103 protein-coding genes, 1 pseudogene and 2 riboswitches (2 of these 106 cut by a window edge) are annotated in these 113,189 nt (G+C 71.9%); of the genes and pseudogenes, 54 read left to right on the top strand and 50 right to left on the bottom strand.

What is annotated here, in order from left to right; genetic code table 11:
- The 4 genes from AC3AGO_RS25035 to AC3AGO_RS25020 all read right to left on the bottom strand — a co-directional run.
- Nucleotides 1-141, bottom strand: the 5' end (the start) of a protein-coding gene (locus tag AC3AGO_RS25035; protein WP_487822484.1) for a C40 family peptidase. The gene continues 879 nt to the left of window position 1, outside the view; only the first 141 of its 1,020 coding nucleotides appear in the window; the start codon lies at nt 139-141; its stop codon lies off the left edge, out of view.
- 220 nt (nt 142-361) lie between these two features.
- Nucleotides 362-1,399 (bottom strand): C40 family peptidase, encoded by a 1,038-nt coding sequence (locus AC3AGO_RS25030; protein ID WP_487822483.1) that lies wholly within the window; start codon nt 1,397-1,399, stop codon nt 362-364.
- A 379-nt stretch (nt 1,400-1,778) separates the two neighbouring features.
- Complete coding sequence (locus AC3AGO_RS25025) at nt 1,779-3,080, bottom strand: NYN domain-containing protein (RefSeq protein ID WP_487824801.1); 1,302 nt, start codon at nt 3,078-3,080, stop codon at nt 1,779-1,781.
- A gap of 112 nt (nt 3,081-3,192) precedes the next feature.
- A complete protein-coding gene (locus AC3AGO_RS25020; RefSeq protein ID WP_487822482.1) occupies nt 3,193-3,432 on the bottom strand; it encodes a hypothetical protein in 240 nt (79 codons plus the stop codon).
- A 212-nt stretch (nt 3,433-3,644) separates the two neighbouring features.
- On the opposite strand from AC3AGO_RS25020, the gene AC3AGO_RS25015 reads away from it, so the two are divergent.
- The 7 genes from AC3AGO_RS25015 to AC3AGO_RS24985 all read left to right on the top strand — a co-directional run bounded on the left by AC3AGO_RS25015 (nt 3,645) and on the right by AC3AGO_RS24985 (nt 10,144).
- Nucleotides 3,645-4,409: a rhomboid family intramembrane serine protease gene (locus AC3AGO_RS25015; protein ID WP_487822481.1), complete on the top strand. Its 765-nt coding sequence runs from the start codon at nt 3,645-3,647 to the stop codon at nt 4,407-4,409.
- Entirely contained in the window at nt 4,406-4,687 is a 282-nt protein-coding gene (locus AC3AGO_RS25010) for an Lrp/AsnC family transcriptional regulator (protein ID WP_487822480.1), read from the top strand. Before AC3AGO_RS25015 ends, AC3AGO_RS25010 begins: the two co-directional genes overlap by 4 nt.
- Before the next feature lie 84 nt (nt 4,688-4,771).
- Entirely contained in the window at nt 4,772-5,098 is a 327-nt protein-coding gene (locus tag AC3AGO_RS25005; RefSeq protein WP_487822479.1) for a hypothetical protein, read from the top strand.
- 145 nt (nt 5,099-5,243) lie between these two features.
- Nucleotides 5,244-6,608, top strand: coding sequence for a sensor histidine kinase (locus AC3AGO_RS25000; RefSeq protein WP_487824800.1), 1,365 nt, complete (start codon nt 5,244-5,246; stop codon nt 6,606-6,608).
- Entirely contained in the window at nt 6,605-7,264 is a 660-nt protein-coding gene (locus AC3AGO_RS24995; protein ID WP_487822478.1) for a response regulator transcription factor, read from the top strand. Before AC3AGO_RS25000 ends, AC3AGO_RS24995 begins: the two co-directional genes overlap by 4 nt.
- A 91-nt stretch (nt 7,265-7,355) precedes the next feature.
- Nucleotides 7,356-8,774, top strand: a complete 1,419-nt coding sequence (locus AC3AGO_RS24990) for an SLC13 family permease (protein ID WP_487822477.1) — start codon at nt 7,356-7,358, stop codon at nt 8,772-8,774.
- Nucleotides 8,775-8,869: 95 nt separating this feature from the next.
- Entirely contained in the window at nt 8,870-10,144 is a 1,275-nt protein-coding gene (locus tag AC3AGO_RS24985; protein ID WP_487822476.1) for a glycerate kinase family protein, read from the top strand.
- Here AC3AGO_RS24985 and AC3AGO_RS24980 read toward each other — a convergent pair.
- The 7 genes from AC3AGO_RS24980 to AC3AGO_RS24950 all read right to left on the bottom strand — a co-directional run bounded on the left by AC3AGO_RS24980 (nt 10,078) and on the right by AC3AGO_RS24950 (nt 18,270).
- The gene (locus tag AC3AGO_RS24980; protein ID WP_487822475.1) at nt 10,078-11,553 is read right to left on the bottom strand and encodes an aminotransferase class V-fold PLP-dependent enzyme; all 1,476 of its coding nucleotides are present in this window, start codon (nt 11,551-11,553) and stop codon (nt 10,078-10,080) included. The two genes, AC3AGO_RS24985 and AC3AGO_RS24980, sit on opposite strands and share 67 nt — an antisense overlap.
- A gap of 216 nt (nt 11,554-11,769) precedes the next feature.
- Nucleotides 11,770-11,888, bottom strand: a riboswitch (SAM riboswitch).
- 143 nt (nt 11,889-12,031) lie between these two features.
- Nucleotides 12,032-13,438: a wax ester/triacylglycerol synthase domain-containing protein gene (locus AC3AGO_RS24975; protein WP_487822474.1), complete on the bottom strand. Its 1,407-nt coding sequence runs from the start codon at nt 13,436-13,438 to the stop codon at nt 12,032-12,034.
- A 98-nt stretch (nt 13,439-13,536) separates the two neighbouring features.
- Nucleotides 13,537-15,024: a sodium:solute symporter family protein gene (locus AC3AGO_RS24970; protein ID WP_487822473.1), complete on the bottom strand. Its 1,488-nt coding sequence runs from the start codon at nt 15,022-15,024 to the stop codon at nt 13,537-13,539.
- Nucleotides 15,024-15,386 (bottom strand): DUF3311 domain-containing protein, encoded by a 363-nt coding sequence (locus AC3AGO_RS24965; protein ID WP_487822472.1) that lies wholly within the window; start codon nt 15,384-15,386, stop codon nt 15,024-15,026. The genes AC3AGO_RS24970 and AC3AGO_RS24965 overlap by 1 nt, the downstream gene beginning before the upstream one ends.
- On the bottom strand, nt 15,383-17,065 hold the full coding sequence (locus tag AC3AGO_RS24960) for an amidohydrolase (protein ID WP_487822471.1): 1,683 nt from the start codon (nt 17,063-17,065) through the stop codon (nt 15,383-15,385). The genes AC3AGO_RS24965 and AC3AGO_RS24960 overlap by 4 nt, the downstream gene beginning before the upstream one ends.
- Before the next feature lie 120 nt (nt 17,066-17,185).
- A complete protein-coding gene (locus tag AC3AGO_RS24955) occupies nt 17,186-17,410 on the bottom strand; it encodes a DUF397 domain-containing protein (protein ID WP_487822470.1) in 225 nt (74 codons plus the stop codon).
- Nucleotides 17,407-18,270, bottom strand: a complete 864-nt coding sequence (locus AC3AGO_RS24950; RefSeq protein WP_487822469.1) for a helix-turn-helix domain-containing protein — start codon at nt 18,268-18,270, stop codon at nt 17,407-17,409. The genes AC3AGO_RS24955 and AC3AGO_RS24950 overlap by 4 nt, the downstream gene beginning before the upstream one ends.
- A gap of 177 nt (nt 18,271-18,447) precedes the next feature.
- On the opposite strand from AC3AGO_RS24950, the gene AC3AGO_RS24945 reads away from it, so the two are divergent.
- From AC3AGO_RS24945 to AC3AGO_RS24935, 3 genes are all read left to right on the top strand, one after another.
- On the top strand, nt 18,448-18,870 hold the full coding sequence (locus AC3AGO_RS24945) for an ATP-binding protein (RefSeq protein ID WP_487822468.1): 423 nt from the start codon (nt 18,448-18,450) through the stop codon (nt 18,868-18,870).
- A gap of 79 nt (nt 18,871-18,949) precedes the next feature.
- The gene (locus AC3AGO_RS24940) at nt 18,950-19,678 is read left to right on the top strand and encodes a 3-keto-5-aminohexanoate cleavage protein (protein WP_487822467.1); all 729 of its coding nucleotides are present in this window, start codon (nt 18,950-18,952) and stop codon (nt 19,676-19,678) included.
- A gap of 127 nt (nt 19,679-19,805) precedes the next feature.
- A complete protein-coding gene (locus AC3AGO_RS24935; protein ID WP_487822466.1) occupies nt 19,806-21,206 on the top strand; it encodes an aspartate aminotransferase family protein in 1,401 nt (466 codons plus the stop codon).
- 31 nt (nt 21,207-21,237) lie between these two features.
- Here the strand turns inward: AC3AGO_RS24935 and AC3AGO_RS24930 are convergent, their stop codons facing one another.
- The 7 genes from AC3AGO_RS24930 to ctaE form a co-directional block, all read right to left on the bottom strand.
- A complete protein-coding gene (locus AC3AGO_RS24930; RefSeq protein ID WP_487822465.1) occupies nt 21,238-22,656 on the bottom strand; it encodes an amino acid permease in 1,419 nt (472 codons plus the stop codon).
- 146 nt (nt 22,657-22,802) lie between these two features.
- On the bottom strand, nt 22,803-23,552 hold the full coding sequence (locus AC3AGO_RS24925; RefSeq protein WP_487822464.1) for an SDR family NAD(P)-dependent oxidoreductase: 750 nt from the start codon (nt 23,550-23,552) through the stop codon (nt 22,803-22,805).
- 78 nt (nt 23,553-23,630) lie between these two features.
- Nucleotides 23,631-24,695, bottom strand: a complete 1,065-nt coding sequence (gene trpD, locus AC3AGO_RS24920; RefSeq protein ID WP_487822463.1) for an anthranilate phosphoribosyltransferase — start codon at nt 24,693-24,695, stop codon at nt 23,631-23,633.
- Nucleotides 24,696-24,833: 138 nt separating this feature from the next.
- Nucleotides 24,834-26,468, bottom strand: a complete 1,635-nt coding sequence (gene qcrB, locus AC3AGO_RS24915) for a cytochrome bc1 complex cytochrome b subunit (RefSeq protein WP_487822462.1) — start codon at nt 26,466-26,468, stop codon at nt 24,834-24,836.
- Complete coding sequence (gene qcrA / locus AC3AGO_RS24910; protein WP_487822461.1) at nt 26,465-27,532, bottom strand: cytochrome bc1 complex Rieske iron-sulfur subunit; 1,068 nt, start codon at nt 27,530-27,532, stop codon at nt 26,465-26,467. Before qcrA ends, qcrB begins: the two co-directional genes overlap by 4 nt.
- Entirely contained in the window at nt 27,529-28,344 is an 816-nt protein-coding gene (gene qcrC, locus AC3AGO_RS24905; protein WP_487822460.1) for a cytochrome bc1 complex diheme cytochrome c subunit, read from the bottom strand. The genes qcrA and qcrC overlap by 4 nt, the downstream gene beginning before the upstream one ends.
- 96 nt (nt 28,345-28,440) lie before the next feature.
- Nucleotides 28,441-29,061, bottom strand: coding sequence for an aa3-type cytochrome oxidase subunit III (ctaE, locus tag AC3AGO_RS24900; RefSeq protein WP_487822459.1), 621 nt, complete (start codon nt 29,059-29,061; stop codon nt 28,441-28,443).
- Nucleotides 29,062-29,224: 163 nt separating this feature from the next.
- Between ctaE and AC3AGO_RS24895 the strand changes: the two genes are divergently transcribed.
- Nucleotides 29,225-29,644, top strand: coding sequence for a hypothetical protein (locus AC3AGO_RS24895; protein WP_487822458.1), 420 nt, complete (start codon nt 29,225-29,227; stop codon nt 29,642-29,644).
- A gap of 19 nt (nt 29,645-29,663) precedes the next feature.
- On the opposite strand, the gene AC3AGO_RS24890 is transcribed toward AC3AGO_RS24895, so the two are convergent.
- The 4 genes from AC3AGO_RS24890 to ctaC form a co-directional block, all read right to left on the bottom strand.
- Nucleotides 29,664-30,983 carry a L,D-transpeptidase gene (locus AC3AGO_RS24890; protein ID WP_487822457.1) on the bottom strand — a complete coding sequence of 440 codons (1,320 nt, stop codon included), beginning with the start codon at nt 30,981-30,983 and terminating at the stop codon, nt 29,664-29,666.
- A gap of 105 nt (nt 30,984-31,088) precedes the next feature.
- Nucleotides 31,089-31,487: a cytochrome c oxidase subunit 4 gene (locus tag AC3AGO_RS24885; RefSeq protein ID WP_487822456.1), complete on the bottom strand. Its 399-nt coding sequence runs from the start codon at nt 31,485-31,487 to the stop codon at nt 31,089-31,091.
- Nucleotides 31,484-33,214, bottom strand: a complete 1,731-nt coding sequence (ctaD, locus tag AC3AGO_RS24880; protein ID WP_487822455.1) for an aa3-type cytochrome oxidase subunit I — start codon at nt 33,212-33,214, stop codon at nt 31,484-31,486. Before ctaD ends, AC3AGO_RS24885 begins: the two co-directional genes overlap by 4 nt.
- Nucleotides 33,211-34,173, bottom strand: coding sequence for an aa3-type cytochrome oxidase subunit II (gene ctaC, locus AC3AGO_RS24875; protein WP_487822454.1), 963 nt, complete (start codon nt 34,171-34,173; stop codon nt 33,211-33,213). Before ctaC ends, ctaD begins: the two co-directional genes overlap by 4 nt.
- Before the next feature lie 375 nt (nt 34,174-34,548).
- Here ctaC and AC3AGO_RS24870 point away from each other — a divergent pair, with 375 nt between their 5' ends.
- On the top strand, nt 34,549-35,943 hold the full coding sequence (locus AC3AGO_RS24870) for an aminotransferase class V-fold PLP-dependent enzyme (protein WP_487822453.1): 1,395 nt from the start codon (nt 34,549-34,551) through the stop codon (nt 35,941-35,943).
- Nucleotides 35,944-36,096: 153 nt separating this feature from the next.
- Here AC3AGO_RS24870 and AC3AGO_RS24865 read toward each other — a convergent pair whose 3' ends face one another.
- Nucleotides 36,097-37,071: a carbohydrate kinase family protein gene (locus AC3AGO_RS24865; RefSeq protein ID WP_487822452.1), complete on the bottom strand. Its 975-nt coding sequence runs from the start codon at nt 37,069-37,071 to the stop codon at nt 36,097-36,099.
- Nucleotides 37,072-37,228: 157 nt separating this feature from the next.
- Here AC3AGO_RS24865 and AC3AGO_RS24860 point away from each other — a divergent pair, with 157 nt between their 5' ends.
- Nucleotides 37,229-37,435: a hypothetical protein gene (locus AC3AGO_RS24860; protein ID WP_487822451.1), complete on the top strand. Its 207-nt coding sequence runs from the start codon at nt 37,229-37,231 to the stop codon at nt 37,433-37,435.
- 190 nt (nt 37,436-37,625) lie between these two features.
- A complete protein-coding gene (locus tag AC3AGO_RS24855) occupies nt 37,626-39,086 on the top strand; it encodes a hypothetical protein (protein WP_487822450.1) in 1,461 nt (486 codons plus the stop codon).
- An 82-nt stretch (nt 39,087-39,168) separates the two neighbouring features.
- On the opposite strand, the gene AC3AGO_RS24850 is transcribed toward AC3AGO_RS24855, so the two are convergent.
- Nucleotides 39,169-39,522: a HesB/IscA family protein gene (locus AC3AGO_RS24850; protein ID WP_487822449.1), complete on the bottom strand. Its 354-nt coding sequence runs from the start codon at nt 39,520-39,522 to the stop codon at nt 39,169-39,171.
- A 275-nt stretch (nt 39,523-39,797) separates the two neighbouring features.
- Here AC3AGO_RS24850 and nadA point away from each other — a divergent pair, with 275 nt between their 5' ends.
- The gene (nadA, locus tag AC3AGO_RS24845) at nt 39,798-40,976 is read left to right on the top strand and encodes a quinolinate synthase NadA (RefSeq protein WP_487822448.1); all 1,179 of its coding nucleotides are present in this window, start codon (nt 39,798-39,800) and stop codon (nt 40,974-40,976) included.
- 25 nt (nt 40,977-41,001) lie between these two features.
- Here nadA and AC3AGO_RS24840 read toward each other — a convergent pair whose 3' ends face one another.
- The 4 genes from AC3AGO_RS24840 to AC3AGO_RS24825 all read right to left on the bottom strand — a co-directional run bounded on the left by AC3AGO_RS24840 (nt 41,002) and on the right by AC3AGO_RS24825 (nt 44,277).
- Entirely contained in the window at nt 41,002-41,688 is a 687-nt protein-coding gene (locus AC3AGO_RS24840; RefSeq protein WP_487822447.1) for a response regulator, read from the bottom strand.
- Nucleotides 41,685-43,031 (bottom strand): sensor histidine kinase, encoded by a 1,347-nt coding sequence (locus tag AC3AGO_RS24835; protein WP_487822446.1) that lies wholly within the window; start codon nt 43,029-43,031, stop codon nt 41,685-41,687. Before AC3AGO_RS24835 ends, AC3AGO_RS24840 begins: the two co-directional genes overlap by 4 nt.
- 90 nt (nt 43,032-43,121) lie before the next feature.
- Nucleotides 43,122-43,400: a PspA-associated protein PspAA gene (pspAA, locus tag AC3AGO_RS24830; RefSeq protein WP_487822445.1), complete on the bottom strand. Its 279-nt coding sequence runs from the start codon at nt 43,398-43,400 to the stop codon at nt 43,122-43,124.
- Nucleotides 43,401-43,473: 73 nt separating this feature from the next.
- Nucleotides 43,474-44,277 carry a PspA/IM30 family protein gene (locus AC3AGO_RS24825; protein WP_487822444.1) on the bottom strand — a complete coding sequence of 268 codons (804 nt, stop codon included), beginning with the start codon at nt 44,275-44,277 and terminating at the stop codon, nt 43,474-43,476.
- 191 nt (nt 44,278-44,468) lie between these two features.
- Here AC3AGO_RS24825 and AC3AGO_RS24820 point away from each other — a divergent pair, with 191 nt between their 5' ends.
- The 3 genes from AC3AGO_RS24820 to AC3AGO_RS24810 are packed head-to-tail and all read left to right on the top strand — an operon-like array spanning nt 44,469 to nt 46,950.
- The gene (locus AC3AGO_RS24820; protein ID WP_487822443.1) at nt 44,469-45,065 is read left to right on the top strand and encodes a DUF3043 domain-containing protein; all 597 of its coding nucleotides are present in this window, start codon (nt 44,469-44,471) and stop codon (nt 45,063-45,065) included.
- Nucleotides 45,062-45,766, top strand: coding sequence for a methyltransferase domain-containing protein (locus AC3AGO_RS24815; protein ID WP_487824799.1), 705 nt, complete (start codon nt 45,062-45,064; stop codon nt 45,764-45,766). The genes AC3AGO_RS24820 and AC3AGO_RS24815 overlap by 4 nt, the downstream gene beginning before the upstream one ends.
- A gap of 47 nt (nt 45,767-45,813) precedes the next feature.
- Entirely contained in the window at nt 45,814-46,950 is a 1,137-nt protein-coding gene (locus AC3AGO_RS24810; RefSeq protein WP_487822442.1) for a S1C family serine protease, read from the top strand.
- Between the two features lie 37 nt (nt 46,951-46,987).
- Here AC3AGO_RS24810 and AC3AGO_RS24805 read toward each other — a convergent pair whose 3' ends face one another.
- The 6 genes from AC3AGO_RS24805 to AC3AGO_RS24780 all read right to left on the bottom strand — a co-directional run bounded on the left by AC3AGO_RS24805 (nt 46,988) and on the right by AC3AGO_RS24780 (nt 52,089).
- Nucleotides 46,988-47,701, bottom strand: a complete 714-nt coding sequence (locus tag AC3AGO_RS24805) for a FadR/GntR family transcriptional regulator (RefSeq protein WP_487822441.1) — start codon at nt 47,699-47,701, stop codon at nt 46,988-46,990.
- A gap of 187 nt (nt 47,702-47,888) precedes the next feature.
- A complete protein-coding gene (locus AC3AGO_RS24800; protein WP_487822440.1) occupies nt 47,889-48,881 on the bottom strand; it encodes a sugar kinase in 993 nt (330 codons plus the stop codon).
- Entirely contained in the window at nt 48,878-49,534 is a 657-nt protein-coding gene (locus tag AC3AGO_RS24795; protein WP_487822439.1) for a bifunctional 4-hydroxy-2-oxoglutarate aldolase/2-dehydro-3-deoxy-phosphogluconate aldolase, read from the bottom strand. The genes AC3AGO_RS24800 and AC3AGO_RS24795 overlap by 4 nt, the downstream gene beginning before the upstream one ends.
- Before the next feature lie 92 nt (nt 49,535-49,626).
- Nucleotides 49,627-50,772: a galactonate dehydratase gene (gene dgoD / locus AC3AGO_RS24790; RefSeq protein WP_487822438.1), complete on the bottom strand. Its 1,146-nt coding sequence runs from the start codon at nt 50,770-50,772 to the stop codon at nt 49,627-49,629.
- 127 nt (nt 50,773-50,899) lie between these two features.
- Entirely contained in the window at nt 50,900-51,709 is an 810-nt protein-coding gene (locus AC3AGO_RS24785; RefSeq protein WP_487822437.1) for an SDR family NAD(P)-dependent oxidoreductase, read from the bottom strand.
- Between the two features lie 161 nt (nt 51,710-51,870).
- Nucleotides 51,871-52,089 carry a hypothetical protein gene (locus AC3AGO_RS24780; protein ID WP_487822436.1) on the bottom strand — a complete coding sequence of 73 codons (219 nt, stop codon included), beginning with the start codon at nt 52,087-52,089 and terminating at the stop codon, nt 51,871-51,873.
- A gap of 83 nt (nt 52,090-52,172) precedes the next feature.
- Here AC3AGO_RS24780 and AC3AGO_RS24775 point away from each other — a divergent pair, with 83 nt between their 5' ends.
- The 9 genes from AC3AGO_RS24775 (at nt 52,173) to AC3AGO_RS24735 (ending at nt 65,913) form a co-directional block, all read left to right on the top strand.
- Complete coding sequence (locus AC3AGO_RS24775; protein ID WP_487822435.1) at nt 52,173-53,381, top strand: bifunctional adenosylcobinamide kinase/adenosylcobinamide-phosphate guanylyltransferase; 1,209 nt, start codon at nt 52,173-52,175, stop codon at nt 53,379-53,381.
- Between the two features lie 428 nt (nt 53,382-53,809).
- Nucleotides 53,810-54,928 carry a nicotinate-nucleotide--dimethylbenzimidazole phosphoribosyltransferase gene (locus tag AC3AGO_RS24770; protein ID WP_487824798.1) on the top strand — a complete coding sequence of 373 codons (1,119 nt, stop codon included), beginning with the start codon at nt 53,810-53,812 and terminating at the stop codon, nt 54,926-54,928.
- Nucleotides 54,929-54,939: 11 nt separating this feature from the next.
- A complete protein-coding gene (locus AC3AGO_RS24765; protein ID WP_487822434.1) occupies nt 54,940-55,761 on the top strand; it encodes an adenosylcobinamide-GDP ribazoletransferase in 822 nt (273 codons plus the stop codon).
- 110 nt (nt 55,762-55,871) lie between these two features.
- Nucleotides 55,872-57,470 carry a leucyl aminopeptidase gene (locus AC3AGO_RS24760; RefSeq protein WP_487822433.1) on the top strand — a complete coding sequence of 533 codons (1,599 nt, stop codon included), beginning with the start codon at nt 55,872-55,874 and terminating at the stop codon, nt 57,468-57,470.
- A 274-nt stretch (nt 57,471-57,744) separates the two neighbouring features.
- On the top strand, nt 57,745-59,133 hold the full coding sequence (gene lpdA, locus AC3AGO_RS24755) for a dihydrolipoyl dehydrogenase (RefSeq protein ID WP_487822432.1): 1,389 nt from the start codon (nt 57,745-57,747) through the stop codon (nt 59,131-59,133).
- A gap of 61 nt (nt 59,134-59,194) precedes the next feature.
- The gene (gene sucB, locus AC3AGO_RS24750; protein WP_487822431.1) at nt 59,195-60,979 is read left to right on the top strand and encodes a 2-oxoglutarate dehydrogenase, E2 component, dihydrolipoamide succinyltransferase; all 1,785 of its coding nucleotides are present in this window, start codon (nt 59,195-59,197) and stop codon (nt 60,977-60,979) included.
- Between the two features lie 163 nt (nt 60,980-61,142).
- On the top strand, nt 61,143-61,772 hold the full coding sequence (locus tag AC3AGO_RS24745) for a GntR family transcriptional regulator (RefSeq protein ID WP_487822430.1): 630 nt from the start codon (nt 61,143-61,145) through the stop codon (nt 61,770-61,772).
- A gap of 263 nt (nt 61,773-62,035) precedes the next feature.
- Entirely contained in the window at nt 62,036-64,720 is a 2,685-nt protein-coding gene (gene aceE, locus AC3AGO_RS24740; RefSeq protein ID WP_487822429.1) for a pyruvate dehydrogenase (acetyl-transferring), homodimeric type, read from the top strand.
- Between the two features lie 155 nt (nt 64,721-64,875).
- Complete coding sequence (locus tag AC3AGO_RS24735; RefSeq protein WP_487822428.1) at nt 64,876-65,913, top strand: helix-turn-helix transcriptional regulator; 1,038 nt, start codon at nt 64,876-64,878, stop codon at nt 65,911-65,913.
- Here the strand turns inward: AC3AGO_RS24735 and AC3AGO_RS24730 are convergent.
- Nucleotides 65,897-66,820, bottom strand: a complete 924-nt coding sequence (locus tag AC3AGO_RS24730; RefSeq protein WP_487822427.1) for an SDR family oxidoreductase — start codon at nt 66,818-66,820, stop codon at nt 65,897-65,899. The genes AC3AGO_RS24735 and AC3AGO_RS24730 overlap by 17 nt on opposite strands.
- Before the next feature lie 110 nt (nt 66,821-66,930).
- Here AC3AGO_RS24730 and AC3AGO_RS24725 point away from each other — a divergent pair, with 110 nt between their 5' ends.
- The gene (locus AC3AGO_RS24725) at nt 66,931-67,461 is read left to right on the top strand and encodes a DUF4240 domain-containing protein (RefSeq protein WP_487824797.1); all 531 of its coding nucleotides are present in this window, start codon (nt 66,931-66,933) and stop codon (nt 67,459-67,461) included.
- Here the strand turns inward: AC3AGO_RS24725 and AC3AGO_RS24720 are convergent.
- A complete protein-coding gene (locus tag AC3AGO_RS24720; RefSeq protein ID WP_487822426.1) occupies nt 67,439-67,951 on the bottom strand; it encodes an N-acetyltransferase family protein in 513 nt (170 codons plus the stop codon). The two genes, AC3AGO_RS24725 and AC3AGO_RS24720, sit on opposite strands and share 23 nt — an antisense overlap.
- Before the next feature lie 50 nt (nt 67,952-68,001).
- The gene (locus AC3AGO_RS24715; RefSeq protein WP_487822425.1) at nt 68,002-68,391 is read right to left on the bottom strand and encodes a hypothetical protein; all 390 of its coding nucleotides are present in this window, start codon (nt 68,389-68,391) and stop codon (nt 68,002-68,004) included.
- Between the two features lie 123 nt (nt 68,392-68,514).
- On the opposite strand from AC3AGO_RS24715, the gene AC3AGO_RS24710 reads away from it, so the two are divergent.
- The 6 genes from AC3AGO_RS24710 to AC3AGO_RS24685 all read left to right on the top strand — a co-directional run bounded on the left by AC3AGO_RS24710 (nt 68,515) and on the right by AC3AGO_RS24685 (nt 74,015).
- Nucleotides 68,515-69,405: a TIGR01777 family oxidoreductase gene (locus tag AC3AGO_RS24710; protein WP_487822424.1), complete on the top strand. Its 891-nt coding sequence runs from the start codon at nt 68,515-68,517 to the stop codon at nt 69,403-69,405.
- A gap of 723 nt (nt 69,406-70,128) precedes the next feature.
- A complete protein-coding gene (locus AC3AGO_RS24705; protein WP_487822423.1) occupies nt 70,129-71,652 on the top strand; it encodes an NAD(P)/FAD-dependent oxidoreductase in 1,524 nt (507 codons plus the stop codon).
- Between the two features lie 313 nt (nt 71,653-71,965).
- On the top strand, nt 71,966-72,259 hold the full coding sequence (locus AC3AGO_RS24700) for a hypothetical protein (protein ID WP_487822422.1): 294 nt from the start codon (nt 71,966-71,968) through the stop codon (nt 72,257-72,259).
- Nucleotides 72,260-72,339: 80 nt separating this feature from the next.
- Entirely contained in the window at nt 72,340-73,170 is an 831-nt protein-coding gene (gene cobF / locus AC3AGO_RS24695) for a precorrin-6A synthase (deacetylating) (protein ID WP_487822421.1), read from the top strand.
- Between the two features lie 81 nt (nt 73,171-73,251).
- Nucleotides 73,252-73,653, top strand: a complete 402-nt coding sequence (locus tag AC3AGO_RS24690) for a DnaJ family domain-containing protein (protein ID WP_487822420.1) — start codon at nt 73,252-73,254, stop codon at nt 73,651-73,653.
- A gap of 125 nt (nt 73,654-73,778) precedes the next feature.
- Complete coding sequence (locus tag AC3AGO_RS24685) at nt 73,779-74,015, top strand: chaplin (protein ID WP_487822419.1); 237 nt, start codon at nt 73,779-73,781, stop codon at nt 74,013-74,015.
- 99 nt (nt 74,016-74,114) lie between these two features.
- Here AC3AGO_RS24685 and cobN read toward each other — a convergent pair whose 3' ends face one another.
- Nucleotides 74,115-77,735, bottom strand: coding sequence for a cobaltochelatase subunit CobN (cobN, locus tag AC3AGO_RS24680; protein ID WP_487822418.1), 3,621 nt, complete (start codon nt 77,733-77,735; stop codon nt 74,115-74,117).
- 34 nt (nt 77,736-77,769) lie between these two features.
- Nucleotides 77,770-77,934, bottom strand: a riboswitch (cobalamin riboswitch).
- Nucleotides 77,935-77,991: 57 nt separating this feature from the next.
- Between cobN and cobG the strand changes: the two genes are divergently transcribed.
- The 3 genes from cobG to AC3AGO_RS24665 are packed head-to-tail and all read left to right on the top strand — an operon-like array spanning nt 77,992 to nt 81,628.
- Nucleotides 77,992-79,485: a precorrin-3B synthase gene (gene cobG / locus AC3AGO_RS24675; RefSeq protein ID WP_487822417.1), complete on the top strand. Its 1,494-nt coding sequence runs from the start codon at nt 77,992-77,994 to the stop codon at nt 79,483-79,485.
- 11 nt (nt 79,486-79,496) lie between these two features.
- Complete coding sequence (locus tag AC3AGO_RS24670) at nt 79,497-80,123, top strand: precorrin-8X methylmutase (protein WP_487824796.1); 627 nt, start codon at nt 79,497-79,499, stop codon at nt 80,121-80,123.
- On the top strand, nt 80,120-81,628 hold the full coding sequence (locus tag AC3AGO_RS24665) for a precorrin-2 C(20)-methyltransferase (RefSeq protein WP_487822416.1): 1,509 nt from the start codon (nt 80,120-80,122) through the stop codon (nt 81,626-81,628). The genes AC3AGO_RS24670 and AC3AGO_RS24665 overlap by 4 nt, the downstream gene beginning before the upstream one ends.
- 46 nt (nt 81,629-81,674) lie before the next feature.
- Here AC3AGO_RS24665 and AC3AGO_RS24660 read toward each other — a convergent pair whose 3' ends face one another.
- Nucleotides 81,675-82,436 carry a cobalt-precorrin-6A reductase gene (locus AC3AGO_RS24660; protein WP_487822415.1) on the bottom strand — a complete coding sequence of 254 codons (762 nt, stop codon included), beginning with the start codon at nt 82,434-82,436 and terminating at the stop codon, nt 81,675-81,677.
- A gap of 11 nt (nt 82,437-82,447) precedes the next feature.
- On the opposite strand from AC3AGO_RS24660, the gene AC3AGO_RS24655 reads away from it, so the two are divergent.
- Nucleotides 82,448-83,620 (top strand): cobalt-precorrin-5B (C(1))-methyltransferase, encoded by a 1,173-nt coding sequence (locus AC3AGO_RS24655; protein WP_487822414.1) that lies wholly within the window; start codon nt 82,448-82,450, stop codon nt 83,618-83,620.
- Between the two features lie 61 nt (nt 83,621-83,681).
- Here AC3AGO_RS24655 and cobM read toward each other — a convergent pair whose 3' ends face one another.
- Complete coding sequence (cobM, locus tag AC3AGO_RS24650; RefSeq protein ID WP_487822413.1) at nt 83,682-84,512, bottom strand: precorrin-4 C(11)-methyltransferase; 831 nt, start codon at nt 84,510-84,512, stop codon at nt 83,682-83,684.
- 55 nt (nt 84,513-84,567) lie between these two features.
- Nucleotides 84,568-85,806 (bottom strand): precorrin-6y C5,15-methyltransferase (decarboxylating) subunit CbiE, encoded by a 1,239-nt coding sequence (gene cbiE, locus AC3AGO_RS24645; protein ID WP_487822412.1) that lies wholly within the window; start codon nt 85,804-85,806, stop codon nt 84,568-84,570.
- A gap of 98 nt (nt 85,807-85,904) precedes the next feature.
- Between cbiE and AC3AGO_RS24640 the strand changes: the two genes are divergently transcribed.
- Nucleotides 85,905-86,378, top strand: coding sequence for an NUDIX domain-containing protein (locus AC3AGO_RS24640; RefSeq protein WP_487822411.1), 474 nt, complete (start codon nt 85,905-85,907; stop codon nt 86,376-86,378).
- A 421-nt stretch (nt 86,379-86,799) separates the two neighbouring features.
- Here AC3AGO_RS24640 and AC3AGO_RS24635 read toward each other — a convergent pair whose 3' ends face one another.
- Nucleotides 86,800-88,191, bottom strand: coding sequence for an MFS transporter (locus AC3AGO_RS24635; RefSeq protein ID WP_487824795.1), 1,392 nt, complete (start codon nt 88,189-88,191; stop codon nt 86,800-86,802).
- A 342-nt stretch (nt 88,192-88,533) separates the two neighbouring features.
- Here AC3AGO_RS24635 and AC3AGO_RS24630 point away from each other — a divergent pair, with 342 nt between their 5' ends.
- From AC3AGO_RS24630 to AC3AGO_RS24585, 10 genes and pseudogenes are all read left to right on the top strand, one after another.
- Nucleotides 88,534-89,403 carry a HalD/BesD family halogenase gene (locus tag AC3AGO_RS24630; RefSeq protein WP_487822410.1) on the top strand — a complete coding sequence of 290 codons (870 nt, stop codon included), beginning with the start codon at nt 88,534-88,536 and terminating at the stop codon, nt 89,401-89,403.
- 158 nt (nt 89,404-89,561) lie between these two features.
- Nucleotides 89,562-90,371 carry a class I SAM-dependent methyltransferase gene (locus AC3AGO_RS24625; RefSeq protein WP_487822409.1) on the top strand — a complete coding sequence of 270 codons (810 nt, stop codon included), beginning with the start codon at nt 89,562-89,564 and terminating at the stop codon, nt 90,369-90,371.
- A 91-nt stretch (nt 90,372-90,462) separates the two neighbouring features.
- Complete coding sequence (locus AC3AGO_RS24620) at nt 90,463-92,292, top strand: choline/carnitine O-acyltransferase (protein ID WP_487822408.1); 1,830 nt, start codon at nt 90,463-90,465, stop codon at nt 92,290-92,292.
- A 271-nt stretch (nt 92,293-92,563) separates the two neighbouring features.
- Nucleotides 92,564-93,880 carry an ABC transporter substrate-binding protein gene (locus tag AC3AGO_RS24615; RefSeq protein WP_487822407.1) on the top strand — a complete coding sequence of 439 codons (1,317 nt, stop codon included), beginning with the start codon at nt 92,564-92,566 and terminating at the stop codon, nt 93,878-93,880.
- A gap of 28 nt (nt 93,881-93,908) precedes the next feature.
- A pseudogene (locus tag AC3AGO_RS24610) lies at nt 93,909-94,817 on the top strand (carbohydrate ABC transporter permease); the annotation flags it as partial.
- A gap of 154 nt (nt 94,818-94,971) precedes the next feature.
- Entirely contained in the window at nt 94,972-95,790 is an 819-nt protein-coding gene (locus tag AC3AGO_RS24605; protein ID WP_487824794.1) for a carbohydrate ABC transporter permease, read from the top strand.
- A 243-nt stretch (nt 95,791-96,033) separates the two neighbouring features.
- Nucleotides 96,034-96,903, top strand: a complete 870-nt coding sequence (locus tag AC3AGO_RS24600; RefSeq protein WP_487822406.1) for an RNase H family protein — start codon at nt 96,034-96,036, stop codon at nt 96,901-96,903.
- Between the two features lie 123 nt (nt 96,904-97,026).
- Nucleotides 97,027-97,887 carry a polysaccharide deacetylase family protein gene (locus AC3AGO_RS24595; RefSeq protein WP_487822405.1) on the top strand — a complete coding sequence of 287 codons (861 nt, stop codon included), beginning with the start codon at nt 97,027-97,029 and terminating at the stop codon, nt 97,885-97,887.
- Nucleotides 97,888-98,070: 183 nt separating this feature from the next.
- Nucleotides 98,071-99,531, top strand: a complete 1,461-nt coding sequence (locus AC3AGO_RS24590; RefSeq protein ID WP_487822404.1) for an MFS transporter — start codon at nt 98,071-98,073, stop codon at nt 99,529-99,531.
- Nucleotides 99,528-100,934: an alpha/beta hydrolase family protein gene (locus AC3AGO_RS24585; RefSeq protein ID WP_487822403.1), complete on the top strand. Its 1,407-nt coding sequence runs from the start codon at nt 99,528-99,530 to the stop codon at nt 100,932-100,934. The genes AC3AGO_RS24590 and AC3AGO_RS24585 overlap by 4 nt, the downstream gene beginning before the upstream one ends.
- Before the next feature lie 44 nt (nt 100,935-100,978).
- On the opposite strand, the gene AC3AGO_RS24580 is transcribed toward AC3AGO_RS24585, so the two are convergent.
- Nucleotides 100,979-101,530: an MmpS family transport accessory protein gene (locus AC3AGO_RS24580; protein WP_487822402.1), complete on the bottom strand. Its 552-nt coding sequence runs from the start codon at nt 101,528-101,530 to the stop codon at nt 100,979-100,981.
- Between the two features lie 276 nt (nt 101,531-101,806).
- Nucleotides 101,807-102,685 (bottom strand): guanitoxin biosynthesis heme-dependent pre-guanitoxin N-hydroxylase GntA, encoded by an 879-nt coding sequence (gene gntA / locus AC3AGO_RS24575; protein ID WP_487822401.1) that lies wholly within the window; start codon nt 102,683-102,685, stop codon nt 101,807-101,809.
- A 500-nt stretch (nt 102,686-103,185) separates the two neighbouring features.
- On the opposite strand from gntA, the gene AC3AGO_RS24570 reads away from it, so the two are divergent.
- Both AC3AGO_RS24570 and AC3AGO_RS24565 read left to right on the top strand, forming a co-directional pair.
- The gene (locus tag AC3AGO_RS24570) at nt 103,186-104,814 is read left to right on the top strand and encodes a GMC oxidoreductase (protein WP_487822400.1); all 1,629 of its coding nucleotides are present in this window, start codon (nt 103,186-103,188) and stop codon (nt 104,812-104,814) included.
- Nucleotides 104,815-104,901: 87 nt separating this feature from the next.
- Nucleotides 104,902-105,315, top strand: coding sequence for a hypothetical protein (locus tag AC3AGO_RS24565; RefSeq protein ID WP_487822399.1), 414 nt, complete (start codon nt 104,902-104,904; stop codon nt 105,313-105,315).
- A 116-nt stretch (nt 105,316-105,431) separates the two neighbouring features.
- Here AC3AGO_RS24565 and AC3AGO_RS24560 read toward each other — a convergent pair whose 3' ends face one another.
- Entirely contained in the window at nt 105,432-106,013 is a 582-nt protein-coding gene (locus AC3AGO_RS24560; protein WP_487822398.1) for a class I SAM-dependent methyltransferase, read from the bottom strand.
- A gap of 285 nt (nt 106,014-106,298) precedes the next feature.
- Here AC3AGO_RS24560 and AC3AGO_RS24555 point away from each other — a divergent pair, with 285 nt between their 5' ends.
- The gene (locus AC3AGO_RS24555; RefSeq protein ID WP_487822397.1) at nt 106,299-106,670 is read left to right on the top strand and encodes an alpha/beta hydrolase family protein; all 372 of its coding nucleotides are present in this window, start codon (nt 106,299-106,301) and stop codon (nt 106,668-106,670) included.
- A 146-nt stretch (nt 106,671-106,816) separates the two neighbouring features.
- On the opposite strand, the gene glnA is transcribed toward AC3AGO_RS24555, so the two are convergent.
- On the bottom strand, nt 106,817-108,232 hold the full coding sequence (glnA, locus tag AC3AGO_RS24550; RefSeq protein ID WP_487822396.1) for a type I glutamate--ammonia ligase: 1,416 nt from the start codon (nt 108,230-108,232) through the stop codon (nt 106,817-106,819).
- Between the two features lie 326 nt (nt 108,233-108,558).
- Between glnA and AC3AGO_RS24545 the strand changes: the two genes are divergently transcribed.
- The gene (locus AC3AGO_RS24545) at nt 108,559-109,029 is read left to right on the top strand and encodes an RDD family protein (protein WP_487822395.1); all 471 of its coding nucleotides are present in this window, start codon (nt 108,559-108,561) and stop codon (nt 109,027-109,029) included.
- Nucleotides 109,030-109,310: 281 nt separating this feature from the next.
- On the opposite strand, the gene AC3AGO_RS24540 is transcribed toward AC3AGO_RS24545, so the two are convergent.
- From AC3AGO_RS24540 to lipB, 4 genes are all read right to left on the bottom strand, one after another.
- Nucleotides 109,311-110,015: a DUF4191 domain-containing protein gene (locus AC3AGO_RS24540; RefSeq protein ID WP_487822394.1), complete on the bottom strand. Its 705-nt coding sequence runs from the start codon at nt 110,013-110,015 to the stop codon at nt 109,311-109,313.
- Nucleotides 110,016-110,025: 10 nt separating this feature from the next.
- Nucleotides 110,026-110,220 carry an SCO2195 family GlnR-regulated protein gene (locus tag AC3AGO_RS24535; protein WP_487824793.1) on the bottom strand — a complete coding sequence of 65 codons (195 nt, stop codon included), beginning with the start codon at nt 110,218-110,220 and terminating at the stop codon, nt 110,026-110,028.
- Between the two features lie 365 nt (nt 110,221-110,585).
- Nucleotides 110,586-111,524 carry a lipoyl synthase gene (gene lipA, locus AC3AGO_RS24530; protein WP_487822393.1) on the bottom strand — a complete coding sequence of 313 codons (939 nt, stop codon included), beginning with the start codon at nt 111,522-111,524 and terminating at the stop codon, nt 110,586-110,588.
- An 86-nt stretch (nt 111,525-111,610) separates the two neighbouring features.
- Complete coding sequence (gene lipB, locus AC3AGO_RS24525) at nt 111,611-112,393, bottom strand: lipoyl(octanoyl) transferase LipB (protein WP_487822392.1); 783 nt, start codon at nt 112,391-112,393, stop codon at nt 111,611-111,613.
- Nucleotides 112,394-112,655: 262 nt separating this feature from the next.
- On the opposite strand from lipB, the gene AC3AGO_RS24520 reads away from it, so the two are divergent.
- A protein-coding gene (locus AC3AGO_RS24520; protein WP_487824792.1) for an NsdA family TPR-like regulatory protein crosses the window boundary here: on the top strand, nt 112,656-113,189 show its 5' portion. It continues 1,068 nt past the right edge of the window; only the first 534 of its 1,602 coding nucleotides appear in the window; it begins with the start codon at nt 112,656-112,658; its stop codon lies beyond the right edge, outside the window.

The following is a 113,189-nucleotide window of genomic DNA, read 5'->3' as shown; positions in this document are numbered from 1 at the left end:
GGAGTTCAGGGTGGACCGGGAAGGGGCGCGGGGGTCGTCCCCGGGGGCCGCGCCGGCCGGCGAGGCGACCGGAACGAGCACGGCTGCGGCGCCGGCCGCCGCCGACAGCACAGTGAGGGAACAGAACCGGTACGGAGCCACGGGGCACGCGTTCCTTCCGCTAGGCGAATGCGCGCGAATGTAGCCGTACCGTCACGGAGGGTCCAAGACCCGTCCCGCGCCGGGGAGTCGGGAACGGCGTGTGCCCCGCCGGTCGACCCAGGTCAACGGCGGGGCACAGCAGTCATGCGAGGGCGCCGGGTTTCACCCGTACGAACGAGGGGGTGTCGGGCGCGCCTTCAGTGTGCGGCGGGGTACGGCGTCAGCCGACGCGCACGCCGAACGCGAAGTCGCCGCCGAACTCCATCGGCTCGAAGCGCACCGCGGCACCCGGCTTGGGGGCGTGCAGCATCTGCCCGTTGCCGGCGTAGAAGCCGATGTGGCTGAGGTCGCTGTTGAACAGCACCAGGTCGCCCGTCTTGAGCTGGTCCTGGCTGGAGATGCGGGTACCGGCGTTGGCCTGCGCCTGCGAGGTGCGCGGCAGGGAGACCCCGGCCTGCTGGTAGGCCCAGGAGGTGAGGCCCGAGCAGTCGAACGAGCTCGGCCCGGTGGCGCCCCAGACGTACGGCGAGCCGATCTTCGTCTTCGCGGCGTTGAACGCGGCCATGGCGCGCTGCCCGGCGGAGCCGGTGCTGCCCAGGTCCACGCGGGCCGCGGAGGCGCGGTCGGCGCGCGCCTGTTCGGCGGCGAGCTTCTCCTTCTCCTTCGCGGTCAGCGAGTTGAGCTTCTCGCGGGCCTCGGAGAGCTTGCCCTGGATGGACTTCTTCTTCTCCTCCAGCTCCTTGCGGGTGGAGGAGAGGTCACCGAGCTTGCCCTGGGCTTCCTTGCGCTGCTGCGCGAGGGCCCGCTGCTTGCTGCGGATCTCCTTGAGGGCCCCGGCCTGCTTGCTGCTCAGCTGGTCGAGCGCGCCGGCCTTGTCCAGGTAGTTGTCCGGGTCGGAGGAGAGGAAGAGCTGCACGGAGGGGTCGATGCCGCCGGTGCGGTACTGGGCGCTGGCCATCGAACCCAGGTCGTCCCGCATCTTGTTGAGGTCTTCCTGGCCCCGGGCGACGCTGTCCTGGAGGTTGCCGACCTCCTTCTGGAGGTCGTGCTGCTTCTCCTTGGCGCCGTTGTACTTCTCGGTCGCCACCTCGGCGTCGTGGTAGAGCTTGTCGACCTTCTCCTTGACCTCGTCCTTCTTGGAGGCCTGCGGGTCGGCGTGGGCCGCCTGCGAGGAGAGTGCGACGGCCGCCGCGGCGGTCGCGGTGAACACTGTCACGCGGGTACGGCCCGGCTGCTTCAGACGACGGTGGGACGCCACTGGGGCGATCTCCTTCTTCCTCAGCCGCCTGCCGGTCGATACTCCGGCTCCGCGTCGCAGCAGCTCCACGGACCAAGGCGGTCCTCCGCTGTCGTCCCCGATGGACGATCAACCGCGCGAAGGTTGGGCCAGACACTAGCCACGCGTAACTGATCGGATCAAATCCCTCAGCCGAAAATGCCGCAACAGGACAACATTCTTTACCCACTTCACACCCGCAGCGACGGCCACATCACGCACAGCTCACCAACACGCCGGAGAGACCGCACTGTTCGGGAATGTGTTCGGCGCCGGGAAGGTGCCCACGGTCGGGAATGTGCCCGGACTCGGGAAGGTGCCCGTGCCGGAATTGTGCCCGGGGCCGGGAACGCGCCCGGCGTCAGGTCCGGGCGAGCCGCTTGAGCAACAGCGCGGAGGCGACCGGGCGGGCGCCGGCCGCGGCGCAGCCGTCGGCGACCTCGCGGTCCGAGGAGACGACGACCACCGGTCTGCCGTCCGGCTCGGCCCGCACCAGCTGCCGGATCAGCTCGTCCGCCGTCTGGCCCGGCTTGCTGAACATCACCCGCACCCCGCGCGGCGGCGCCAGCAGCACCGGGGCCGCCAGCTCCGCGCCGTCGAACACGCAGGTGACCTCAGCGCCCGACTGGGCCGCCAGCACGGCGAGTCCGCCCAGCAGCCGCAGCCGCTGCTTCTCCAGCGGCATCGTGGGGTACCCCGTCTTCGTGACGTTGTACCCGTCGACGACCAAGTGGGCCTGCGGCAGCGCGAGCAGCTGGTCCAGCAGCGCCGGATCGGTCTCGGACAGGGCGCGCGCCGCCACGTCCTTCGGCGACAGCCGGCCCGGCTCCACCGCCTCCACCGAATCGGCGGGCCGCCCCTCGGCGGGCGGCAGCGCCAGCTCGCGGCGCAGCCCCTGCGCCGCCTCCAGCACCGTGTCCAGCAGCAGCCGCACCCGCATGTCCTCGACGCTGCGCCCCTCGCGGGCCGCGCGCCGGCCGGCCTCCAGTGCCGTCTCGGCCTCCGACAGCCGGGACTTGAGGCGCCGCATCTCGCTGTCGGCCTGCGCCTTGTCCGTCTGCGCCGACGAGCGCGCGGAGTCCAGCTGGGAGCGCAGCTTGCGCACCTCGGCCTCGCCGCGCTTCACGTCGCTCTGGGCGCTGCGCAGTTTGCGCTGCGTGCTCTCCAGCTCCTTGCGCACCGCGTCCAGTTCGCCGCGGGAGCGGTCCGCCTCCGTACGGGCGGCGGTCCGCGCCTGCTCCAGCTCCTCGCGCAGCCGGGCCAGTTCGCGCTGGGCCTCCTCGCCCGCGCGCTCGGCCTGGGCCCGCTGGGCCTCCTCGCCGGCCGCGGCGACGAGCTTCGACCAGCCGTCGGGGCGCAGCACGTACGCGACGGCGGCGACGTCCACCGGATCGGCGGCGGGGGGCGGGGTGCCGCCCTCCACCGCCTCCGTCAGCTCGGGAAGCTGCTCGCGCAGCCGGCCGGCGATGCGCTGCCGGAACACCGCGTCCGTCTCCAGCCCTGCCGCCATCGCGTTGCCGCCGAACTTGGCGCGGCGCTGCGGTGTGAAGCGCGCGTACTGCCGCACGGGGCCGGGCAGTTCGGCGACCGTCAGTCCGCCGAGCGCGTCCGAGGTGAGGCCGACGACGCGGCGGCGCACCTTGTCCGGGAGCGGGCGGTCCAGCGCCTCGGCGCCGTCGCCTTCCGCCTCACCGGGCGCGTCCTCGGGCGGCTCGCGCTCCGGGTCGCGCTCGCCGCCGGCCGTCGGTTCCACCACCGTTCACACCTGCCGTTCGTCAGACGTGTGCGCCCGGCCGGTCGACGAGCTCGATCTCGTCCACGGCGTTGCACCAGCGGCAGCGCACGGACTCGATGCTCTCACTGAGCACCTCCTGCTCCTCGACCTGCGCCTCACCGGCGAGGTCCAGATGGACGTACTCCACCACCTTGCTGGAGCGGGTGACGTCGAAGCGAGTGAGGTTGCCGCAGAGAGTGCAGCGCCAGCGTGTCGTGGCCGTGGGCGCGGAAACGGTCATGGTGTCGTCCTTTTCTCTCGGATTCGTCCGAATTCCGGTGAGGTGTCGAAGTCGAGCCTTGCCGTCAACTTTCGTCATCGAGCGTCGTCGTCAGGCCACGGGTGCGAGGACGGAGCACCACAGTGCTCCGGTACCCGGTCACCCTAAGTCCTGCCGCCGACACGCGTGTGTCGTGGAGCCTGCCCCGATTCCCAGGAGTCATGATCCGCAACATGGGGACAGAGAACTCGGCAGTACGTCAGGATCGCCACGGACCGCTCCGCGGCGGGGTCCGCGGCCGCCCCGTGGTGACCCTGACCGTCATCGGACTGTGCTCTGTGCTCTTCCTCACCGGGCCCGCCTCGGGGTTCCTCCCCGCGTACGGCACCGGTGGCGTCCTGCGGCACGCGCAGAACCTGTACTTCGACAACTGGGGCGTGCTGCCGCGGCAGCTGTGGAGCGGCGCGGCCCGCCCGCTGCTGTCCCCGCTCACCGCTCTGTTCCTGCACGGGAACTGGGTGCACCTGCTGGGCAATCTGCTCTTCCTCTTCGTGTTCGGCGGCTGGGTGGAGGAGCGCATGGGCGCGCTGCGGTTCGCCCTCTTCTACGTCGCCACCGGCTGCGCCGCGCTGCTGTGCTACGCCGCCGTGCACGCGGAGTCGACGGAGACGCTGGTCGGCGCGTCCGGTGCGATCTCCGGAGTGCTCGGGGCCTTTCTCTTCCTCTTCCCCCGCGCGCGGGTCACGAGCGTCTTCCCGTTCCTCTTCTTTCTGCCGCTGCGCTTCCCCGCCTGGCTGGTGCTGCCGTTCTGGCTCGTACTGCAGAGCACGGCGGCCCACGAGGAGACCGGCGACGGTCCCGGTGTCGCGCATCTCGCCCACGTCATCGGTTTCGCCCTGGGCTTCGCGTACGCGGCACTGCGCCTCCGTACGGACAACAGCCCTGCGGCTACAGTGGGCGGGCCCGCTCCGGCCACCAAGGGAGAGTCCGCACCGTGATCACCTCGATCGTGCTCATCAAGACCAGCACCGACCGCATCCCCGAGATCGCCGAGCAGATCGCGGCGCTCGACGGCGTCAGCGAGGTCTACTCGGTCACGGGCGCCCACGACCTGATCGCCATGGTGCGCGTGGCGCAGCACGACGAGCTGGCCGATGTGATCCCCGGCCGGATCAGCAAGGTGCCCGGCGTGGAGTCCACGGAGACGCACATCGCCTTCCGCACGTACTCGCAGCACGATCTGGAGTCGGCGTTCGCCATCGGCCTGGACTCGTAAGGACCGCTCCGGCGGCCGCCGGATGAGGATTTCCTCATCCGGCCTTCATGCGGGAGCGCGGGCGCGGCGGACAAGGTCGTCCGCATGGCCTTCTCACACCGCATCGCGACGCTCACGGCCGTCGTGGCCATCCCGCTCGGGATCGCGGCCACCAGCTACGCGCTGACCGACAGCCCGGATCCGCCCGCGTCACCGCCGAAGGTCGAGCTGGAGAGCGGGAGTCCCTCGCCCTCGAAGCCGGCCTCCCCCTCGGACCGCCCGTCGGCGTCCCCCTCGGACTCGTCCCCGGCCACCCCGGGCGACGAGTCCGTACCCCAGCCGTCCGCGACCGACGAGGGGTCCGACGATGACGACGACGGCAAGGGCGCTGGAGGAGGGGACGACGACGGACCCGGTGGAGACGACAACTGACGGCGCTCCGGACGGTGTTCACCGGCGGCATGCGGAACGGGACGGCACGGCACCCGGCGGCACGCAGGACGGCGCCGGGCACACCGGCCGTGCCCGCCGCTATGTGTCCGCGCGCGTCCGCATCGTGCTGTGGCTGCTGGTGGTCATGGCGGTGGCCCTCACCGCCGTCGCCGCCACCACCCGGTCGATCCTGCTGCGCGACGTGGACCAGCGCACGGCCCGGCTGCTGTCGCAGGAGACCGGCGAGTTCGCCAACTTCGTGGACCGCGGCCGCGATCCGGAGACCGGCAAGCCGTTCACCACGGCGCGCCGGCTGCTCACCGTCTTCCTGGAGCGGCAGTACGCCGACCCGGACGAGGAGCTGCTCGGCAGTGTCGACGGTTCCGTCATCCGGCAGCAGCGCGACATCCCCAGCCGTCTCCCGCTGTACAAGGACAAGGCGTCCCTGCGGAAGGTGGCGGCCGACAGGGCGAGTTCCGGCACGCTGCACCGCGCCGCCGGGGAGGTCCGCTGGGCGAAGGTCACCATCGAGCCGGGCGGCGCTTCGTCGCCGCGCGGCATGTTCGTCGTGGCCTTCCACATCGACCGCGAACAGCAGGGCGTCGAGGACGTGTTCCGGATACTGCTCGCCATCTCCGGGGTGGCGCTGCTGATGACCGTCTGTATCGGCTGGGCCGTGGCGGGCCGCATCCTGGCACCCGTACGCCTCGTCCGTACGACGGCCGCGCAGCTGACCGAACAGGACCTCACGCAGCGCATTCCGGTGCGCGGCCGGGACGACATCGCGGCCCTGTCCGCGACGTTCAACGGGATGCTGGACCGGCTGGAGCGGGCGTTCGCCGCGCAGCGGCAGTTCGTGGACGACGCGGGGCACGAACTGCGCACCCCCATCACCATCGTGCGCGGCCATCTGGAGCTGATGGGCGACGATCCGGCCGAACGGGAGGAGACCGTACGGCTGGTGACCGAGGAGCTCGACCGGATGAGCCGCATCGTCGAGGATCTGCTGCTGCTCGCCAAGGCCGAACGGCCCGACTTCGTCTCCCCCGGCCCCGTCGAACTGGCGGAGCTGACGGCCGACGTGTTCGTGAAGGCGCGGACGCTCGGCGAGCGCGACTGGCGGCTGGAGGGCGTCGGCGAGGGCACCGTACGGGTGGACGCGCAGCGCATCACGCAGGCGATGGTGCAGCTCGCACAGAACGCCGTGCAGCACACCGCACCGGGTCAACGGGTGCGCATCGGCTCGCGGTTGCGGGACGGAACGGCCGAACTGTACGTCGCCGACAGCGGCCCCGGCATACGCCCCGAGGACGCCGCGCTCGTCTTCGAACGCTTCCGCCGGGGCACCGCGCGGCGCGGTGCGCGGGGCAGCGGCGGCGCCGGGCTGGGGCTGTCCATCGTGAAGGCCATCGCGGAGGGCCACCCGGGCGGCCGGGTGGAGCTGCGCCGTACGGAGGGCGGGGGCGCCACGTTCGTCCTCGTCCTGCAGACCGGGGAGGAGCACACGTGAGCCGCATCCTGATCGTCGAGGACGAGGAGCGCATCGCCGCGTTCGTCGAAAAGGGCCTGCGTTCCAACGGGTTCACCACGACCGTCGCCGCCGACGGCCACACGGCCTTCGACTACGCGTGCACCGGCGGCTTCGACCTGATCGTGCTCGACATCGGGCTGCCGGGCAGGGACGGCTTCACCGTGCTGCGGGAGCTGCGCGAGTCCCGCGTGACGGTGCCGGTCATCGTGCTGACCGCGCGGGACTCCGTACGGGACACGGTGGCAGGGCTGGAGGGCGGTGCCGACGACTGGATGACGAAGCCGTTCCGCTTCGAGGAACTCCTCGCCCGGGTACGGCTGCGGCTGCGCACCGCGGCGCGGGCGCCGGAGGTCACGGTGCTGCGCAGCGGCGGTCTCTCGCTGGACCTGCGGACCCGCAGGGCGCGTGCCGACGAGCGGACGGTGGACCTGACGGCCCGTGAGTTCGTGCTGCTGGAGCTCTTTCTGCGGCATCCGGGCCAGGTGCTGTCCCGGGAGCAGATCCTGTCGCACGTGTGGGGCTACGACTTCGACCCCGGCTCGAACATCGTCGACGTGTACGTGCGCGCGCTGCGCAAGAAGCTGGGCGCCGAACGGCTGGAGACGGTACGCGGCATGGGCTACCGGCTGCCCTGAAGCGGCGGGCCGGCCGGGCCCGCGGCCCCGGTGAAGTTTCCTTCATGCGACCCTCATCGGCGGCTCACGGCGGCGCACCAGGCTGCGGTACATGTCCCCGACACTCCGCCAGGCGGTGTTCCTCTGCCTCGCGCTCAGTGCCTGCGCCGCACTCGCCGTCCCCGGGAACTTCCCGGGGCTCGGCGGTGACGCGCGGCTCACGCTCGCCGTGTTCGCGCTCGCCACCTGTGCCTGGATCGGCACCAGCATCGACGACACCTATATCGCTCTGGGTGCCGGGCTCGTACTCGCCACGACCGGCGTGATCAGCAGCAAGGAGCTGTTCGGCACCCTGGGCGACGAGACGGTGTGGCTGCTGATCTGCGCCTTCGTGCTGGCCGCCGCGGTGTCCCGTACGGGTCTCGCCGCGCGCGCCGCCGCGTTCCTCGTCAGCGGGGCCCGCTCCGTACGGCAGCTCGTGCACCTCACCACGGCGGCGCTCGTCGTGTCCGCGTTCGCCATTCCCGCCACCTCGGGCCGCGCGGCGCTCGCCCTGCCGGTCTTCCTGGCCCTGGCGAAGGTCCTCGCGGGCCGCACCCGGCTCATCGTGATGCTGGCCCTGCTGTTCCCGACCGTCATCCTGCTGTCCGCCGTCGCCACGCTCATCGGCGCCGGCGCGCACCTCATCACCGTCAACGTGCTGTGGGAGACGACGGGCGAGCACATCGGCTTCACGCAGTGGCTGCTGCTCGGCCTCCCGCTGGCCGTGCTGACCTCCCATGTGGCCGCGGAGATCGTCCTGTTGACGACCACCCGGCGTGCCGACCGGCGCGGCCCCGTGCACATCACCGCCGAGGACATCGAGGAGCACTCCGACACCCCGGTCACGGGCCCGCTCTCCCAGCACGAGGCCCGGTCGGCCCTCCTGCTCGTCACCGTGGTCGCCCTGTGGTGCAGCGAACCGCTGCACAGGGTGTCGCCCGCCCTCGTCGCCCTCATCGGCGCGGTCGTGGCGGCGTCCCCCGCGATCGGCACCGTACGGCTGAAGGACGCGCTGAAGACCGTCCCGTGGTCCCTGCTGCTGTTCATGGCCACCACCATGGCGATGGGCGTCGCGCTGTCCGATTCGGGCGCGGCACGCTGGCTGGTGGCCGGGCTGCCGGGCGGCGAGTCGGTGCCGCCGTGGGCGTTCCTGGGCGTGGTCGTCGTCCTCAGTACGGCCGCGCATCTGCTGCTGCAGTCCCGTTCGGCGCGCTCCAGTGTGCTGGTCCCGCTGGTGGTCGCCGCGGCGGCCGGCGCGGGGGTCAACCCCGTTGCGGCGGCGCTGGCTTCGACCGCCGCCGCCGGTTTCTGCCACACCCTTCCGGCGTCCGCGAAACCGGTCGCCCTGTTCTCCGACATTCCCGGTACGCCGACGTACGCGCCGCGCGATCTGCTGCGGCTGTCGGCCGTGCTCGCCCCGGTCAGCGCGCTGCTGGTGCTGCTCTTCGCGCTCGCCGTCTGGCCCCTGCTCGGCGTCCCCGTCCTGTGAACCCCGGCCCGGTGAGGAGCCCGGTCCGTGCAGCCCAGCCGGTGATGTCCGGCCCCGCGTGTCCCGCGAACCTTCCCTTTCCCGAGGAGTCCGCCGTGTCCCGAGCCACCGCCGTTCCCTATCACTTCACCGTCGCGCCGAGCGGATTCAAGGAGTCGCTGTCGGCCGAGGACGCGGCCAGTGCGATAGCCGAGGGGCTGCGCCGGGCCGCGCCCGCCGCGACGATCGACCGGATCCCGATGGTCGACGGCGGCGAGGGCACGGCGGAGGCGCTGGCCGGCGCGACCGGCGGCCGCCTGGTGCCGCTGACCGCCACGGGCCCGGTGGGCGCTCCCGTACGGACCCACTTCGCCGTTCTGGGCGCCACCGTGCCGGCCGTCCGTACGGCCGTGGTGGAGATGGCGGCCGTCGCGGGTCTGTCGCTCGTGCCGCAGGGGCTCCGCGATCCGGGCGCGACGACCACGTACGGGGTGGGTGAACTCGTCCGCGCGGCACTGGACTCGGGGGCCCGCCGCATCCTCGTCGGCTGCGGCGACTCGGGCACCTCGGACGGCGGCGCGGGCGCACTGCGGGCGCTGGGCGCGCGGCTGCTCGACGCGGACGGCGAGGAACTGCCGCCCGGCGGGAGCTCGCTGGCGCGGCTGGCCCGGATCGATGCGGACGGTCTCGACCCGCGGCTGCGGACGGCCGAACTGCTCGTCGCCTGCAACCCGTTCAACGTGCTGTGCGGGCGGCGCGGCGTCGCCCGTGTCTTCGGCCCGCAGAAGGGCGCGACGCCCGCACAGACCGAGCAGCTGTCACACGCCCTCGAACACTGGGCCCGCATCCTGGAGCGGGACCTCGGCGGACTGCTGCCGCCCGGCACCGACCTGCGGTACGGGCCCGGCACCGGCGCGTCCGGCGGGCTGGGCGCGGGCCTCGCGGCGCTCGGTGCCCGACTGCTGCCCCGGTTCGAGGTGCTGCTGAACGGGCTGGACCTGGACGCCCGGCTGGCCCGCGCCGATCTGGTCGTCACCGCGGAGGGCGCGCTCGACCACCAGACGCCGCGCGGCAAGGTGCCGGCCGAAGTGGCGCGCAGGGCCAAGCTGTCGGGCCGTCCCGTGCTCGCGCTGGCGGGCACGCTCGGCGAGGGCGCGCGCGAGGTGCACGCTGTCGGCGTCGACGCGTACGGGTCGATCCTGCCCGCGCCCGTCGGCCTGCCCGAGGCGCTGGAGCGGGCCGGGGAGTATCTGGCGGACGCGGCCGAACACGCACTGCGGATGGTGCTGCTCGGCACGCGCCTCGCCGGAGGCCCCGAGCCGGCTCAGCGGTCGCCGCGTCCGGACGGTGCCGTCGTGTCGGGCACGCAACGGCCGTCCTCCGTGCGGTAGTTCCAGCGGGCGCCGTCCGACACCAGCTCGCGCACCGCCCGTACGAACCGCTCCACGTGCTCGTCCGGCGTCCCCGCGCCGAAGCTCACCCGGATCGCGTTCAGCGACTTCTCGCCGGGCGCGGCCTCGGGGGCGCCGCACTCGCCGGTCTCCTGGTCCTCGGCGCCGATCAGGGTGCGCAGCAGCGGGTGCGCGCAGAACAGTCCGTCGCGTACGCCGATGCCGTACTCGGCGGACAGTGCGGCGGCGAAATGGGAGCTGTTCCAGCCGTCGACGACGAACGACAGCACGCCCACCCGGTCCGGCGTGCCGGAGCCGGCAGAGTCGCCCGAACCGCCGAACAGCGACAGCACGCGGACCTCCGGCACCCCGGCGAGACCGTCCTCCAGACGGGCGATCAGCTCCCGCTCGCGGGCGACGAGCCGGTCGAAACCGGCCTCGGTGAGCGCCCGGCAGGCGGAGGCGATGGCGTACGCGCCGATGACGTTCGGCGAACCGGCCTCGTGGCGGGCCGCGCTGGTCTGCCATTCGACGTCCACCCCGCCGTCGTCGCGGCGGGCCACCTTCCGGCTGGCGCCGCCGCCCGCGAGGTACGGCTCGGCCTGCTGGAGCCAGTCCGCGCGGCCGGCGAGCACGCCGGCGCCGAACGGCGCGTACAGCTTGTGCCCGGAGAAGGCCACCCAGTCGACGTCGGACTCCGCCAGGTCGACCGGGTGGTGCGGGGCGAGCTGTGCGGCGTCGAGCACGATGCGGGCGCCGTGCCGGTGCGCCGCGGCGGCCAGTTCGCGGACGGGCCAGATCTCCCCGGTGACGTTCGACGCGCCGGTCACGCACACCAGCTTCGGCCCCTTGGGCGCCTGATGCAGGGCCTCTTCGAGGGTGGCGACGGCCTGTTCCGGCGAGCGCGGGGCGTCCAGGTACACGGTGTCGTGCTGCCGCCACGGCAGGAGGGACGCGTGGTGCTCCGTCTCGAAGACGAACACCCGGGTGCCGGCGGGCAGTACGGACGCGAGGAGGTTCAGCGAGTCGGTGGTCGCACGGGTGAAGATCACCTGGTCGCCCTCGCGGCAGCCGGTGAATTCGGCGACAGTCCTGCGGCTCTGCTCGAACAGCTCCGTGGACAGCTGCGACAGGTAGCCGGCGCCGCGGTGCACGCTGCCGTAGTAGGGGGCGTACGCGGCGACGTCGTCCCACACGCGCTGCAGCGCGGGGGCGCTGGCGGCGTAGTCCAGTGCGGCGTACGTGACTTCGCCGCCGGTGACGAGCGGCACGCTGACGTCGCGGCCGAGCACGGGCAGCAGGGGCGCGGCGGCCTCCGCACAGGCGGGGTCGGCCGGTGCGTCCGAGGCGGAAGCGGCGGAGGCGGAGGCGAAGGGGGCGGTGCTGGTGGAGGAGGGCAGGAACGACATGGCGGAATCTCCCGTAACAAGGCAGGCGAGACACACGCGTGGCCGGCCGGTGGCGCGGGGCGCGTGGAAAGGGATGCGGAACGGGCGAGAACGTCACAGGACCCGAGGGGTCACAGGACGGTGCCCGGACAGAAACCGGAGAAGGGGCGCGGCGGCCCTATCGCATTCGCTGACTCACGAAGAGCTCCCTCGAAGACCAGGACCCCTGGAATGAGGGATCCGTGCTTGCCGCGGGCCTTGCTGCCGTGCGGCCTGGTCATCACCCGGGGCACCCCACCACGGAAGGAGGGTTGCCGGACAGCGGGCCGGGGCCTTCGTCGCTGTCACTCGTGACCTGCCGAGGAGTATGGCACACGTGATCACCCAATCCGCAAGGGTGTCCGTATGCCGGGACCGCGCCGGGGCCGTACGCCGGGCCTCCCGTACGGGTCCCCGCCGGGCCGGTCCGGGCTCCGGGAGCCCGGGCCGGCCCGTGCGGTCACACCGTCGCGTCGAGCTCGCGCAGCGCCTCACGGAGCGCGGAGGTCAGCCCCTCCAGCGGGAGTTCGGCCTCCGCCGCGCCGTGCAGCCCGAAGTGGACCGTCCCGCGGTACGGCGTCATGGCGACCGCCAGCGCGTGCCCCCTGGCGAGCGGGGCGAGGGGGTGCAGCGCGCGCAGCGGCGCACCGCCGAGCGTGAACGGAATGTCGGGCAGCGGCACATTGGTGGCCAGCGCGTCGAACAGCAGCGGTGCCCCGTCGCGCAGCAGCGGAGCGGCCAGCCTGTGCGCCGCGGGCGGCACCAGATCGGTCAGCAGGGCGAACGCGCCGGCACCGCGCCGCGGCCCGCGGTCCTTGTGCTCCAGCATGGCCGCCCGTACGGAGCGCAGCCGTGCCAGCGGATCCTCCTCGTCGAGGGGCAGCCGGACCAGGTGTCCGGAGAGCTGGTTGCCGAGCCGGGTGTCGCCGGGCCGGCGCCTGCTGCTGACCGGCACGAGCACCCGTACGGGGCGCGCCGCCGGGTCGTGCCCCGCGGCGAGCAGCCAGCCGCGCAGCGCCGACGACAGGACGGCCAGCAGGACATCGTTGACCGTGCCGCCGTGTGTCTTGCGTATCCGGTGCACCGCGTCCAACGGGAGCGTCGGAAAGGCGAACGCCCGCCGTCCGGCCGGCGCGTGCAGCGGACTGGCGTGCGGATGCAGGGCGTTGCCGACGGCGGCGGATCCGACGGAGGCCGCTATCTCGGCGGCCCTGCGGGTCCGGCGCGCCTGCCCGGGCAGTCCGCGCAGGGCGCCGACGGCGCGCCGCGGGTCGGCCAGACCGAGCAGCCCGGACAGCATTCCCGGCCCCCCGGACGCCTCCGCCTCCTCGGACGCGGGGGCGGGCACGGAGGCCGTCGGGGTGCGCCGCCGGCTCCGCTCCAGCGGGTCGAACAGGGCGGCGCCCAGTTCCATGGCGCGCAGCCCGTCGACGGCCGCGTGGTGGAACTCCGCCAGCAGGGCGAAACCGTCCTCGGCGGGCCGTCCCGTGGAGAAGACGTGCAGCCGCCACGGCGGTGCCCCGCGTTCCGTGTCCCCTCCCGCGGCCAGCGCCGACTCCCCCTCCAGCAGCCGCGCTTCGCGCAGTGCGGCAGCGTCGGCGACGCGCCGTACGTGAACGTGGAACCGTGCGTCGAAGTACGGCACGTCCCGCCAGCGCGGCCCGTCGAACGGGTTCCAGCCGTGCTGTACGGACTGCCGCAACCGCGGCAGTTCCATGGCCCGTTCGGCGAGCAGCCCTGCCAGGTCCTCCTCCGTACCGGTGTCCGCGCTCGGCCCGAACAGCGCGAGCGCCCCCAGGCGCAGTGGTGCCTCCCTCGACTCCAGCCCCCAGAAGGCCGCGTCGAGCGAGCTCAAATGGTCCTCCATATGGCGTCCCCTCCCCTTTGTCCGTCGCTGAACGACGTTCCCCGACAACACATTGTCAGGCACAGGTTGACGACGCGTTACCGTCAAAAGGAGCCCCGTCACACAGTGGACCCCTCCGTGAGGCCGGCCTCCTCGCCGGCGGGCTCCCCGCCGGCGTGCCGGTCTCCCGCGGGAGCCTCCGTCCGCCGTACGCCGAGGAAGGCGACCGGCTCCCGGGGAGCGGCGGGCCGCAGCACCGTCCACACGCCGAGCACGGCCAGATTGACGCCGACGGACACCAACCCGGGGTTCACGCCGCCCAGTTCGTCGCCCCGCAGATAGAGCGTGACGGCTGTCACGAGGCCGGCCAGCATGCCGCAGGCGACGCCGGCGGCGGAGGTACGCCGCCACCACAGGACGGAGAGCCATCCCGGCACCAGCTGCGCCAGCAGCATGTACGTGAGGTTGAGCACGGTCAGCATGAGGGCCGACGCGTACAGCGTGAGCACGGCCGCGAGCACGATGAAGCCGCCCACGATGAGGGTGGAGGCGCGCCGCTGCACTGCGGGCCGCGCGCGCCGTATCAGGGTGCGGGTGACGACGCCGCCGGCGTTGAGCGCGGTCACCGCGAGCACGAGCACCCCGCTCAGTGCGGCGCCGGCCGCGACGAGTCCGACGAGCCAGTCGGGCAGCAGTTCCCGGGCCGCCCTGAGGAAAACCGTGTTGGGGTCCTTGAGATCCGGATACTTGCCCAGCGCCCAGTAGGAGGCGAGGACGAGGAAGGGGAACATCAGCATGTAGAGCGGCATCCAGACCGTGGAACTCTTCACCGCCGACTCGGACTTGGCGGGGAAGATGTAGGCGGAGCCGAAGCCGAGGTAGAACACGACGGCCTGGAAGACGATGGTGGTCAGCGTGTACGTCAGTTCGTGACCGGCCAGTGTGACGCTCGGCAGCGGCACGGCGTGCGCTCCTGTGACCTCCTCCACCCCGCCGGCCGCGAGAACGGCGGCCAGTCCGACGGCCACCACGCCGAACACCATGAGGATGTCCTTGAGCACGGACACGAACGCGGGCGAGCGCACGCCGGACACGGCCACGTACAGGAAGCCGAGCAGCCCGGCGGCGATCACGCATTGCAGCGGGGTGAGGTGCATGCCGAGCGCGCCGAGCACGGTGCGCAGACCGATGAACTGGTACTGCCCCCAGGGGATCAGGGCCACCAGGATGGTGACGGCGGCGACGACTTCGACGGCGCGGCTGCGGAAGTGCCGGCCGAACAGCTCCGGCACGGTCATCGCGTCGTACTGCCGGCCGGCCCTCCACACCAGCGGGGCGAGGAAGTAGCCGAGGGCGTAGGCGAGCAGGATGTAGCCCATGAACCAGACGGCGGACGAGGCGCCCTCCGCGTACACGCCGCTCGGGAAACCGATCATGGCGCCGATGCTGTAGACCTCGCCGACGGCGAGGAAGTAGATCAGCCAGGCGGGGAACGACCGCCCGCCGACGAGGAATTCGGAGATTTCGCCGCCCTTGCCGATGCGGCCCGCGAGCAGCGCGAGCAGCATGGCGCCGGCCAGCACGACGGCGACGATCGCGGCCACCATCACAGGTCTCCCTTCGCCGCGGACTGCCCTGCGGACTGTCCTGCGGACTGCGCCGTCGGCTGGTCCGCGGTCCCCTCGGCTTCGCGGTAGTACGGCCTGTCGAAGACGTGCCAGCTCGCCCACAGGCACAGGGTGGTCAGCGGAAAGCAGCAGAAGACCCACAGGTAGAGCACGGGCAGACCGAGCACACGTGTGCCGGTTCCCGACAGTGCGAAGACGCCGCCGAGCAGGGCGAGTGCCGGAACGCCGAAGCCGATCACGACGCTGGGCCAACTGCGGATCCGCCGGGACGCGTTCACCTCCGGGCGCACCGGACGCTCCGGGTGCCCCGCCGTACCGGTGTGCTGGTGCGGGACGCTCATGCGGCGGAACCTCCCACCCTCTGTACCGGCTCACCGGCGGACCAGGCGACACGTCCGCCCACGACGGTGGCCTCCACCCGCAGGTCGCGCAGCGCGTCGGCGGGTACGGCCGTCGGGTCGGCGGACAGCACGGTCAGGTCGGCGAGTTTGCCGGTCTCCAGCGTCCCGGTGTGCTCTTCGTCGCCCGCGAGATACGCGGCGCCCGCGGTGTAGGCGTGCAGCGCGTCGGCCACGTCGACGGCCTGTTCCGGACCGAGCAGATGCCCGTCGCGCGTCCTGCGCGCGACCGCGCACCAGATGCCCTCCAGCGGCGGCACGGGGGTGACGGGCGTATCGGAGTGCAGCCCGTACACGATGCCGCGGCGGCGTGCGGAGACCAGGGGGCTGATGCGCCGGGCCCGGTCGGGGCCGAGCCACAGATCGCGGTGGCCGTCGCCCCAGTAGTAGACGTGCTTCACGAAGAACGAGGCGAGGACGCCCTGTTCGGCCATCCTGTCCAGCTGGTCCTCGCGTACGGTCTGGCAGTGCTCGATCCGGTGCCGCCGCACGGAACTGTCCACGCGCCGGTACGCGTCGACGATGGCCTCGATCGCCGCGTCCCCGTTGCCGTGCACGGCTGCCTGCCAGCCCGCGGCGTCCACGTCGGCGATCATCGTGGCCAGCTTGTCCGGCGGCTGGAGGAGCATGCCGTGCTCGTCCGGGGCGCAGTGATAGCCCTCGGCGAGGCAGCCCGTCTGCCCCTGCAGACTCCCATCGGCGATGATCTTCACGCCGGTGATCCGGAACCGGTCGTCGTCCGCCGCGGCGAGCTCGGCGGCCGGCGGCATCCGTCCGTCTTCGGTGGCGAACGCCTGGTGCGCGAGATAGCTGCGGATCCGGGTACGCAGCTCGCCGCTCGCCGACAGCCGCCGGTAGAGGGCGAGTTCGCCGGGGCCGCCGAACAGTCCGGTGCCGGTGTCGTGCACGGTGGTGATCCCGTTGGCCAGGTACTCGCGGTCGGCGAGCCGCAGCGCGTCGGCGACGGTCTCCTCGTCCGGCTGCGGCAGCTTCGAGTTGACGAGGAAGGCCGCCGTCTCGGTGAGCACGCCCGTGGCGGCGCCGGAGGCGTCGCGTTCGATACGGCCGCCGGGCGGGTCGGGAGAGTCGTCGGTGACGCCGATCAGCCGCAGAGCCGCCGAGTTGGCGACGCAGAAGTGCCCGGTGACGTGCGTCAGCACCACGGGGTGCGCGGGCGACACCGGGTCCAGGTCGTGCCGGGTGGGGTGCCGCCGGTCGGCGAGCAGGGTGTGGTCGTAGCGGTAGCCGCGCACCCAGTCACCGCGCGGGGTGTCCCGTACGACGGCGGCGAGCCGTTCCACGATGTCGGCGATCCGGTCGTTGGGCGGGGAGCCCGCGTCGAGGGGCGCGGCGAGCGCGAAGCCGAAGAAGACGGGGTGGTTGTGCGACTCCACGAAGCCGGGCAGCGCGGTACGGCCGTCCAGTTCCAGCACCTCGGTGCCGGGCCCGGCGAGCGCGGCGATCTCCCGGTCGCCGCCGATCGCGGTGATCCGGCCGTCCCGGGCGGCCAGCGCCGTGGCCCGGCGCCCGGCCGGGTCGAGGGTGAGCACGGTGCCGCCGAGGGCGACGAAGTCGGCGGGCTCGGATGCCGGTTCGGGCTGCGGTGGGGTGCGTGCGGGCATGGGCGGTCCCTCTCCCTTGGCGTGCGGCCGGGTGCGGCGGGCACACCATGGTGGGCGCACGGGGGCGGGAGGGCACAGATCCAGTACCGGCGGTTCGGATGAGTCCAGCCGGTCCGGCCGTCAGCCCTCCAGCCGGCCGGACTTGACCCCGTCCAGGAAGGCGTCCCAGGCGCCGGCGGTGAACCGGAAGGCGCCCAGCGAGGGCGACTTGGAGTCCCGTACGGCCACCGCGCCCGCACCGGCCCGCTGCCACTCGACGCAACTGCCGTTCGCGTCGCTGCTGTAGGAGGACTTCCGCCAACTCGCCTCAGGGAGCGCGCAGGACATCATCAGTACACCTCTCACCGGGTGCCGATCTCCCTCTCCGCACGGGAGATCAGCTCCATGGACTGCCGTGCCGACAGAGCGGCCGACCGGAGCTGGTCGAAGACCATGCGATAGCGGGCGACAGGGCCCTCCTCCTCCAGATACAGCCCGCCGTCCAAGTATTCGATGCCCACGACGTCCAGGTCCATGGGGTGCGGGTAGGCATAGAGGGTGAAGCCGCCCGCGAGCCCGATGTGCGCCCCCTGGGCGTAGGGGATGACCTGGATCGTGCGGTGCGGCGGACTGTTCACCTCCTTCAGGTGCCGCAGCTGGGCGGCCATCACCCCCGGGCCGCCGACCTCCTGGCGCAGGGTGTTCTCCGTCAGTACACAGACGTAGTGCAGGGGTTCGTCCCGTTGGAAGATCTTCTGTCTGCCCATCCGCAGCGCCACGTACGAGTCCAGGTCCTTGCCGCCCCCGTCGGGGAACTCGCGGATGACGGCCGTGGCGTACTCCTCCGTCTGCAGCAGGCCGGGGATCAGCAGCGGCTGGAACGCGCAGATCTGCGCCGCGTCGCTCTCCATGTCCAGGGCCTCCTGGAACGAGGAGTTCAGCAGATCGCCGTACTGCCGCCACCAACTGCGCCGCCGCGCCTCGGAGGAGAGCAGCACCAGGCCCTCGCGGAGCTTCGTGTCCCCCACCCCGTACAGCTCCAGCAGCGCGTCCAGTTCGAGCCGGGTGATGCGCTGGCGGCCCTTCTCGATGCGGCTGATCTTCGAGTTGTCGCCGTGGATGCGCCGGGCCGCCCGGTCCGGGGGGACCTGCGCGGCGACGCGCAGCGCCTTCAGCTCCGAACCCAACTTCCGTCGCCGGGCGGTGCGTTGTGCGAGAACGCCCATGTGTTCCTCCTGCCTGGCCTCGCATCAGTTTTGCGCAGGTGGAGGAAGGACACCCCGGTATTCACCCCATCGAATGAAAGAAATCCCGCGAAGCGCAATTCTTAGCTGTATCGCTTGTCCGGACCCCTCGGTTCAGGCCAGCGTATGCGCATCGCGACACACGGCAGGAGGCGCGTCATGGCTGTCGCCGACCGGGCCGAAGTGCCCCAGCAGTCCACGTTCACCTGGTCGTTGACCGTGCGCCTCGAAGAGATCGCGCACTTCCGCAGGCTGGCCGTGCAGGCCATAAGAGCGTGGGCGCAGCCCGACCGGGTGCGGGACCTCGTGCTGCAGGCCGTCACGGAGCTGCTCAGCAATGTGCACCGGCATGTCGCGGACCCCCGCTGCGTGCTGGAGCTGACCCGCGCGGCGGGAGCGGTGTACGTGGTGGTCGAGGACAGATCGTCGCAACTGCCGGTGGTCACCGAGCCGGACTGGACGGCGGAGAGCGGGCGCGGCCTGTGGATGCTGCGCGAGGCGGCCGCGGGGCTGGGGTTCGCGAGGACGGCGGGCGGCGGCAAGAAGGTGTGGGCGGAGGTACGGCCGGACCCCGTGCGGTGAGGTACGGCCGGACCCGAGCGGCGAGGTACGGCCTGATCCGGTGCAGTGAGATGCCGGTCCCGCCTGAGATGCTCGCGTCATGCTGCAGGTCTGTCTGAACGGCGCGCGGAGCCGTACGGAGTGCCCGGAAGTTCCCGTCCATCCGGAGGAGTTGGCGGCGGCAGCGGCCGACGCCGTCGCGGCGGGGGCCGGGGACGTACATCTCCACCCGAGGAACCACGACGGCGAGGACACACTGGAGCCGGTGTACGTGGCGACGGCGGTCACGGCCGTACGGGCCCTGGCGCCGGGCGTGCCGGTCGGGGTGACCACGGGGGCGTGGGCCGTGCCGGACGCGCGGGAGCGGGCCGAACTCGTCCGGTCCTGGACGGTGTTGCCGGACCACGCGTCGGTGAACTGGCACGAGGAGGGGGCCGGGCTCGTCGCGGAGGCGCTGCTGCAGCGCGGGGTCGGCGTGGAGGCCGGCCTGTGGTCGGGGACGGACGCGGTCGAGAGGTTCCGCGCCTGGCCCGGCACGGGGCACGTACTGCGGGTGCTGGCCGAGGTCACCGACACCGGGGCGGACACCGCGGCGGAGACGGCCGGCCGGCTGCTGGCGGACATCGACGAGGCCGTCCCGCAGTGCACGGTGCTGCTGCACGGCGAGGACGGCGGCGCCTGGGAGGTGCTGCGGCTCGCCGCGGAGCGCGGCCTGGCGACCCGGATCGGGCTGGAGGACGTGCTGCGGGACCCGGACGGCTCCCCCGTACGGGACAACGCGCAACTGGTGCGCGCCGCCCGGCAGATCGCCGGTGAGCGCGCCGCGTAATCGTCTTGCCCCGGGCCCGCTCCCGTGCCCGGCTCTTCATTTCTCCGTCCCGCGGGCCGCACGCTCTCCCTACCGGGCCGGTACGCCCCGTACCCGCCCTCCGCCGTCCCCCGGCACAGGAGGCACCGTGAGCAGTGCACAGCGCACCTCCCCCGAACAGCGCACCTCCCCCGACGAGCTCCGCGCCCGGGCGCGCCGTCATCTCGCCCCGCACTTCACCCGGGCCGAGGCCTGGCGCTCCCCTCAACTCCCCGTCATGGAACGGGGCGAGGGCTGTCACCTGTACGACGTGGAGGGGCGCCGCTGGCTCGACGGCCTCTCCGGGCTGTTCTGCGTCAACCTCGGGCACGGCCGCGCCGACCTGGCCGACGCCGCGTACGCGCAGCTGCGCACCCTCTCCTTCACGCACAACTGGGGCGCCGCGCATCCGCCCGCCATCGAGGCGGCGCGGCTCATCGCGGAGCGGGCGCCGGGCGACCTGGAGACCGTCTTCTTCGTCAACTCCGGTTCCGAAGCGGTCGAGAGCGCCGTGAAGTTCGCCCGCCAGTACCACCGCAGCCAGGGCGCCCCGGAGCGTACGAAGGTGATCAGCCGGCACATGGCCTACCACGGCACCACGCTCGGCGCGCTCTCCGTCACCGGGGTCCCGCACCTGCGCGAGCCGTTCGGGCCGCTCCTCGAAGGGTTCCGGCACGTCCCCAACACCCTGGGCCTGACCGGCGACTGCGGCCCCGCGGACGCGCTGGAGCCGGTACGGGCCATCGAGCGGGTCATCGCCGAGGAGGGCCCGGAGACGATCGCCGCGCTCGTCGCGGAGCCCGTGCAGAACGCCAACGGGGCGCTCGTACCGCCGCACGGCTACTGGCGGGAACTGCGCCGCATCTGCGACCGGCACGGCATCCTGCTCGTCGCCGACGAGGTGATCTGCGGATTCGGGCGGCTCGGCGAGTGGTTCGGCAGTGTGGCCTTCGACGTGGTGCCCGACCTGATCACCTTCGCCAAGGGGGCGACGTCCGGCTATCAGCCGCTGGGCGGCGTGATCCTGCGCGAGCCGCTGGCCGCGGCCCTCGCGGACTCCCCCGCCGGCGCCTTCACGCACGGCGCGACCTGGGGCGGCCACCCGGCGGCCACCGCCGTCTCGGCGGCGACGCTGCGCGCCATGGCGGCGGAGGACGTGATCGCGGGCGTACGGGAGCGGGCTCCCGTACTGCGCAAGGGACTTGACGCGCTGCACGACAGCCACCGGTGCGTGAAGGAGATCCGCGGCACCGGCTTCTTCTACGCGGTGGACCTGATGGCGGACCGGCACACGGGCCGCGAACTCGGCGCGGACGAGGCACGGCGGGTGCTGCGCGAGGTGCTGCCGGCGGCCTTCCGCCGTACGGGAGTGCTGCTGCGCGGCGACGACCGCGGCGGCTGCATGATCATGGTGTCGCCGCCGCTGGTGGCCGACGAGACGGTCCTCGCCGAACTCGTCGCGGGCATCGACGGCATGCTCACCGACGTGGAGGCCGCGATCGCGCCCTGACCGCACGCGGTCCGGCGAGCGGCCGGGCTCCTCACGCCTGCCCGTCCGCCCCGCGCCGCCGCCGGATCTCGTACGCCACCAGCACCACCGCCACCGTCAGCAGGCTGATCCAGAACTGCTGTCTGCTGTCCGGCAGAAACGCCATGGCGAGGATCACCGCGGCCATGCCGGCGATCGTGGCCCAGCTCAGCCAGGGGAACAGCCACATCCTCAGCGTCAGCCGCTCCGGTTCCGTCCGCTCCAGCCGGCGCCGCATCCGCACCTGCGCGAACGCGATCAGCAGATACACGAACAGCGCGACCGCGCCGTAGGAGTTGATGAGGAACTGGAACACCACGTCCGGCGAGGCCCACGCCGCCACCACCGAGGCGAAGCCGACGACCGTACCGGCGAGCAGCGCCCTGCGCGGCACCCCGCTCGCGCTCAGCCGGGTGAAGCCCTGCGGCGCGTCGCCGTTCCGGGTCAGCGCGAACAGCATCCGCGAGGACGTGTAGAGCGCCGAGTTGAGGCAGGACAGCACGGCCGTCAGCACGATCGCGTTCATCACGGTGGACACCGCCGGCACGCCCAGCCTGTCGAGGACCGCGCCGTACGGGCTGACCTCGATGGCCTTCGCGTCCCACGGCACGGCCGCCACCACGATGAACACGGACAGCACGTAGAAGGCGACGACGCGCAGGATGATGGAGCGCATCGCGTTCGCCACCGCCCGTTCGGGCTCGGCCGATTCGGCCGCCGCGATGGTGACGATCTCCGCGCCGGTGAAGAAGCCGATGCACGGCACCACGGCCGCCAGCACGGCGCCGATCCCCATGGGCGCGAACCCGCCGTGTGCGGTCAGAGGCCCCACGCCGCCCTGCGCGTCCGGCCACCAGCCGAGCAGCCACAGCGCGCCGAGGAACAGGAACACCACGATCGCGGCGACCTTGATCGAGGAGAACCAGTACTCGAACTCGCCGTACGAGCGGGCCGAGACCATGTTGGTCGCCGTCAGCAGCACCATCAGCACCAGGCTCACGGCCCACAACGGGGCGCCCGGCAGCCACAGTTGGATGATCCGGCCGCCGGCGACGGCCTCCACCGCGACCACGATCACGAAGAAGTACCAGTACAGCCAGCCCGTCAGAAAGCCCGCGCGGCGCCCCAGCATCTCCCGTACGTGGATGTAGAAGGAGCCCACTGCGGGCCGGGCCACCGTCATCTCGGCGAGCATCCGCATGATCAGTACGGTGAGCGCTCCGGCGATCAGGAACGAGACCACCGCGGCAGGACCGGTGGAGCCGATCACCACGCCGCTGCCGACGAACAGCCCGGCGCCGATGACCCCGCCGAGCGCGATCAGATTCATGTGCCGGCGTTTCAGGCCGGCGCGGAGCTCCCCGGGCCCGGCGGCCGACGTACCGTCAGCAGCCTTGCCCGCACGGTCCGTTGCCGTGTCCTCTACCGCCACTGCCCCATCCTCGTCGTCGGCTCCGGGGCACAGTCCGCACCCCGGAGCCGACGATTCCACAACAGTGTTGAGCCGCTGTTTCGCAGGATTGCCACAGTGCTGCGTTCACATTGCACCGCGTCAACCAGGCAGTCCCGCCCCGGGGTTCAGTCCTGCGGTGTGCGGTGCACGGCCTGTGCGGAGGCCTGGTCCCGGGGCAGTACGAGCATCGAGTCGATGTTCACGCGGCTGGGCCGGGACGCCACCCAGCCCACGCACTCGGCGATGTCCTCGGCCGTCAGCGGAGTCATCCCCTCGTACACCTTGTCCGCTTTCTCCTCGTCGCCGTCGAAGCGCACCAGCGCGAACTCCGTGCGCACCAGCCCCGGATCGATCTGGCACACCCGCACCGGCTGCCCCAGCATCTCCTTGCGGAGCACCTTCGTCAGTGCCGTCACGGCGTGCTTCGCCGCGTTGTAGCCGGCGCCGCCCGGGTACGGCTCCTGGCCCGCGAGCGAGCCGACCGTGATGACCTGGCCGTTCCCCGAGGCGATCAGCTTCGGCAGCAGCGCCTTGGTCATCCGCAGCGTGCCCAGCACGTTCGCCTCGTACATGGCCAGCCAGTCGTCCTCGTCGGCCTCCGCGACGGGGTCCGTACCGAGCGCGCCGCCCGCGTTGTTGACGAGCAGGTCGCAGCGCTCGACGGTGGCGCAGAACGCCTCGACCGACGCGGGGTCGGTCACGTCGAGGGTCTCCGCGCGCCCGCCGCACTTCCCGGCGACCTGCTCCAGGCGGTCCGCGCGCCGCGCGCCGAGCACCACCTCGTAGCCCTGCTCGGCGAGTTGCACCGCGGTGGCCGCCCCGATCCCGCTGCTGGCCCCCGTCACGACGGCGATCCGGGCCCTGCGCTCACTCATTCCCTGCCCTCTCTCTCGTACCGGTCCGCCGCCGAGCCTCGCAGCCCCGGCGGCGGACCGTACAGAAAACCCCTGCTCTCAGGCGTTGCTGGCCTGCACCCAGCGCTCCAGCGCCGCCTTCGCCGCGCCCGAGTCGACGGACTCCGCGGCACGCGGCAGCGCGGCGCGGATCTGCTCCGTCAGCGAGGCGTCCGTGGGGTCCAGGGCCACCAGCGCGGCAGCCGAGTTGAGCAGCACCGACTCGCGTACGGGGCCCTCCTCGCCGTCCAGCAGCCGGCGGGCGACCTCCGCGTTGTACGCCGCGTCCGCGCCCCGCAGCGCCTCGACGGGCACCAGCCCGATGCCCACGTCCCGCGGGTCGAAGGGCTCTTCGCGGACGGCGCCGTCCCGTACCACCCACACCGTGGAGGTCGCGGTGGTCGTCAGCTCGTCCAGGCCGTCGTCGCCGCGGAAGACCAGCGCCGAGGAGCCGCGCTTCGCGAGGACCCCCGCGATGATCGGGGCCATCCGCGCGTCGGCGACGCCGGTGGCCTGCGCCCGGACCCGGGCCGGGTTGGTGAGCGGGCCGAGGAAGTTGAAGGGCGTGGGCACACCCAACTCCCTCCGCGCCGTGGCCACATGGCGCAGCGACGGGTGGAACTTCACCGCGAAGCAGAAGGTGATGCCGGCCTCGGCCGCGACCTCCGCGACCCGCGCGGGCGTCAGTTCCAGATTGACGCCGAGCCTCTCCAGTACGTCCGAGGCGCCGCTGGCGCTGGAGGAGGCGCGGTTGCCGTGCTTGACGACCTTCGCACCGGTGCCCGCGACGACGATCGCCGACATGGTGGAGATGTTGACGGTCTTGGCCCGGTCGCCGCCCGTGCCGACGATGTCGACCGAAGGGCCGGGCACCTCGATGGTGTTGGCGTGCGCGTACATCGCGTCGACCAGACCGGAGATCTCCTCGACGGTCTCGCCCTTGGCGCGCAGCGCCACCGCGAACCCGGCGACCTGCGCGTCGCTCGCCTCGCCCCGCATGATGCGGTCCATCGCCCACGCCGTCGCGTGTTCGCTCAGGTTCTCGCCCGCCAGCAGGGCACTCAGCACGTCCGGCCAGGTGTGCGCCGCCGCGGTGTCGCCTCCGGCGGGGGTAACAGCGCTCATACGGATCACTCCTGGCGATAGGACGGATTCGGCCCCCACCTTATCGACCCCCGGGTACGCCGAAGGGCCGGGCTCCCGCGGGAACCCGGCCCTCGTGTGTGGCGTATCAGCCCGGCGCAGCGGCCGGTTTTGAGGTGATCAGTGGTGGCCGTGGCCGCTGGTGATCTCCTTGTACTCCTCGGCCGATGGCTTCTCGACCTGGGTCTGCTTGCCGTACATGCCCTTGGACAGCTTGGCGCGCAGCTTCTCCTTGCGGGAGACCTTCCGCTTGACGCCGTTCTCGTCCGTCATCGGGCCGATCTCGTGCGGCTTGACCTGCTCGTGTGCGGTGAGGGTGTGCAGCGCCTCCTGCGAGAGCGGCTCGTGGATCTCGACGAACTCACCGTGCGGCAGGCGCTTGATGATGCCGGACTCGCGTCCGTGCAGCACCTTCTCCTTGTCCTTCCGCTGCAGGCCCATGCAGATCCGGCGCGTCACGATGAACGTCACGATCGGCACCACGAAGAAGCCGATGCGCACGAAGTACGTGATGGCGTTCAGCGACAGGTGGAAGTGCGTGGCCCACAGGTCGTTGCCGCCGCCGACGAGCAGCACGAAGTACCAGCTGATCCAGGCCACACCGAAGGCGGTCCGGGTCGGCGCGTTCCGCGGACGGTCGGCGATGTGGTGCTCGCGCTTGTCGCCGGTCACCCAGGACTCGATGAACGGGTAGACCGCGATCGCGACCAGCACCAGCGGGAAGATGATCAGCGGGATGAACACGCCCAGTACCAGCGTGTGGCCCCACAGATTGACCTCCCAGCCCGGCATGAACCGGATGAGGCCCTCGGAGAAGCCCATGTACCAGTCGGGCTGCGCGTTCGTGGAGACCTGGTCGGGCCGGTAGGGGCCGATGTCCCAGATGGGGTTCAGCGTGAACGCCGCCGAGATGACCGCGATGACGCCGAAGACCAGGAAGAAGAAGCCGCCCGCCTTGGCCATGTAGACCGGCAGCAGGGGCATGCCGACCACGTTCTTGTTCGTACGGCCGGGACCCGCGAACTGCGTGTGCTTGTGGTAGAAGACCAGGATCAGGTGCGCCACCAGCAGGCCCAGCATGATGCCGGGCAGCAGCAGTACGTGGATGGAGAAGAACCGCGCAACGAAGTCGTGGCCCGGGAACTCCCCGCCGAACAGGAACATCGAGATGTAGGTGCCGATCACGGGCACCGACAGGATGGCGCCTTCCATGAACCGGACACCGGTGCCGGACAGCAGGTCGTCCGGGAGGGAGTAGCCGGTGAAGCCGGTGAACATGCCCAGCACGAACAGCAGGAAGCCGAACAGCCAGTTGATCTCACGCGGCTTGCGGAACGCGCCCGTGAAGAACACGCGCATCATGTGCACGAACATCGCCGCGAGGAAGATCAGCGCGGCCCAGTGGTGGATCTGCCGTACGAGCAGACCACCGCGCACGTCGAAGCTGATGTCCATCGTGGAGGCGAACGCCTCGGACATCTTCACACCCTGCAGCGGCACGTAGGCGCCGTGGTACTCCACCTCGTTCATCGACGGGTGGAAGAACAGCGTCAGATAGACGCCGGTCAGGATGATGATGATGAAGCTGTAGAGCGCGACCTCACCCAGCATGAAGGACCAGTGGTCCGGGAAGATCTTGCGCATGTTGGCCTTGGCGAGGCTGTAGATGCCAAGCCTGCCGTCGGCCCAGTCAGCGACCCGCTCACCTGCGGGCGCTTGCCGCTTGGTAGCGGTGCTGTCGGTTGCAGTACTCATCCGCGCTCCCAGAAGGCCGGACCGACGGGCTCCTCGAAGTCGCCCAGCGCTTCGAGGTAACCGTCCTTGTTGACGCTGATCTTCAGCTGCGGCAGCGGGTGACCGGCCGGGCCGAAGATGACTCGCGCACCGTCGGACAGGTCGAACGTCGACTGGTGGCAGGGGCAGAGCACGTGGTGCGTCTGCTGCTCGTACAGGCTGACCGGGCAGCCGACGTGCGTGCAGATCTTCGAGTACGCGACGATGCCCTCGTGCGACCAGTCGAGTTCGCGCTTGTCCTTGATGTCCTTCGGCTCGAGCCGGACGATCATCAGGGCGGCCTTGGCGATCTCGGTCTGGAACTCCTCGTCGTGCTCGTCGAGCCCCTCGGGCCAGGCGAAGGAGAGCGAGCCCACCGTGATGTCCTCGGGCCGGAGCGGCTCCTTGGTGTTCTCGTTGATGAGCATCTTGCCCTTGGTCCACGCCGTGTGCCGCAGCTTGTCCTCGGGCAGCGGCCCGAGGTCACGCAGCAGGACGAGGCCGGAGAGCGGCACCATGGCCATCGCGCCGAACATCGTGTTGCGGATGAGCTTCCGGCGGCCGAGCTGCGACTCCTTCGCGCCCTGCCGGAAGTCCGCCATGACCTTCTCGCGGACCTCGGGCTCCGCCGCGACGGCGTGCCGCTCGTCGACCATCTCCTCGTCGGACATCAGCGTGCGGGCCCAGTGGACCGCGCCGGCGCCGATGCAGAAGAGGGCGATGCCGAGGGTGACGCCGAGGGAGAAGTTCAGCGCGCTGATGTTGCCCAGCGGCCAGACCGTGATGATCTTCTCGACGGGGAAGGCCACGAAGCAGGCGATGAAGCCGATGGTGGCCAGCATGGACACCGTGAAGAGCAGGGCCACCGTGCGCTCGGAGCGCCGTGCGGCCTTCTCGTCGATGTCCTGCACGCGGTGCTCGTGCGGCGGGACTCCGGGATCGGCGAACGGATCGTCTTTCACCGTCACCGCGCCGTGAGCGTCGGCCTGCCCGTGCGGCAGGTTCTCGTCTGACACGTTCTCGTGTGATCCAGTCTGGCTACTCATGACTTCTTGGCCTTTGCGGTCCGAGCTGCGACCCAGACGGCGACGCCTACCATCGCACCGATGCCGAAGACCCAGGCGAACATGCCTTCGGCCACAGGGCCGAGGCCACCGAGGTTGAAGCCACCGGGGTGCTCCGTCTTCTCACTGTTCACCGTGTGCATGTAAGCGACGATGTCCTTCTTGTCCTTCGCCGTCAGCGTGCTGTCGGGGAAGGAGGGCATGTTCTGCGGGCCCGTCTGCATGGCCTCGTAGACGTGCTTGGGATCCACATTCTCGAGGCTGGGCGCGAACTTACCGTGTGTCAGCGCGCCACCCTTGCCGGTGAAATTGTGGCACTGGGCGCAGTTCGTACGGAACAGTTCGCCGCCCTTGGCGATGTCGGCCCCGTTGGGGTCGTACTGCTCCTTGGTGGGCTGAGCCGGACCGGAACCCAGCGAAGCGACGTACGCCGCAAGCTGGTTGGTCTCGTCCTGGCTGTAGACCTTCTTCTTCTTCGGCGCCTGGGCGCCCTGCTGCTGCATCGGCATGCGGCCGGTGCCGACCTGGAAGTCGACCGCCGCCGCGCCCACGCCGGTGAGGCTCGGACCGTCACTGGTCCCCTGGCCGCCGGTTCCGTGGCAGGAGGAGCAGCCGACGTCGTAGAGCTTCTTGCCCTCCTGGATGGCGAGGGACTGGCTCGACTTCTCCGGGTCGGCCTTCGCCTCGCCGGCGGGAGCAAGCGCGGCGTACAGCCCCCCGGTGGCCGCCAGCGCGAAGATTAGGACGACGAGCGCCGCCAGCGGATGGCGCCGTCGTGCGGAGAGCTTTTTCACGGATTACCCCGGTGTCAGGATCTTCTGCGTCGATGCTTCTGGCTGTGTCTTCTGCGGCCCCGGCCCGCGCTGTGCGGGCCTGCCGTCGCCCGTGAGCTACTTGATCAGGTAGATCGTGGCGAAGAGGCCGATCCAGACGACATCGACGAAGTGCCAGTAATAGGACACGACGATGGCTGCAGTGGCCTGCTGGTGAGTGAACCTCTTGGCCGCGTAGGTCCTGCCCAGTACGAGCAGGAACGCGATCAGGCCGCCTGTCACGTGGAGCCCGTGGAAACCGGTGGTCAGGTAGAACACCGACCCGTACGGATTCGAGGACAGCGTGAGGCCGTCCTTCAGGACCAGTTCCGTGTACTCGAAGACCTGACCGCCGATAAAGACGGCACCCATGACGAAGGTGAGCGCGAACCAGGCCCGGAGCTTCTTCACGTCCCCGCGCTCGGCGGCGAACACGCCGAGCTGGCAGGTGAGTGAGGAGAGCACCAGGATCGTGGTGTTCGTCGCCGAGAACGGAAGATTCAGCGCATCGGCGTGTTCCTTCCAGTAGTCGGCTCCCGTCACCGATCGCAGGGTGAAGTACATCGCGAAGAGGGCCGCGAAGAACATCAGCTCGGAACTCAGCCAGATGATGGTTCCGACGCTGGTGAGGTTCGGTCGATTGACCGACGGGTGCGCGTGCCCGGTTTCTACTGCTGTTGCTGTCGCCACGACCGACATTATGTCGGTCGCTTATCCCGGCCTCACTTCGGGGGGTCCCGTTCGGTGTGTTGGCCCCCGCTGTCCAGCTCAAACGGGTCATCCTCAGGGCGTACGAACCGGTGTTGACGGACCGTCGGAAGGAGTAGCATCCACTTCCCGACCCCGATGACGCGGAGGAACGATGCAGCCGACCGCCACGGTGCTGGTCTACAGCGACAACGCCGACACCCGCGAGCAGGTCCGGCTCGCAGGAGGCACCTCCCTGGCGCGAAGCGCTCCGGGCGCGGACCCGGTCCCTCTCACGTATCTCGAATGCGCCACTCTCCCCGCGGTGCTGAGCGCCCTGGAGGAGTACGAGGTCGATGTCTGCGTCCTGGACGGCGAGTCGGCGCCCGCGGGCGGTATGGGGGTGTGCCGGCAGATCAAGGACGAGATCTTCCAGTGCCCGCCCGTGCTGCTGCTCATCGGCCGCCCGCAGGACGCCTGGCTGGCCACCTGGAGCCGGGCGGAAGCGACGGTGTCGCACCCGGTCGACCCGGTGGCCCTCGCCGACGGGCTGGCCGGGCTCCTGCGGGAGCGCCGGCCGGCCGCACCGGCCTGAGGTGTCTCTCACACCCGTCTCACACCTGCGGCCGCAGCCTCGCCTGTGCGGCCTCCTGTTCGGCCTTTCCTGACGGGCTCTTCGCTGCCTCGCCCGTTCCGGAGCCGGAGTCCGTGGGGCTGTTCTGCGCTCCGCCGTGCAGGGCGCTGCCGGCCTGCCACTCCTTCCAGCCCATGTTCCAGTCGCCGAAGCCGTTGCCGAAGGCGGGCATCCGCTCGCCTCCGGTGTTGACGTGGGTGACCAGGTCCCCGGGGCGTACGGCGCCGAAGAACGACTGCGCGTTGCCGGTGCTCATGCCGGTGCAGCCGTGGCTCACGTTCGCCGAGCCCTGTGAGCCCACCGACCACGGCGCGGCGTGCACGTATTCGCCGCTCCATGTCAGTCGCGTGGCCCAGCGGACCGGCAGGTCGTAACCCTCCGAACTGTTCTCCGAGATGCCGACCGTCTCGCCGCGCATCCGCACGAACGACTCCTGGCCGAGGATCACCTTGGTGCCGGTACGGGTGCTGAACCCGGCCTTTCCCGTCGTGATCGGCACGGAGTTGACGGTGCGTCCGTTCCGCTTGAGCGTCAGGACGTGCGATCCGCCGTCCGCGACGGCTTCGACGCGATCGCCCGTGCGGAGCTTCAGCGGCTTGCTGGGCCCCGCGTACAGACCGTCGCGGACCTTCATGCCCGCGAGCTTCGAGCTGACCCGCACAGAGGCGTGTGCGGGCCAGTAGCCCTTCGGCCGGTAGTGCAGCTCCTTGCTGTCCACCCAGTGCCAGGAGCCCTGGACCTTGGGGTCGGACGTCACCCGCAGGCCGCGCTCCACCAGCCTGCGCTGTGCCGGGTCCCGCACCTTGTGGCTGAGCTCGGCCGTGACGGGCTGCCCGACGCCGTAAGTGCCGCTGTCCGGACCGAAGGTGACCGACAGCTTCTTGTCGTCGTCGGGCTTGGTACGGAAGTTGAGGGTGCGCCGGCCCGGTTCGCCGTCCTCGTTCTCCGTGCTGACCCGCGCGGTGTATCCGACGCCCGCGGCGAGCGGCCCCGTGGAGCGCCAGCGGCGGCCGTCCGCCGACATCTCGCCGTCGAGGTAGCGGCCCGCCGCGTCCACGGCGGTCACGTCCGTGAGCTTCTCCTGCTCGCCCTTCGCGGTGACTTGGAGGGGCTTGGCCGGATCCACCGCCTTCGCGTCGGAGTCCGCGCTGACGGCGACGGCGTCGCTCGCGTCGTACGGCGCGGCGGCCAGCGGATCGGAGCTCTCGCCACCGCACGCGGTGAGACCGGTCAGGGGAGCCAGCACCAGGGCGCCGCTCACCGCGAGGCGGCGGCGCGATCTGTTCGACCAGTGGTTCATGCTGCCCAAAATATGAAGGGCCGTCAGTTCCGGCCCGCCGGGCGCATGCAAACGGGTCGGCCCCCGGACGAATCCGGGGGCCGACCCGTGAGCGGAAGAACAGTCCTACTGGGTCCGGTTCTCACCGTGGTAGTACTCGAAAACCCAGCCGAACAGGCCGATGAGCAGCAGCGGCGCCGAGACGTAGACCAGCCACCAGCCGACGGCCACGCCCAGGAAGGCGAACGCGCCGCCCAGGCCCAGCGACAGCGGCTGCCAGCTGTACGGGCTGAAGAAGCCCAGTTCGCCGGCGTCGTCCGCGACGTCCGCTTCCTTGTTGTCCATCGCGCCGGCGTCCACGCGGCGTGCGGTGAACGCCAGGTAGTAGCCGATCATGATGGACAGTCCGAAGGCGAGGAACAGCCCGGTGGTGCCGACCGGTTCCTTCGACCAGACGCCATAGACGATCGCCATGGCGAGCAGGAAGACGGCCAGCCAGAGGAACATCTTGCCCTGGATCTTCACTTTCCGGCCTCCTTGCTGCCGGCCAGCGCCTTGTCACCCGAGCCGTCGTGGTCGAGCTGGTCGAGCGCGGCGATCTCCGGGTGGTGCAGGTCGAAGGCCGGGGATTCGGAGCGGATCCGCGGCAGGGTGAGGAAGTTGTGCCGCGGCGGCGGGCAGGAGGTCGCCCACTCCAGCGAACGGCCGTAGCCCCAGGGGTCGTCGACCTCGACCTTCTTGCCGTGCTTGGCGGTCTTCCAGACGTTGTAGAGGAACGGCAGGATCGACAGGCCGAGCAGGAACGAGCTGATCGTCGAGATCGTGTTCAGCGCGGTGAAGCCGTCGGCCGCCAGGTAGTCGGCGTACCGGCGGGGCATGCCCTCGGCGCCCAGCCAGTGCTGCACCAGGAACGTGCCGTGGAAGCCGACGAACAGCGTCCAGAAGCAGATCTTGCCGAGCCGCTCGTCGAGCATCTTGCCGGTGAACTTCGGCCACCAGAAGTGGAATCCGGCGAACATCGCGAAGACGACGGTGCCGAACACCACGTAGTGGAAGTGCGCCACGACGAAGTACGAGTCGGAGACGTGGAAGTCCATCGGCGGCGAGGCCAGGATGACGCCGGTCAGACCACCGAAGGTGAAGGTGATCAGGAAGCCGATCGTCCACAGCATCGGTGTCTCGAAGGACAGTGAGCCCTTCCACATCGTGCCGATCCAGTTGAAGAACTTCACACCTGTCGGCACGGCGATCAGGAACGTCATGAACGAGAAGAACGGGAGGAGCACGCCGCCCGTCACGTACATGTGGTGCGCCCAGACCGTCACCGAAAGGCCGGCGATGGAGATCGTCGCGGCGATCAGACCGATGTAGCCGAACATCGGCTTACGGCTGAAGACCGGAATGACCTCGGAAATGATGCCGAAGAACGGCAGCGCGATGATGTAGACCTCGGGGTGCCCGAAGAACCAGAAGAGGTGCTGCCAGAGCAACGCCCCTCCGTTCGCGGCGTCGAAGACATGCGCCCCGAATTTCCGGTCCGCCTCCAGCGCGAACAGCGCGGCGGCCAGCACCGGGAAGGCCAGCAGCACCAGCACACCGGTGAGCAGCACGTTCCACGTGAAGATCGGCATGCGGAACATCGTCATGCCGGGTGCGCGCATGCAGATGATCGTGGTGATGAAGTTGACCGAGCCGAGGATCGTGCCGAAGCCGGACAGCGCCAGACCCATGACCCACATGTCGCCGCCGACGCCGGGCGAGTGCACCGCGTCGGAGAGCGGGGAGTAGGCGAACCAGCCGAAGTCCGCGGCACCGTTCGGGGTGAGGAAACCGCCCACCGCGATGACCGAGCCGAAGAGGTACAGCCAGTACGCGAACATGTTCAGCCGCGGGAACGCCACATCGGGCGAGCCGATCTGCAGCGGCATGATCCAGTTGGCGAAGCCGGAGAACAGCGGAGTGGCGAACATCAGCAGCATGATCGTGCCATGCATGGTGAACGCCTGGTTGAACTGCTCGTTCGACATCACCTGGGTGCCGGGGCGGGCGAGTTCGGCACGCATGAACAGCGCCATGACGCCGCCGATGCAGAAGAACACGAACGAGGTGACGAAGTAGAGCGTCCCGATCTTCTTGTGGTCGGTGGTCGTCAACCAGTCGACCACAGCCGCGCCGGGGCTCTTTCGAGGATATTGAGGTGCTGCCTCGGCTGTCGCTGCGGCGGCACCCTGGGTTTCTTCTTGGATGCTCACGGGTTATTCGTCTCCGCATTCTTGGCGCCGCCCGTGGTGGCGGTACCCGACGGGATGTAGCCGGTCTGGCCCTTCTTCGCCAGGTCCTCCAGGTGCTTCTGGTAGCGCTCCGGGGAGACGATCTTCACGTTGAAGAGCATCCGGGAGTGGTCGGCGCCGCAGAGTTCGGCGCACTTGCCCCGGTAGGTGCCCTCCTTGTTGGGAGTCACCTCGAAGCGGTTGACGTGGCCGGGGATGACGTCCTGCTTCATCAGGAACGGCACCACCCAGAAGGAGTGGATGACGTCGCGGGAGGTCAGGATGAACGAGACCTTCTCGCCCTTCGGCAGCCACAGCGTCGGACCCGGGTTGTTGTTCTGCGGGTTCCGCTCGCCCGGCGTACCGACGTCGTGGACGCCTTCCGCGCCCTGCGGGAACGTCTTCGTCATCCTGTCCGGGATGGCGTCGAGTTCCTTGTTGTTCGTGTTCGAGGTCGAGGTCTTCCCGTCCACGTTCTCCACGTAGTTGAAGCCCCAGCTCCACTGGTAGCCGACCACGTTGACCACGTGGTCCGGCTTCTTGGAGGTCTCCAGGAGCTTCGTCTCATCGCGGGCCGTGAAGTAGAAGAGCACCGCCACGATGATGATGGGGACCACGGTGTACAGCGCCTCGATGGGCATGTTGTACCGGGTCTGCGGAGGAACCTCTACCTTGGTCCTGGAACGCCGGTGGAAGAAAACGCTCCACAGGATCAGACCCCAGACCAGCACGCCCACTGCGAGCGCTGCCGCCCAGGAGCCCTGCCAGAGAGAGAGGATCCGCGGAGCCTCGTCGGTGACCGGGGTGGGCATACCAAGGCGGGGGAAGTCCTTATATGTGCAACCGGTCGCGGTCGCCAGGACCAGGCCCGCGGCAAACGCCTGGTGCAGCTTCCGCCGCATCGGGCGCCGCGACGAGCGGTCGGGGCCGTTGGGACTCACGTAGCGCCTTCCCGAGAGTCTCGCCCGCCCATCCGGGCTCGGCCGTATGGTCGGGCGCGGGCCCTGGCGCGGGCAGGGGTTTGGATGTTTATGCGGACCAAACCCTACTGGACTCGATTTTGGGTCGCGCGAGGAGGGTGCCTAACGCGCCGACCACCACCCCGATGGGGTGGAACGCCCCACTCCACCAAGCCGTCTGACGGTGCGAAGAGAAGAGATGTGCCCCCATGAGGGGCGCGGGGAACTGCGCGAACCCGGCCACGGCGTGACCCGCACCCGCCCGGCACTTCCCCGAGGCATACGTTGACGCACGCGGCATCCGCGCCCCGAACACACGTCCCCCCCTCGCGCAGGCCCACGCGCTAGCGTGACCCCGTGCCGAACTTCGACGCCGCCTCCTCTCTTCCCCTGCACCCCGTCGCCCGCCAGGCCCTGCTCGCCGCACTCGACGAGGGCTGGGCGGACCCGTCCCGGCTGCACCGCGAGGGCCGCCGCGCCCGGCTGCTGCTGGACGCAGCGCGGGAGAGCGCGGCCGAAGCGGCCGGCTGCCGCCCCGACGAGCTGTCCTTCACACCGTCAGGAACCCACGCACTGCACACCGGTGTGGCCGGCGCCCTCGCCGGGCGGCGCCGCGCGGGCGACCGTCTGGTGCACTCGGCCGTGGAGCACTCCGCCGTGCTGCACGCGGCCGCCGCCCACGAACAGCGCGGCGGTTCCGTAGCCGAGGTGCCGGTGGACCGTACGGGCCGGGTGACTCCGGAGGCGTACGCGGAGACGCTCGGCGACCGCACCGCGCTCGCGTGTCTCCAGTCCGCGAATCACGAAGTGGGCACCGTGCAGCCGGTCGCCGGCGTCGCGGAGCTGTGCGCCGAGGCGGGTGTTCCTCTTCTGGTCGACGCGGCCCAGTCGTTGGGCTGGTACGCGCCGGAGCCCGGCTGGTCCGTGCTCACCGGCAGCGCCCACAAGTGGGGCGGCCCGCCGGGAGTCGGACTTCTCGCCGTACGCAAGGGCACCCGGTTCGCTCCCCCGTCACCCGCCGACGAACGGGAGTCGGGCCGCGCCCCCGGCTTCGAGAACATCCCGGCGGTGGTGGCCGCTGCCGCCTCGCTCCGCGCGGTACGGGCCGAGGCCGACGCCGAAGCGGCCCGGCTGCGCGCCCTGGTGGACCGGATCCGCGCCCGCGTGCCGGAACTCGTCCCGGACACCGAGGTCGTGGGCGATCCGGTGCACCGGCTGCCGCACGTGGTGACCTTCTCCTGTCTGTACGTGGACGGCGAGGCGCTGCTGCACGCGCTGGACCGCGCGGGGTACTCCGTCTCGTCCGGTTCGTCGTGCACATCAAGCACGCTGACGCCCAGTCACGTACTGCGGGCGATGGGCGTGCTCTCGGAGGGGAATGTCCGGGTTTCGCTTCCGCCGGGCACGACGGAGGAGAGCGTGGAGGGATTCCTCACCGCGCTGCCGGACGCGGTGGCGGGCGTACGGGAACAGCTGTACGCACCGGGGGAATCACCCGCACGAAGGACCCCGGAGTCCGCCTCCAGGGACGTACCGGAGTCCGCGGACCGCACCGTCGACGCGCTGGGCAAGCTCTGCCCGCTGCCGGTGATCGAGCTGGCGAAGGTCATCGACGAGGTTCCGCGCGGCGGGATCGTCACGGTGCTGGCCGACGACGAGGCGGCGCGGCTGGACATCCCCGCCTGGTGCCAGATGCGCGGCCACGAGTATCTCGGCGCGGACGGTACTGCGTACCGGGTCCGCCGTCACTGAGCGCTCCGCCTCGTGTGCCCCCGGAGATTCCGGGACGGCTGCGGTTCGCGACGTGTCCGGGTTCGCGCAGTTCCAGGCGCCCCTTCCGGGGCGGACAAACGTGAAGGGGGGCACCCCCAGCCCGGGTGCCCCCTTCACAGACGTGCTGCCGGGTCAGGCCAGGTGGGCCTGGACCTCGCTCGCCGCGTCATGGCCGTAGGCCTTGGTGAAGCGCTCCAGGAAGTGGCTGCGCTGCAGCTCGTACTCCTGGGTGCCGACGGTCTCGATCACGAGGGTGGCCAGCATGCAGCCGACCTGCGCGGCCCGCTCCAGGCTGACGCCCCAGGCGAGGCCGGAGAGGAAGCCGGCGCGGAACGCGTCGCCGACGCCGGTCGGTTCGACCCGCGCTTCTTCCTGCGGGACGCCCACGATGATGGGCTCCTCGCCCTTGCGCTCGATCCGCACGCCGTTCTTGCCCAGCGTGGTGACGCGCATCTCGACCTGCTCGAGGAGCTCCTCCTCGGTCCAGCCGGTCTTGCTGAGGATGAGCTCGCGCTCGTACTCGTTGGAGAAGAGGAACTTGGCACCCGTGGTCAGGGTGCGGATGTCCTCGCCCTCCATCCGGGCGATCTGCTGCGAGTAGTCGGCGGCGAAGGGGATGCCGAGGCTCCGGCACTCCTCGGTGTGCCGGAGCATGGCCTCCGGGTCGTCCGCGCCGATGCAGACCAGGTCGAGCTTCCCGACCCGCTCCGCGACCGTGCGCAGCTCGATCAGCCGCGCCTCGGCCATGGCTCCCACGTAGAAGGACCCGATCTGGTTGTGCTCGGAGTCCGTGGTGCACGTGAACCGGGCGGTGTGGGCGGTCTCCGAGATGTGGACGGAGCCGGTGTCGACACCGTGCCGGTCCAGCCAGGCACGGTAATCGTCGAAGTCCTCGCCTGCCGCGCCGACCAGGATCGGGGTGGCCCCGAGCTGGCCCATGCCGAAGGCGATGTTGGCTCCGACACCTCCCCGACGGATGTCGAGTTCGTCTACGAGGAACGACAGCGAGACCGTGTGGAGTTGGTCCGCGACCAGCTGGTCCGTGAACCGACCCGGGAAGGTCATCAGGTGATCGTTCGCGATGGAGCCTGCAACTGCGATACGCACGACTAAATCTGCTCCTGAGAGGAGACGGTTAGTGGTCTCCCTCCGTTTCCGGAGGGCACGAGGCACGCTACCCGCTCAACGCCCAGATACGAACAGGGCACAATTACCCGATAGTAGGGCCTTCCCGGCAGGTCACCGGCTGCGTAGCGTCAAATCCATGGAGAACACCGCGCGCCCCGCCGCCGATCACGATTCCCTGGAGCAACTTCTCGGTGACTGTGCGCTGATGGCACCGCACTGGCGGGTGACCGACTCCTCCGTGGCCCCGCAGCCCCCCGCCGTGCGCCCCGATGCCCTGCACGGAGTCCGTGTTCCGGCCCGCTCCGCGCGTCTGCTCGACGGAATGTCCGAATACGGCAACTGAGCCTCCGCGCCCGGCACCCACCCCGTCGGCACACCCACGTACACAACTGCGTATACGCGTACGGCGCCCCGCTCGCCACCAGCGGGGAACCGTTCGCTCCGGCGCTCCGTCACATCCGCGTCAGCACATGAGAGGTCCGGACCCCGGTCCACACCTCCCGTGGTGAGCGGACTGAAGAAGGAGCGATGAGGTGAGCACCGAACCGTCCCCTGCTGTTGGCGGGGATGCAGAAGCCACTGAGCAGCACGGACAGCGGCGCCGTCAGCGGCGCACCGTGTTCGCCGTGGCGATGGCCGTGCTGCTGGCCGGCGGCGGAGGCGCGTACTGGGCCTCGACCGCGGGCGACAGCGGGGGCGCACCCGCCTCCGGCGGCAAGCCGCCGCAGCTCGCACTCGACGGCCTCGGCACCGCGCAGGGTGCCGGCGCCGACGGGAAGTCCCCCGACGGGAAGAGCGGGCCCGGCATCCTGCCGGGCGAGCCGACGAACGCACAGCCGTACCGCGCCGAGCCCGGCGCGCTCCCCGACGGCCCGGACTCCGCGGCCGTGCACCGCCCGGCGGGCCCGGACCGCGCCGGCGTCGCCGCGCTGGCGAAGGCGCTGCACGTGCCGGGCAGCCCGGAGAAGGAGCGGGACCGCTGGACGGTCGGCACTCCGGGGAAGGGCTCGGAGCCCTCGCTGACCGTGGACACGGGGGCGAATGCCGGCAACTGGACGTACACCCGCGACAGTTCGGCCACGCCGCCCGTCAAGGGCGAGCCGGTGTCCGAGGCGAAGGCGAAGGACGCGGCGGACCCGGCGCTCGACGCGCTCAAGCTGTCCGGCGCGAAGGTGACGGCGGACGCGACGGGCGGCGGTACGCGCATCGTCGAGGCCGCCCCGCGCATCGCGGACCTGCCCGTACAGGGCTGGGACAGCAGCTTCATCGTGGGCCCGGACGGCAAGCTGCTGCGCGGGCACGGCAAGCTGACGGAGACGAAGGAGGGTGCGAGCTATCCGCTGAACTCCGCGAAGGAGACGCTGCGGCAGCTCAACTCCCAGCGTCCCGCGCTCCCCAAGGGCGCGAAGCCGGAGCCGGTGAAGGTGAGCGGCGCGGAACTGGGCCTGGCGGCACACCAGTCGCACGGCAAGCCGGTGCTGGTGCCGTCGTGGCTGTACGACGTGAAGCTCCCCGGCGGCAGCAGCCCCGAGCCGGTGGCCCACCCGGCGGTGAGCGCGAAGTATCTGAAGCCGGGCGGGGGTCAGGGCGGCCCGATGCCACTGCCGGAGCCGGTGGAGCCCGGCGGCAAGGACCCGTCGGCCCAGCCGGACGAGCCGGGCGGCAAGGAGAAGCCCGGCAAGGACGAGGGGCACGAGATCGGCGCGGGCGGCGGCTCCTCCGACAAGGCCGTGCGGCAGGCGGTCAGTTCGTACAAGGCGGACGGCCGCACTCTGAAGCTGACCTTTTGGGGCGGCGTCTGCGACACCTACAAGGCCACGGCGGAGGAGAGCGCGAAGTCCGTCCGTGTCACGGTCGCGCCGAAGCACCCGGACGAGAAGAAGGTCTGCGTGAAGATGGCGAAGCGGCAGAGCGTCGAGGTGCAGCTCGACAAGCCGCTGGACGGCCGCAAGGTCGTCGACACCCGCTCCGGGAAGTCCCTCCCGGCCGGCTGATCCCCACCTGACAACGACGACGGCGGCGGACCCTCGAAGGGGTCCGCCGCCGTCGTGCTGTTCGCGGGGTGTGCCGCGCGGCTCAGTTGAAGGAGTCGCCGCAGGCGCAGGAACCGGACGCGTTGGGGTTGTCGATCGTGAAGCCCTGCTTCTCGATGGTGTCGACGAAGTCGATGGAGGCGCCGCCCAGGTACGGGGCGCTCATCCGGTCGGTGACGACCTTGACGCCGTCGAAGTCCTTGACGACATCGCCGTCAAGCGATCGCTCGTCGAAGAAGAGCTGGTAGCGCAGGCCGGAGCAACCACCCGGCTGGACGGCCACACGCAGGGCGAGGTCGTCACGGCCCTCCTGCTCGAGCAGGCTCTTGACCTTCGCTGCGGCGGTGTCGGACAGGATGATGCCCTCGCTCACAGCGGTCTCGTCCGAAACGGACATCTGCTTCTCTCCCGGGTTGTACGGACTGCTCTGCCGTCGGGGACAACCGGCGGCATCCCGGATTCATTCCAGGGCCGGCACGTTTTTTACGGCTTGCTGTCCCTCATGCTCGCACACCGGCTCGGCGTGCGGGGAGTGCGTCGATCCCGGTGAACGGGGAGTGCGTCACAGTGACGCGATCGGCATCGTCATTCTGACGTGAAGCGGCTATGATAGATAGCGTCAGTTAGACGAAAAGCCTTGGACGGCACAAACACGAAAGGGTGGGGTGCCGCGTGGACACCGCCCAGCCCCTCGACGTACAGCCGACACCTCTCGCGCTGCTGCTGCTCGGCAGGGATTCCGACCCGAAGAGCGAGCGCGGGGTGGACTGCCCCGGTGATCTGCCCGCCGCCTCCGACCCGGACCTGGTGGAGCGCGCCCGTGCGGCGAAGGAGCAGCTCGGAGACCGGGTCTTTGTGCTCGGCCACCACTACCAGCGGGACGAGGTCATCGAGTTCGCCGATGTGACGGGCGACTCCTTCAAGCTCGCCAGGGAGGCGGCGGCCCGGCCCGACGCCGAGTACATCGTGTTCTGCGGTGTGCACTTCATGGCCGAGTCGGCGGACATCCTCACCAGCGACGCCCAGCAGGTGGTGCTCCCCGACCTGGCGGCCGGCTGCTCCATGGCGGACATGGCGAACGCCGAACAGGTCGCCGAGTGCTGGGACGTGCTCACCGAGGCGGGCGTGGCCGACGCCACGGTGCCCGTCTCGTACATGAACTCCTCCGCCGACATCAAGGCGTTCACCGGGAAACACGGCGGCACGATCTGCACCTCCTCCAATGCGAAACGCGCCCTGGACTGGGCGTTCGAGCAGGGTGAGAAGGTGCTGTTCCTGCCCGACCAGCACCTCGGCCGGAACACCGCCGTACGCGATCTGGGGATGTCCCTGGAGGACTGCGTCGTCTACAACCCGCACAAGCCGAACGGCGGGCTGACGGCGCGGCAGCTGCGGGACGCGAAGATGATCCTGTGGCGCGGCCACTGCTCCGTGCACGGCCGCTTCTCGCTGGACTCGGTGAACGAGGTCCGCGAGCGGATACCGGGCGTCAATGTGCTGGTCCACCCCGAGTGCAAGAACGAGGTGGTCGAGGCCGCCGACCAGGTCGGGTCGACGGAGTACATCATCCAGGCGCTGGAAGCGGCGCCGGCCGGCTCGAAGTGGGCCATCGGTACGGAGCTGAACCTGGTCCGGCGGCTGGCGAACCGTTACGCCGCGCAGGACAAGGAGATCGTCTTCCTGGACCGTACGGTCTGCTTCTGCTCGACCATGAACAGGATCGACCTCCCGCACCTGGTCTGGGCGCTGGAGTCGCTGGTGGAGGGCACCGTCGTGAACCGCATCGAAGTCGACGCGGAGACCGAGAAGTTCGCCAAGCAGGCCCTGGAGCGGATGCTCGCCCTGCCGTAGCCGGAGCGGCCGTCCCGTCCGGCCGTCAGCTTCCCGGCCGGACGAGACCGCTCTCGTACGCCATGACCACCAGCTGCGCCCGGTCCCGGGCGCCGAGCTTGGACATCGTGCGGTTCACATGCGTCTTGACGGTGAGGGGGCTGACGGCCAGCCGGGCGCCGATCTCGTCGTTCGACAGGCCCGCGGCGACCTGCGCGAGCACCTCGCGCTCCCGCCCGGTCAGCGCGGCCAGCGTGTCCGCTTCCGTACCTTCCGTGTCCTCCCGGGCGGGGGAACTGCCGCTGCCCGAGAGGAACTTCGCGATCAGCCCGCGGGTCGCCACCGGCGACAGCAGGGCCTCGCCCTTGGCCGCGATCCGGATGGCGTTCAGCAGTTCGTCCGGCTCGGCGCCCTTGCCGAGGAACCCGGCAGCGCCCGCGCGCAGCGCCTGCACCACGTAGTCGTCGACCTCGAAAGTGGTCAGGATCACCACCTTGACGTCGGCGAGGTCCGGGTCGGCGCTGATGGCGCGGGTCGCGGCGAGCCCGTCGGAGCCGGGCATCCGGATGTCCATCAGCACCACGTCGGCGGACTGCTCACGGGCGACCGCCACCGCCTCGTCGCCGTCGGCGGCCTCCCCGACGACCTCCATCCCGGTCTCGGAGTCGACCAGCACCCGGAAGGCGCTGCGCAACAGCGCCTGGTCGTCGGCGAGTACGACACGGATCGTCATACGGGGGTCTCCTTCGTCCTGGGCTGCAGCGGAAGCCGTACGAGGACCCGGAAGCCGCCGCCCGCGACCGGTCCCGTCTCGCACACGCCGCCGAGCGCCACGGCGCGTTCCCGCATGCCCAGCAGCCCGTGGCCGCCGTGCCCCTCCTCGGCCCCGCCCTCCCGGGCATCTCCCTGCGTTCCGTCCCCGGCCCTGCCGTCGGCCGGCTCGTCCACGGGACCGGTCACGGCCACTCCGGCGCCGTCGTCGGTGACGCTCACCTCCAGCGCCTCGCCGTCCTCCGTGGCACGGCGGGCGATCCGCACCTCGGCCTGCGCCCCGGTGCCGACGTGTTTCTGCACGTTCGTCAGCGCCTCCTGCACCACGCGGTACGCGGTGAGGTCGACGGCCGAGGGCAGCGCCCCTCCCCCGGAGCCGGGACCGGGCTCCTCCTCGACGCTCACGGTGAGCCCCGCCCGTACGAAGCCGTCCACCAGGTCGTCCAGCACCGCGAGTCCGGGGGCCGGTTCGGTGGGCGCGCTGCTCTCCCCGGACTGGCGCAGCAGCCCGACCGTGGTCTGCAGCTCGTCGAGCGCGTGCCGGCTGGCCTCCCGTACGTGCGCGAGCGCCTGCTTGGCCTGGTCGGGGCGCTGGTCCATGACGTGCGAGGCCACGCCCGCCTGCACGTTGACCAGCGCGATGTGGTGCGCGACGACGTCGTGCAGCTCCCGCGCGATGCGCATCCGCTCCTCGGCGACCCTGCGCCGGGCCTCCTCCTCGCGGGTGCGCTCGGCCCGTTCGGCGCGCTCCCGCATGGCGTCGATGAACGCGCGCCGGCTGCGTACGGCCTCGCCCGCCGCCGCGGCCAGGCCGGTCCAGGCGAAGATGGCGAGGTTCTCCTGGGCGTACCAGGGCCGGGCCCCGAACAGCATTCCGGCGGCGGTCAGCACCGCGACGGCCAGCGGGCCGACCCGCCAACTGGTCAGCCGGTCCGTGCTGTTGGTGACCGTGTAGAGCGCGATGACGGCGGCGGCCACGATGGGTGCGCGCCGGTCGGAGGGCGCGGCGTCGGACGGGTCGAGGACCAGCCCGACGACACAGATCAGCCCGGTGATGCAGAGCACCGGCAGCGGGGCCCTGCGGCGCAGCACCAGCGCTCCGCAGGCGAGCGTGGCGAGCACGACGGTCTGGGCGGTCAGCGCCCGCTCGCCGAACTGCGGCTGCCCTCCGGCGCCGTGCGGCTCGGTGGAGGCGCCGAGCAGGATCGCGCTGAGCGCACCCACCGCGATCAGCGTGTCCACCAGGTACGGGTGCGCGCGCAGCCACTCGCGCGTCGCCGCTGAACTGTTCGTCACATCAGGCACGTTACGGCTCCCCGGGGATCCCCGGGGAGCCGGTCCGCTTTCGTGTCCGCGTACATGCGTGCCGGCGCGCCGCCGGAGGACGGCGCGCGGTCAGCCCGGGATCAGTCCGTCGTCGCTGAGCAGTTCCCGCACCTCTTCGAGGGACGCCTCGTTCGACGGCAGGATCAGCTCGGAAGGCTCCAGCGCGTCGTCGGGCAGCGGAGTGCCCATCGACCGTACGGCGTCGAGCAGCGCGCCCAGCGTGCGACGGAACCCGGTCTCGTCCCCGGTCTCCATCTCGGCGAGCAGCTCGTCGTCCAGCCTGTTCAGCTCGGTGAAGTGGCTGTCGTCCAGCTTCACCTGCCCTTCCCCCATGATCCGTACGATCATGTCGCTCTCCTTCCGGCGGGGAACCGGTCAGCAGGTCACTGTGTGCGGACGCGGGCGGCGCCCCGCGCACGGCTCACTGCTTGTCGAACTTAGGCGCGTCCTGCGCCTGCTGCCCGGCGGACTCGCCCTGCTGGGCCCCGCCGCCCTCGATCGCCTGACGGTCGTCGCCGCTGCCGCCCGCCAGTTCGGCCTTCATGCGCTGCAGCTCCAGCTCCACGTCCGTGCCGCCGGAGAGCCGGTCCAGCTCGGCCGTGATGTCGTCCTTCGCCGTGCCCGACGGGTCCTCCAGGGCGCCGGAGGCGAGCAGCTCGTCGATGGCTCCCGAACGGGCCTGCATCTGCGCCGTCTTGTCCTCGGCACGCTGGATCGCCATGCCGACGTCGCCCATCTCCTCGGAGATGCCGGTGAAGGCCTCGCCGATCTGGGTCTGCGCCTGGGCCGCCGTGTAAGTGGCCTTGATGGTCTCCTTCTTCGTGCGGAAGGCGTCCACCTTGGCCTGCAGGCGCTGCGCCGCGAGGGTCAGCTTCTCCTCTTCGCCCTGCAGCGTCTGGTGCTGCGTCTCCAGGTCGCTGACCTGCTGCTGCAGGGCGGCCCGCCGGGAGAGCGCCTCGCGGGCCAGGTCCTCGCGGCCGAGCGCCAGGGCCTTCTTGCCCTGGTCCTCCAGCTTTCCGGACTGCCCCTGGAGCTGGCTGAGCTGAAGCTCCAGCCGCTTGCGGGAGGTCGCCACGTCGGCGACGCCGCGGCGCACCTTCTGCAGCAGCTCCAGCTGCTTCTGGTACGAGTAGTCCAGCGTCTCGCGCGGATCCTCGGCCCGGTCCAGGGCCTTGTTGGCCTTCGCGCGGAAAATCATTCCCATACGCTTCATGACACCGCTCATGGGCCTCGCGCGCCCCCTTTTCGTCACGGACTGGGCCTTACGCATGTACAGACCCCAGCCTACGGGGCCCGGTTCCATTACCGCACTGTTCGGCACCGGATGCGGTCCTCCTGAAGAACGATCGGGGTCCGCGATTTCTCCCGCGCAGGGAGGAGTGCCGCTCCCGGGGGTGCACACCGTAGTCTGGGGGTGTGTTCCGAAGCCGATCGAAGGACGGGCAGGCCGGCACCTCCACGGTGCGCGACGCCGAGCCCCAGCAGACCCGCGACCCGCAGGCCCCCAAGGGCCGGCCGACGCCGAAGCGGAATGAGGCGCAGACCCAGCGCCGCACCGTGGCCAAGGCACCGGCCAGCCGCAAGGAGGCATCCAAGCGACAGCGCGACGCCCGCCGCGGCGACATGGCGCGCCAGCGCCAGGCACTGGCCGACGGGGACGAGCGCTACCTGCCCGCGCGCGACAAGGGCCCGGTGCGCCGTTTCGCCCGGGACTTCGTCGACTCGCGCTGGTGCGTGGCGGAGTTCTTCCTCCCCATCGCGGTGATCATCCTGGTGCTGAGCATGATGCCCTCGCTCCAGATGAAGAACATCTCGCTGCTGCTGTGGCTCTTCGTCATCGTGCTGATCGTCATCGACTCGGTGCTGACCGGCCGCCGCCTGAAGAAGGCGCTCAACGAGCGCTTCCCGAAGGAGAACAAGCGCGGCGCCGTCGGCTACGCCCTGATGCGCACCCTCCAGCTGCGCCGTATGCGCCTGCCCAAGCCGCAGGTCGCCCGCGGCGAGCGGCCCTGATCCGGCAGGAGCTGGTCACCCGTCAGCTCGACGAACAGCTCGCGGCCCACTCTCCGGTGGGCCGCGAGTTGCGTGTGCTCGACGCCGGCCTGGGACGCGACAACGCGGAGCAGGCGATACGGCTGGCCCGTGCGGGCCACAGGGTGACCGGCCTGGAGGCCGACCCGGATCTGCTGCAGCTGGCGCGTACCGCGCTGGAGGCGGAGCCGGAGAAGATACGCGGGCGTGTCCGGATCGTTCCCGGCGGCAGCCAGGACACCGGCGCGCACTTCCTGCCCGGCACCTTCGACCTGGTGCTCTCGCACGGGGATCTGATGGAGGCCCAGGATCCGGGCAACACCCTCGCGGGGCTCGCGCGGGTGCTGGACGCGGGCGGGCTGCTGTCGCTGCTCGTACGCAACGACGACGCGCTGGCCATGCATCCGGCCAGGGCGGGCGACTGGGACGCGGCGCTGGCCGCCTTCGGCTTTCCCGGCCGCGACTTCCGCCTCGACAGCCTCACCTCGCTGATGGCGGGGCTGGGGGCGCCGCTGCGGCAGTGGTACGGGGTGCAGGTCTTCACGGGCTCCGGCCCCGAGACCGACGGGCCGGAGGAGGAGCCGGACGAGCGGATGCTGGAGGCCGAGCTGCGTGCCGGCCGTACCGATCCGTACCGGGCGGTGGCGCCGATGCTGCATCTGTGCGGAGTACGCGGCGCCTGACGGGCCGAATCCCGGCCGCAAAGCCGGACATCGGTGACACTCCGGGCATGTCGCTATCCCGTTCTCCCTCGTCACCCCTTGCCCGCGTACGGCGCCGCGGACCGCGGAGCACCGTGCTCGCCGCCGTGTGCGCGGCGGCGCTGCTCGCGGCCGGCTGCTCGGGCGGCCAGGACTCCGGCCCCTCCGGCGGGCGCGGCTCCCCCGCCGCGTCCGGCGACCACGGCGGGAAGTCCGCCTCCCCGTCCGCGGCGTCCTCGCCGGCGCCGGTGACCGGCGACGATCTGCAGCGCAGCTACAAGGAAGTGGTGGACCACGTCCTGCCGTCCGTCGTGCAGATCACCACGTCCGACGGGCTGGGCTCCGGCGTCGTTTACGACACGAAGGGGCACATCGTCACCAACGCCCATGTCGTCGGCGGGGCTTCGGACTTCCAGGTGACGCTGGCCACCGGCAAGGGCCCGGTCGGCGCGGAGCTGGTGTCGAGCTACCCGGACCAGGACCTGGCCGTGATCAAGCTGAAGCATCCGCCCGGGGATCTGCACCCGGCGCGGTTCGAGACGGCGAAGAAGGCGGGCGTCGGGGACATCGTGCTGGCGATGGGCAATCCGCTCGGCCTGTCCTCCAGCGTCACGCAGGGCATCGTCTCGGCCGTCGGCCGTACGGTGAACGAGGGCCGCGGCCAGGCCACCCTCGGGAACATGGTGCAGACCTCGGCGGCCGTCAACTCCGGCAACAGCGGCGGCGCCCTGGTCAATCTGTCGGGGCACGTCATCGGCATCCCGACCCTCTCGGCCCGGGACCCGCAGCTGGACAACGGGGCGGCGCCCGGCATCGGCTTCGCCATCCCGTCGACCACCGTCCGCAAGATCGCGGGCCAGATGATCGAGCACGGGAAGGTCACCGACGCCGACAAGGCGACGCTCGGTGTGAAGGTGCGGACGGTCCTGGACGACCGGCTCCGGGCCTCCGGCTGCGCGATCGTCTCGCTGACCCGGCCGAGCGCCGCGGGCGAGGCCGGACTGAAGCCCGGCGACGTCCTGGAGAAGGTGGGCAGCGAGGGCATCACGGACGCCGTGTCCCTCACCGAGGCGCTCACGTCGCACCGGCCCGGCGACAAGGTCGAAGTGATCTACCAGCGGGACGGCCGGACGAAGACGGCGAAGGTCACGCTCGGCCGCTCGTGACTGGACGGGACTCCAGGGTCCGGGGCGGGGTGCGCCGTCAGTGCGTGCCCTGCCCGCTCCGTGCCTGGTCGAGGTCCGCGGCGGACTTGGCGAGCAGCGCGTCCATGGCGGCGGCCGCTCCTTCCGCGTCGCGGTCCCGGATGGCGTCGAGCACCGCGCGGTGACTGGGCACCGGGTCGTCGGCCGACCCGTGCGGCGCGTGCACGATGCTGTCCCGGGCCCGCAGCCCCGGCTCCATCAGCAGGTCGAGCCGGGCCAGCATCTCGTTGCCCGACGCGGCGAGCAGCGCGCGGTGGAACGCCGCGTCCGCTGCGGCAGCCGACGCGGCGTCGTCGCCGGCCTCGCCCATCGCGGCCAGCGCCTCGTCCAGTGCGGCCAGGTCCTCGTCCGTACGGCGCCGCGCGGCGCACCGGACCGCGGCCGGCTCGACGATGGCGCGCATCTCCGCGAGGTCGCGCAGCAGCCCGTCGCCCTTGCCGCCGGCGACTCGCCACCGGATCACGTCGGTGTCCAGGAGGTTCCAGTCGGTGCGCGGCCGTACGAAGGTGCCGCGCTTCTGCCGCGCGCCGACCAGGCCCTTGCCCGCGAGGACCTTCAGGGACTCGCGGATCACGGTCAGGCTGATGTCCAGTTCCTCGGCGAGCGCCCGGAGGTCCAGGGTGTCGCCCTCGCCGATCCCGCCGGAGACGACCCGGGAACCGAGCAGTTCGACCACCTGGCCGTGCACTCCCCGCCCTGCGTACGACGCCATCGTTGACTCCCTCACGGACCTGCGGCCGGCGCGGCCCCGCGGAGCGCGCCCTTAAATACGAATACTGCATTCTCCCTGGGGACGAACCCCGTACCCCCGGCCGGGCGGCAGCCCAGGGGGGTGACCGGCCCGGACGTCTCGTGGCAGACCGGGGTGACGGTCGTACGGGCCGCCGTCGTACGGGCCGTCAGCGGACGGCGCTGCCCGGTACGGCGTCCAGCAGGCCGAGTTCGTCACGGTGCGGCAGGCCTTCCCAGTCGCCGGCCGTGGCCACGGCGAAGCCGCCCAGCACCGTGCCGCGGTGCAGCCGTTCCGCGGGGCCGAGCCCGTCCAGCAGGCCGGAGAGGTAGCCGGCACAGAAGGCGTCGCCCGCGCCCACGGTGTCCACGACGGGCACGTCCAGGGCCGCCGCGGTCTCGAACAGGCCGTCGGGGCCGTGCACTTCGGCGCCGCCCGCGCCGCGCTTGACGACGACTTCGCCGACGCCCGAGGACAGCAGCGACGCGATGCGCGCGGCCTCGCCTCCGTCCCCGGCCCCGCCCGCCTCACCGGGATCGCCTGCCACGACGGGGAGTTCGTCGTCGGAGGCGATGAGCACGTCCACGTACGGGAGCAGCGGCCGCAGGACACCGGCCGCGGTCCCCCTGCTCCACAGCCGTGCGCGGTGGTTGACGTCGAGCGCGACGGTCCGGCCGCGGGCGTGCGCGTGTTCCGCGGCGGCGCGTACGGCGTCGCGCGGGCCGTCGCCCAACGCGCAGGTGATGCCCGTGAGATGGAGGACGCGGGCACCGTCGGCCAGCGCCGGCTCCAGGTCCCGCGGGGTCGTCCGGGAGGCGGCGGAGCCGGCCCGCCAGTAGTGCACCCGCGCCAGGTCGGCGACGCGGCGCTCGCGCAGCATCGTCCCGGTGGGCGCGCTGTCGTCGGAGCCGGCGTACGTGACGTCGACGCCCTCGCCGCGCAGCGTCCGCAGGATGAGCCGGCCCGGTTCGTCGGCGCCGACCCGGCCCGCCCACGCGGCGCGGTGGCCCAGCCGGGCGAGCCCGACCGCCACGTTGGACTCGGCGCCGGCGACGGCCGTCGTGGCGTCGCCGCCCTGTTCCAGCGGTCCCGGGCAGCGCACCGCGAGCATGGTCTCGCCGAAGGTCAGGACGTCGGACGCCGGGGATGCGGGGGCGGTCATGCCGGGGCCTCCCCGGGCGCCGGGGCCGCCGCGCAGACGGCGGTGAAGGTGGCGGCCCGTTTCCGCAGCGCGTCCAGGTCCCCGCCGTGCGCGGCGTCCCCGACCAGCGGCGAGCCGACACCCACGGCGGTCGCTCCGGCCGCGAAGTACGCCTGCGCCGCCTCCGCGTCGACCCCGCCGACCGGCACGAAGGGCACGTCCGGCAGCGGATCGCGGAGCGCCTTGAGATAGCCGGGCCCGCCCGCCGAGGCCGGGAAGAGCTTCACCGCGTCCGCCCCGGCCCGTACGGCCGCGACCGCCTCGGTGGGCGTGAACGCGCCCGCCAGCACCGGCAGTCCGGCGTCCGCGGCCACCGCGACCGACTCGGCCACCGCCGGCGTCACGATCCACCGCGCACCGGCCTCGCGTACGGCGCTCACGTCGCCGGCGGTGAGGACCGTACCGGCGCCGAGCGCCACGTCCGGGCCCAGTTCCCGTGCGGCGCGCGCGAGGACGCCGAGCGCGTCCTCGGTGTTCAGCGACACCTCGATGAGGGGCACGCCCTCCTCGGCGAGGGCGAGAACGGTCCGCAGTGACGCCTCGGCGTCACTGCCCCGCACGATCGCGACGAGGCGATGGCGGCGGAGGTCGGTCATGAGGCGGGTGCTGTCCATGGCGGGGTGCTCCAGGTGGTGCGGGCTGTGCGGGGATGCCGGTGTGCGGGGAGGTTACTGCGGCGGGCAGGGGCCGGTGCGTCAGGTGCGGGTCACCACTCGGCGAAGGAGCCGTCGGTGTGCCGCCACACGGGGTTGTGCCAGCTGTCGAAGCCGTCCGCTTCCCGTACGGCCCGCTCGTCCACCTCGATGCCGAGGCCGGGCGCGGTGGGGCGGCGCAGGTGTCCGTCGTGGAAGCGGAAGGGTTCCGGGTCGGCGACGTAGTCGAGGAGTTCGGCGCCGGTGTTGTAGTGGATGCCGATGCTCTGTTCCTGGATGAGGAAGTTCGGGGTGCAGCACGCGATCTGGAGGCTCGCGGCGAGGGTGACCGGGCCCAGCGGGCAGTGCGGGGCGACGAGCACGTCGTACGCCTCGGCGAGCGCGGCGATGCGCCGTACCTCGGAGATGCCGCCGGCGTGCGAGAGATCGGGCTGGAGCACGGCGATGCCGGCCTGGAGCGCCGGCAGCACCTCCGTACGGGAGAACAGCCGCTCCCCCGTGGCGATGGGCACCGGCGAGGCGGCGACGACGTCCCTGAGCAGGTGGGGATATTCGGGGAGTACCGGTTCCTCGGCGAACAGCGGGTTGTACGGGGCGAGATGGGGCAGCACCCGGCGGGCGTTGGCGGCGGTGAAGCGGCCGTGGAAGTCGACCGCGAAGTCCCCGTCCGGGCCCAGGACTTCACGCGCGGTCTCGGCGCGGGCCGCGACCCCGTCGATGTCGCGGACGGTGGCCATCCGGTTCATCCGGCCGCTGGCGTTCATCTTCACCGCGGTGAACCCGGCCTCGACCTGGGCCTGTACGTGCTCGCGCAGTTCGGAGGGCTCGTCCCCGCCGACCCAGCAGTAGGCGCGCACCCACTCCCGCACCGGGCCGCCGAGCAGCTGGTGCACCGGGGCGCCGTAGTGCTTCCCGGCGATGTCCCACAGCGCCTGGTCGAGCCCGGCCACGGCGGAGGAGAGGACGGGGCCGCCGCGGTAGAAGGAGCCCTTGCTCATGACCTGCCAGTGGTCCTCGATCCGCAGCGGGTCGGCCCCGATCAGGTACTGGTCGGCGAGCTCCCGCACCGCGGCCCGTACGGTCGCGGCGCGCCCCTCCACGACCGGTTCGCCCCAGCCGACGTGCCCCTCGTCGGTCTCGATCCGGCACAGCAGCCAGCGCGGCGGTACGGCGAAGGTCTCGACTCGGGTGATTTTCACGGTGTGCGCTCCTCGGGTGGGGTGGGGTGGGGGCAACAGTGCGGTGGCGGTCGTCCGCGCGGTGTCGCGGGGACACCTACTGGACGTCCCGGACGAAGTCCAGGGGTCCGGTGGCCGGGGCCGGGGGTCAGGCGGAGGTCTTGTAGACGCTCCAGCCGCCGTCGACGACGAGCGAGGCGCCGGTGACGAACGAGGCATCGGCGGACAGCAGGAAGGCGGCGGCCCCGGCGACCTCCTCGGGCCGGCCCAGCCGTCCCGCCACGGTCTGCTCGACGCTCAACGCCCGTTCCCGCTCCCCCACTTCGTCCCAGGCCCGGGTCAGCACGGGGCCCGGGAGCAGCGCGTTCACCCGTACGTCCGGCCCGTACTCGACCGCCAACTGCCGTGTCAGACCCGTGAGTCCGGCCTTCGCCGCCGCGTACGCCGGGCGGCCGGGCAGCCCGACGAGGGCGTGCACGGAGGACACCAGGACGGCGCTGCCGCCGGTGCTGCGCAGATCGGGCAGACAGGCGCGGACGCCCAGGAAGGAGCCGGTCAGGGACACCCCGAGCTGCCGGTCCCACTCCTCGACGCCGATCGCGTCGGCGGGGGCGACACGCACCGTATAGGCGTTGCTGACCAGGGCCGACACAGGCCCGAAGCGGCGCGATGCCACGGCGACGGCCTCCGCCCACGACTCCTCGCGGGACACGTCGCAGCGCTGGTAGACGGCCAGGCCGCCGGCCTCCTCGATGGCCGCCGCCGTCTCCTCGCCCGCGGCGTCCTCGATGTCGGCGATCAGCATTCCGGCGCCTTCGGCCGCGAGCCGCCGCGCCGTCGCCGCGCCGATCCCTGAGGCCCCGCCGGTGACGACGGCGCTCGTACCGGCGAACCGGCGCCCGGCGGCAGGCCCGTAAGGGTCGTCAGGGCCGGGAGAGGTGGGGGCGGGGGTGGTCACAAGGGGCTCCGGGGGTCACGGCAACAGTCCGGCCCCGCTATTAAATATGAATTATTGAGGCCCGCCAAGCCCCCGGTTCAGCAGCCGGGATGCGGGCGGCCGCACGCCGTGCGCCGGCGTGCGGCCGCCCGTACGGGACATCCCCCTCGGTCCTCCGCGGGTCACTCCTCCGCGGGCGACTCGGCGTGGAGGCTCATCGGGCCGTACACGGTGGACCCGTCATCCAGCAGGGTCACCTGATCGGTGCCGCCTTCCTGCAGCTCCTTCCAGACCTCTCCGATCCACGACTCCGCGTCGCCCTGGGTGGGGAACTCCTCTGGCTGAACGGCCGGTTCCGTTTCCGTACCGTCGGACTTCTCGAACCGCCAGGTCCACGCCATCTGTGCCTCCCGACATCGACTTCTGCTGCTCGCAGACTAGTCCTGGGTGCGCACCGCACGACCCCGCACGAGACGATCGTGGGGTGGAACTCACTCTGCTCGGTACCGGCGCCCCCGCCGGCCTCCCCCGCCCCGGCTGCCCCTGCGCCGCCTGCGCCTCCGCCCACGGCGACGAGGCGCGCGCCGCGACAGCGCTCCTGATCGACGGCGCGCTGCTGCTCGACCTCACCCCGGGCCCCGCCTTCGCGGCGGCCCGCGCGGGCCAGTCCCTGCAGGGCGTACGGCAGGTCGCGCTGTCCCACCCGCACGACGGGCCCACCCTGGAGTTCCCCGCGGGCCTGCCCGCTCCCGTCCGGGTGCCGGACGGCCAACAGCTCTCCCTCATCAGCGGCCACCGGCTGCAGGCCGTCGCGCTGGACTCGCCCGGCACCGGCTACCTCGTCACCGGGCCCGGCGGCGAGCGGCTGCTGTATCTGCCGCCGGGCGCCGCGGCGGCGGGCCTCGACGAGAGCGCGGCGGCCGACGGCCCGTACGACATGGTCGTGCTGGACGTGCTCGGGCGGCCCGACGCGCTGGCACGGCTGCGGAGTTCGGGAGCGGCGGGCCCGACCACCGACATCGTCGCGGTGCACATCGACCACGATGTGCCGCCCGGTCCCGAACTGCACCGCCGGCTGGCCTCGGTGGGCGCGCGGACCGTGCCGGACAGTACGTCGCTGACGGTCGGCGAGTACCACGACGTACCCGACGTGCCGCGCCGCACGCTGGTGCTGGGCGGCGCGCGGTCCGGCAAATCGGCCGAGGCGGAGCGGCGGCTGGCCGCGTTCCCCGACGTGCTGTACGTCGCCACGGGCGGCACCCGCGAGGGCGACCCGGAGTGGGCGGAGCGGGTCTCCGCGCACCGCGAGCGGCGGCCGGCCTCCTGGCGTACTAAGGAGACCTGCGATCTGGTGCCGCTGCTGGCCTCCGAGGGGCCGCCGCTGCTGATCGACTGCCTCTCGCTGTGGCTGACGCACGTCATGGACGAGGCGGGGGCGTGGGACGACGGGAAGTGGCAGGAGGGCGACGCGCAGCAGACCCTGCGCGAACGCGTCACGGACCTGGTCGCCGCGCTGCGGACCACGTCGCGGACGGTGGTCGCGGTGAGCAACGAGGTCGGCTCCGGGGTCGTCCCCTCGACGCCCGCGGGGCGCCGCTTCCGCGACGAACTCGGCCGCGTGAACGCGACGTTCGCAGCGGAATGCGAGTCGGTCCTCCTCACGACGGCAGGCCTCACAACGACACTGCGCTGACGCGCCCGGTGTGGGCAGCTGGTCCGCCCGAGGGGCGGCTGCGTTGGATGTGCGGCTCCGCCGCGCGGGGCGGGCACACCTCCACGCGGTGTGGGCAGCTGGTCCGCCCAAGGGGCGGAACGGGTGGGCACACCGGACCGCCAGCCGCGAGGCCACGTCCCCCCGCACCCAACGCACGCGCCGCCGTGAGGGATTGAGCCCCAGACCCGCCCCTACCCGTTTCTTCCGGGGCTGCCGCCCCAGACCCCAGCCCTGCCCGTAGGGCAGGGAAGAAGGGGAAACCGGGGCAGAGCCCCGGACCCCACCCGGGGCTCCGCCCCGGACCCGGCGGGGCTCCGCCCCTGCGCCTCGCCCCTCGCGGAAGACGCGGGGGCTGCGCCCCGTGGGGGAGGCGTGCCGTACGCTCGGCGGACATGAGCGACCGCACGCTGGACCTGGACGATTTCTCCGATCTCATCGAGCGGCCCCATGGCGGCCTCCGCCGCGACGCCGAGGAGCGGCGGGCCCGTACGGGGCTCCCGGAGGGTGCCCTCGGGCGTCTCGACGAGCTCGGCGAGTGGCTGACGGCGGCTCAGGCCCGGGTGCCGGCCGCGCCCGTGACGCAGCCCCGGCTCGTCGTGTTCGCCGGCGACCACGGTGTCGCGGAGCTCGATGTGTCGGCGGAGCCCGCCGGTTCGGCGCACACGCTCGTACGCGAGGCCCTCGACGGCGCCTCGCCGGCCGCGATCCTCGCCGCAACGCGCGGCGTTCCGCTGCGTGTTGTCGACATGTCGCTCGACTGCGACGCCGACGCGCTGCCCGCCGAGGTCACCCGGCACCGGGTGCGCCGCTCCTCCGGGCGGCTGGACACCGAGGACACCCTCACCCCCGAAGAGGCCGAACAGGCCTTCCGCGCGGGGATGGCCGTCGCCGACGAGGAGGCGGACTCCGGGACGGACCTCGTCGTGCTCGGCGACCTCTCCGTGGGCGGCACCACCGCCGCGGCCACGCTGACCGCCGCGCTGTGCGGCACGGACGCGTCCGTCGTCACGGGCCGCGGCGGGGGCGGCATCGACGACCTGGCCTGGATGCGCAAGTGCGCGGCCGTGCGCGACGGGCTGCGCCGCGCCCGCCCCGTACTCGGCGACCAGCTGCAGCTGCTGGCCGCCGTCGGCGGCGCCGACCTCACGGCGATCACCGGCTTCCTGCTCGAGTCCGCGGTGCGCCGTACGCCGGTCGTGCTCGACGGGGTGGTGTCCGCGGCCTGCGCGCTCGTCGCGCAGCGCGCCGCGTTCCGGGCGCCCGACTGGTGGGTCGCCGGACACGTCAGCGGTGAGCCGGCGCAGGCCAAGGCGCTGGACCGGATGGCGCTCGAACCCCTGCTGGACCAGGGCGTGTCGGTCGGCGGCGGTGCGGGCGCGCTGCTCGCGCTCCCGCTGATCCAGGGCGCCGCGCAGCTCGCCGCCGACCTCCCCGTACGGGAGGCCGAGGAGGCCGCGGGCGACGAGAAGTCCGGCGCCGACGGCGACTTCGCGCAGGACGCCGGCGCGCTCGACGACGCCACCTGAGCCGCCGCGCCATGAGTGACACTTCCGCCGTCGGTGACGGCCGCGCGTCCGTCGCCGACGGTCTCCGCTTCGCCGTCGGCACCCTCACCGTCCTCCCCGTCCACGTACGCCGCTGGGACCGGGAGGCAGCCCGCCGCGGCATGCTGTGCGCGCCGCTCGCCGGGCTCGCCGTCGGACTGCTGTCGGCCGCGGTCGCCCTGCTGCTTCTGCTGCTCGGCGCTCCCGTGCTGCTCGCCGCCGTCGCCGCCGTCGCCGGCCCCGCGGTGCTGACCCGCGGGCTGCATCTGGACGGGCTCGCCGATGTCGCGGACGGCCTGGGCAGCGGGAAACCCGCCGAGGACGCGCTGCGCATCATGAAGCGCTCGGACATCGGCCCGTTCGGCGTGGTCACCCTGCTGCTGGTGCTGCTGGCCCAAGTCGCCGTCGTGGACGGCCTGTTCACCTCGGGCGGCTGGGCGTACGGGGCGCTCGGCGTCGTCGTCGCCGCCGTCACGGCCCGTACGTCCCTCACGCTCGCCTCCCGCGCCGGTGTGCCGGCGGCCCGGCCCGAGGGGCTGGGCGCGGCCGTCGCGGGCACGGTGCCGGTCCGTACGGCGTGGGCCGCGGCCGCCGTTGTCACCGTGCTCGCCGCCGCGGTGGCCGTGCCGCTGTCGCCGTACGCGGCCCCGTACGCGGCCGTCGGCGCCGCCGCCGCCGTCGTACTCGGGCTCGGCGCGGGCGAGTTGCTGCTGCGGCACTGCCGGCGCCGCTTCGGCGGTGTGACCGGCGATGTCTTCGGCGCGCTCGCGGAGACCGCGGCGACGGCGGCGCTGGTCGTTCTCACGCTGGGCTGATGCCGCAGGTCCCCCAGCACGAAGCGAGGCATACGATGCCGAGAACTGTTGAGAACTGTCCGGATCCCGGACTCCCCTGGACTCCGCTACGGAAGAAGGTCGCACCCAACGTGTCTGCTCTGACTCTCAGCTCCTCGTCCGCCGCGACGCTGCGCGCGGACGCCGTCGTCATCGGCGTCGCCAAGGGCGGCAGCTCCGGCAAGGGCGCCGTCGCCGTCGCTCCCGGCGGCGAGGCGGTGGACAAGGCGTTCGGCGGCAATCTCGCCGCCACGCTGGACGCGCTCGGCGCGAGCGGCGCCGAGGGCGAGGTCACCAAGCTTCCCGCGCCGGCGAGCGGACTGAAGGCGCCAGTGGTCCTCGCCGTCGGTCTGGGCGAGGTTCCGGAGAAGAACTCCTCGTACGAGCCGGAGACCCTGCGCCGCGCCGCGGGTGCCGCGGCCCGCGCGCTCGCCGGTACGAAGAAGGCCGCGTTCGCCCTGCCGCTGAACGACGCCGACGCCGTGGCGGCGGTGTCCGAGGGCGCGCTGCTCGGCGCGTACGCCTTCACCGCGTACCGCGGCACCGAGGGCGCGAACGGCGCCAAGGACAAGGCCGGCAAGGACAAGGCGGGCGCCAAGGGCAAGGCCGACGGGGCGAAGGCCGACAAGTCCGCGCCCCTGGCCGAGATCGCCCTCCTCGGCGCCAAGGCCCGGGACAAGTCGCACAAGGCCGCGGCCGACCGCGCCCAGGTGCTGGCCGAGGAGGTGAACCGGGCCCGCGATCTGGTCAACACGCCCTCGAACGACCTGAATCCGGTCACCTTCGTGACCCGCGTGCAGACCGCGGCCAAGGAACACGGCCTGAAGGTCGAGGTGCTGGACGAGAAGGCGCTGGCCAAGGGCGGCTACGGCGGCATCCTCGGCGTCGGCCAGGGCTCGGTGACCCCGCCGCGGCTGGTGAAGGTCTCGTACACGCACCCCAAGGCGAAGAAGTCCCTCGCGTACGTCGGCAAGGGCATCACGTACGACTCGGGCGGCATCTCGCTGAAGCCGGCCGGCCACAACGAGACGATGAAGTGCGACATGGGCGGCGCCGCCGCCGTGTTCGCCGCGGTCGCCTCCGCGGCCCGGCTCGGCCTGAAGGTGAACGTCACCGGCTGGCTGGCGCTCGCCGAGAACATGCCGTCCGGCTCCGCCACCCGCCCCGGCGACGTGCTGTCCATGTACAGCGGCAAGACCGTCGAGGTGCTGAACACCGACGCCGAGGGCCGGCTCGTGCTCGCCGACGCGATCACCCGCGCCGGCGAGGAGAAGCCGGACGCGATCGTCGACGTGGCCACGCTCACCGGCGCGATGATGGTGGCGCTCGGCCTCCGCACGTTCGGGATCATGGGCAACGACGAGGCGTTCCGCACCTCTCTGCACGAGATCGCCGGCGAGGCGGGCGAGGACTCCTGGCCGATGCCGTCACCGACGCACCTGCGCAAGGGCATGGAGTCCCCGACGGCCGACATCGCCAACATCGGCGACCGGATGGGCGGCGGTCTCGTCGCGGGCCTGTTCCTGGAGGAGTTCGTGCCCGAGGGCACCAGCTGGGCGCACCTCGACATCGCGGGACCCGGCTACAACGACTCCGCCGCGTTCGGTTACACGCCGAAGGGCGGCACCGGTTCCGGGGTCCGCACGCTGGTCCGGCTCGCCGAGCAGACCGCCGACGGCGACCTCGGCTGACGCACCGTCGGATCGTGTCCGGTGCGTCACAGCACCGCCGTTACGGCCCCGATCGCCGGGTTTCGCCAGAAGCGATCGGGGCCGTACCACCGCGTACACCGGCCCCGCGTCCCGCCCGCCGTCAACAAGTGCGAAGATGGATCCCCGGCAGGACAGGGCCCCAGCGCGGCTTCACCACAAGCCGAGTCCAGGGCCGAGGAAGACAGCGGCCGAACCTACAGCCGCCCGGTCACAGCAGACCGGCTCCGGCGTACCCATGCATGGAGGACGTGACGTGGCGAACGACGCCAGCACCGTTTTCGACCTAGTGATCCTCGGTGGCGGCAGTGGTGGTTACGCCGCTGCGCTGCGCGGCGCGCAGCTGGGTCTCGATGTCGCCCTGATCGAGAAGAACAAGCTGGGCGGTACCTGCCTGCACAACGGGTGCATCCCCACCAAGGCGCTGCTGCATGCCGGCGAGCTCGCCGACCAGGCCCGCGAGGGCCACGAGTTCGGCGTGAAGACCACCTTCGAGGGCATCGACATCCAGGGTGTCCACAAGTACAAGGACGACGTGGTCGCCGGCCTGTACAAGGGCCTCCAGGGCCTGGTCGCCTCGCGCAAGGTGACGTACGTCGAGGGTGAGGGCAAGCTCTCCTCCCCGACCTCCGTCGACGTGAACGGCCAGCGCTACGAGGGCCGGCACATCCTGCTCGCGACCGGCTCCGTGCCGAAGTCGCTGCCCGGCCTGGAGATCGACGGCAACCGCATCATCTCCTCGGACCACGCGCTGACCCTGGACCGCGTGCCGGAGTCCGCCATCGTCCTCGGCGGCGGCGTCATCGGCGTCGAGTTCGCCTCCGCCTGGAAGTCCTTCGGCACCGACGTGACCATCGTCGAGGGCCTGCCGCACCTGGTGCCGGCCGAGGACGAGAGCAGCTCCAAGCTGCTGGAGCGCGCCTTCCGCAAGCGGGGCATCAAGTTCCAGCTCGGCTCCTTCTTCGAGAAGGCCGAGTACACGGACAACGGCGTCAAGGTCACCCTCGCCAACGGCAAGGAGTACGAGGCCGAGGTGCTGCTCGTGGCCATCGGCCGCGGCCCGGTCTCGCAGGGCCTGGGCTACGAGGAGGCCGGGGTCGCCACCGACCGCGGCTTCGTCCTGGCCGACGAGTACTGCCGCACGAACGTGCCCACCATCTCCGCCGTCGGCGACCTCATCCCGACCCTGCAGCTGGCACACGTCGGCTTCGCCGAGGGCATCCTCGTCGCGGAGCGGCTGGCCGGTCTGAACCCGGTGCCGGTCGACTACGACGGTGTGCCGCGCGTGACCTACTGCCACCCCGAGGTCGCCTCCGTCGGCCTCACCGAGCAGAAGGCCAAGGAGGTGTACGGCGCCGACAAGGTCGTGACGCTGAAGTACAACCTCGCGGGCAACGGCAAGAGCAAGATCCTCAAGACCACGGGCGAAATCAAGCTCGTCCAGGTGCGTGACGGTGCCGTGGTCGGCGTCCACATGGTCGGTGACCGCATGGGCGAACAGGTCGGCGAGGCCCAGCTGGTCTACAACTGGGAGGCACTGCCGGCCGAGGTCGCGCAGCTCATCCACGCCCACCCGACGCAGAACGAGGCGCTCGGCGAGGCCCACCTGGCCCTCGCGGGGAAGCCGCTGCACTCCCACGACTGACGTACGTCGGGCGCGACGCACGACCACTTTCCGCACTTCGCAAAAAGGAGCAACCGAAACCATGGCGGTTTCCGTAACCCTTCCGGCGCTCGGCGAGAGCGTCACCGAGGGCACCGTCACCCGCTGGCTGAAGGCCGAGGGTGAGCATGTCGAGGCCGACGAGCCGCTGCTCGAGGTCTCGACCGACAAGGTCGACACCGAGATCCCCGCGCCGGCTTCCGGCACCCTGGCCAACATCAAGGTGGCCGAGGACGAGACCGTCGAGGTCGGTGCCGAACTGGCGCTGATCGACGACGGTTCCGGCGCCCCGGCGGCCGCGGCCCCGGCCGCCGAGCCGGCCCCCGCGCAGGCCGAGCCCGAGCCCGAGCCGGCTCCGGCCGCTCAGCCGCAGCCCGAGGCGCAGCCCGCGCCGGCCGCTGCTCCGGCGCAGTCCGGCGGCGCCGCCGAGGGCACCGACGTGACCCTCCCGGCGCTCGGCGAGTCCGTCACCGAGGGCACCGTCACCCGCTGGCTGAAGCAGGTCGGCGAAGAGGTCGAGGCCGACGAGCCGCTGCTCGAGGTCTCCACCGACAAGGTCGACACCGAGATCCCCGCCCCCACGTCCGGCACTCTGCTGGAGATCGTGGTCGGCGAGGACGAGACCGCCGAGGTCGGCGGCAAGCTCGCCGTCATCGGCGCGGCCGGTGCCGCCCCGGCGCAGGCCCCGGCCCCGGCCGAGCCCGCTCCGGCGGCCCAGCCCGAGCCGCAGCCGGAGCCCGCTCCGGCGCCGCAGCCGGCGGCCCAGGCGCAGCCCGCGCCCGAGCCGAAGCCGGCCCCGGCCCCGGCGGCTCCCGCCGCTCCGGCCCCGGCCGCGCAGGCCTCGGCCGCTCCGGCGCAGCCCGCTCCGCAGCCGCAGGCTCCGGCGCAGGCCGGCGAGTCCGACGGCGCGTACGTCACGCCGCTGGTCCGCAAGCTCGCCTCCGAGCAGGGTGTGGACCTGGCGGCGGTGAAGGGCACCGGTGTCGGTGGCCGGATCCGCAAGCAGGACGTGACCGCCGCGGCCGAGGCCGCCAAGTCGCAGGCCCCGGCGGCCGCTCCGGCTGCCGCTTCCGCGGCGCCGAAGTCGCCGAAGCTGGAGGCCTCCCCGCTGCGCGGCCAGACCGTGAAGATGCCCCGCATCCGCAAGGTCATCGCCGAGAACATGATGAAGGCGCTGCACAACCAGGCGCAGCTGTCCACCGTGGTCGAGGTGGACGTCACCAACGTCATGCGGCTGCGGCAGCGTGCCAAGGGCTCGTTCCAGGCGCGCGAGGGCGTCAAGCTCTCCCCGATGCCGTTCTTCGTGCAGGCCGCGGCCGAGGCCCTGAAGGCTCACCCGGCGGTCAACGCCCGTCTCAACGACGACGGCACGATCACCTACCACGACGTCGAGAACATCGGCATCGCGGTGGACTCGGAGAAGGGCCTGATGGTCCCGGTCATCAAGGAGGCCGGGAACCTCAACCTCGCGGGTATCGCCCGCAAGACCGCGGAGCTGGCCGGCAAGGTCCGCGACGGCGGTCTGGGCCCGGACGACATGTCCGGCGGCACGTTCACGATCAGCAACACCGGTTCCCGCGGTGCGCTGTTCGACACGATCATCGTGAACTACCCGCAGGTCGCCGAGCTGGGCATCGGTGCCACCGTGCGCCGCCCGGTGGTCGTCAACCACCCGGACCTGGGCGAGACCATCGCCGTCCGCGACATGTGCTACCTCACGCTGTCGTACGACCACCAGCTGGTCGACGGCGCGGACGCGGCCCGCTACCTGAACGACGTCAAGGCCCGCCTGGAGGCCGGCGAGTTCGAGGGCGAGCTGGGCCTGTAAGGGTTTCTGCTGGCCAGAGCGTGACGGCGCCCCCGCCCGGTGAATTCCGGGCGGGGGCGCCGCCGTTATAGTCCAGTCCACCGGCGTTCACCTCGGGAGGGTCCGGGGGATCCCCCGGGGAAACGCGGCACCCTCACTGTTGTCTGCCTCTACAGGAGCCCGCATGACTCCGCCCGTCGTTCACTCGCTGCGCGAGCAGATCCACGAGCACATCGTCGACGGCATCATCAGCGGCCGCTGGAAGCCCGGAGAGCGCATCGTGGAGCGGCGGATCGCGGTGGAGATGGAGGTCAGCCAGACGCCCGTGCGGGAGGCGCTGCGGGAGCTGGAGGGGCTCCGGCTGATCGAGTCGGCCCCCAACAAGGGTGTGCGGGTACGGGAGTTGTCGGCCGCGGACCTGGAGGAGATCTACCCGGTACGGGCCGGTCTGGAGCAGATCGCCGCCGAACTGGCCGCTCCCCGGCTGGCGGAGGACGACTCGGCGCTGCGTCCGCACGTGGACGCGCTGTACGAGGCGGACCGGGCCGGTGACGGCGAGGCGCAGACGCGGCACACCGTGGGCTTCCACCGGGAGCTGGTGCGGGCCGCGGGGAACAGCGTGCTGCTGCACACCTGGGAGGGGCTGGGCATCGAGGTGTGGACGGCGCTGTCGATCCGCTGGCTGGGCACGGTGCAGCAGTCGTACGCGGAGGAGCACGAGGCGGTGCTGGCGGCGTTCCAGCGGCGGGATCCGGACATCGCCGCGATCGTGAAGGCGCACGTGCTGGGGTGCGCGCCGCGTTCCGCCGGCTGAGCCCTGCCGGATGAACCCTGCCGAGTGACCTGCCGGATGAGCACTGTGCGTGCTCGGATGGGCGGCGAACGCGCACGTCAGAGGGGGTTTTTACGGCACGTCGTGCCGACTTTCGTGGCACGGAATGCCAATTTCGCTCACACCTTTGATCGATCATCGATCGTGGGCGTACAGTCCTTTCGCTGGGGCTCTCCCCTGTCCTGCCCCTTCAGGGAAAACCAGCCCGCACACCCCCTTGTCCGTCCGTCCGGAAGGTGGCCACCATGCCCGACCCCGTACGTCATCAGCCGAACGAGCTCGACCAGCTCCCGGACCGCGACCCCCAGGAGACCGCCGAATGGCGCGAGTCCCTGGATGCCGTGACCGAACACGCGGGGCCCGAGCGCGCCTCGTACCTGATGCGTCGCACCCTGGGCCATGCCCGGGAGAGCGGGCTGGCCGTCCCGGACGCGCTGGAGACGGACTACGTCAACACCATCCCCACCTCCGCCGAACCGGAGTTCCCCGGTGACGAGGAGATGGAGCGGAAGATCACCGCCTGGAACCGGTGGAACGCCGCCGCCATGGTGACCCGCGGCTCGAAACTCGGGCTCGGCGGGCACATCGCCACCTTCGCCTCCGCCGCCTGGCTCTACGAGACGGGCTTCCAGCACTTCTTCCGCGGCAAGGAGAGCGACGGCTCCGGCGACCAGCTCTACATCCAGGGCCACGCCTCCCCCGGCATCTACGCCCGCGCCTTCCTCGACGGCCGGCTCGGCGAGGACGACCTCGACCGCTTCCGCCAGGAGGCCGGCGGCAACGGCCTGCCCTCCTACCCGCACCCGCGGCGGCTGCCGTGGCTGTGGGAGTTCCCGACCGTGTCCATGGGTCTGGGCCCGCTCTCCGCGATCTACCAGGCGCGGTTCAACCGCTATCTGACGAACCGCGGCATCAAGGACACCGCCAACTCGCACGTCTGGGCCTTCCTCGGCGACGGCGAGATGGACGAGCCGGAGTCGACCGCCGCACTCGCCCTCGCCGGGCGCGAGCAGCTCGACAACCTCACCTTCGTCATCAACTGCAACCTGCAGCGTCTCGACGGCCCGGTCCGCGCGAACTTCAAGATCGTGCAGGAGCTGGAGGCGCAGTTCCGCGCCGCCGGCTGGAACGTCGTCAAGTCGCTGTGGGGCACCGCCTGGGACGAGCTGTTCCAGCTCGACACCACCGGCGCGCTGGTCCGCCGCATCCGCGAGGTGCCGGACGCGCAGTTCCAGACGTACGCGACCCGCGACGCCGCCTACATCCGCGAGCACTTCTTCGGCGCCGACCCGGCGCTGGTCGAGATGGCGAAGCTGCTGAGCGACGCCAAGATCGCCGAGTGTTTCCAGACCTCGCGCGCCGGCCACGAGCCCCGCAAGGTGTACGCCGCGTACAAGGCGGCCGTCGAGCACAAGGGCGGGCCGACCGTCATCCTGGCGCAGACCGTCAAGGGCTGGACGCTGGGCCCGGGCTTCGAGTCCCGGAACGCCAACCACCAGATGAAGAAGCTCACGGGCAAGGAGTTCCGCGCCATGCGGGACCTGCTCGAACTCCCCATCCCGGACAGCAAGCTGGACGAGGACATCGTCCCGTACGTGCACCCGGGCAAGGACTCCCCCGAGTTCAAGTACCTGCAGGAGCGGCGCGCGGAGCTCGGCGGCCCGGCGCCGGCCCGCAAGGTGCAGCCGGTCTCGCTGCCCGCCCCGGCGGAGAAGCCGTTCGAGGCCCTGAAGAAGGGCTCCGGCTCGCAGGAGATCGCCACCACGATGGCGTTCGTCCGCCTGGTCAAGGACCTGATGCGGGAGAAGGAGACCGGCAGGCGCTGGGTGCCGATCGTCCCCGACGAGGCGCGCACCTTCGGCATGGAGTCGCTCTTCCCGTCGGCCGGCATCTACTCGCCGCTCGGCCAGACCTACGACCCGGTCGACCGCGACCAGCTCCTGTACTACAAGGAGGCCAAGGACGGTCAGATCCTCAACGAGGGGATCACCGAGGCCGGTTCGATGGCGGACTTCACGGCCGCGGCCACGTCGTACGCGACGCACGGCGAGCCGATGATCCCGTTCTACATCTTCTACTCGATGTTCGGCTTCCAGCGGACCGGCGACCAGTTCTGGGCGCTCGCCGACCAGTTGGGCCGCGGCTTCGTGCTCGGCGCGACCGCCGGCCGTACGACGATGACCGGTGAGGGTCTCCAGCACGCGGACGGCCACTCGCCGCTGCTGGCCTCCACCAACCCGGCCGCGCTGATCTACGACCCGGCGTTCGCCTTCGAGGTCGGCGCGATCGTCAAGGACGGCCTGCGCCGCATGTACGGGCCCGACGCGGACCAGAACGAGGACATCTTCTACTACCTCACGGTCTACAACGAGCCGAAGGTGCAGCCCGCCATCCCGGAGGGCGTCACCGAGGAGCAGATCACCAAGGGCCTGTACCGCTTCAACCAGGGCGAGTCCGCGGGCGAGGACGCGCCGCACACGCAGCTGATCGCGTCCGGTACGGCGATCCACTGGGTGCTGGAGGCGCAGCAGAAGCTCCGCGAGGAGTGGGGCGTGACCGCCGACGTGTGGTCCGCGCCGTCCTGGAGCGAGCTGCGGCGCGACGCGCTGGAGTGCGACGCGGCGGCGCTGCGCGGCGAGGAGCGGGTGCCGTACGTGCAGCGCGCGCTCGACGGCGCGCCCGGTCCGGTGCTGGCGGTCTCCGACTGGATGCGGCAGGTTCCCGACCAGATCTCGCAGTGGGTCGAGCAGGACTGGACCTCGCTGGGCACGGACGGCTTCGGCCTCTCCGACACGCGCGAGGCTGCGCGCCGGCACTTCGGTGTCGACGCGGAGTGCGTCGTCGTCGCGGCGCTGGCGCAGCTTGCCCGCCGTGGCGAGGTCAAGCAGGAGACGGTCCGCCGCGCGGCGGAGGCCTACGGCCTCGCGTAACGCTTGGCCTGGCGGCCTGAGGGCCTGCCTTTGCGGTGACGGCCGCCGTGTTCCGCGTTTTGGCGCGGGGCGCGGTGGCCGTTCTGCGTTTCGGTGTGGGCGGGTGGTCCGCCCCTCTGGGCGGGCCGCTGCCCTCGGCGGGGCAGAATGGGTTTATGCGGGCTGCTCGGCTTATTCGGATGGTGTTGCTGCTGCAAGCGCGGCGGGAGATGACCGGGGCCGAACTCGCCGCCGAACTGGACGTGTCGGAGCGCACCGTGGCCCGTGACGTCCTCGCGCTGTCCGAGGCCGGCGTGCCCGTGTACGCCGACCGGGGCCGCGCCGGCGGCTACCGCCTCGTGGGCGGGTACCGGACGCGGCTGACCGGGATGGGCCGGGACGAGGCGGAGGCCCTGTTCCTGTCGGGGGTGCCCACCGCGCTGCACGACATGGGCCTCGCGGACGCCGCGTCCGCCGCGCGGCTGAAGGTGTCGGCCGCGCTCGGCCCGCATCTGCGGGACGCGCAGACCACGGCGGCGCAGCGGTTCCACCTGGACGCTCCCGGCTGGTGGAACGAGCCGGAGCGCCCCGCGATGCTGCCCGCGCTGGCCGACGCGGTGTGGGACGACCGCCGGGTGACGGTGCGTTACCTCCGCAAGGAGACCGAGGTGGAGCGGGAGCTGGAGCCGTACGGTCTCGTGCTGAAGGCGGGCGTCTGGTATCTCGCGGCACGGGTGACGGGAGACGGGAACACGTGGCGGGTGTACCGCGTGGACCGGGTCGTCTCCGTCGTGCCGGGCGGCGAACACTTCGTACGGGACGAGGAGTTCGGTCTCCCGGCGTTCTGGGCCGAGCGTGCCGCCGCGTTCGCGCGGTCCGTCCTGCGCGACGAGGTCGTCGTCGTGCTGACCGAGCGCGGCGCGCGGCAGCTGCGGCACGTGACCGACCGTACGGCCGCCGAGGAGGCGCTGGAGAAGGCCCGCGCGGGCGAAGGGCCGGACGCGGACGGCCGGCTGACCGTCACGCTGCCCGTGGAGAGCCTGGAGGTCGGCTACGCGCAGCTCCTCGGGCTCGGTCCGGAGTGCGAGGTGCTGGAGCCGCCGTCGCTGCGCGAGCGCTTCCGGGACGCGGCGCTGCGTACGGCGGCGCTGTACGGAGGCGGCGCGGCGGAAGGGCGTGACGAGGGGTCTCCGCCGGTCACCGGTAGCCCGTGACGTCGGCGGGCTTGCCCGCCTGTTCGACCTCGGCGATGTACCGCCACGCGTCGGGCTGCGAGCCGTCCGTGTCGGTGAAGCCGTACTCCTGCGCGAGGCCGCCGCTGGAGAGGGACTGCCCGTTGAACCGGGCGACGTCCGGGTCGCAGGCGAGCGCGGTGACGGCCCGTCCGATGTACGCCGGCGTCTCGGAGATGGCGAAGTGCGGGTTCTGCGCGCAGCCGTCCCGCCAGTTCTCCTCGGTCACCTTGAACGCCGTGTCGAGCATGAACTCCGAGCGCAGCCAGCCGGGTGTCAGACAGACCGCGGTCGCGCCGTACTCGGGGAGCTCCTGCGCGAGCCCGTGGGCCATCCGCAGCGGCGCGTTCTTCGCGAGGTCGTAGTAGAAGGGGTGCCGGTAGCGGCGGTTGTACTCCGCCGTGCCGTCGGTGACCTCCACCACCAGTCCGCCGGGCTCCCTGATGAGCAGCGGGATCGCGTACCGGCTGGTGACGATGTGCGACTCGACGCCCAGCCGCAGGACGCGCAGCCCCGCGTCCAGATCGTGCTCCCACATCTTCCGGTCCCACTGGACGAAACGGTCGCCGCCCCACATGTCGTTGACGAGCACGTCGAGGCGGCCCTGTTCGCGGTCGATGCGCTCGGTCAGCGTGCGCACCTGCTCGGGGTCGAGATGGTCGGTGGGGACGGCGATGCCCGTACCGCCCGCCTCCTCGATCAGTTCGGCCGTGCCCTCGATGGTCTCCGTCGAACGGCCGGTCTCGCTCACCTGATCGCGGGTCGTCCGCCCCGTGGCGTACACCGTGGCGCCCGCCCTGCCCAGCTCGACGGCCATGGCCCGGCCGGCTCCGCGAGTGGCGCCGGCGACCAGAACGACCTTGCCCCGGAGGGCTGATGCTGTGTTCACCCGAGTGTCCTTTCCGTGATCTGTCCGACCAGTCGGACGATAACGAGTTCAGCGGCATCTGAGGGACTTCGCGTGCGTCGGAAGGGCTGAGGGCCGATGCTGAGTGCGTGATGGAAGAAGCGGAGTTCTGGGAGCTGATCGATTCCACCCGCGGGGCCGCCGAGGGCGACCCCGAGGAACAGGCCGACCTGCTCATCGACCGGCTGGCCCAGCTCGATCCCGATGCCGTGACGTACTTCGCCCGGCACTTCGAGTCCCGGTTCAACCGCGCCTATCAGTGGGATCTGTGGGCGGCGGCGTGGATTCTGCTGGACGGGGCGAGCGACGACGCGTTCGACTCCTTCCGCTGCTGGCTCATCGGCCAGGGCCGGGAGGTCTTCGAGGGCGCGGCGCACGACGCGGACGCGCTGACCGTGCTCCTCGTCGACTTCGACGAGGAGCTGGACGGCGAGGCGGAGGATCTGGGCTATGCGGCGGACGAGGCGTACGAGCAGCTGACCGGCGTCGAGCTGCCCGGTCTGGGGCTGCCCGAGCCGCCGGAGGAGCCGGTGGGCGCGCCCGTCGACCTGGAGGACGACGCGGCGCTGGCCGAGCGGCTGCCCAAACTGTGGGAGCGGTTCAGGGGTTGGGGGTCCACATGAGCCGACGGCCCATCAGCACGTCGTCCACGTAGGCCCCGTCGAGGAGGAACTCCCCCGGCAGCACCCCTTCCACCACGAAGCCCGCCGACTCGTAGACGTGTCGTGCGGGCGCGTTGTGTCCGAGCACCCGCAGGGTCATCCGTACGGCGCCCTCCCGGCGTGCACGCTCGCACGCGGCGTCGACGAGTGCGGCGGCGACTCCCCGGTGGCGGGCCCACAGGTCGACGGCCAGCCCCTGTATCTGCCGTACGTGGGCGTGGCAGGCGAGGGACGTGGGGCGGACGGTCCGGATGAACCCGGCGACTCCGTCCGCCGGATGCTCCGCGACGAGGAACTGGTCCGGGCGGTGCGCCGCGTCGAAGAACGGGTCGTACGGCGCGACGGGCCGCGGCTGGACGGAGTGCAGCGTCGACCAGGTGCGGCGTTCCACCTCGGCGAGGGCGTCGCCGTCGGACTGTTCGGCGACACGGATGACCATCGAGGACCCCATGCGCGCCACGGTGCCCCTCCGGCGCCACGGAGTCCAGAGTGCCTCCCGGTTCACAGTCCGGGCGGGCGACGGCTGCCGTGCTGCAACAGTTCGCCCCAGCCGGACAGTGCCGTCCCGGGGTCCAGCATGTGCAACGCGTGCCAGAGAGTCACCGTCACGCTGTCCAGTACGGGCACCCCGTGCTGCCGTTCGGCCTCCGCGGCGAGGGGCGCCCCGTACACGTTCGTACAGAGAACGGCCGCGGCCTGGACGTCGTCCGGGCGGGCGACGGCGGCCAGTTGGGCCGCGATCCGGGTGACCGGTACGCGCGCGAAGTGGGCGGTGGCGATGCCTCCGGTTGTGTCGAGGATGCGGGAAGTCACCGGCTCCAGACAGGTGTTGGAGGACGGGACGATCATTCCGATGCGACGGTCGCGGGCCGGGCTGCCGTTCTGGTCCATGCGGCTGCTTCCTCTCCCTGGTGCGCGGAGGCACGTCCGGTACGGGACGGAGCCCAGTGAACCGTTTGCACGGAATGGCCCGCCAGGCTTCGTACAGGCCGGCAGCCGGGGCAGGATGGGGGCATGCGGATCGCGATCAGTGGGGCCGGCGGGCTCATCGGTACGGCACTCACGCAGTCCCTGCGGAAAGACGGGCACGAGGTCGTCCGGATGGTGCGCAGAGAGGCACAGTCCGGGGACGAGGTGCAGTGGGACCCGAAGCGTCAGTATGTGGACCTCTCCGGCCTCGCCGGGTGTGAGGCTGTCGTGCACCTCGCCGGGGCCGGCATCGCGGACCGACGGTGGACCGATGCGTACAAACGGGAGCTGCGTGAGAGCCGGGTGCTGGGCACGGCGGCCGTCGCCGAGGCCATCGCCTCCCTCGACTCCCCGCCCCACACCCTGCTCGTGGGGTCGGCCGTCGGGTACTACGGCGACACGGGCGACCGTGCCGTCGACGAGAACTCGCCGCCCGGCAGCGGGTTCCTGGCCGACCTCGTCGTCGACTGGGAGGGCGCGGCGGCACCCGCCGAGGAGGCCGGGATCCGTACGGCGTTCGCCCGCACCGGGCTCGTGGTGTCCCGTCAGGGCGGGGCGTGGGGGCGGCTGTTCCCGATCTTCAAGGCGGGGCTCGGCGGCCGGATCGGCGACGGGCGGCAGTACTGGAGCCACATCGCGCTGCACGACCACGTCGCCGCGCTGCGCCACATCCTCGACACCGCGGAACTGGCGGGGCCCGTGAACCTCACGGCGCCCGAGCCCGTCACCAACCGCGAGGTCACCGCCGCCATGGGGCGGGTGCTGCACAGGCCGACGCCGTTCCCCGTACCGGCGTTCGCCCTGCGTGCGGTGCTGGGCGAGTTCGCCGAGGACGTGCTGGGCAGTCAACGGGTGCTGCCCGTACGGCTGTCGGAGTCGGGCTTCAACTTCGCCTTCCCCGGCATCGACGACGCGATCCGCGCAGCGTTGCGCTGAACGCGCGGGCCGTGACAGGCCGGGGCCCCATGCCTCCGCAGGCCGTGAGGGGCCCCGCGCCCTCAACTCCGCCACGGTGGCGGGCAGTCCAGCAGGACGGTCCGGCGGACCGGGACTGACCGGGCGCGGCACGCGCTCGGACCGCCGGGCTGTACCGCTCGGCTCGTTTCCCGCTGCGGCGGGAAGAAGGGGCGCGGGCCGTCGCGGGCCGGCCACCGGCGTGCGTCCGTGCGGGCCCGCTGACCGGGCGCAGCTCACGCTCAGGCCGCCGGGCCGTACCGCTCGGCTCGATTGCCGACGCGGCGGGAAGAGGGGGCGTGGACCGTGGCGCGCCGGCCACCGCCGTGCGGCCGTGCGGGGCCGCTGACCGGGCGCAGCTCGCGCTCAGGCCGCCGGGCCGTGGCGCTCGGCTCGTTTCCCGCTGCGGCGGGAAGAAGGGGCGCGTCGGCCACCGCCCGGCCTGCCGCAGGCATCCGTGCGACCCCGTGCGACCGTGCTCTGGCGCTGCGCGGATGGCGTCGCTCCGGGTGCCGCATAGAGTCCGCACAGTCGTGTCCAACTCGGGTATTACCCGTGCCCGTTGGGGCATGACGACGACAGACGCGCACGCGTGGCCGCACCATGGCCCCGACGCGTCACTTCGCTCCGCATCTCCCCCAGCCCGCTGGGGTCAGCACCCCCACATTCCCCTCACACCGCGCGCCGACCACAAGGGGAGGCACTGTGCGTACCGAGCACACCCAGGACACCGGCGGAAGCGTCACAGCCGGCGAGTCCGATGTCGTCATCGTCGGAGCCGGGCTCGCCGGGCTCGCCACGGCCCGCCATCTGACCGCAGCAGGACTGCGCGTGACCGTCCTGGAAGCCGCCGGCAGGGTGGGCGGCCGGATGGTCACCGACGAAGTGGACGGTTTCCTGCTCGACCGCAGCCCGCTCCTCCTCTGTCCCGGCTGGCCCGAACTCCGCCGTCTGCGGGGCCTGTCGGAGCTCACACTGATGCCCCTCGCCCCGGGTGCCCTGCTGTACACGGACGGCCGCACGCACCGTGTCGGCGAGCTGCGGCGCCCGGGTGCCGCCGAGGCCCCGGGACGGCGTACGGTCCGGCAGCCGGGACGCGGCCGGGACCCCCGTACGGAACGGCGGGCCGACGGGCGCACACGGGGCGCACTCACCACGGCGCGCGCACTCACCAGCGCTCGCGGCCGGGCCGCCGTGACCGGCGCGCTGGACCTCGTACGGCTGCGGAACGCCCTCGCGCGGTTCGCGGCCCTGCCGCCCGAGCGGCTGCTGAACCGCACCGAACTCCCCGCAGCGCAGGCGCTGTCGGCACGCGGACTGCCCTCCCGTACGGCCGACTCGCTGGTGCGGCCGCTGCTGTCGGCGCTGCTGTGCGATCCGGAGCTGACCACGTCCAGCCGCGTCGCCGACCTCACGCTGCGCAGCTTCGCGCGGGCCGGCCTGTGCGTGCCCGAGGGCGGCGCGCAGCGGCTGCCCGAACTGCTGGCGGCGGGGCTGCCGTCGGGGACGGTCCGCAGAGGCGTACGGGCCGTCTCCGTGACGACGAGAGGGGTGGCCACGGAGGAGCACGGCACGTTCGGCTGCCGTTCCGTCGTCGTGGCGACCGGTGCGCTGGAGGCGGCCGAACTGCTGCCCGGGCTGCGGGTACCGGACTTCCACCCGGTGACAGTCCTGCACCACGCCGTCGACAGCACAGCGGACGGCGCACCTCAAGGGGCCGGCCCGCAGGGCCTGTCGGGCGCCGGCGGTACGGAAACCGAACTGCCCTCCCTCCTGGTCGACGGGGACAACGGCGCCGGGGCGCGTTCCCTCGCACCGGCCGGCGGGCCCGTCTCGCACAGCTGGACCGCCTCCGCCGTCGACCCCGTACGCGCGCCGCGGGGCCGTACCCTCGTCACGTCCGTGGTGCTGGGCAGGGCGACGACCGACCCGGCCGCCGTACTCGACAAGGCCGCGCGGCCCCAACTGGCCGCGCTGCACGGCACGTCCACCGACCACTGGACGCTGCTCGCCGCGCACCACGACCCGTACGCCGTGCCGGCCATGCCGACGCCGCACGATCTGCGGCGTCCCGTGCGGGTGCTGTCCGGTCTTTACGTGTGCGGGGACCACCGGGACACGAGTTCCGCGCAGGGTGCGCTCGTGTCCGCGCGGCGGGTGACGCACGAGATACTGCGCGACTTCCAGCTGCCGCTGCCAGCCTTCGGCGAGGTGCCGGTCGCGGCGTAGCCGCGTGGGCGCGTACGCGCTGCGCGAGCGTGCCGCGTGCGCCGCTTCGTGTGCCCCGCGACATCGTCGGACGGCTGCGGCCACGCCGTGGCCGGGGATGCGCAGTTCCCCGCGCCCCTTATCAGCGCGCAGTTCCCCGCGCCCCTTCTGCGCCGTTCCCCGCGCCCCTCCGTCTCTGTTTCCTCAATTCGAACATCTTTCCCAACTCCCGTCTCCAGCAGGGGTTTTGTCAGTGCCGGCCGGTATTCTGGGTACAGAATCAGCAAGGGTCCGAGCCCTCCCTGCGGGGCTCGGAGCACTCTGGAGGTCGCCGATGCCCGTACTCACTGCCCGGCCCGAGACCACGACGACCACGACCCCTCTGACCCACTTCTCGACGCTGCCCGTCCTGCCGAAAACGCCGCTGCCCGCCGGGCTTCCGCGCGAGTGGTATGTGACGCACAACCGGCAGCTGAAGGCGATGCGCATCGCCATCGCGCTGCTCGACACAGGTGTCTACACGCCGCGTCAGGCATCCGACCGGGTCATACACGCCACGGCCGACCGGATCGGCGTGCATCCGCCGTCCGGCACGACCTGCCGGCTGGTGCGCAGCCTGCTCCCGTGACCCGCTGAGGCGCTCGTGACCTGTCGTTCCCTCTGCCGTGGTGCCGTCCGGACGGCACCACGGCAGGCACACTGGCAGGTGTGCGACACATCCTCGTGATCGGGATCGGCGCCGGCGACCCCGACTATCTGACACTGCAGGCGGTCAAGGCCGTGGCGCGGGCCGACGTCTTCCTCCTCGTCGACAAGGGCCGGGAGAAACAGGACCTGGCGGACCTGCGGCAGACCGTCCTGGAACGGCACGCCCCGCAGCCGCACCGGATCGTGGAGGTCCGCGACCCGGAGCGGGAGCGCCCGGCGGAGCAGTCCGCGTACACCGGCGCGGTCGAGGACTGGCGCCGCCGCCGCGCCGGTCTGTACGAGCGGGCGCTGCGCGACGAGCTCGCCGACGGCGAGTGCGGCGCGTTCCTCGTGTGGGGCGATCCGGCGCTGTACGACAGCACGTTGGCCGCGCTGGAGGAGGTGCTCGCGCACGGCGAGGTGGAGTTCACGTACGAGGTCGTGCCGGGGATCAGCGCCGTCTCGGCGCTGGCGGCGCGGCACCGCACCGCGCTCAACAGGGTCGGCGGGCCCGTACAGATCACCACCGGCAGGCGCCTGGCCGAGGAGGGCGTGCCGGAGGGGGTGGACGATCTGGTGGTGATGCTCGACGCGCAGCAGGCGTTCACCCGGCTCGACGACGGCGCGGACGCCCACGGGGAGCCGGCCGGTGACGCTGCCGAGGAGACCGCCGGGCCCGGAGCGGGCGAGTGGCGGATCCACTGGGGCGCGTACGTCGGCACCGACGACGAGCTGCTCGTGTCCGGGCCGCTGCGCGAGGTCGCCGGCGAGATCGAGGAGATCAGGGCCTCGGCGCGGGAGCGCAAGGGCTGGATCATGGACACGTATCTGCTGCGGCGGCACCGCGGCTGAACCGCGGCCGGCGCACCGGACGGGCCGCACCCGGCGGACCCGTCGTACCGGAGGACCGCACGACGGCGAGGAGGCCGTACCGTGACCGAACGCAAACCGCCCGGCATCAGCCAGGAGTCGTGGGTCGACCGGCAGATCCGCGAGGCCGCCGAGCGCGGCGCCTTCGACGATCTGCCGGGCAAGGGCGAACCGCTGCGCGGGCTGGACGAGCCGTACGACGAACTGTGGTGGGTGCGGGACAAGTTGGAGCGCGAGCAGGTCAGCTATCTGCCGCCGTCTCTCGCGCTCCGCAAGGAGGCGCAGGACGCGTACGAGGCGGCCGGGCGCGCGGACTCGGAGCGCGAGGTGCGGCGCGTCCTGCAGAGCGTCAACGAGAGGATCCGCGAGGCGATCCGTACGCCGCCGCAGGGGCCGCCGCTCAATCTGGCGCCGTTCGACGTGGAGCGCGCCGTCCGGGAGTGGCGCGAACGGCACGGCGGCTGAGCCGTACCCGGAGACCGTGGAGGCCGTGGAGTCCCCGGTCCCACGGGTGGAGCACTTCGCGTGGCGAGCGTACCGGGGGGCTGTGAGCGTCGTGATGTCAGCTGTCCCAGCCCACAGGAGTGAGAATGCGTCTTCGTACCGCAGTCGCCGCCACCGCCTTCGCCGCCTCCGCCGTGCTCGGCGGAGCGTCCGCCGCCGTCGCGGACTCCGGCGCCCAGGGGACCGCCGCGAACTCTCCCGGCGTCATCTCCGGCAACCAGGCCCAGGTCCCCGTGCACGTGCCGGTCAACGCGTGCGGCAACACCGTCGACGTCGTCGGGGTGCTCAACCCGGCGATGGGCAACGGCTGCGCCAACAAGTAGGCGGGCACACACCGGAGGCCCGGTGCCGTCCCTCCCGAAGGAGGGTCGGCACCGGGCCTCTCCGCGTGTCACGGCCGCCGGGGGCGCCGGCGTCCGCGGTCAGTCGTCGTTCTCGAGCTCGCCCTCGGCCTCCAGGAAGACCTGCCGGAGCTCTTCGAGCACCGCCGGGTCCGGCTTCTCCCACATGCCGCGGGACTCGGCCTCCAGCAGCCGCTCCGTGATGCTGTGCAGCGCCCACGGGTTGGCCTGCTGGAGGAACGCGCGGTTGTCGGCGTCCAGCACGTACGTCGAGGCGAGCTTGTCGTACATCCAGTCGGCGACGACGCCGGTCGTGGCGTCGTAGCCGAAGAGGTAGTCGACGGTGGCCGCCAGCTCGAAGGCGCCCTTGTAGCCGTGCCGCTGCATCGCCTGGATCCACTTGGGGTTGACGACGCGGGCGCGGAAGACGCGGGAGGTCTCCTCGACGAGGGTGCGGGTGCGGACCGTCTCGGGGCGGGTGGAGTCCCCGATGTACGCCTCGGGCGCGGTGCCGCGCAGCGCGCGGACGGTGGCCACCATGCCGCCGTGGTACTGGAAGTAGTCGTCGGAGTCCGCGATGTCGTGCTCGCGGGTGTCGGTGTTCTTGGCGGCGACCGCGATCCGCTTGTACGCGGTCTCCATCTCGTCGCGGGCCGGGCAGCCTTCGAGCTCCCTGCCGTACGCGTAGCCGCCCCAGGTCGCATAGACCTCGGCCAGGTCGGCGTCGGTGCGCCAGTCGCGGCTGTCGATCAGCTGGAGCAGGCCCGCGCCGTACGTGCCGGGCCGGGAGCCGAAGATGCGGGTGGTGGCCTTGCGTTCGTCGCCGTGCTCGGCCAGGTCGGCCTGGGCGTGGGCGCGTACGTGGTTCTTGTCCGCGGGCTCGTCCAGGCCGGCGGCGAGGCGTACGGCGTCGTCGAGCAGGCCGATGGTGTGCGGGAAGGCGTCACGGAAGAAACCGCTGATACGGAGCGTCACATCGACGCGGGGGCGGCCCAGTTCGTCCAGCGGGATCGCTTCGAGACCGGTGACGCGGCGCGATGCGTCGTCCCACACGGGGCGGACGCCGAGCAGCGCGAGGGCCTCGGCCACGTCGTCGCCGGCGGTGCGCATGGCGCTGGTGCCCCACAGGGACAGGCCGACGGACGCGGGCCAGTCGCCGTTGTCGGAGCGGTAGCGCTCCAGCAGCGAGTCGGCGAGGGCCTGTCCGGTCTCCCAGGCGAGCTTGCTGGGCACGGCCTTGGGGTCGACGGAGTAGAAATTGCGGCCCGTCGGCAGCACGTTGACGAGTCCGCGCAGCGGCGAGCCGGACGGGCCCGCCGGGACGAAGCCGCCGTTCAGCGCGTGCACCGCGTGCTGGATCTCCTGCGTGGTGGCGGCGAGCCGCGGCACGACCTCGGCGGCGGCGAACTCCAGGATGCTGCCGACCTGTTCGCGCTGCTCGGCGGGGAGGTCCGCGGTGACGCGGGACACGGCGGCCGGGTCCCAGCCGGCTTCCTCCATGCCCTCGATGAGCACACGGGCCGCGTCCTCCGCCGTGTCGGAGCCCGTACGGTCGGACGCCGACTCGTCGAGGCCGAGGGCCTCGCGCAGGCCGGGCAGCGAGGTGGTGCCGCCCCAGATCTGGCGGGCGCGCAGGATGGACAGGACGAGGTTGACGTGCGCCGCGCCTTCCGGGGCCGAGCCCAGGACGTGCAGGCCGTCCCGGATCTGGGCGTCCTTGATCTCGCACAGCCAGCCGTCGACGTGGATCAGGATGTCGTCGAACTTCTCGTCGTCCGGGCGCTCTTCGAGGCCCAGGTCGTGGTCGAGCTTCGCGGCCTGGAGCAGCGTCCAGATCTGTGCGCGGATCGCGGGCAGCTTCGCCGGGTCCATGGCGGAGACCGCCGCGTGCTCGTCGAGGAGCTGTTCCAGGCGCGCGATGTCGCCGTAGCTCTCGGCGCGGGACATCGGCGGCACGAGGTGGTCGACGAGCGTGGCGTGCACCCGGCGCTTGGCCTGGGTGCCCTCGCCCGGGTCGTTGACCAGGAACGGGTAGATCAGCGGCAGGTCGCCGAGGGCCGCGTCCGGCGCGCAGGCGGCGGACAGTCCGGCGTTCTTGCCGGGCAGCCACTCCAGGTTGCCGTGCTTGCCCAGGTGGATCATGGCGTCGGCGCCGAAGCCGCCGTCGTCGCGGTCGGCGGACATCCACCGGTAGGCGGCCAAGTAGTGGTGCGAGGGCGGAAGATCGGGGTCGTGGTAGATCGCGATCGGGTTCTCGCCGAAGCCGCGCGGCGGCTGGATGAGGATCAGCAGATTGCCGCGGCGCAGCGCCGCGAGCACGATGTCGCCCTCGGGGTTGCTGCTGTCGTCGACGAACATCTGGCCGGGCGGCGGGCCCCAGTGCTCCTCGACGGAGTCGCGCAGCTCCTGCGGGAGGCGGGCGTACCAGCGGCGGTAGTCGGCGGCGGGGATGCGGACCGGGTTGCGGGCCAGCTGCTCCTCGGTGAGCCAGTCCTGGTCGTGGCCGCCGGCCTCGATCAGGGCGTAGATCAGTTCGTCGCCGTCGCCGGACTCCAGGCCGGGCACCGGCTCGGCGCTCTCGTCGCCGAAGTCGTAGCCCTCCTCGCGCAGCCGGCGCAGCAGGGCGACGGCGCTGGCGGGGGTGTCGAGGCCGACGGCGTTGCCGATGCGGGAGTGCTTCGTCGGGTACGCGGACAGCACCAGCGCGAGGCGCTTCTCCGCGTTCGGCGTGTGCCGAAGACGGGCGTGGCGTACAGCGGTTCCGGCGACGCGGGCCGCGCGCTCGGGGTCGGCGACGTACGCGGGCAGGCCGTCCTCGTCGATCTCCTTGAAGGAGAACGGGACGGTGATGAGCCGGCCGTCGAACTCGGGCACGGCGACCTGGCTGGCGGCGTCCAGCGGGGAGACGCCCTCGTCGTTCTCCTCCCACGCGGCGCGCGGGCTGGTGAGGCAGAGCGCCTGCAGGATCGGCACGTCCAGCGCCGCGAGCGCGCCCGCGTCCCACGACTCGTCGTCGCCGCCCGCGGACGCCTCGGCCGGCTTGCTGCCGCCGGCGGCGAGCACGGTGGTGACGATGGCGTCGGCTTCCCGCAGCTTGTCGAGGAGTTCGGGCTCGGGGGCGCGCAGCGAGGCCACGTACAGCGGCATCGGCCGGCCGCCGGCCTCCTCGACGGCGCCGCACAGGGTGTCGACGAAGGCGGTGTTGCCGCTCATGTGGTGGGCGCGGTAGTAGAGCACCGCGATGTCCGGGCCCGCGGCGCCGTCCTTCGCGGTGCGCTCCAGCGGGCCCCAGGTGGGCGCTGCGGCGGGCGGCTCGAAGCCGTGCCCGGTGAGCAGGACCGTGTCGGAGAGGAAGCGGCCGAGCTGGTCGAGATTGCCGGGGCCGCCGTGCGCCAGATAGGCGTGCGCCTCGGCGGCGACGCCGATGGGGACGGTGGACGCCTCCATCAGCTGTGCGTCCGGGGCCTGTTCACCGGTGAGGACGACCACCGGGCGGTCCTGCGCCAGCAGCTGGTCGATGCCCTCCTGCCAGGCACGGAGTCCGCCGAGGAGGCGGACGACGACGAGATCGGTGCCCTCCAGCAGACCGGGCAGCTCGTCGAGGTCGAGGCGCGCGGGGTTCGCGTACCGGTACGGCACGGGCCCCTCGGACGCGCGGGCGCTGAGCAGATCGGTGTCGGAGGTGGACAGCAGCAGGATCATGCGGCGTCGGCCTTCCTCGGGGTCCGCGCCCCGGGCGGTGAGAGTGACGGCGGGAGTTCCTGGCTCACCCGGCGGCTGCAGGAATCACAGCCGATGGGCTCACAGTGGCGGGACCGCACCGGATTCGCACCGGTCTTCCTCCCCCTGGAGCCGTCGCTGACGGAGGCGGACCGCGTGGCCCGCCGCACAACATAGTAAGGGTCCGGCCAACCGCGGGGACGATACGGCCTGCGGAAACGTCGGTATGCTCGCCGCCATGCCGCAGCTCTCCTCGACACCACGAACATGGGCGAATCCGCCCGTACGGGACCGCGGTGACGCCTGCCCCGGAGCGCTGCGCCTGCACTCGGCGGACGACGGTGCGCTGGCCCGGATCCGCATCCCCGCAGGCCTGTTGACCGCCCGGCAGGCGGTGGCGCTGGCGGACGCGGCGGACCGGCTCGGCGACGGCCGCATCGACATCACCTCGCGCGGAAACCTCCAGCTGCGCGGCCTGGACGAGTGCTGCGCCGGCCAACTGGCGTCCGTACTGGAGACGTCCGGCCTGCTGCCCTCGCCCCGGCACGAACGGGTGCGCAACGTCGTCGCCTCGCCGCTGAGCGGGCTGGACGGTGCGGGCGACGGCGATGTGCGCGGCTGGGCCGGCCACCTGGACGCGCTGCTGTGCGCGAACGAGGAGGCCACGGCGCTGTCCGGGCGCTTCCTGTTCGCCCTCGACGACGGGCGCGGGGACGTCGCTTCGCTCGACGCGGATGTGACCTTGCTCGCGCTGCCCGGCGGCGACGCGCTGCTGCGCGTCGGCGACGAACCGGCGGCGGTCCGGGTGCGCGGAGACCACCGTGACGCAGTGCCCGGCGCGGCGCTGGCGGCCGCGGAGATGTTCCTCACGGCCATACGGGACACCGGTGCACATGTCTGGCGGGTACGTGAACTGCCCGCGGGACAGACCGGGTTCGCCCACCGCCTCCCGGACACCCTTCAGGAGAAGGGGATATCGGCGACATACGTCGCGGATGCGCCCGCCCCTCGGGGCGCCCCGCCCTCGCCCGGCGCCGTGACGGGTGCCGGTTCGGGGGACGCTCCCCGCGCGCTGTCCGTCGTCGCGCCGCTCGGCAGGCTGACCGCCGCGCAGTGGCGGCAACTGGCGGGCGTGGCAGCGCAGGACGGGACGGGCGAACTGCGGGTCACACCCTGGCGGGGCGTCGTCCTACCCCTGCCCGGACTGTCCGCTGCCGGACTGTCCGAGGGCGTCTCCGGAGAGGCCACCGCCGGACTGTCCGCCGACGCGGCCGGTGAGCGGCTTCGCGCCCTCGACGCGGCGGGCCTGATCACCGGCCCCTCCTCCCCCTGGCTGGGCGTGGGAGCGTGCACGGGGCGGCCCGGCTGTGCGAAGTCCCACCGCGATGTACGGGCCGACGCGGCCGCGGCCGTCACGGAGAGCATCGTCACAGAGGCCGCCGTCCCGGAGCACGCGCTGCCCGTCTACTGGTCGGGCTGTGAACGGCGTTGCGGACACCCGCGAGGCGACTGGGTGGATGTCGTCGCGGACGAGGAGGGCTACACCGTGCGCGTTCGGGGAGAAGACCCAGTCGGGCCGGAATCCGCGCACGGGACCGGACCGGAATCCGTGGACAGGCGCGGACTCGCCGGCGCGGTCGCGTCGGCACGTGCGCGAGGGACGCGTACGGCAGCCGCCGCGCTGACAGCCACAGCCGGCACCACAACAGCGCACACAACAGTGACGAGATGAGCGGGAGCACAGTGTTCGAGTACGAGAAGGACGGCGCGGAGATCTACCGCCAGTCCTTTGCCACCATCCGGGCCGAGTCGGATCTCGCGGGCCTGCCCGCCGAGGTCAGCCAGGTCGCGGTCAGGATGATCCACGCCTGCGGGATGGTCGATCTCGTCCGTGATCTCGCGTACAGCCCGAAGGCCGTCATCCGTGCCCGCGAGGCGCTGCAGGCCGGGGCGCCGATCCTGTGCGACACCGCGATGGTCGCCAGCGGGGTCACCCGCAAGCGGCTGCCCGCGGACAACGCCGTACTGTGCACGCTGTCCGACCCCGCGGTGCCGGGGCTCGCCCGGGAGTTGGGCAACACCCGCACCGCCGCCGCGCTGGAACTGTGGCGCGACCATCTGGACGGCGCCGTGGTGGCCGTGGGCAACGCGCCCACCGCGCTGTTCCGGCTGCTGGAGATGATCGAGGAGGGCGCGCCGCGTCCGGCCGCGGTCATCGGCGTGCCCGTCGGCTTCATCGGCGCTGCCGAGTCCAAGGACGCACTGGCCGAACATCCCTCCGGCCTCGACCACTTGGTCGTGCGCGGGCGGCGCGGTGGCAGCGCCCTCGCCGCGGCCGCGATCAACGCGATAGCGAGCGAGGAAGAGTGAACGAGCAGCACCCCCAGCACGCGACAGGCCGGCTCTACGGCGTCGGGCTCGGCCCCGGCGACCCGTCGCTGATGACCGTACGCGCCGTCGAGGTCATCTCGGAGGCCGATGTCGTCGCGTACCACAGTGCGCAGCACGGCCGTTCCATCGCCCGCTCCATCGCCGCGAAGCACCTGCGCGAGGACCACATCGAGGAAGCCCTCGTCTACCCGGTCACCACCGGGACCACCGACCATCCCGGCGGCTACAAGGGCGCGATGGAGGACTTCTACACCGAGTCCGCCGCGCGGCTCGCCGCGCACCTCGACGCCGGCCGTACGGTCGCCGTCATCGCCGAGGGCGACCCGCTCTTCTACGGCTCGTACATGCACATGCACAAGCGGCTCGCCGACCGCTATCCGACCGAGGTCATCCCCGGTGTCACCTCGGTGAGCGCGGCGGCGGCCCGGCTGGGCAAGCCGCTCGCGGAGGGCGAGGAGGTGCTGACGATCCTGCCGGGCACGCTGCCCGAGGAGGAGCTGGCGTCCCGGCTCGCCTCCACCGACGCCGCGGTGGTGATGAAGCTGGGCCGTACCTTCCCCGCCGTACGGCGCGCGGCCGAGCGCTCCGGGCGGCTGGCCGAGACGCACTACGTGGAGCGCGCCACGATGAGCGGCGAACGTACCGGCGCGCTGGCCGAGGCGGACGCCGAGAAGGTGCCGTACTTCTCCGTCGCCGTGCTGCCCAGCCGGGTGGACCACGAGCCGGAGCCGCGGGAGCGCGGCGAGGTCGTGGTGGTCGGCACCGGGCCCGCCGGGCCCATGTGGCTGACGCCGGAGGCGCGCGGTGAACTGGCCGCGGCGCAGGACCTGGTGGGCTACACGACGTATCTGGACCGGGTGCCGGTACGGGCCGGCCAGCAGCGGCACGCCTCCGACAACAAGGTGGAGTCGGAGCGCGCCGAACTCGCCCTCGACCTGGCCCGGCGCGGCCGCCGGGTGGCCGTGGTCTCCTCCGGTGATCCGGGGGTCTTCGCGATGGCCACGGCCGTACTGGAGGTCGCCTCGCAGGAGACGTACGCGGACGTGCCCGTACGGGTGCTGCCTGGGGTGACGGCCGCCAACGCGGCCGCGTCCCGCGCCGGTGCTCCGCTGGGCCACGACTACGCCGTGATCTCCCTCTCCGACCGGCTCAAGCCGTGGGAGACGGTGGCCGAACGGCTGTCGGCCGCCGCGTCCGCCGACCTGGCGCTGGCCCTCTACAACCCCGGTTCGCGCAGCCGTACCTGGCAGGTCGGGAAGGCCCGCGAGGTGCTGCTGGAGCACCGCGCCCCGGACACCCCCGTGGTGCTGGCGCGCGATGTCGGCGGCCCCGAGGAGGCGGTGCGGACGGTGCGGCTCGCCGAACTCGACCCCGATCAGGTCGACATGCGCACCATCCTGCTGATCGGCTCCTCGCAGACGCAGCACGTGGAACGCGGCGACGGCGACACCGTGTGGACGCCCCGTCGCTATCCGGAGAGCTGACGGGCGAGCCGGCGGGCCGGATGCCGGCGGGCGGGCCGACGGTCCGTCAGCCGAGCCGGGCGCGCAGCCACTCGGCTGCCTGCCCGGCGCCGGGCACCACCGGCACTCCCTCGGGAACCTCCGGCCTGCGGACGATCACCACGGGCAGGCCGGCCTCCCGGGCGGCGGCGAGCTTGGGCGCGGTGGCGGAACCGCCGCTGTCCTTGGTCACGACGACGTCGACACGGTGCTCCCGCAGCAGCCGCCGCTCCCCTTCGAGGGTGAAGGGGCCGCGGTCCAGCAGTACCTCCAGGTGCCGCGGCTGCGGGGGTTCCGGAGCGTCGACCGACCGCAGCAGGAACCAGAGTTGATCGAGTCCGGCGAAGGCCGCGAGCCCCATCCGCCCCGTGGTGAGGAACGCGCGCCGGCCCAGCGCCGGCAGCATTCCGGCGGCCTCCTCCAGCGAGGCCGCCGGATACCAGTCGTCGCCCTCCCCCGGCACCCAGCCGGGCCGGCGCAGAGCCAGCAGGGGAACATGAGCGGCGGCCGCGGCACGCGCCGCGTGGAAACTGATCGTGCCGGCGAAAGGATGTGTGGCGTCGATGAGCGCGTCCACCTGCTGCTCGCGCAGCCAGCGCGCCATGCCCTCCGTACCCCCGAAGCCGCCGGTCCGGGTCTCCCCCGGCAGCGGCCCCGGCCGTGCGACGCGGCCCGCGAGCGAGGTCGTGACCCGCAGCCGGTCCGCGTCCGGCCACTCCACCAGCCGCGCGGCCAGCTCCCTGGCCTCCGTGGTGCCGCCGAGGATGAGCACGTGGCGTGCGCTGTTCATGGGGTCCTTTCGTGACTGAGCAGAACGGTACGGGCGAGTCCGGGTCCGGGAGCGGTACAGCCGGGGCGGGCGGGCGCAGCGCCCAACTCAAGCACACGGGGCTGCGGCCCGGCTGGACGACCGGCGCCTGCGCGACGGCCGCCGCGACCGCCGCGTACACCGCGCTGCTGACCGGCGACTTCCCCGACCCCGTGGACATCGTGCTGCCCAAGGGGCACACGCCGTCCTTCGCGCTGGCGGCCGAGGAGCTGACGGCGGACGGCGCCGCGACGGCGGGCATCGTCAAGGACGCCGGCGACGATCCGGACGTGACGCACGGGGTGCTGATGCGGGCGACCGTACGGGAGTTGCCGGCCGGTTCCGGGGTGGTCTTCCGCGCCGGGCCCGGCGTCGGCACGGTCACCCGCCCCGGGCTGCCCCTGGAGGTGGGCGAGCCGGCCGTGAACCCCGTGCCGCGTTCGCTGATCCGGGACCATGTGGCGCGGGTCGCGGCGCGGTACGGCGGTACGGGCGACGTCGAGGTGACGGTGTCCGCGGACGGCGGCGAGGAGATCGCCCGCAGCACGTGGAACCCGCGGCTCGGCATCCTGGGCGGGCTGTCCGTCCTCGGCACCACGGGAGTCGTCGTCCCGTACTCCTGCTCCGCGTGGATCGACTCGATCCGCCGCGGCGTCGACGTGGCGCGTGCGGCGGGCCGCACCCACGTGGCCGGCTGCACCGGTTCGACGTCGGAGAAGACGGTGGTGGCCGAGTACGCCCTGCCCGAGGACGCGCTGCTGGACATGGGCGACTTCGCGGGCGCGGTGCTGAAGTACGTACGCCGTCATCCCGTCGAACGCCTCACGGTCTGCGGCGGGTTCGCGAAGCTGTCCAAGCTCGCCGCCGGTCACCTCGATCTGCACTCCGCGCGCTCCCAGGTCGACAAGGGCTTCCTCGCCTCGCTCGCCCGGCAGGGCGGCGCCGACGAGGAGCTCGCGGCGGCCGTCGCGGACGCCAACACGGGCCTCGCCGCACTCCAGTTGTGCGCCGCGGAGGGCGTACCGCTCGGCGATCTGGTCGCCGCGACGGCGCGGGACGAGGCCCTCGGGGTGCTGCGGGGCGCGCCCGTCGCGGTCGACGTGGTCTGCATCGACCGGGCGGGCACCGTCGTGGGCCGGTCCGCGGTCCGCGGGCCCCGCGACTGAACGGCCGGCCCGCGGGTCCGCGGCTGACAGTCGGTCCGCGGGCTCCGCGGCTGACGGAACGTCAGGAAGCGTCGGCTTTCGTGCTGTTGCCGGCTGCCGCGCTGTCGCCGATTGCCGCGCCGTCGCCGGATGCGCTGTCGCAGGGGGCGTGCGGGCGTTCGCGGTCCGCGGAGTAGAGGTGGCTGTCGCCGAACTGCTCGGCGCCCAGCGACCGTCCGACCAGGATGACCGCGGTCCGTACGATGCCCTCGGCCTTCACCTGCCCGGCGATGTCGCCGAGGGTGCCGCGCAGCACGACCTCGTCGGGGCGGCTGGCCATCGCCACGACGGCGGCCGGGCACTCCGGGCCGTAGTGCGGCAGCAGTTCGTCGACCAGCCGGTCCACGTAGCGTGCCGCGAGGTGCAGGACGAGCAGCGCCTTGCTGCGGCCCAGCGTCGCCAGGTCCTCGCCCTCGGGCATGGCGGTGGCCTGCTGCGCGAGGCGGGTCAGCACGACGGTCTGGCCGACGGTGGGCACGGTGAGCTCCCGCTTCAGCGCGGCAGCGGCGGCGGCGAACGCGGGCACGCCCGGCACCATCTCGTACGGCACGCCCGCCGCGTCGAGCCGGCGCATCTGCTCGGCGACGGCGCTGAACACCGACGGGTCGCCGGAGTGCAGCCGGGCCACGTCGAGGCCCTCCTCGTGGGCGCGCACCAACTCGGCGGTGATCCGGTCCAGATCGAGCTGCGCGGTGTCGATGAGCCGCGCGTCCGCGGGGCATTCGTCGAGGAGTTCGCGGGGCACGAGGCTGCCCGCGTACAGGCAGACTCCGCAGGAGGCCAGCGTACGGACGCCGCGCACCGTCATCAGGTCGGCGGCGCCGGGGCCGGCGCCGATGAAATACACGGTCATGGTTTGTCTCCAGGGGTGGGGTCGCTTCGCGCTGTGCCGGGGGACGGCGCCGGGGTCAGTAGTCGGCGGCCTTCGTGACGGACCACTGGGTGACCGGCATGGCCTGGCGCCAGCCGGTGAAGCCGCCCACGGGGACGGCGTGCGCGACGGCGAGGCGGACGAGTTCGCCGCCGTGCCGGCCGTACCACTGCGCCAGCAGCGCCTCGGATTCCAGCGTCACGGTGTTGGCCACGAGCCGGCCGCCCGCGGGGAGCGCCTCCCAGCAGTGCTCCAGCACGCCGGGCGCGGTGAGCCCGCCGCCGACGAACACGGCGTCGGGGGCCGGGAGTCCGGCCAGCGCCTCGGGGGCCGCGCCGGTGACGACGCGCAGGCCCGGTACGCCGAGCGTGTCCGCGTTCCGCCCGATACGTGCCGCGCGTTCCGGGTCGCGTTCGACGGTGACGGCGCGGCAGCTGCGGTGGGCGCGCATCCACTCGACGGCGATGGAGCCGGAGCCGCCGCCGACGTCCCACAGCAGTTCGCCGGGCGCCGGCGCCAGGGCGGCGAGGGTGGCAGCCCGTACGTGGCGTTTGGTGAGCTGCCCGTCGTGCTCGTACGCGTCGTCGGCGAGGCCCGGAACGGCGGCCAGCCGCCGCGCGTCCGGGGCGCGGCGGCACTCCAGCGCGAGCACGTTCAGCGCGGCCCCCGGCTGTTCCCGCCACTCCTCGGCGACGCCTGCCACCTGCCGTTCGGCGTCCCCGCCGAGCTGTTCCAGCACCCGCATCCGGGTCGGCCCGAAGCCGCGCTCCGTCAGCAGTTCCGCGACCTCGGCGGGCGTACCGGCGCCGGCGCTGAGCACCAGCAGCCTGCGGCCGTCGTACAGCGACGCGGTGAGACCCGCGAGGGGCCGTCCGACGAGCGTGACGACCTCGGTGTCCTCCTGCGGCCAGCCGAGCCGGGCGCAGGCGTACGAAACGGACGAGGGGTGCGGCAGTACGCGCAGCGCGTCGGGCCCCGCCTCCTCGGCCAGCGCCCTGCCGATGCCGTAGAACATCGGGTCGCCGCTGGCCAGTACGGCGATCCGGCGCCCCTTGTGCGCCGCGAGGATGCCGGGCACCGCGGGCCGCAGCGGCGCGGGCCACGCCACGCGCTCCCCCGTACACGCGTCGGGCAGCAGCCCCAACTGGCGCGCCCCGCCGACCAGCACCTCCGCCTCCAGGAGCGCCGCCCGCGAGGCGGGGGCCAGGCCCTCCCACCCGTCGGCCCCGATGCCGACGACGGCCACTGCCGGTACTGCTGTGTGTGCGGAGCTCACTACCGTTACCTCGTCGGGGGCTGGGAACGCCCCGACTCTACTGTCCACACCCCATCCCACCGGCCGCCGGGGCGCCCCGGCGCGGGAAAGGAGCCCTCGTGTCCGAACCGTCCGTGTCCTGGGTGGGGACCCTGTTGGCGGCTGCTGTGATCGTGCATGACCGGCGGCGGGAGCGGGTGCTGTTGCTGCGGCGGGGGCCGCGGGCGCGGTTCGGGCGGGGGATGTGGGATCTGCCGGCGGGGAAGAACGATCCGGGCGAACCGGTCACGGAGACCGCGGTACGTGAACTGCGCGAGGAGACGGGGCTGGAGGTGGCGGCCGGGGAGCTTCGCGTGGCGCACGTCGTCCACGGGGCGCACGCGGCGGAGGGGCCGAACGGCTACCTCTGTGTCGTCTTCGCCGCGGACTCGTGGCGCGGCGAGCCGGTCAACAGGGAGCCGCACAAGCACGACGAGCTCCGCTGGTTCCCGGCCGGTGACCCGCCCGAGCCCTTCGTGCCCAGCAACGCGGAGGCGCTGCGTGCGTACCTCGGGGAGAGGCCGCTGCTGTCCCTGCGCGGGTGGGGCGACTGACCCCCTGAGGGGGAGGACGGGGCCGGGCGGACGGCGCCCCCGCCCCCCAGCCCGGCAAGGACGCGCGGCCCGGCCCGTCGTGGGACGGGCCGGGCCGCGGCGCGGTGAGTGAAGTGGCTCGGGTGGCTGAACGAGGCGGAGGGCAGGGCGTCTTGGCACCCTGCGAGGCGCCCTCCGGTGCGCCCTCCGGTCCTGCCTCGGAGGCCGGCCCAGAGGCCGGCTCGGGGGCCCGATTCGGGGGCCGATTCGGGGGCCGATTCGGGGGCCGAGTCGGGGGCCGATTCGGGGGCCGGCCCAGAAGCCGGCCCGTCACCGTCGGCCGGCGCCCGACTCCCGGCGCCCGACTCCCGGCACCCGGCTCCCTCGTGCCCTTGGTCGACGTGGCCTTCGCGCCGGCCCGCCGGCCACAACGGGCCGGAGGTCAGGGCGTCTTGGCGTTCTCCGGGGCGGACTCGGCGGCGAACTCGTCGTCGGTTTCGGGACCGGCCTCCGTACGCTCGCCGGTCCCGTCGGCGGACTCCTCGGCCTCCTCGCGGTCCTGGCTGCCGTCGCCGCCCGCGTCCTCCGCCGGGCGCGTCCCGTCCTTGCCGACCTCGTAGAGATCCGTGTCGCGGGTCTCGCCCATGGCCAGGTAGACGACGAGGGAGACGGCCGCGCAGCCGGCCACGTACCAGGCGAAGCCGGACTCCGCGCCCATGTCCTTGAAGGCGAGGGCGATCCACTCCGCCGAGCCGCCGAAGATCGCGTTGCCGATGGCGTACGGCAGGGCGACGCCGAGGGCGCGGATGCCGGTCGGGAAGAGCTCGGCCTTCACGCAGGCGTTGATCGAGGTGTAGCCGGTGACGATGACGAGGGCGAGCAGCGTGAGGCCGAAGGCGGACCAGAAGCCGTCGGCGCTGCGGAGCAGCAGGAGGATCGGCACCGTCAGGAAGGTGGAGCCGACGGCGAAGCCGATCAGCAGCGGGCGGCGGCCGATCCGGTCGGACAGCGCACCGGCGAACGGCTGCAGACAGGCGAAGACGATCAGCGCGCAGAAACTCACCAGCGTGGCCGTGGACTGGGGCAGTCCGGCGCTGTTGGAGAGGTACTTGGTGAGGTAGGTCGTGTACGTGTAGTACGCGACGGTGCCGCCCATCGTGAGCGCGATGACGAGTCCGGCCTGCCGCTTGTGCTGCCACAGCGCGCGCAGCGTGCCGCGGTCACCGGCCTCCTCGTCCGCGGGCTTCTCCTCCGCGTACACCTCGGTCTCCAGCATGTTGCGCCGCAGATAGAAGATGACGGCGGCGCCGAGCGCGCCCACGACGAAGGGGATGCGCCAGCCCCAGCTGTGCAGCGCCTCGTCGGACATGGTGCGCTGGAGCACGATCTGCAGGGCGAGGCCGAGGATCTGTCCCGCGGTCATCGACACGTACTGGAAGCTGGACGCGAAGCCGCGCCGGCCGGGCGCGGAGGCCTCGGTGAGGTACGTGGCGCTGGCCGCGTACTCGCCGCCGACCGAAAGCCCCTGCAGCAGGCGGGCGATGAGCAGCACGGCGGCGCCGCCGTAGCCGGCGACGGCGAACGTGGGCGCGATCGCGATGAGTACGGCCGAGGCGGACATCAGCGAGACGGTGAGGGTGAGGGCCGCCTTCCGGCCGCGCCGGTCGCCGACCCGGCCGAGCAGCCAGCCGCCGACGGGGCGCATGAAGAAGCCGACGGCGAAGATGCCGGCGGTGTTCATGAGCTGGGCCGTGGGGTTGCCGGCGGGGAAGAACGAGGCGGCGAAGTACGTGGCGAAACTGGCGTAGACGAACCAGTCGAACCACTCCACCATGTTGCCGGCCGAGCCGACCCAGATCTTGCGCCATTGTGCGCCGCTCTGGGCGCCGTTGCCGCTGCCGTGGCTGCCGTCGGCAGCCTGTTTCTGCACATGGGTCTGCGCCATGGCAGCCTCCTCGCCGTCATGGGGCCGTTTGATCAGCGTTCACCTTCGGGGACGGCGCCCGCGCGCTACAAGGTGCACCAGGCAACGATCTTGTGTACTTGCGTGCATTGCGTGCACGGATCCGCGTCATGGTGTGACGCGTCACAGACAACCGGCAGGAGGCGTGGGAGCTTCAACTCCGTTACTCCTCAGTAGAGTTGCTGGACGGCCGACTCCCGCGAAGAGGTTCAGATGAGCACTGTGGAAGCCGTGGCACTCGGCCACGTGGTCGACACCGACCGATATCCCCTGTCCGCGCCGGAGAGTCCGGAGGCGCGGGCCGTGGTGTCCCGCGCCCGGCACGATCTCGCGACCACCGGCTGCACCGTGCTGCCGGACTTCATCCGCCCGTCCCTGCGCGACGTGCTGCGCGAGGAGAGCGCGGCCATGGCCCCGCAGGCGCACTTCGACGTGGAGACCGTCAACGTCTACAACACGGCCGTCGACGCGGACCTCCCCGAGGACCATCCGGGGCGGCTGCCCTTCGAGCGGGGCAACGCGTTCGTCGCCCGCGACCGCATTCCCTCCGCCTCCCTCATCAGCCGGCTCTACTCCCACGCGACGTTCCAGGACTTCGTCGCCCGCTGTTTCGGACTGCCGCAGCTGTACGAACTCGGCGATCCGCTCTCGGCGCTGGTCCTCAACGTCATCGAGCCGGGCAGGGAGCACCCCTGGCACTTCGACACCAACGAGTTCACCGTCAGCGTGCTCACCGAAGAGGCCCGGGAGGGCGGGGTGTTCGATTACTGCCCGGACATCAGGTCCGCACAGGACGAGAACTTCGCCGCCGTACGGGACGTGCTCCACGGCCGGGGCGGGGAGCTGGTCCGGCGCCTGCCGCTGCGGCCCGGCGACCTCCAGCTGTTCAAGGGCCGCTACTCGCTGCACCGGGTGAGCCCGGTGGGAGGGGACAGGGCCCGGCACTCGGCGATCCTCGCCTACAGCGAGCGGCCCGGTGTGATCGGGAGCGTGTCGCGTACGCGGCAGCTTTTTGGGCGGGTCCTGCCTGTGCATGTGGAGGCCGAAGGCCGCGCGGTACGGGGCGACGCGTTGCTCGACTGACGCGTGTGGGGGCGCGTGTGCGGTTCCGCTGTGGCCGGTTTCTGCGCAGTTCCCCGCGCCCCTATCCGCGCAGTTCCCCGCGCCCCTTATCTCGCGCAGTTCCCCGCGCCCCCTATCCGCGCCGTTCCCCGCGCCCCCTACTTCGAGGAGTCCGCCTCGTGCGCTTCGATGCGACCGGAAAAGTGTCACTCGACCATATTTATACGCAGCCCGATCCGCGCGCCTACTTCACCGAACTCCGCGCGCTCGACTACCGCGTACCGCAGGAGGCGAAGCCCTGGTTCGCGAAGCTCCTCCAGGAGTACCGGGAGTCCCGGCAGGTCGCGGAGCCGCGCGTGCTGGACATCGGCTGCTCGTACGGCGTCAACGCGGCGCTGCTGAAGTACGACGCGACCATGGACGAGCTGTACGCCCGCTACACGGGCGTGCCCGCGGCGGAGAGTCGCGACTCCGTCCTGGCCCGGGACCGCGAACTGGCCAGGTCGCGGCGGCCCGCGGACGCCCTGCACGTCACCGGACTGGACACCGCGGGCGAGGCCCTGGCGTACGGGCAGGAGGCCGGCTTCCTCGACGCCGCCGTCCACGCGGACCTGGAGCGGGACGAACCCACCGACGCACAGCGGGAGTTGCTGTCCGGTACGGACCTCGTCATCTCGACGGGCTGCCTCGGCTACGTCACCGAACGCACCCTCACCCACGTCGTACGGGCCCAGGACGGGCGGCTGCCCTGGATGGCGCACTTCGTGCTGCGGATGTTCCCCTTCGGCCCCGTCGAGCAGGCGCTGGCCGGGTTCGGCTACCGGACCGTACGCGTCGAAGAGGTGTTCCGGCAGCGGCGGTTCGTCTCACAGCAGGAGCAGGATCAGGTCCTCGGCACGATGGCGGAGGCCGGGGTGAATGCGGAAGGGCTGGAAGCGGAAGGCTGGCTGTACGCACAGCTCCACCTCTCCCGCCCGCCCGGCGGCTGACCTCCCGCGGCACCCCGGACAGATTCCCCGCCCGGCCCCACGGACCGGCGTTCCCGCGGCCGGGCCCCCACCAACCGAATCGAGAGCGGAATTGAACACCAGTCAGGGAAGCGCGACCGCCCCGACGTTCGCGGCGGAGGACAGCCTGCCGCGGGTCCCCCTGCCCACGCTGGACGACAGCTGCCGGCGGTTCCTCGCCTGGAGCGCGCCGCTGCTCACCGAGGAGCAACTGGCGGAGACCGAGGCGGAGGTGGAGGAGTTCCTCCGGCCCGGCGGCCCCGGCCGGACGCTGCACGCGGCGCTGGAGGCGTACGACGCGTCGGACGGTGTGCACAGCTGGCTCGACACCTTCTGGCCGTACCGCTATCTGGGCCGCAGGGACCGGATCGCGCTCAACGCCAACTTCTTCTTCCTGTTCCGGGACGAGGAGCAGTCGCAGACGGAGCGCGCGGCGGGGCTCATCGCCGGGGCCGTCCACTACAAGCGGCAGGTCGACGAGCAGTTGCTCCCGCCGGTGGTGCAGCGCGGCCGGACGCAGACGATGGAGCAGAACAAGTACCTGTTCTCCACGACCCGGATTCCCGGCGCGCGGCAGGACACGGTGCGCTCCCCGTACTCCGAGGCGTGGCCGGGTCCTTCGGACGCGCGGCACATCGTGGTGTTCTTCCGCGGCGGCATGCACCGGATGGACGTCATCGGCCCGGACGGCGCCCCGCACAGCATGGACGACCTGGAGGCGGGGCTGCGCGCCGTCCTCAAGTCCGGTACGGAGGGCCCCGATACGCCGGTCGGTCACCTCACGACCATGGCCCGCGCGGAGTGGGCGGAAACCCGCGAGTCGCTGCGCGCCGTCCATCCGCGGAACGCGGACGCGCTCGACGACGTCGAGACCGCGCTGTTCTGCGTCTGCCTGGAGGACTTCGCGCCGGACGACACCCAGCGCACGTGTGACGAGCTGCTGTACGGCGACCGCGGGAACCGCTGGTTCGACAAGGCCGTGTCCTTCGTCGTGTTCGCCGACGGCCGCGCGGGCATCAACTGCGAGCACTGCGAACTGGACGGCACCACCGTCCTCGCGTTCACCGACGCGCTGCTGGGCAGCCCCGCCGAGGAGCAGTCCCGGCTGTCCGGCGCCCGCTCCCAGGGGCTGCCCGCGCTGGAGCCGCTCACCTTCGAACTGGACGAGGGGCTGCGGGAGCAGGCGCGTTCCGCGGCCGAGGCGTTCGCCGCGTACGGGGAGGCCACCGCGACCCGCACCGTCGCCTTCGAGGACTTCGGCGCCGACACCGCCAAGGCGCTGGGCGTCTCCCCCGACGCCTTCGTACAGCTCGCCTACCAGCTCGCGCACCAGCGCGCGAAGGGCCTGCTGGGCGCCACGTACGAGTCGATCGCGACCCGTCAGTACCGGCACGGGCGGACCGAGGCGATGCGCGTGATCACCCCGGAGATCCGGGAGTTCGTGACGGCGATGGAGGATCCCGCCGCGTCCGCGGAGGCCCGCCGGGCGGCGCTGCACGCGGCGGCCTCGGCGCATGTGGCCCGCGCCAAGGAGTGCCAGAACATCGAGGCGCCCGAACAGCACCTGTGGGAGCTGGAGTTGATCCAGCGGCGGCGCGGCGAGGAGCTGGGCGTGACCGAGCAGCCCGCGCTCTACCGCTCCCCCGGCTGGACCACGATGCGCGACGACTATCTGAGCACCAGCTCGGCGCCGTCCGCCAACATCCAGTATTTCGGCTTCGGTTCGACGAGCAGCCGGTGCATCGGCGTCGCGTACGTCCTGCTGCCGGACCGCTTCCACCTGTATCTGAGCACGCCGGAGTCGGTGGCGGGCCAGATGCACACGTTCGCGGCGCGGCTGCGCGAGGCCGTCGGCGAACTCCGCGGCCTCCTCACACCGGAGGGCGCAGAGGGCGGCGCCTGACCCGGTCCGTACGCGCGCGTGGGGGCGGCTGCCAGGGACCGGCGGCCGCCCCCACGGCGGTTTCCCGGCCCGGATGTGCCCGGTCGGCGCGCCCGTTCGGTCATCGATACGTCGAAGAGTTCAACACGCGCGCGGAATCCCGCCGTTGCCGAACCACCTGTGCGCAAAGCCTTGACGGCCCCGTGTCTCACTACTTGACTCACGCCTCACATCACATGCGTACCGCGTTCACTTCCTCAATGGTCTCCTCCTGGAGAGGTCCCCCACGGCCATGCGCAGATTCCGTACCGCGGCAACCGCTGTCCTCGCCACCTTCCTGACCGTGTCCCTGGCCGCCGGCTGCGGCGGCGGCACCGTCACCGACAGCGAGGGCAGCAACGACAACCCGAAGGAGCTCACCTACTGGGCGACCAGCCAGGGTTCGAGCCTGGAGCACGACAAGAAAGTGCTCACGCCGGAGCTGAAGAAGTTCGAGCGGCGGACCGGCATCAAGGTCGAGCTGGAAGTGATCCCCTGGTCGTCCCTGCTGGACCGGATCCTCGCCGCCTCCTCCTCGGGGCAGGGCCCGGACGTGCTCAACATCGGCAACACCTGGTCGTCGTCGCTCCAGAAGGGCGGCGCGCTGCTGCCCTTCGACAAGAAGACCCTCGACAAGGCGGGCGGGGAAGGGCGCTTCAGCCCGCAGGCCCTGGCCGCCACCGGCGCCGAGGGCGAGCCGCCGGCCGCCGTGCCGCTGTACTCCCTCACCTACGCCCTCTACTACAACAAGAAGCGGTTCGCCGAGGCCGGCATCGACAAGCCGCCCGCCACCTGGGACGAGCTGGTCGCGGACGGCAAGAAGCTGACGGGCGGCGGCCGTTACGGCCTCACCGTCGAGGGCGGCAACCCGGTGGAGAACGCCCATCACGCCTTCACGTTCGGCAAGCAGCACGGCGCCGACTTCTTCGACGGCAAGGGCCGACCCACCTTCGACAGGCCCGCCAACGTCCGGGCGGTCCAGCAGTACGTCGACTTCCTCGCGAACGACCGGATCGCCGCGAAGGGCAACGCCGAGTACGCGCAGAACCAGTCCGTCAAGGACTTCGCCACCGGCAAGGCCGGAATGCTGCTGTGGCAGGCGGCCCGTACGTCGCTCCTCTCGCACGGCATGAAGCCCTCCGAGTACGGCGTCGTCCCGGTCCCCCTCCTTACGGCCGGCGCCACCGGAGGGCAGGCCGTGAACTCCATGGCCGCGGGCATCAACCTCGCCGTCTTCAAGAACACCGACAACACCGACGGCGCCCTGGAGTTCGTGAAGTTCATGACCTCCACCGGCGAGCAGAAGATCCTCAACAGCGCGTACGGCTCCCTCTCCCCCGTGATCGAGGCGCAGCAGGATCCGCCGCGTTCACCCGACGAGGCCGTGATGCGTTCGGTGCTCGCCAAGAGCGCGGCGCCGCTGCCGCAGGTCCCCGACGAGGCGGAGTTCGAAACGCTCGTCGGTACCGCCATGAAGGAGCTGCTCGCCGACGCGGCCGCGGGGAAACAGGTCACCACAGGGTCCGTGCGGGAACGGCTCACCGCGGCACAGCAGCGGATGCGGAAGTGAGAAGCGCCGCATGAACGACACGACCGTACGTCCGGGGCGCGGCCGCCTCCCGTACCTCCTGCTGCTGCCGGCGCTCGCCCTCGAACTCCTCATCCACCTCGTGCCGATGGCGACCGGCGCCGTGATGAGCGTCAAGGAACTCACCCGCGAGTACATCAGGAACTGGGGCAGCGCCCCCTGGGCCGGCCTGGGCAACTTCCGCGTCGCCGTCGACTTCGACGCGCCCGTCGGCCAGGCGCTGCTCCGCTCCTTCGCGGTCACCTGCGCCTTCACGGTGCTCGCGGTCGGGCTGGCGTGGCTGCTCGGGGTGACCGCCGCGATCCTCATGCAGGACCGCTTCCGCGGCCGGGGCCTGCTGCGCGCCCTGTTCCTGACGCCGTACGCGCTGCCGGTCTACGCCGCCGTCATCACCTGGTCGTTCATGCTCCAGCGCGACACCGGACTGGTGAACCACGTGCTGCACGACCAGTTGGGGCTCACCGGCGAGCGCCCCTTCTGGCTGGTCGGCGACAACAGTTTCCTCTCGCTGACCGTCGTCTCCGTCTGGCGCACCTGGCCGTTCGCGTTCCTGATGCTGACGGCGGCCCTGCAGAACATCCCGAAGGACCTGTACGAGGCGTCCGCACTGGACGGCGCCGGCATCCGCAAGCAGATCCGGCACATCACGCTGCCGTCGCTGCGCCCGGTCAACCTTGTGCTGGTGCTGGTCCTCTTCCTGTGGACGTTCAACGACTTCAACGTGCCGTACGTGCTCTTCGGCAAGTCGCCGCCGGAGTCCGCCGATCTCATCTCGCTGCACATCTACCAGTCGTCGTTCGCCACCTGGGACTTCGGCGCCGGCTCCGCCATGTCGGTGCTCCTGCTGCTGTTCCTGCTCGTGGTGACGGCCGGCTACCTGCTGCTGACCGGCCGGGGACGGAGGGGCTCCGATGTCTGAGACGCGGACCGCGGAGGGCCGGGAGTCAACACGTGCTGTCCGTACGGGAATTGACCGACGGCCGCCCTCCCCCGGCGGCAAGAGGCAGGTTTCCAGGTCGCGTTCGGGTCGGACACCCCGGCCCCGTTCGGCGACGGCTCCCCCGCCCTCCTTCCTGTGGACCCGCCGGGTGGTGCTCACCCTGCTCGCCCTCTTCGCGGCCACCCCGCTGTACGTCATGCTGAGCAGCTCCCTCAAGCCGCTCCAGGACGTGTCGGGCCCGTTCCACTGGATCCCCGGCGGCCTCACGCTCCGCCCGTACGCGGACATCTGGCACACGGTGCCGCTCGCCCGGTACTTCATCAACTCGCTGATCGTGGCGGGTGCCGCGACGCTGTGCTCGGTGACGGTGGCCGTCTTCGCCGCGTACGCCGTGAGCCGCTACCAGTTCCGCGGGAAGCGGCTGTTCACGGTCACGATCCTGTCCACCCAGATGTTCCCCGGCATCCTCTTCCTCCTCCCGCTGTTCCTCCTCTTCGTGAACATCGGGAACGCCACCGGCATCGCCCTCTACGGTTCGCGGGGCGGGCTGATCCTCACGTACATGACGTTCACGCTGCCGCTGTCCGTGTGGATGCTCGCCGGCTACTTCGACTCCATCCCCCGCGACCTCGACGAGGCGGCACTCGTGGACGGATGCGGGCCGCTCGGCGCGCTGTTCCGGGTCGTGGTCCCCGCGGCCGTGCCGGGCATCGTGGCCGTCGCCGTCTACTCCTTCATGACCGCCTGGGGCGAGGTCCTGTTCGCCTCCGTCATGACGAACGACGTGACGCGCACCCTCTCCATCGGGCTCCAGGGGTACGCCACCCAGACCGAGGTCTACTGGAACCAGGTCATGGCCGCCGCGCTCGTCGTGAGCCTCCCCGTGGTCGCCGGGTTCCTGCTGCTCCAGCGCTATCTCGTCGCCGGCCTGACCGCCGGCGCCGTCAAGTGACGGGCCCCGCCGGGGCCGAGAGGCCCGGCGGGACCGCGAGACCGGCGGGACCACGAGACCCGCCTGGGCCGCGAGACCCGCCTGGGCCGCGAGGTCCGGTGCGCCGGTGCGCGCCTCCCGTCCCTCCCATGAGCCACAATGATCCGGCGCGCCCCGCTCCCCGGACGGCGCGCAGCACACCATCGCCGCTCACGGGAAGGGGACGGCGCGTGACCGGCCCCCCGGCGCGCCCGGCACCGCGCCATGTCTGAACAGCTCACCGCCGCACCGGCCGGCACGGAAACGTCCGCGCCCGAGGGGGCCGCGTCCGACCGGTCCGCTGCCGAAGAGCGGCCCGCCGTGGAGCGGATCGTCGCCGCGACGGACGGCTCCTGCGACCCCAACCCGGGCCCGTGCGCCTGGGCGTACGTGCTCGCCGACGCGGACGGCGAGCCTGCCCGTGCGGTCTCCGGCGCGCTGGGCCAGGGCACCAACCAAGTCGCGGAACTCGCCGCCCTGTTGGCCGTACTGGAGGACACCAGCGGGCCGATCACCGTGTACGCCGACTCGTCGTACGCCATCAAGTGCGTCACCACCTGGCTGCCGAAGTGGCGACGGAACGGCTGGCTGAACTCCAGCAGGAACCCGGTCGCCAACCGGCACCTCATCGAACGGGCCGCCGCCTGCATGGAGGGCCGCGACGTACGGCTGGAGTGGGTACGCGGGCACAACGGGCACCCCCTCAACGAGGCCGCCGACCGCGCCGCGCACGCCGCCCTCACCCTCCCCGTCCACCGCCCCTTCCCCACCCCGGCGATCATCGCCGCGGGCGGCCCTGTCGCCGAGGCCCCGGCCGTCGACCCCTCGGCCTCCGCACCCCGCCGGGCGAACTGGCCGTCCGAGCGCGGGCGTTCGGGGACGTGCTCGGACTGCGGCGCCGCGGTGCAGCAGTATCCGGTCGTCGGCCGCTGGGTGGTGCTGAACGCCCGTACCGCCCCCGCGGCGGAGGTCCCGGCCGCGAGCCGGTGGCGAGTGGACGAAGAGGGCCGAGCCGAGCAACACCCCGGCGCCGGCCCCGCACCTGTCCGCACCCGTCACGTGGACACGTGTCCCGCGGCGGGTGGTGCGTCGTAACGTTCGTTCAACGAGCGGTACGACGCACGACCCCATCTCACCCACCTTGAATCTCACACCGGTGTCAGGCCGCAGCATGGCCGGGCGAAGAAACGCCAACACGCGGCCTACGAGGTGAGATTCATGGACAACGAGCTCTTCGACTACAGCCCCATCACCGAGCGCGAGCCGATCGTCTGGCCGGGCGGCGCGCGCATCGCGTTCTACGTCGGGCTGAACGTCGAGCACTTCCAGATCGACCGCCCCGCGACGAGCATCTTCCCCGGCACCGCCGATCTGACGCCGGACCCGCTGAACTTCGGCTGGCGCGACTACGGGGCCCGCGTCGGCATCTGGCGGCTGGCCGAGAGCCTCGACCGGCACGGGATCCGCGCGAGCGTGCTGCTCAACTCCGATGTCACCGCCCGCTATCCGCAGATCGTGCGCGCCGGCCTGGACCGGGACTGGGCGTGGCTCGCGCACGGCAAGAACAACTCCATCTTCCAGGCAGACATGGATCCCGACGAGGAACGCGCCTATCTGACCGAGGTGGTCGGCACCATCGAGAAGGCGACCGGGCGCCGTCCGCGCGGCTGGCTGGGCCCGGGGCTCACCGAGACGTTCCGTACGCCGTCGCTGCTCGCCGAACTCGGCCTGGAATACGTACTGGACTGGGCGAACGACGACCAGCCGTATCCGCTGAACGTGCCCGGCATGCTGAGCGTGCCGTATCCCATCGAGCTCAACGACATCAGCCTGTTCGTCGGAAAGAGCCTCACCGGGCCGGACTTCGTGCAGATCGTCAAGGACCAGCTGGACCAGCTGTACGAGGACGCGGCGGACAGCGGCCGCGTGATGTCGATGGCCCTGCATCCGTTCGTCATCGGCCAGCCGTTCCGGCACAAGTACCTGGACCAGGCGCTCGAATACATCGCGGGGCACCCCGGCGTGTGGCTGACGACCAGCGACGAGATCGCAGCGCACTACTCGCGCACCACCGGCTGACACCCGGGCGCGCGGCGGGCGGGGGCGGCGTTCCGGGCACGGCCGCGACAGTCGATGTTGTGCAGAACATTGACGGCCGCCGCGTTACTGCCTAACTTCACGGGGACCTCATCACGTCCCCGGGAGCCCCCTGTGCAGACGTCCCCCTCTTCGCGCCCCCGACCGTCCCCGGAATCACGGCAGTTGCGCCGCGTCGCGGTCTCCGGACTGCTCGGCACCGCCGTGGAGTTCTACGACTTCCTCGTCTACGGCACCGTCGCCGCGCTCGTGTTCGGCGAGCTGTTCTTCCCGCGGGCCGACCCCGCCGTCGGCACCATCGCCGCCTTCGGCACCTTCGCCGCCGGCTACGTGGCCCGGCCGCTCGGCGGGGTCGTCTTCGGGCACTTCGGCGACCGCGTCGGCCGCAAGAGGATGATGCTGCTGACGATGACCCTCATGGGGTGCGGCAGTTTCCTCATCGGCCTGCTGCCGACGTACGCGACGATCGGCGTCTGGGCTCCGGTCCTGCTGGTGGCGCTGCGCGTCGTCCAGGGCATCGCGATCGGCGGCGAGTGGGGCGGCGCGACGCTGATGGTGGTCGAGCACGCGGAGCACGCCGCCGGGGGCGCGGCCGGGCGCCGCGGCCTCTGGGCGAGCGCGACCCAACTCGGCGCCCCGCTGGGCTCGGTGCTGTCCGCCGGCGTGGTCACGCTGGTGGCGTCGCTGCCCGACGACCAGTTCCGCACCTGGGGCTGGCGCGTACCGTTCCTGCTCAGCGTGGTGCTGCTGGCCGTCGGACTGTTCGTACGGCTGAAGGTCGCGGAGAGCCCCCTCTTCGCGGCGGCGCGCGACACCGCGGAACGGCCGGCCGGTTCCGGACCGGCGCCGAAGCTGCCCCTGTTCGAGATCCTCCGCCGGCCGCGGGCCCTCGTGCAGGCGTGCTGCGTCGGCATCGGCGCCTTCACCGCGCAGTCGCTGCTGACCGGCTTCATGATCTCGTACGCGGTGCAGCACGGTTACTCCAGGACCGAGGTGCTGACTGCCGTAACTCTCGCTTCCTGCGCGGCACTTGTCGTACTCCCCTGCGCGTCCGCGCTCTCCGACCGGGTCGGCCGCCGCCCCGTCGTCCTCGCCGGGGCCGTCGCCTCGGCCGCGCTGGCCTTCCCCGTACTGGCGCTGGTCGACTCCGGTTCGCCGGGACTGCTGATCCTCGCGCTCGTGCTGGGGCACGGCGTGGCGCAGTCCACGATGTACGGGCCGCTCGGCGCGCTGCTCACCGAGGGGTTCGGCACCCGCGTCCGGTACACGGGCGCCTCGCTCGGCTATCAGATGGCGACGCTCGTCGGCGGCGGCTTCTCGCCGATGATCGCGGGCGTCCTGCTCGCGGCGTACGGCGGCGGCAGCGCGCCGCTCGCCCTGCTGCTGTGCGGCGGCGCCGCGGTCACGGCGCTCACCGTCTGGTGGATGCGCGAAACCCACCACGACGCGCTGGACGGCGACGGCGGCGGTACGGCGGGCCCCGCTGGTGCCGACGCTGCGGCCGGTGCCGACCCTGCCGGCGGTGCCGCCCGTACGCACGGCGCAGGTGACTCGCACAGCACGAACACCCCTGACGGCGGCCGCACTTCGGCCGCGCCCGGCACCGGAGAAGGGACCCTCTCATGAGCACCGCGACCCGCACCGGAACCCGTACCGCCGCTCTCCTCGCGGCGGCCCTGCTCGCCGCCACTCCGGCCTCCGCGGGGGCCGCGCCCCACGACGGCGCGGGCGCCAGGGCTTCGGGTGGCGCGCACGTCGAGGGGAAGCTCCCTTCCGGCGCCGCGTACGTGATGGACAGACCCGCCGACTGGAACGGCACGGTCCTGCTGTTCAGCCACGGCTACCACCCCGCTGGGAGCCCCAACGCGGCGGAGAACGCCCCGAGTTCGCAGACCCGCAAGCGGCTGCTGGACGAGGGATACGCCCTCGTCGGCTCCTCCTACGCCACGACCGGCTGGGCCGTCACGGACGCCGTACCGGACCAGTTGGCGACGCTCGGCCTGTTCACGAAGCGGTTCGGCCGGGCCGGGCGCACGCTCGCCTGGGGCGAGTCGTACGGCGGGCTCGTCACGACCGCGCTCGCCGAACGGCACCCGGACCGCGTCGACGGCACGCTGTCCCTGTGCGGTCTGGTGCACGGCGGCGTCGCCAACTGGAACAGCACCCTCGACCCGGTCTTCGCCCTCAAGACGCTGCTCGCGCGGGACACTTCCGTACGGCTCACCGGGTTCGGCAGCCAGGACGCCGCCCGCAAGTCCGCCTCCGTCATGAGCGCCAGGACCGCCGCCGCGCAGAAGACACCCGCGGGACGCGCCCGTATCGCCCTCGCCGCCGCGCTGCACAACATCCCCGGCTACAACGATCCGGCGCAGAAGAAGCCGGGGCCGGAGGACTGGGACACCCAACAGGCCAACCAGTACACGGCAGTTGCCGGCCTCCTGAAGACCGGCGCGTTCTCCTGGAGGCAGGAGGCCGAGAGCCGGGCCGGCGGCAACCCGTCGTGGAACACCGGCGTCGACTACACCGCCATGCTGCGCCGTTCACCGCTCCGCAAGGAGGTCGGCGCCGTCTACGCCAAGGCCGGGCTCTCCCTGCGCAAGGACCTCGCCGCGCTGCGCGACGCGCCCCGGACCAGCGCGGATCCCGGAGCCACCGCGTGGATGAGCCGTACGAGCTCCTTCACCGGCAGGCTCCGGAAACCGCAGCTGAACGTCCACACCACGGGCGACGCGCTGGTACCCGTACAGACCGAGAGCGCCTACCGGCGCGCGGCCACGGCCTCCGGCTCCGGCGCACTGCTGCGCCAGGCGTACGTGAACGCGCCCGGCCACTGCACCTTCACCACGGGAGAGGCCGTCGCCGCCGTCCACACCCTGGAACTCCGCGTCGGCACGGGCCACTGGAGCACCTCCCCCGCCGCCCTCAACTCCCGCGCCGAGAACGCCGATCCGGCCACCGCGGGCCGCTACCTCCACTACCGCCCGGCGCCGTACCCCCGCCCGTACGACCTGTCCCGCCCGACGGGATGACGGACGGGCCGGGTGGCCCGTACAGCGGTGGCCGGTGCTCAGGATCAGCTCCAGCCGAAGCCGGCGTTGGACAACTGGGCGTTGCAGATGTTGTAACCGCCCTTCGCGTGCCCCTTCTTCGTCTCCCCGTCGACCGTCACGGAGCAGTGGATGTCTCCGCCACCCTGGAGCTGCGCGTTGACCATGAAGTACATGGCGTCGTCCTTGGACGGCAGGGTCTTGGTCATCGGCAGGCCGGAGCCCTTGATGTTCTCGCTGTCGCTGCCGTAGGTGATGTCCGCTCCTGTCGACGCGTCCCCCCACACCTTGAAGACGACCTTGCCCGAAGCGGCCTTCTTCTCCTTCGCCGGCTTGTCCTTCCCGCCGGACTCGCCGTCACCGGACCCGTCGGCCTTCTCCTTGGCCCCCGTAGCGGCCTTGTCCGCCTTGCGGTCGTCGTCACTGCCACCGCCGGACAGGCCGATCCCAACGACGGCCACGAGGAGGATGGCGACGATGACACCGAGACAGCCGAAGCCGAGGATCTTCCCCGCGCGAGACTTCCGCGGCGGCTGCTGCGGCGGCATCGGCTGATACGGCTGGTTGGGATAGGACATGGATGAATCCCCCTCTGGTATGAAGCGGGACACTATCCAACTATGGGTGCAATACGTAGATGTGCGAGCACATTGTGATACTTCCGTGGCCGGTGCTCATCCCCCGGGTTCGGTATGGAGATCCGTCCGTACTGCTCCGTTCCTACGCCATCCGTCCCGTGACACCGCAGCCGGCTGCCGCCCGGACACGACGACCGCCCCGTACGGCACGTCCGGGCGCGAGGGCGGGACGTGCCGTACGGGGCGGCGTTCGTACAGGGGGTGCGGCGGGCGGAGTCAGACCGCCGAGACGGTCAGGTCGCGCTCCGCGTGCTCAGTCCCGGACTGGGTCCCGGGCTGGGTCTCGGGCTCGGGCTCGTGCGCTGCCGCGTGCTCGCGGGCCGGCTCGTGCTCCTGCTCGTACGCGGCCGCATGCTCGTGCTCGTGGTCGTCCGCCGGTGTCTGCGTGGGCTCAGACGCGTGCGCGTACTCGTGCTCGGTGACCCCGGCGGCAGCCGGTTCCGCTCCGCGCGCGGAGAAAGGGCACTGCCATGCGGCGGGCTTGGGGCGGCCGGAGTAGCGCCGGGTCTCGGCCAGTTGCTCGTACTCGTACAGGTTCGGGTTGATGTCGCCCTGCAGCTTGATGTCCTGCTTGCGTATCTTCTCCGCCAGCCTGTCCCACATCCCGGCGCCCTTGATCCGGTCGAACTGCTCGTGGGAGTTGAAGGCCAGCATCGGGAAGGGAGGACGGCGGCCCCACCGGCGGTGGGTCTCGTGCAGACCGATCACGAAGAACGGATGGCCGGCCACGCTGAACGCGAATTCCCCGGACTGCGGATCCGACGAATAGCCCTCGGCCCAGCCATGCGCTTCCGCGTCCTGGTCGTGGAGCAACTGCAGCTGCTGCCACAGCAGTTCCTCGAACCGCAGCTCGTCCACCCCGCGGGGCTGCTCGAACGTCGCGATGAAACTCGTGAACGTACGGGCGCTCCAGTCCGCCCCGCTCACGAACTCCGCGAGATCCAGCGCCATCGACCGGGCGGCCTCCTCGCTGCCCAGCCGGTCATAGTGCCGGTGGGCGATACCGCCCTGCCGCCAGGCGGACCGCCCCGCCAGACAGATGAACCGGTCCCCGAGGAGGAACTCCTCGACCTCACCACGCGCCTCAGCCGCCATGGCCAGCCTTCCTTCCAACTACGTGCCTCCTCTGCGGGAGATCATCTCCTTCGGACATCCGCGTGCGCCCACCCCTCGCCCGCGGACTCCCGGCCCACAGGCGTCGGCGGGGGCCGTCGGCGCGGGAGGGCAGGACCGAGTCCGCTGAAGAGACAGGGGAAGGTCACCGGTTGATTGTGACGGGCCGAGCACGATCAACGAAATCCGGCAGCTCCCCGCCCGGAGACGATTCCCTCACACCCCGCTCCGCCCCCACCCCATCACCCACGGCAACCCCCGCCCCGGGCGGGAAGCCGGCTTCGCGGAGCCCCGGCACGAGGGCGGCCCGCCCTCCGGCAACCGCCTCGCCGCGCAGTCGTTGATCACCGTGCGGGGAGCCGCCGCGATGTGGCTCCACGTGAGCACTCCACAGGCCGGGACCAGCACGATCGCACTATCAACTCTCCGTCAAACAGCCTAGGTTGGCCGCGGCCATGCCGACCTCTCCCCGGGAGCTGCCCATGCCCAGCACGACGGAGCCGCGCACGCCCGAGCCGCGTACGACGAGGCGCGCCCTCCTCGCCGGAGCCGCCGGCCTCGGGGCGGCCGGCCTGTTGCCGTCGCCTTCCGCCACCGCCGCACCGGCCCGCGTGAGACTGACCAGGGAAGAGCACCGCGTTGTCGTCATCGGCTCGGGATTCGGGGGCGGCGTGGCCGCGCTCCGGCTGGCACAGGCCGGCGTCCCGGTGACCGTCCTGGAGCGCGGACGGCGCTGGCCGACCGGCCCGGACGCGGAGACGTTCCCGCGGGTGTCGGGCCTCGACAAGCGGGCGCTCTGGTACGGCACGCTCCCGCCCGCCCTCAGGCCGCTCGCCGAACTGGCCGGCACACCGCTGGACTTCGACCCGTACGTCGGGCTCCTCGAACCGGTACTGGGCCGGAACATCCTGGCCATGTGCGCCTCCGGAGTCGGCGGCGGCTCCCTCGTGTACCAGGGCATGACCCTCCAGCCGTCGGAGGCGGTCTTCAGCACCTGGCTGCCCGAAGCGCTCGACTACCGTCGCATGCACCGGATCCACTATCCGCGGGTCGCGAAGATGCTGCGGGTCGCGAAGGCCCCCGACGCGCTGGCCGCCTCGCCGAACTACCGCGCCTCGCGGGTGTTCGCCGACCGGGTACGGAAGGCCGGCTACGGGCTGGAGAAGATCCCGATGCCGATCGACTGGGACTACGCCCTGGCCGAGCTGCGCGGCGAGATGAAGCCGTCGTACACGAACGGCGACGCGGCGCTCGGCGTCAACAACGGCGGCAAGCACTCCGTCGACGTGACCTACGTGAAGCAGGCCGAGGCGACGGGCAGGGTCACCGTCGCGACGCACCACAACGTCACGGGAATCGAGCGGGCGAAGGACGGCCGCTGGCACGTACACGTCGACCGTACCGACGACGCGGGCCACGTACGCGAACAGAAGATCCTCACCACCCGGGCCCTGATCATGGCCGCCGGCAGCCTCAACACCAGCAAACTCCTCGTCCGCGCGGGTGCCACCGGCGCCGTCCCCGACATGCCCGACGGGCTCGGCGGAGGCTGGGGGACGAACGGCGACCGTATCTACGCCTGGACGAACGGCCGGGAGGACTTCGGCGCCGAACAGGGCGGGCCCGTGGTCTACGGCAGCAAGGACTGGGACGACCCGGCGACCGCGAACACGATCATTCAGGCGTCCCTCCCGCCGCTGGGCCTCGACACGAGGACGACCATGCTGGTCGGCTTCGGCGTGAGCGAGGGCCGCGGCCGGTTCCGGTACGACTCGGGCACCGACTCCGTGACGCTCCACTGGCCCCGCGACGGCGACGACGCGATCCACCGCCGCATCCACGAACGCGTCACGGCCGTCTCCCGCGGCCCGGGCCTCCTCACCGACACCAACCGCCTCGTCAACAGCACCTGGCACCCGCTCGGCGGCGCCCCCATGGGCACGGTGTGCGACCTGAACGGCCGCGTACACGGCCAGCGCGGCCTCTACGTACTGGACGGCGCCCTCATCCCCGGCACCACAGGAGCGTGCAACCCGTCAATGACCATCGCCGCCGTAGCCGAACGCGCCCTGGACACCCTCCTGACGGAGGACGTGGACACCACGATCTGACAGTAGCGAGGGGGGACTCAGCGGCCAGCTTGACGGCTGACGCGAAAAGGACATACGGGAGAGGCTCGTCGTCCCCAAGTCCGGGGAATGGGCGACCAGATAGGCGGGGAGCGCGGCGTGAAGGCGGCAAGCGGTGTCGGGTGCCTGATGGTTCCCGCGGGCGGGCTAGCGGGTTACGAGTCCTGGCGCCTGTCCCGCGAAGCGATACGGACCTGCGGAAGCTACATCTCCGAAGGGGTGGATCCGCTCTCGTGGCGGTTCTGGGAACTGCCGCTGAGCATCGGCGCCGGCGCCCTGGTGGCGACTCTCGCGTACACAGCCGCAGGCGCCCGCACCCGCACACCGGTCGCCGTCCTCATCACTCTCGCGGCACTGGTGCTGATGACCTGGATCCAGTTCGCCTGGCTCGGAACCCCCACGGGCGCCGGCACCACGGACAAGGCCGTATGCCCGGAGGACACCCTCACCCCACCATGGTGGCCCACCTGGCTCCCGGCCTGACCACGGCGACGATGCGCGCCGCCGCGACGGGCCGCTCGGCCGCGGGGGCCGCCGGCCGAGCGGCGATGGCACCCGTCATCCCAACGGCCGCGCCCGTACCACCCGTTGGCCTCCCGTCATGCCCGGTACAGCAGCAGGTACCGCCAGAACAGCAGACGGCGCAGGACCGATCCGGGCAGGAGCCGGGCCGACTCCGTACGGGTCTCGGCGTACGTCAGCGGGGGCGGCCAGACCATGGGGAACGGCACGGGCGGACCGGGATGCAGCTTGTCCAGCAGCCGGTCGGCCTGGAGGAGGGTCAGCGTGGGCAGCGCCCATGCGAAGTCGACCGCCGACTTGACCGGACAGAGCCCCAGCACCGCCAGGACGCCGCCCGGTGCGAGTGCCTTCCGCAACGTCAGTACGGTGTCGAAGGGCATGTGGTGGAGGCTGGCGACGCAGGAGATGAAGTCGTAGTGGGAATCGGGCAGTTGCTCTTCCCGCACATCTCCCTGGCGGTACCGGGGGCCGCCCCCGGCCGCTCGCGCCGCCACGAGGACGTCCGCGCTGGCGTCCACTCCCTCGACGTCCAGGCCCCGCCCCGCGAGCAGCCGCGCGAAGCCTCCCGTCCCGCACCCGACGTCCAGCGCCGTTCGCGCCCCGTGCGGCACCTGCTTCAGCAGCAACGAGTGGTAGTGATCGTTGAAGTTGAAGACCATGCGCCAGGACGCTACCCACACCTCACTGAGAACCACAGCCCCTGGCGGAGAACGAGCCCGACGCCGGCTGCCGGCTGCTTCTGAAGGCCGGGGCTCCACCGCCGGCGCGGATTGCCGGTCTGATCGCCGACGTTGCGCAAGTTGCCTCGATTGCGGCACGGCGCTTTGCGGGGCGGGCAATAAGCCGGTTGCGGGAGGGGGCCCGTACGTCGGACGGGGTCGCGTCGTCCCTGCCCGTGCGGGCCACTGCGGCTCGCGGTCGAACTCCCGGGCACGTTCGCGGCGGTGGCGCCGGTCAGCAGCGGGTTCATCGGCAAGGCGCTGGAGGACGACACGTACGCGCCGAGGACCCCGGTCTCGCTCGTGACCTTCCTAGGGGGCGCGGACCCGTACTACGGCCAGTTCCGCACCGGCCTGCGCGCCTGGCATCAGCGCCTCAACTGCCGCCAGGGCCCGCCCCATTCACTTCGCCAGGGCAACACCCGTACGCGCGCGGTCTGCGGGGACGGCAGCCGTACGGCGACCTACACCCTGCCCCGCATGGGCCACCAGTGGCCGGACTCCCCGGACCCCATACTCGGCGCCCCGACGGCGGGCCCGAACGCGACATCCCTGATCACAGACGTCTTCCAACACCACCGCCGCGCAAAGGGATAACGCCGACCTGAGACGAGCGGGGGCTGCCTACCCCTGCCCGACAACGGGACGAGCCCCTGCTGCTTCCCTCCGCGAAGGGCAACAACAGGGGCTCGAAGCACATCCACTGACATCCGGTCAGCAAACCACCCAGGACGGGGTCCGGCTTAGATGTCGAAGTAGAGCTCGAACTCGTGGGGGTGGGGGCGGAGTTGCATGGGGGCGATCTCGTTGGTGCGCTTGTAGTCGATCCAGGTCTCGATGAGGTCGGAGGTGAAGACGCCGCCGGCCTGGAGGTACTCGTTGTCCGCCTCGAGGGCGTCGAGGACCGCGGGGAGCGAGGTGGGGACCTGGGGGACGCCCGCGTGCTCTTCGGGGGCGAGCTCGTAGAGGTCCTTGTCGATCGGCTCGGCCGGCTCGATCTTGTTCTTGACGCCGTCGAGGCCCGCCATCAGGAGCGCGGCGAAGGCCAGGTACGGGTTGGACGAGGGGTCCGGGGCGCGGAACTCGACGCGCTTGGCCTTCGGGTTGGAGCCCGTGATCGGGATGCGCATCGCGGCGGAGCGGTTGCGCTGCGAGTAGACCAGGTTCACCGGGGCCTCGAAGCCGGGCACCAGGCGGTGGTACGAGTTGATCGACGGGTTGGTGAAGGCCAGCAGCGACGGGGCGTGCTTGAGGATGCCGCCGATGTAGTAGCGGGCGGTGTCCGAGAGGCCCGCGTAGCCCTGCTCGTCGTAGAAGAGCGGGGAGCCCTCGCTCCACAGCGACTGGTGGACGTGCATGCCGGAGCCGTTGTCACCGAAGATCGGCTTGGGCATGAAGGTCGCGGTCTTGCCGTTCCGCCAGGCGGTGTTCTTCACGATGTACTTGAAGAGCATCAGGTCGTCGGCGGCGGCGAGCAGCGTGTTGAACTTGTAGTTGATCTCCGCCTGGCCCGCGGTGCCGACCTCGTGGTGCTGGCGCTCGATCTGGAGGCCGGACTTGCTCAGCTCGGTGCTGATCTCGGCGCGCAGGTCGGCGAAGTGGTCGACGGGCGGGGCCGGGAAGTAGCCGCCCTTGTAGCGGACCTTGTAGCCGCGGTTGCCGCCGTCCTCGATGGCGCCGGTGTTCCAGGCGCCCGCCTCGGAGTCGATGCTGTAGAAGGCGGAGTTGGCCTTGGTCTCGAAGCGGACGTCGTCGAAGACGTAGAACTCGGCCTCGGGACCGAAGAAGGCGGTGTCTGCGATGCCGGAGGCGGCGAGGTAGGCCTCGGCCTTCTTCGCCACGTTCCGCGGGTCACGGCTGTACTGCTCGCCGGTGATCGGGTCGTGGATGAAGAAGTTGATGTTGAGGTGCTTCTCGGCGCGGAACGGGTCCACGCGGGCCGTCGAGAGGTCCGGCACGAGCGCCATGTCGGACTCGTGGATGGCCTGGAAGCCCCGGATCGACGAGCCGTCGAACATGAGGTTCTCTGACGGGTCGAAGGTCTCGGCCGGGACTGCGAAGTGCTGCATCACACCGGGCAGATCGCAGAAGCGGACGTCGATGTACTTGACGTCGTTGTCCGCGATGAACTTCTTGGCCTCGTCGGCGTTCTGGAACATCCAACTCCTCCTTGTCCCGCCTGCCGCGAGGGGACGGGAATTGCTGCGGGGCGCAGGCCAGTGCGGTGGCGCGCTGGGCCCGACCCTAAGCAGGTGCCGTTTCTCGGGCATGACCCGTTTGTTTCGCCGATGTTACTGGGGATTGCCGCTCGGAGGCGGCTGCGGTTCACCGGCTCGCCGGGTGTCCGCGCGCCTCCGCGAAGGGCGCCCGGGGCCGCCGGACAGAGGGCGCCCGGGGCGCGTACGAAAGGCTCCCGGGGAGCGTACGGAATGCCGGGCGGGGGGCGCTTGGCGGCACCGTACGGGCGACGCAGTACCGTTGCCATGTGGACAACAGGGAAGCAATCGGGTCGTGGCTCTCCGGTCCCCGCGCGGCCGCCGAGGACATGGGAGCCGAGTTCGGTTACCGCGGTGAGCGGCTGGGGCTGCCCGAGGAGGGGCCCGGTTCCATCGCGCCGGTCGGACGCCGGTTCGGCGCGCTCTTCATCGACTGGGCGCTCGCCGTCGTCATCGGGTACGGGCTGCTGTCCGGCCAGGAGCTGTCCACCGCCAACAACTGGGCGCTGGCCGTCTTCCTCGTGATGGTCCTGCTGACCGTCGGCACGGTCGGCAGCACTCCGGGCAAGCGGCTGCTGGGGCTGCGCGTGGTGGCCGTCGACGGTCTGGGCCGGCTCGCGTTCTGGCGCGCGGCCGTCCGTACGGTGCTGCTCGGCCTCGCCATCCCGGCGCTGGTGTTCGACCGGGACAACCGCGGCCTGCACGACCGGCTGTCGGGCGCGGTCCAGGTCCGCATCTGAGCCCGGTCGCAACTCAAACCGGCTCCGCCTGAGCCCGGCCCCCACCTGAGCCCGCCCCTGACACCCGGCGCCCGGCACCCCCGACGCGCACCCCGTAAGGGCCCGGCGCACGTCCCGTACGGGACACGCGCTCCCGCACCCGTCCCGTACGGACATGCGCCGCGCGGACGGACGCACTCCGCGCGCAGACGACCCGGACCGGGCCGCCGCGCAGACGAACGGCGCGACTCCGGGAGGGTGTCCCGGCGTCGCGCCGTATACGAGTGGTGTCCGGTGGGCGGTCAGCGGCCGCCGCCCTGTCCGCCCTTCGGCATCCGCATGCCCTTCGGCATCGGCCCCTTCGGGATCGGCATGTTGCTCATCAGGTCGCCGAGGGCGCGCAGCCGGTCGTTGGTCTGGGTGACCTGCGGACCGGAGAGCACGCGCGGCAGCTTGAGGATCGTGGTGCGCAGCTTCTTCAGCGGCACCTGGCCCTCGCCGTCGCCCACGATCAGGTCGTGCACGGGGACGTCGGAGACGATCCGCGACATCTTCTTCTTCTCGGAGGCCAGCAGCGAGCGGACCCGGTTCGGGTTGCCCTCGCCGACCAGCACGATGCCCGCCTTGCCGACGGCCCGGTGCACGACGTCCTGGCTGCGGTTGATCGCCACGGCCTGCGTGACGTTCCACTGCTTGCCCACGTTGTCGAGCACCGCGCCGGCCGCACCGGGCTGGCCCTCCATCTGTCCGAATGCGGCCCGTTCGGCGCGCCGTCCGAAGACGATCGCCGCCACCACGAAGCCGGCCAGGAACCCGAGGATGCCCACGTAGACCGGGTATCCGATGAGAAAGCCGATCGCGAGGAAGACACCGAAGGTGACAAGCCACACGCCGGCCAGGATCCAGCCGATCTTCCGGTCCACGCGCCGGGTCATCTTGTATGTCTGAGCGATCTGCCTGAATCGCCCCGGGTTCGCAGCGTTCTCTGCGTTGTCCTTCCTCGCCATGCCAGGAAGTTTACGTGGCGGCCGGACTCCGGGTCGTCGCGGCCTCCAGTACGTGCTGCGCCTCCGTGCGTGCCCTGGCGCGTTGCCGGTCCTCCAGCACCGCCGTCCAGGCGTTGCGCCGGGCCGTCCGGTTGCCCCGGCTCAGCAGCAGGTGTTCCAGATTGACGAACGCGCGCAGAGGTGTCTGCACGGCGGCCCCCTCCATGGAGTGAGTGATGAACGGCGTGTGCTGTACGGATCGTGCGGTGACGCGAGCGGTACGGCACTCGGGCACGGCGAGCGGGGTGTGCCCGGGCACTGCGCGCGGGTACCCAGGGGTCCCTCCCTGTGCACTCCGCGTGGATTCATCGTCGCGCTTAGGTGTTACCAGCGGATGACCGAGGGGTCAAAGCCTTCGAAAGGCGGTGCGGCGAACCTCACGCCGCCTTTGCGCCATCCTGGCGCCGCCCTGACTCCTATCGTGGCGCGCCCTGACCCCTGGACAAGGGTCCGGCAACTCCGGTGCGGCGGCGCTCCGTACAGCGGCTCCCGGCGCCGCGCCGGTCCGGCGCGGCGTCAGGAGGGCGCCGGTCAGGCCGCCTTGGCGTCCCGGGCCTCGATGGCCTGCTTGTAGAGCCGGCCCGCGCGGTACGAGGAGCGGACCAGCGGGCCGGACATGACGCCGGCGTAGCCGATCTCCTCGGCCTCCTGCTGGAGCTCCACGAACTCGTGCGGCTTGACCCAGCGCTCGACGGGGTGGTGCCGCGGGGTGGGGCGCAGGTACTGGGTGATGGTGATCAGTTCGCAGCCGGCCTCGTGCAGGTCGCGGAGCGCCTCGCTGACCTCTTCGCGGGTCTCGCCCATGCCCAGGATCAGGTTCGACTTGGTGACCAGGCCGTCGTTGCGGGCCTCGGTGAGCACCTTCAGCGAGCGCTCGTAGCGGAAGCCGGGGCGGATCCGCTTGAAGATCCGCGGGACGGTCTCCACGTTGTGCGCGAGCACCTCGGGGCGGGAGGAGAAGACCTCGGCGAGCTGGTCGGGGTCGGCGTTGAAGTCCGGGATGAGCAGCTCGACACCGGTCTCCGGCATGCGCTGGTGGATCTGCCGGACGGTCTCCGCGTACAGCCAGGCGCCGCCGTCGTCCAGGTCGTCGCGGGCGACGCCGGTGATGGTCGCGTAGCGCAGCTCCATCGTCTCGACGGATTCGGCGACGCGGCGCGGCTCGTCGGTGTCCAGCGGATCCGGCTTGCCGGTGTCGATCTGGCAGAAGTCGCAGCGGCGGGTGCACTGTTCACCGCCGATGAGGAAGGTGGCCTCGCGGTCCTCCCAGCATTCGAAGATGTTGGGGCAGCCTGCCTCCTGGCAGACCGTGTGCAGCCCTTCCTTCTTCACCAGGTTCTGCAGGGCGTTGTACTCGGGGCCCATTTTCGCCCGGGTCTTGATCCACTCCGGCTTGCGCTCGATCGGGGTCTCGCTGTTGCGGACCTCCAGGCGGAGCATCTTACGACCGTCGGGTGCGACAGCGGACACGTCCGGCTCCCTACGTACTTTCGATTCCTCGGCGCAGACCAGACTACGCCGTGCTTCTGTCGGCTCCGGGGGCTCCCCCGGAAGGATCAGACCGCGCGGGGCTCGGGGACGAAGGAGTCGAAGACCTCGCGCAGGTGCTTCTCCGCTACGGGAAGGACCTCCGTCACCGGAACATTCCTGCCCAGCTCCGCCGTGAGCGATGTCGTGCCGGCGTCGCGGATGCCACAGGGGATGATCTTGTCGAACTCGGTGTCGTCCGGGTCACAGTTGAGGGCGAGGCCGTGCGTGGTGACGCCCTTGGCGACGCGTACGCCGATGGCGCCGACCTTGCGGTCCTCGCCGCGCTGGCCCGCGTTGGAGGGCGCGTACTCGGGGCCGTTCAGCCGCGGGTCGAACTCGTCGTCCTGCGTACGCGGGTCGAAGTCGAGCGAGAGGCCGCCGAGCTCGGGCTTCGCCCGCTCCTCGCCGAGCACCCAGGCGCCGCTGCGGCCCTCGATCCGGGTGGCCTCCAGGCCGAAGTCCGCGCAGGTGCGGATCATGACCTCTTCGAGCCGGCGGACGTACGCGATGACGTCGACGGGGCGCGGCAGCTTGATGATCGGGTACGCGACGAGCTGGCCGGGACCGTGCCAGGTGATCTTGCCGCCGCGGTCGACGTCGACCACGGGGGTGCCGTCCAGGGGGCGCTCGCTGTCCTCCGTGCGCCGGCCCGCGGTGTAGACGGCCTGGTGCTCCAGCAGCAGACAGGTGTCCGGGATCTCGTCCTCGAACCGCGCCGCGTGTACGCGCCGCTGCTCCTGCCACGCCTCCTGGTACTCCACGGCGTTGTCGCCGAAGCCCAGGTGGACGAAGTTCAGCTCGGAGCCCATAGAAGCTTCCTCCTCAGTCAGTGCCGGACCTTCCGCTGCCGCGGCGGGGTTCTCCGCCGTACAGCGGAATGTCCGGTGTCGCGCCCGGTCAGCAACTCTACGGCGGCGGCTTCCGGCCCTGGCAGGGGGCCGTCCTCTCACACGTATGGATGAAGTCGGAGGGAAGGGGCGGAAGGAAGCACAGGGTGCCGCTACATTCGCGCCGTTCCGCAGGGCGCCCCGGCGTCTGCCGCTAGCCGTAGGGCAGGAGATCTACAAGCTGATGACGATGGAACGACCTGGGGGTTCCACCTCCCAGTCCTCCCCGCAGCGCATCCCCAACCGCCAGCTCGCCGCTCTGATCGCCGAGGCCGGGTTCTCCAACGCCGGGCTGGCCCGTCGGGTGGATCAGCTCGGCCTGGAGCACGGCCTCGATCTCCGCTACGACAAGACGTCGGTGACGCGCTGGCTGCGCGGGCAGCAGCCGCGCGGGACGACGCCCGCTCTGATCGCCGAGGTGTTCACGCGCCGGCTCGGACGCCGGCTGACCGCGCAGGACCTGGGGCTCGACGCGTGCGCCCCGGTGTACGCGGGCCTGGAGTTCGCGGCGACGCCCGCCGAGGCGGTGGACATCGTCAGCGGGCTGTGGCGGAAGGACTCCGGCAGCCACGCGGAGCTCCGCAAGATCGCGTTCACTCCGGCGGGGCTCGTGGTGCCCAGCCGCGACTGGCTGATCGGCCGCCCCGACGAGCGGGTGGCGCACGGCGTGGAGGGCGACGCGGCCGCCGCCGCGGCGCGCCCGCGTGCGCGGGTGCCG

The organism is Streptomyces sp. BL1 (genome assembly GCF_057628045.1).
Note: the sequence above shows the minus strand (reverse complement) of the source record. Positions and strands in the feature narration are given on the sequence as shown.

Excerpts from the sequence above, each read along its gene's own strand:
- ctaE (WP_487822459.1), bottom strand. The coding sequence starts at position 29,061 with ATGTCGGTCGTGGCGACAGCAACAGCAGTAGAAACCGGGCACGCGCAC.
- AC3AGO_RS24765 (WP_487822434.1), top strand. The coding sequence starts at position 54,940 with ATGAGTGACACTTCCGCCGTCGGTGACGGCCGCGCGTCCGTCGCCGAC.
- AC3AGO_RS24570 (WP_487822400.1), top strand. The coding sequence starts at position 103,186 with ATGCCCAGCACGACGGAGCCGCGCACGCCCGAGCCGCGTACGACGAGG.
- AC3AGO_RS24595 (WP_487822405.1), top strand. The coding sequence starts at position 97,027 with ATGGACAACGAGCTCTTCGACTACAGCCCCATCACCGAGCGCGAGCCG.
- AC3AGO_RS24950 (WP_487822469.1), bottom strand. The coding sequence starts at position 18,270 with ATGGGCGTTCTCGCACAACGCACCGCCCGGCGACGGAAGTTGGGTTCG.
- AC3AGO_RS24975 (WP_487822474.1), bottom strand. The coding sequence starts at position 13,438 with ATGGAGGACCATTTGAGCTCGCTCGACGCGGCCTTCTGGGGGCTGGAG.
- cobN (WP_487822418.1), bottom strand. The coding sequence starts at position 77,735 with ATGATCCTGCTGCTGTCCACCTCCGACACCGATCTGCTCAGCGCCCGC.
- AC3AGO_RS24895 (WP_487822458.1), top strand. The coding sequence starts at position 29,225 with ATGCAGCCGACCGCCACGGTGCTGGTCTACAGCGACAACGCCGACACC.
- AC3AGO_RS24925 (WP_487822464.1), bottom strand. The coding sequence starts at position 23,552 with ATGAGTGAGCGCAGGGCCCGGATCGCCGTCGTGACGGGGGCCAGCAGC.
- AC3AGO_RS24810 (WP_487822442.1), top strand. The coding sequence starts at position 45,814 with ATGTCGCTATCCCGTTCTCCCTCGTCACCCCTTGCCCGCGTACGGCGC.
- lipB (WP_487822392.1), bottom strand. The coding sequence starts at position 112,393 with ATGGGCTCCGAGCTGAACTTCGTCCACCTGGGCTTCGGCGACAACGCC.
- AC3AGO_RS24825 (WP_487822444.1), bottom strand. The coding sequence starts at position 44,277 with ATGAGCGGTGTCATGAAGCGTATGGGAATGATTTTCCGCGCGAAGGCC.
- AC3AGO_RS24580 (WP_487822402.1), bottom strand. The coding sequence starts at position 101,530 with ATGTCCTATCCCAACCAGCCGTATCAGCCGATGCCGCCGCAGCAGCCG.
- AC3AGO_RS24800 (WP_487822440.1), bottom strand. The coding sequence starts at position 48,881 with ATGACCGCCCCCGCATCCCCGGCGTCCGACGTCCTGACCTTCGGCGAG.
- AC3AGO_RS24990 (WP_487822477.1), top strand. The coding sequence starts at position 7,356 with ATGTCCCCGACACTCCGCCAGGCGGTGTTCCTCTGCCTCGCGCTCAGT.
- cobM (WP_487822413.1), bottom strand. The coding sequence starts at position 84,512 with ATGACCGTGTATTTCATCGGCGCCGGCCCCGGCGCCGCCGACCTGATG.
- AC3AGO_RS24535 (WP_487824793.1), bottom strand. The coding sequence starts at position 110,220 with ATGGAGGGGGCCGCCGTGCAGACACCTCTGCGCGCGTTCGTCAATCTG.
- AC3AGO_RS24805 (WP_487822441.1), bottom strand. The coding sequence starts at position 47,701 with ATGGCGTCGTACGCAGGGCGGGGAGTGCACGGCCAGGTGGTCGAACTG.
- AC3AGO_RS24560 (WP_487822398.1), bottom strand. The coding sequence starts at position 106,013 with ATGGTCTTCAACTTCAACGATCACTACCACTCGTTGCTGCTGAAGCAG.
- AC3AGO_RS24615 (WP_487822407.1), top strand. The coding sequence starts at position 92,564 with ATGCGCAGATTCCGTACCGCGGCAACCGCTGTCCTCGCCACCTTCCTG.
- qcrA (WP_487822461.1), bottom strand. The coding sequence starts at position 27,532 with ATGAGTAGCCAGACTGGATCACACGAGAACGTGTCAGACGAGAACCTG.
- AC3AGO_RS24890 (WP_487822457.1), bottom strand. The coding sequence starts at position 30,983 with ATGAACCACTGGTCGAACAGATCGCGCCGCCGCCTCGCGGTGAGCGGC.
- AC3AGO_RS24685 (WP_487822419.1), top strand. The coding sequence starts at position 73,779 with ATGCGTCTTCGTACCGCAGTCGCCGCCACCGCCTTCGCCGCCTCCGCC.
- AC3AGO_RS24850 (WP_487822449.1), bottom strand. The coding sequence starts at position 39,522 with ATGTCCGTTTCGGACGAGACCGCTGTGAGCGAGGGCATCATCCTGTCC.
- sucB (WP_487822431.1), top strand. The coding sequence starts at position 59,195 with ATGGCGGTTTCCGTAACCCTTCCGGCGCTCGGCGAGAGCGTCACCGAG.
- AC3AGO_RS24720 (WP_487822426.1), bottom strand. The coding sequence starts at position 67,951 with ATGGGGTCCTCGATGGTCATCCGTGTCGCCGAACAGTCCGACGGCGAC.
- glnA (WP_487822396.1), bottom strand. The coding sequence starts at position 108,232 with ATGTTCCAGAACGCCGACGAGGCCAAGAAGTTCATCGCGGACAACGAC.
- AC3AGO_RS24960 (WP_487822471.1), bottom strand. The coding sequence starts at position 17,065 with ATGCCCGCACGCACCCCACCGCAGCCCGAACCGGCATCCGAGCCCGCC.
- AC3AGO_RS24635 (WP_487824795.1), bottom strand. The coding sequence starts at position 88,191 with ATGGTGGAGTGGTTCGACTGGTTCGTCTACGCCAGTTTCGCCACGTAC.
- AC3AGO_RS25000 (WP_487824800.1), top strand. The coding sequence starts at position 5,244 with ATGGCGGTGGCCCTCACCGCCGTCGCCGCCACCACCCGGTCGATCCTG.
- AC3AGO_RS24715 (WP_487822425.1), bottom strand. The coding sequence starts at position 68,391 with ATGGACCAGAACGGCAGCCCGGCCCGCGACCGTCGCATCGGAATGATC.
- AC3AGO_RS24700 (WP_487822422.1), top strand. The coding sequence starts at position 71,966 with ATGCCCGTACTCACTGCCCGGCCCGAGACCACGACGACCACGACCCCT.
- pspAA (WP_487822445.1), bottom strand. The coding sequence starts at position 43,400 with ATGATCGTACGGATCATGGGGGAAGGGCAGGTGAAGCTGGACGACAGC.
- AC3AGO_RS25005 (WP_487822479.1), top strand. The coding sequence starts at position 4,772 with ATGGCCTTCTCACACCGCATCGCGACGCTCACGGCCGTCGTGGCCATC.
- AC3AGO_RS24630 (WP_487822410.1), top strand. The coding sequence starts at position 88,534 with ATGAGCACTGTGGAAGCCGTGGCACTCGGCCACGTGGTCGACACCGAC.
- AC3AGO_RS24780 (WP_487822436.1), bottom strand. The coding sequence starts at position 52,089 with ATGGCGTGGACCTGGCGGTTCGAGAAGTCCGACGGTACGGAAACGGAA.
- AC3AGO_RS24970 (WP_487822473.1), bottom strand. The coding sequence starts at position 15,024 with ATGGTGGCCGCGATCGTCGCCGTCGTGCTGGCCGGCGCCATGCTGCTC.
- AC3AGO_RS24945 (WP_487822468.1), top strand. The coding sequence starts at position 18,448 with ATGGCTGTCGCCGACCGGGCCGAAGTGCCCCAGCAGTCCACGTTCACC.
- AC3AGO_RS24600 (WP_487822406.1), top strand. The coding sequence starts at position 96,034 with ATGTCTGAACAGCTCACCGCCGCACCGGCCGGCACGGAAACGTCCGCG.
- AC3AGO_RS24735 (WP_487822428.1), top strand. The coding sequence starts at position 64,876 with ATGCGGGCTGCTCGGCTTATTCGGATGGTGTTGCTGCTGCAAGCGCGG.
- AC3AGO_RS25015 (WP_487822481.1), top strand. The coding sequence starts at position 3,645 with ATGGGGACAGAGAACTCGGCAGTACGTCAGGATCGCCACGGACCGCTC.
- AC3AGO_RS24565 (WP_487822399.1), top strand. The coding sequence starts at position 104,902 with ATGGGCGACCAGATAGGCGGGGAGCGCGGCGTGAAGGCGGCAAGCGGT.
- gntA (WP_487822401.1), bottom strand. The coding sequence starts at position 102,685 with ATGGCGGCTGAGGCGCGTGGTGAGGTCGAGGAGTTCCTCCTCGGGGAC.
- AC3AGO_RS25020 (WP_487822482.1), bottom strand. The coding sequence starts at position 3,432 with ATGACCGTTTCCGCGCCCACGGCCACGACACGCTGGCGCTGCACTCTC.
- AC3AGO_RS24660 (WP_487822415.1), bottom strand. The coding sequence starts at position 82,436 with ATGAACAGCGCACGCCACGTGCTCATCCTCGGCGGCACCACGGAGGCC.
- AC3AGO_RS24980 (WP_487822475.1), bottom strand. The coding sequence starts at position 11,553 with ATGTCGTTCCTGCCCTCCTCCACCAGCACCGCCCCCTTCGCCTCCGCC.
- AC3AGO_RS24585 (WP_487822403.1), top strand. The coding sequence starts at position 99,528 with ATGAGCACCGCGACCCGCACCGGAACCCGTACCGCCGCTCTCCTCGCG.
- AC3AGO_RS24710 (WP_487822424.1), top strand. The coding sequence starts at position 68,515 with ATGCGGATCGCGATCAGTGGGGCCGGCGGGCTCATCGGTACGGCACTC.
- AC3AGO_RS24725 (WP_487824797.1), top strand. The coding sequence starts at position 66,931 with ATGGAAGAAGCGGAGTTCTGGGAGCTGATCGATTCCACCCGCGGGGCC.
- trpD (WP_487822463.1), bottom strand. The coding sequence starts at position 24,695 with ATGAGCGCTGTTACCCCCGCCGGAGGCGACACCGCGGCGGCGCACACC.
- AC3AGO_RS24860 (WP_487822451.1), top strand. The coding sequence starts at position 37,229 with ATGGAGAACACCGCGCGCCCCGCCGCCGATCACGATTCCCTGGAGCAA.
- cobG (WP_487822417.1), top strand. The coding sequence starts at position 77,992 with ATGCCGCAGCTCTCCTCGACACCACGAACATGGGCGAATCCGCCCGTA.
- aceE (WP_487822429.1), top strand. The coding sequence starts at position 62,036 with ATGCCCGACCCCGTACGTCATCAGCCGAACGAGCTCGACCAGCTCCCG.
- AC3AGO_RS24965 (WP_487822472.1), bottom strand. The coding sequence starts at position 15,386 with ATGAGCGTCCCGCACCAGCACACCGGTACGGCGGGGCACCCGGAGCGT.
- AC3AGO_RS24840 (WP_487822447.1), bottom strand. The coding sequence starts at position 41,688 with ATGACGATCCGTGTCGTACTCGCCGACGACCAGGCGCTGTTGCGCAGC.
- AC3AGO_RS24540 (WP_487822394.1), bottom strand. The coding sequence starts at position 110,015 with ATGGCGAGGAAGGACAACGCAGAGAACGCTGCGAACCCGGGGCGATTC.
- AC3AGO_RS24745 (WP_487822430.1), top strand. The coding sequence starts at position 61,143 with ATGACTCCGCCCGTCGTTCACTCGCTGCGCGAGCAGATCCACGAGCAC.
- AC3AGO_RS24795 (WP_487822439.1), bottom strand. The coding sequence starts at position 49,534 with ATGGACAGCACCCGCCTCATGACCGACCTCCGCCGCCATCGCCTCGTC.
- AC3AGO_RS24940 (WP_487822467.1), top strand. The coding sequence starts at position 18,950 with ATGCTGCAGGTCTGTCTGAACGGCGCGCGGAGCCGTACGGAGTGCCCG.
- qcrB (WP_487822462.1), bottom strand. The coding sequence starts at position 26,468 with ATGAGTACTGCAACCGACAGCACCGCTACCAAGCGGCAAGCGCCCGCA.